The organism is Limnobacter sp. SAORIC-690, assembly GCF_002954425.1.
In the GTDB taxonomy this organism is placed as follows: Bacteria; Pseudomonadota; Gammaproteobacteria; order Burkholderiales; family Burkholderiaceae_B; genus Limnobacter; species Limnobacter profundi.
Genome location: NZ_MQVZ01000001.1, coordinates 2259934 through 2373720 on the forward strand (window position 1 = coordinate 2259934; position 113787 = coordinate 2373720).

Genomic DNA, 113787 nt, shown 5'->3' on the forward strand with positions numbered 1-113787 from the left:
CAATGCGCTCAAATCGCTCAAATCGCTCAAATCGCTCAAATCGCTCAAATCGCTCAAATCGCTCAAATCGCTCAAATCGCTCAAATCGCTCAAATCGCTCAAATCGCTCAAATCGCTCAAATCGCTCAAATCGCTCACTTCGTTCGCTAGGACCGGCTAAAGCCGGCCCCTTAGCTTAATCGTTAGAGCGTATGACAAATTCAAACGCAATCGTTGCGGCATGGATTGATGTTTTGGCTTCTCGGCCAGAAATTCCATTTGCTGCAAAGCTCAAAGTACATTTCGCATGTGCGGAAATAACCAGGCTTTGTGACTGTGGCTGTAACTCTTTCGAGTGCTCCGTTAAGGAGGCTTGTGGATTGGAACCTCTTTGCTCCTCGGGGCAGTCTGGCTCTTTCTTCGAAGCAGCTTTTTCTGCAGGCTTGGAAGAACCGATTGACGTCGTATTCTTCGTTGATGGACAAGGATGTCTATCCGGTATCGACATTCACTATGGCCTTTCCAACTTTGGTCCTATGCCAAGTGGTGTTGTTTTGGATAAGCTGCTTTACACCATACCGGAGGCCGGCGTTGCGCTCTAACCTTTCGGTCAAGCGGGACTGCGGAACCGGCGTAGCTTCTCAGGGCAGTCGCTTTTGCGCCGCAGCCCCTTACCTCCAACGTTTCCTCAACACTAAGCACAATCACCCCCCACCAATAAAAAACCGAACCCGGTTCACCCAAAGTTCGGTTTTTTACATCAACCCAAAAACTCTCACTTCAAAGGCTTGTAACGCACTCGCTTCGGCCGCGCACCTTCTTCACCCAGTCGCTTGATTTTGTCAGCTTCGTATTCCTGGAAGTTGCCATCAAAAAACACCCACTGCGAATCACCTTCACAGGAAAGAATGTGGGTGGCAATACGGTCCAGGAACCAACGGTCGTGAGATGTCACCAGCACAGTGCCCGCAAATTCCAGCAGCGCGTCTTCCAGCGAGCGCAGTGTTTCCACGTCCAGGTCGTTGGATGGTTCGTCCAGCAGCAACACGTTGCCGCCGGAAATCAGGGTTTTGGCCAAATGCAAGCGACCACGCTCACCACCGGACAAATTGCCAATCAGCTTTTGCTGGTCGCCACCCTTGAAGTTGAAGCGACCCAAGTAAGCGCGTGAAGGCATTTCGAACTTGCCCACGGTCAGAATGTCGGCACCATCGGCCACGCCATCGAACACTGTTTTGTCGTTGGGCAGTGAATCGCGGGCCTGGTCCACAACAGCCATGCGCACAGTTGAGCCAACTTTGATTGAACCACTGGTGGGCTCTTCTTTGCCCGCAATCATTTTGAACAGGGTTGATTTACCCGCACCGTTGGGGCCGATTACACCCACAATTGCACCAGGTGGAATCTTGAAGCTGAGGTTGTCAATCAGCAAGCGGTCGCCGAAGGCTTTGCTTACATTTTCAAACTCGATCACCTCATTGCCCAAGCGCTCGGCCACGGGAATAAAAATTTCCTGTGTCTCGTTGCGCTTCTGGTATTCGTGGCTAGACAATTCTTCAAAGCGTGCAATACGCGCTTTGGATTTCGCCTGTCGTCCTTTGGGGTTTTGGCGAACCCATTCCAGTTCTTTTTTCAAGGCTTTCTGGCGTGCGCTTTCGCTGCTTTCTTCCTGCTTTAAGCGATCTTGTTTCTGGTCCAGCCAGGAACTGTAATTGCCTTTCCATGGAATGCCAGATCCGCGGTCCAGTTCCAAAATCCATTCGGCGGCATTGTCCAAAAAGTAGCGGTCGTGGGTTACGGCCACCACAGTACCTGGAAACTTGTGCAGGAACTGCTCAAGCCAGTGCACCGATTCAGCATCCAGGTGGTTGGTAGGCTCATCGAGCAGCAACATGTCGGGTTTGCTCATCAACAGGCGGCACAATGCCACACGGCGTTTCTCACCACCGGAAAGCGTGGCCACACTGGCTTCCCAAGGTGGAAGGCGCAGTGAATCAGCTGCAATTTCCATCAGGTGTTCAGCGTCGTTGCCCGCAGCTGCAATCACTGCTTCCCACTTGGCTTGTTCTTCAGCCAGTTTGTCAAAGTCCGCTTCAGGGTCGGCGTAGGCGGCGTAAATTTCCTCCAGCTTTTGCTGGGCCATGCCCAGTTCACCCAAACCTTCTTCAACGGCCTGGCGCACCGTGTGCTCGGGGTTCAGTTCGGGTTCCTGGCTCAAATACCCAATATTCAAATTGGGCATGGGCACTGCTTCGCCTTCAATGTCTTTGTCCACACCAGCCATAATTTTCAGCAGGGTGGATTTGCCGGAGCCGTTCAAGCCCAGCACACCAATTTTCGCGCCGGGGAAAAAACTCAGCGAAATGTTTTTCAAAATCTGGCGCTTGGGGGGAACAATTTTCCCCACGCGGTTCATGCTGTAGACGTACTGGGCCATTCGGTTTCCAATTCAATAGGTTTAACGTTGCCGCAATTTTAAATCATCGCAGGCAGTTGGGGGGTTAAAGCTTGGCGTTCTTTGCTGGCCTCACCCAGCAATGCCATGCCCAGCAGTGCACCGTCCTTGTTTTTGAACAATGCTTTCACACCGTTCTCGTCGGCTGTTATTTCCCATTCACCAACATGTTCAGGCAGGGGTGGGTTAACTACCGCAGGGCAATCGGGCGTTTTAATGCTCACCGGCATTGCAGGGAATTTGATTTCAGTGGGTTTGCCAGCCAGTGTTTGCGCCATGGCGCGCGCAGCTTGCATCACGGGCATAATGTACGGCAGCACAAACTTGCCCAGGTATTCGGCGCAATCACCCAAGGCATAAATGTTTTTGTTGCTGGTCTGTCCAAGGTTGTTCACCACGATGCCGCGCGCCACTGTAATGCCCGCATTTTCGGCCAGTGCAGTGCGTGGCTTCAAACCGACGGCAGACAACACCAAATCAGCTTGGGTTGTTTCGCCAGTGGAATCAGTCAGTGTGTAGCCAGCCCCGCTCTTCACAATGCTGTTTACAGTACGCCCCAGTTTCCAGCTCACACCTTTCTCGGCCAGTTTGTTTTGCATGAAGGTACTGGCTTGTTCAGGCAGCAGGCGGGCCAAGGGCCGGTCAGCCAAGTCAAACACCGTGGTGTGGATATCCGCCTTCAGCAAATCGTTGGCAAATTCGCAACCGATCAAGCCTGCACCCAACACGGCCACTTCTTTCTTGCCATCCAGCAGTTTTCGAAATTCTGCATAATCATTCAAGTCATTCACGCTGATTACGTCGCTTGCGCCATCGCCTTCAATCGGAAGTTTGATGGTGTCGGCACCCAGAGCCAATACCAAGTTGTCGTAGCTGAACTCGCCTGCGCTGCTTGTCAGTCTGCGCGATTCAGCATCCACCGCGCTCACGGTGGCGTTGGGCACCAGTTCAACTTTCTGTTGTTCGGCAAATTTTGCAGCAGGTGTCATCACCAGGCTCTCGGCTGTTTTGCCACTGGCCAGCGCATTGCTCAACATGGGCTTGGAGTAGAAGTCACCGCTGTCTGCGGTGATCAGCCGAATCTCCGCCTCAGGGTCGGCTTTGCGAAGTTCTCGAACCAAGGTCCAGGCGGCCACGCCGCTGCCAATGATGGTGGTGTTCATAGTGTTAATCCTGTGTGTTGCACGTGAGTTTCAATAGTCAATTTCTATAATTGAAGCTTATTAATCACGAATCGCTATCGTAAACGTTGAGTATTGGCATTGTAAGCGGAATCCAAATGTATACGGCTGTTTACCAAACAGAGTGGCATTGGTTAAGATGCGCGTAGACATTCGATTTTCAGGCCATATTCTCAGGTAGGCTTGCTACATTCCTTTATTATCAAACGACTTCTACACAATACACATCAAAGGGAGACAACTTTGAGTACATTTGATCGCATCGGCACTTCTCGTTTTATCAAAACCGCGGCCTTGGCTTTGTCAGTGACTGTTTTGGCCGCTTGCGGATCAATCACAGGCATCAAAGACATTCCCGAGTACCTCGATTCTGATTTCGAGCATGTGGGTCCGCGTGATTTCATCACCAATATCGATCTGGCCCGCATCAAGCTGGGCATGTCGCCGCTTCAGGTCCAAAACCGATTGGGCATGCCCATGTTGAGCGCGAAAGATCAAGACGATCGTTGGGACTATGTGTTGAAAAAAGGTCAGGGAGCCAGCGAAGAATTTGTGCCCTATGCCGTTTACTTCAAAGATCAAAAAGTGGTGCGTTTGGCGCCATTGACGCCACCGCCCGCACCTGTGGCTGAAGCTCCTGCCGAGGCGCCGGTAGTTGATGCGTCTGCTGTTGCCGCACCAGAAGCCAGCGCTGGCGAGGTGATGGCCCCAGAACCCAGTTTGGCTGTTGGCGCTGATGTGGGCGATGCGGCTGCCATTAACGACATGTTGAGCAACTGGGCTGCTGCTTGGTCGTCTAAAGATGCAAACGGGTATCTCGGTTTTTATGCCAGCACTTTTGAGCATGGAAAGAAATCTCGCGCCGCTTGGGAAGGTCAGCGTCGCGCACGCTTGTCTGACAAAGAAACAATTTCTGTCAGCGTGTCCGATGTGCAAATTGACGTACAGTCCGAGGCCTTGGCCACTGTCAAGTTCAAGCAAGACTATTCATCAAATCGTTACAACGACTCAGGCATTAAAGTTTTGACTCTGTCCAAAGCCAGTGGCACCTGGAAAATTCAACGCGAAGAGTTTCAGAAGTAATTATTGAACCAAAGAAAAACCCCTTGCTGCATTAAGCAGTAAGGGGTTTATTTATTGAATCTGCTAGAAAAAGTTACTGTTCGAAAATCTGGATTTTTCCGCAACCATCCAAACGTTCGACCAAATCGCTGCCCATCAGCTTCGATGGTGTGTAGGCACCGCCAGCAACATTCTTTTCCATCAAGATGAAGCTGGCCACTGCCAGCGATCCCATCACGGTCAAAGAATATCCATTGGCAGTTTTTACCCGAGCAACCACCTTTTTACCTTCGGCATTCGTGGCCTCGCCCCACACATACGCAGGCATTTTGGCGCGTTGTTCTTCGTTGGGACCTTCTACTTTCGCAGCCTGTTTTTTCAGAATTCCCTGAACCAGAGACATGCCCAGAATAGGGCGGGCCAGGTTTGCAGCACGCATCATCCGCACCGATTTCGGTGAGGAAGGAATGTATACCTCAATATTGCGAATGCCGGTGCTGTGGAATGCAGTAGACACGTCGCCCCAGGGAATCGTGACCGCAAACTTGGTGCCGTTGCCAAAATTGATTTCGCGAGTGCTGTAGCCCAAGCCCACTGCCTTGATTTCACCCTCTTCACGAATGCGGCCGCCCAGCTTCATGGCCTCGACGGTGGTTTTCGCAGTGCCTGCTGACAATCCACTGCGGGAATCAAAACCAAGCGCCAGGTGTGTGGCATCAGGCAACAACTCGTGCAGACGGGCAGCCACGCAATCGGTTGGAATCACATCGAAGCCAACACCCGGACACAGCACAATTTTTTGTTTGCGTGCCTTGCCGCTCAGTGACTGGGCAAGCTCGAACACTGAAATTTCACCGGTAATGTCGAGGTAGTGGGTTTTGGTTTGCAGACAAGCCATCATCATCGGCTCGGCTGTTTCTGAAAAGGGGCCTGCGCAATGCAAAACCAGGTCAACTTCATTCAATCCTTCAAGCACTGCGGCCTCATCACTCAACGAGAAGACACGACTTGGCAAGCTTAGTTTGTTGGCCAAGGCGGTCACTGCCGCTTCATTGCGGCCAGCCAGAATGGGGCGCATGCCGCGTTTGGCCGCTTCACGCGCAATCATTTCACCGGTGTAACCATTGGCACCGTAAATCATCCAGGGCATTGCGTCTCCTAAAGCGCTTTGGAGCCCTTAATCGGGCTCCCTTGTTGTTTTGTTCAAGATTCCAGTTTGGCTTTCACGCGGTCGAGAAACGTTCCAACCTGCGCGTCGAACTCAGATTTCACGATACCCTCCGCAATCCCCTTCATCAGGCGGGGCACCGGCATTTCGAACTCGCCGGTTGAGCGGAACGAGATTGTACATGCCTTGGGGCTGTCTTCCTTAATCACCCAACCGCCAGCCACAGTGGCATTGCCTTCGCCCGGAACGGGGTTCCAGTCAATCTTCGATTTGCCATCGTTGCTGTACTTCACCGCGTACTTCACCTGATGGGAAATACCTGCCGCGCCAATCTTGGCCATTTCCCAACGCCACACTGCATCGCCCAGGTCAACAATTTTGTCCAGCTTGGGAAACAGGGCCACGGTGTCGGCAACATCAGCCAACTGGTCAAATGCTTTCTTGGCACTGCAGGCCACTTTGAACGACTTTTCGATTTTCACATTCACGTTAACTGCCATATGTCCCTCGCTTTTTATTGTGGATGTTGTACTGCATGGGGTGAAGTGTATCGGTTAATTGGCGCGCTTGTTAGCCCGATGAGGCAACTGGGTGGCGCTTGATTGGGGGCTTGTGAAATCTCGTGAAATACCGGGTTCAACTAAAAACAGCCGTGTTGCGCCGCACTTAATCATTGCTTCCTTTAAATCGTTGTGTGCATTGCTTCTTGCCTGTTTTGTTGTGAATACATGTTGCGGTGCAATGTAAATCATTGGATTTTTTCGAACGGAGGCTCTAGAAAAGTCGCTGTTTTTTGGTGCAATGAGGTTGACAGTTGTTCACTGAAAGCGCATGTTACGCCTAAGTAACTTAGAAGTAACTTTGATGACATTCAAGGGGTATAAACATGTCAAATTCACTTTTTGCCGTTTTCTCAGCAGTTGTGCTGATCGGCCTCGTCTACAGCGGTGCAAACCTGCTGACCTTCACCGCTGCCATTGGCGCATCCGCTTTGGGCTTCTATGCTCTGGGTGGCTTGGGTGAGTTGGGTCTCATTGTGTTTGCCGCAATTTACCTGCCGATCGCCGTAGTTCTCAACGTGCCGAGCCTGCGCCGTGGTGTGTTGACAGCGCCAATTTTCAAGGCCTTCAGCAAGGCCCTGCCAGCCATGAGCCCGACGGAAAAGGACGCCCTCGAGGCTGGCGACACCTGGTGGGAAGCCGAAATGTTCGGTGGTAAGCCAGACTGGTCCAAGCTGATGAACGTGAAGTACACCGAGCTCACCGCAGATGAGAAGTCTTATCTCGACAACGAGACTGAAGAGCTTTGCAAAATGCTCGACGACTGGAAGATCACTTTCGAGCTGAAAGACCTGCCGCAAGAAGTGTGGGATTTCATGGGCAAGAAGAAATTCTTCGCCATGTTGATCGCCAAAGAACACGGCGGTTTGGGTTTCTCTCCCTACGCACAAAGCTGCGTGGTCGCGAAAATTGCAACCCGTTCATTGACAGCATCTGTCACCGTGATGGTTCCCAACTCCTTGGGCCCAGGCGAGTTGATCATGCACTATGGCACGCAAGAACAGAAAGACTACTGGCTGCCGCGCTTGGTAGACGGTCGTGAAATTCCATGTTTTGGCCTGACCGGCCCTGAAGTGGGTTCGGATGCCTCTGCGATTCCTGACACTGGCGTGGTTGTGAAGCGCGTGGTGAACGGGAAAGAAGAATTGGGCATCGTACTGAACTTCAGCAAGCGCTATATCACCTTGGCACCTGTGGCCACTGTGGTTGGTTTGGCATTCAAGCTGAAAGATCCAGAAGGTTTGTTGGGCGACAAAAACAAGGTCGACTACGGTATTACCTGCGCCTTGCTGCCGGCCAATACACCCAACGTTCAAATTGGCCGCCGCCACTTCCCTGGCGCGGTGTTCATGAACGGCCCCATCATCGGTAACGACGTTTACATTCCGCTGACTTCCATCATTGGTGGCCGTGAAATGGCCGGCAAGGGTTGGAGAATGCTGGTTGAATGTTTGTCAGCAGGCCGTGGTATTTCATTGCCAGCCCTGTCGGCAGCTTCAGGCTGGGGCATGTACCTGGCCACTGGCGCCTACGCCCGAATTCGTCGCCAGTTCAAGATGCCGATTGGTCGTTTTGAAGGCGTTCAGGAAGCAACCGGCAAAATCGGTGGTCTCACTTACAAACTGGAAGCCTCACGCGTGTTGACAGCAACAGCTTGTGCCGAATGTGCACCATCTGTGGTCACCGCCATGATGAAGTACCACATGACCGAAATGATGCGTGAAATTATTCTGCGCTCTATGGACGTTCATGGTGGTCGTACGGTAATTCTTGGCCCACGCAACTACCTGGGTCAGGCTTACCAAGCCATGCCAGTTGCCATTACCGTTGAAGGCGCGAACATCATGACGCGTAACCTGATCGTATTTGGTCAGGGTGCAATCCGTTGTCATCCTTGGGTGCTGAAAGAAATGCAGGCAGCCCAAAACCCCAACAAAGAAGAGGGTCTGCGTGATTTCGACACCGCTTTCTTTGGTCACTTGGGTCACATTTTCAACCGTGCCATGCGTGCTCTGGTGTTGGGCCTGACCGGCAACCGTTTGGCGAAAAGCCCCGTGAGCGGCCCAATGGCTGATTATGCAAAAGCCATTGAGCGCCGTTCTGCTGCCCTGGCATTCACAGCCGACGTGGCCATGGGTGTATTGGGTGGTGAACTGAAGCGCCGCGAGCGTTTGTCGGCCCGTTTGGGTGACGTGCTCAGCCATCTGTACATGGCCACAGCCGTGCTGAAGTACTTTGAAACCAATGGTCGTTTGGCGGATGAATTGCCCCACGCACAATGGGCGATTGAAGATTCATTGTTCGAAATCGACAAGGCTTTCACCGAGTTCAACCGCAACTTCCCCAACAAGGCTGTTGGCAAACTGCTGAACTTCGTGGCCTACCCATTGGGCATGGGCAAAACCAAAGGCCCAAGCGACAAGGTGAACGCCGAAGTGGCAGAACTCCTGATGACTCGCAATGCTTTCGCAAATCGCCTGCTCGACAAAGTGTTTGTGGGTGAAGGTTTGTCCGACCCAACTGGCCGCATTCTGGAAGCAGCCGACAAACTGTTGTCGATCGAACCTGGTTACAGCAACTTCCTGAAAGCAGTGTCTTCAGGCAAGGTTGTCGGAGAAGGTCTGGAAGCCCAGTTGAAAGACGCTGTGGCCAAAAACCTGATCAGCCCCGATTTGGCCCAAGGCATTCGCGAGTACGAACCAATTCGTTTCGATGCGATCCTAACCGACGACTTCAGCAAAGACTACTTACGCACCAATGGTCAAATTCCCGACGAGATCATTGAAGCCAAGCCAGTCACGGAGTACAAGGCAGCTGCTTGATTTTAAAGGGCAAGTTTTTCGGCAACATTTTGTTGTAGCGAAAACATCGAAAGGCCTCGCGAAAGCGGGGCCTTTTTTGTTACTCGTTCAGAATTTTTTGCGCTATGCTGAATGCATGGCAATTGAATTGATTCGTGACAATCGTTTTGGTGCATTCTTCTGGACGCAGTTTCTCGGCGCGTTCAACGACAACCTTTTGAAATTCGCGGTTACGCTTGCAGTCACTTACAACGATGCGCTTCGCGGCAGCTTTTCCCCTGGTTTGCTCATCAATCTGATTGCGGCACTGTTCATCCTCCCCTTCGTTATTTTCTCCGCCACCAGCGGGCAACTTGCCGACAAATTCGACAAAACCAAAGTGATGCGATTGGCCAAGTGGCTTGAGCCCCCGATTGTATTGATCACCGCCGCTGGCTTTTTGTTGAATTCCGTTGAACTGCTCATACTTGGCGTATTTTTGCTGGGCACGCAATCCGCATTTTTTGGCCCTGCAAAATATGCCTATTTGCCTGAACAACTCAAGTCGAGCGAGCTGGTCATGGGCAATGCCTTGGTCGAGTCTGCAACCTTCATGGCCATTTTGCTGGGCACAATTGCCGCCGGTAGTTTGATGAGTCAGGAGGCCGGTGATGTCGCTGTCTACATCGTGTGCGGATTTGGTTTTCTGGTGGCCCTGTTGGGCGTATACCAAGCGCAGCGCATGCCTTTGACGCCATCGCATTCACCTGATTTGAAGGTGAATTGGAACTTGTTCACGGAAACGTGGCGCAATGTCAGTTTCGCAACCAATTTGCCCAAAGTATGGCCCGCCTTGTTGGGAATTTCCTGGCTGTGGTTTGTGGGGGCAACCTATTTAACCCAGTTCCCGCTCTTGTCGAAAACCCTGCTCAATGCCAGCTCGGGTGTGGCCACTGTTCTGCTTTTCGCGTTTACCGTTGGGTTGGGTATTGGCGCATTTTTGTGCGAAAAATGGTCGCGAAAGCGCATCGAAATGGGTTTGGTATTGTGGGGCTTGGTCGTGATGATTCTGGCCGGGGTATTGCTGCATGGTGTGTTGGTGGCCTATCAAACCAATCCGGATCAACAAACTGTGGTCGAATTTTTTAGCCAACTGAACAACCTGGCCGTGCTCGGACTTTTTGTACTGATTAGTGTTGGCGTGGGTTTGTACAGCGTTCCCCTGTACGCCACCATGCAAGCTTTTGCGCCCAGGGAAAGCCGCTCGCGGGTGGTGTCGGCCAACAACATCATCAATTCTTTTTTCATGGTGGTTTCCGCCGGGTTCGCCATCGCTATTTTGCTGGCCATGAAAGGCGAGGTGCTCTGGGTGTTCACCGCAGTCACTGCCATCAATGTGGTGGTTTTGGGCCTGTGGTTGTTCAAGCAGCCTTATGTGGCGCTGCGTGCTCAACTGCTGTTGAAGGTGCCAGGCAAACAGTTGCCACGTATTGAAAACATGGATCATCTGGGCGATTCGGGTGGCAACCTTATTGTGTTCCCAACTTTGCTTCATGAGAATTATTTGCAGCGTATGGCGGGTTTGCCCATCGAAATGACAGTGGTGCTTTCCGGGCGGTTAAAACAATCCAGGTTTGTGAATCGTTTGCGCAAACACGGCTTCGTACTCGAGTTCAGCAAACTCTCTGAAATTGATACTCAAAAGGAATTAATCAAGGCGATCGCGTCACATATTCAACAGGGCAGGTCGATCGCCATCGACAAACCCATGTTTGAACTGCTGCGCAAACAGTACCGACTTGATGACATGCCCGGCGTGTTGGCCAAAAAGGGCGTGGTCATGAATGTGCTGGAGTTTATGGAAGAGCAGGTACAACAAAAAGTTCAAAAAAGTGCAATTTCTCAAACAGTCTGGCGTCTAAACAAAAGAGAGGCTCTAACCGCTTCAGGGGTTTGATACCCCACTAGATAGGGAGATAGTGGTAACAGCAAAGTTAACTAGAAAGTGTTGCAAGCACCAAAACAGCACAAAAATGTAAACAAACAAGCTGGCCTGTTTTTTGCAACTTTTTCGAGAGATGAAAGTGAATGCTTTGGGCGCGAAATAGGTTCACGGCCGAAGCAAAAGGCAAAGAAGCGTTGTGCAGGAGGACATCATGAACACAGAGCTTGAACCGCGTGATTTGAATTCCAGCGATTCTGACATTTTCGGTCAGTTTCAGTCTCGTTTTGCAGCTTTGCAGCAAACCGAGATGAGCCTCGAAGAATACCTCGACCTGTGCAAAGCCGACCCCCTCACATACGCCAGCGCGGCTGAGCGCATGCTTCATGCCATTGGCGAACCCGAAGTCATCAACACCCGGCACGATCCCCGTTTGTCTCGTATTTTCGCCAACCGGGTGGTGCGCCGTTATCCGTCGTTCAAAGAGTTCTACGGCATGGAGGAGGTGATTGAAAACATCGTCGCCTATTTCCGCCATGCCGCCCAGGGTCTTGAAGAGCGCAAGCAGGTGCTTTACCTGCTAGGCCCTGTGGGCAGTGCCAAGTCTTCACTGGCCGAACGTTTGAAAGCCTTGATGGAGCAGCAACCCATCTACGCCTTGAAAGGCTCGCCAATTAACGAATCCCCATTGGGTTTGTTCGACCCGACCCAGTTTGGTGCCTCGCTTGAAGACAAATACGGCATTCCTCGCCGTTACTTGACCGGAATTGCCAGCCCTTGGGCCACCAAGCGCCTGGCTGAATTTGGCGGTGATCTGCGCAAATTCCGGGTGGTTCGTTTAATGCCTTCCACCTTGAATCAAATTGCGATCGCCAAAACTGAACCTGGCGACGAAAACAATCAGGATATTTCAGCACTGGTGGGCAAGGTCGACATTCGCATGCTGAACCAGTTCAGCCAGGACGATCCCGATGCCTACAGCTTCAGTGGTGGCCTGTGCCTGGCCAACCAGGGTTTGCTTGAATTCGTGGAAATGTTCAAGGCACCTATCAAAATGCTGCACCCCTTGCTTACAGCCACGCAAGAACGCAACTTCAAGGGCACGGAAGGTTTCGGTTCGATTCCTTTTGACGGCATTATTTTGGCCCACAGCAACGAGTCGGAATGGCAACAGTTCCGCAACAACAAAACCAATGAAGCGTTTCTGGACCGGGTATACATCGTAAAGGTGCCCTACTGCCTGCGCGTGTCCGAAGAGGTGAAAATCTACGAGAAGCTGCTCGAGCATTCTTCGCTGAACAAAGCACCATGCGCGCCCGGAACCCTGAACATGATGGCGCAGTTCAGCGTGCTGACGCGCTTGAAAGAACCTGCAAACAGCAATCTGTTTAGCAAAATGCGTGTGTACGACGGTGAAAACCTGAAAGACGTTGACCCGCATGCCAAGCCGATACAGGAGTACCGCGACCAATCCGGGCCCGATGAAGGCATGAACGGTTCTTCCACCCGCTGGGCTTACAAAGTGTTGTCCAAAGTGTTCAACTTCGACCACCATGAAGTGGCAGCCAACCCAGTGCATTTGTTGTACGTGCTTGAGCAACAGGTGATTAAAGACAACTTGCCCGAGGAGCAAACCCGCAAGTACCTTGATTTCATCAAGAGCTACCTGACTCCCAAGTACGCTGAATTCGTGGCCAAGGAAATCCAAACGGCTTACCTGGAAAGCTACAGCGAGTATGGACAAAACCTGTTCGAGCGTTACATACAGTTTGCCGACAAGTGGATTCAGAACGAGGAGTTCCGCGACCCGGCCACTGGGCAAATTTTTGATCGCGACTCGCTGAACGATGAATTGGTTCGCATTGAAAAGCCTGCGGGTATTGCCAACCCCAAAGACTTCCGAAACGAAGTCGTGAATTTTGTGTTGCGGGCTCAGGCCAGCAATTCCGGCACCATGCCAGCGTGGACCAGTTACGAGAAATTACGCGAAGTGATTGAGCGCAGCATGTTCTCGAAAACCGAAGACCTGCTGCCTGTCATTTCTTTCGACCACAAAGGCTCGAAAGAAAGCCAGGAAAAGCACGAGAACTTTGTGGATCGCATGGTGGCCAAGGGCTACACCGAAAAACAGGTTCGTTTGTTGGTGGAATGGCATTTGCGCGTGAAAAAGGCGTCTTGATCACGCAAAACGCATAGGGAGTTTGCCATGGGCGATTCAACCATTATTGATCGCAGGCTCAACGGCAAAAACAGAAGCTTGCCCAACCGCGAGCGCTTTATTCGGCGTTACAAAACGCAATTGAAAAAAGCGGTCGCGGATGTGGCTGGTGAGTCGTCAATTTCTGATGTCAGCGGCGATGGGCGCGTGAAAGTGCGAATTCCCACCCGCGAAGTATCCGAGCCGACCTTCATTTTTGGCCAGGGTGGCGATGTAGAGCATGTGGTTCCTGGTAACCGCGATTTCGTACCTGGCGACCGCATTCCACGACCCAGCGGCGGTGGCGAAGGGCAGGGTGGCGGCAAACCAGGCAAAGGCGAGGGAGAGGACGGATTCACCTTTGTGTTGTCGCGCGAAGAGTTCCTGAACCTGTATTTTGACGATCTTGAGTTGCCAGAACTCCTGAAGCGGGAAATTTCATCGGTTAAGCGCATGAAAAGCCGAAATGCGGGTTACTCCCGCACGGGTGCACCCACTTCGCTTTCCGTGCTTCGGACCATGAAGGCCTCGCTCATGCGTCGCGTCGCGCTCGAGCCCAGGGGCGATGATGAGGACGATGACGAAGACGAGAAAGGCCAGCTTGATCTTCTCGAGGATGTGAAGAAGAAGCCCTATGTGCCTTTTCTTGACGAGGTCGACCTGCGCTATCGCAATCGCGTAACCTACCCCGAGCCCTCCACCAACGCAGTGATTTTCTGCCTGATGGACGTTTCTGCTTCAATGGATGAGGCCAAGAAAGACCTGGCCAAACGGTTTTACACACTGCTTTACCTGTTCCTCACTCGCAAGTACGAGGAAGTGAAGCTGGTTTTCATTCGTCACACCGATGAAGCGGAGGAGGTCAGCGAGGAAGACTTCTTCTATGGCAAAAAAAGTGGTGGCACGGAAATCATGCCCGCCATGGAATTGATGCACCACATCATCGAGACCCGCTATCCAGGCAGCGCTTGGAATGTTTACGTGGCGCAAGCCTCGGATGGCGATGCAACCTCGCGTGATGCGCGGGCCAGCGCGGAGTATCTCTCTTCCAAAATCATGCCGCATGTGCGCTACTACGCTTACGTGGAAACCATGCCCACACCCATGTTCGGCATGGCTCGCGCGTCTGATTTGTGGGAAAGTTTTGAACGGCTGGAAGACAGTTTTGCAGGGCACTTTGCCATGCGCAAGCTGTTCAACCGCCGCGACATTTACCCCGTTTTTCGTGGCTTGTTTGAAAAGAAAGAAGTCGCCTTTGGGCGTTAGGAGTAGCAACAATGGCCCAGCAACTTGACCTGGCCGGCAATGAGTGGACATTTGATCTGCTGCGTGACATTGACACGCAGCTTCACGACATTGCAGCCAACAAATACAAACTCGACACCTTTCCCAATCAAATTGAAGTGATCAGTGCCGAGCAAATGCTGGATGCGTATTCCAGCGGTGCCATGCCCGTGATGTATCCACACTGGAGCTACGGCAAATCCTTTTCGGTTAACGAGCATTTGTACGAAACCGGGCAGCAAAACCTTGCCTACGAGGTGGTGATCAATTCCAACCCCTGCATTTCTTACCTCATGGAAGAGAACACCATGACCATGCAGACGCTGGTGATCGCTCACGCCTGTTACGGACACAATTCCTTTTTTAAGGGCAACTACCTGTTTCGGCAGTGGACCCAGGCCGATGCAATCATCGATTACCTGGTGTTCGCCAAGAAGTACGTCATGGAGTGCGAAGAAAAGTATGGTATCGATGCAGTTGAGGAAGTGCTTGACGCTGCGCATGCCATACAGCATTTTGGGGTCGATCGTTACAAACGACGTTTTGAATCCGAAGCATCACTGAAAGTGAAGCGCGATGACCTGGCCGAGGAAAAGCGCCGTCAGTACGATGAAATAATGGCCAAGGTGTCGCCAGTCGAGGCGGCTCAAATTGAGCGCCGGCAAGACAACTACCCCCGTGAGCCCGTCGAAAACATTTTGTACTTTGTCGAGAAAGAAGCGCCCAAACTGCGCGACTGGGAACGCGAACTGGTACGCATTGTTCGCAAAATGTCCCAGTACTTTTATCCGCAGGGTCAAACCAAGGTGATGAACGAAGGTTGGGCCAGCTTTTGGCATTACACCTTGCTCAATACCCTGTACGACGAGAAACTTGTGTCCGATGGATTCATGCTCGAATTCCTGACGTCTCACACCAATGTGGTTTTTCAGCCCGATTCGCGCGACGGACGCTTTAGGGCCTTGAACCCCTACGCCCTCGGTTTTGCCATTTTCAGCGATATTCGTCGCATGTGTGAAAAGCCCACAGAAGAGGACAAACGCTGGTTTCCTGAAATTGCGGGTAGTGGCAATTGGTTGAAAGCTGTTGATTTTGCCATGCGCAATTTCAAGGATGAATCATTCATCCGCCAGTTTTTGTCCCCCAAGGTCATTCGAGACTTCCGTTTGTTTGCAATCGCAGATCACAAAACTGAAAGCGAACTGTTTATCGATGCCATTCACAACGACGAGGGTTACAAGCGAATCCGCACCCTGTTGGCAAATCAGTACTCCCGGGAAAGCATGGTGCCCGATATTCAAGTGACTTCCTATGCCCGCATGACAGATCGATCCCTTACACTTACGCACATGAGCCGTCGTGGAAGGCCACTGAATGCGGATGAAGCCGAGAAAACACTTGCTCAGGTTGAGCGTTTGTGGGGTTTCCCGGTGCACCTGGAAACATCGGATGCGCATTGAAACTCACGTCCGGCAGCAGGCCAAACTAGACCTGTCCGGCTCGGTTGCCCCTTTTGAGTTGAAATTGCCTGACATGCCTGCTTCGGTGTGGGCCAGCCCCGACTTGTTGCGCTCTCGTTTCCATCTTGAAGCCGCCCGTTTTTTCGAGTGCGAATCTGTGTTGGCGGTAACCGGCATAGAAAGCGGTATCTCGGCGCTGGCACGTTTGTTTCAAACCTGGTACGGGTCAATGCGGGTGGTGCTGGCCGAGCCCAGTTTTGATCAATGGGACAAACGCTTTCGCCGGGCCAACCATGTTGTACTCGATTGGCCTGTGGATCTTGTGCTTGAAGGGGATATTCCCGAGTGCGATGTGGTGGTGCTGGGGCGCCCGGTCAACCCTACCTGCCAGATGATAAGCATCCAGCAAATCAAGCCCCTGGCCCGAAAACTTCGGGAGCAGGGCGGCTGGCTTATTCTTGATGAAGCCTATCTGGACTGGACTGGTGAGGAGTCCTATGCGTCCTTCATCGAAGCCGAGCCGGCCATTGTGCTTCGCTCAGTGGCGCCTTTCTCAGGCTTGGCTGGGGCAAACCTGGCATTTGTGTGCGGCCCCAAGGCTGTGTGTACAGCATTGCTCAACGAGGTGGGTACACAAGCCGTTTCTTCGCCGCAATGGTGGTTGGCATTGCAATATTTTGCAGCAGAAGACTGGAGGGCCGAGCAGCTGATTCGCCTGGATGCGGTGTGTACTAGGCTCGAATCGATCTGGCGAGTTCGATTGGGCGAGCACATTCAAATTCACAAAGGCGGTTACTTCATCAGTTTTGCCCATCCTAACAATGAGCAATGGGCTGCCGACCTGGAACATGTGGGAATTCTGGTGCGTGCCTATCCGACTGAAGACAGCATTTTGCGATGCGGTGCACCGAAATCCGAGGCAGATTGGACCCGCCTTGAAAATGCGGTGAAGTCGCTCAGCGATTAGTCGTGACGCATCACTTCTTCAATGCCTCGTTCCCGTGGTTTGGTTGAAACCAGCAGGGTTTTCGCCAGGCGGTCTTGAGGAAACTGCCCGTTTTTGTCAAAAAACGAATAAACGAAGGCAATGCCTGTCAAATTGAAAAACCAGCACAGCACATATCTCAGTATGGCTTGTGCCAGCCCAACACGCTCTCCGTTTTCCTTCACCAGTCGAATGTGCCAGGTTTTCATGGCAAGGGTTTGGCCACCATGGCGCCAAAACCACACAAAATACAGCCCCAGTACGGCGAAAAACCACCACTGGCGTGCCTCTCGAAGGTATAAAGCATGTCTGCTTTGAGTGAGTGTGTCGAAAAAGTAGCCAGCAATGAATAAAACGCCAAAAAGCAGCATGCTTTCATACAACATGCTTGCAAACCGGCGTTTTCTGCTGGGGCTGATAAGCCCGTTGTCGAGTAGTCGTTCCATTTTGCTATTTTATCGCTGGCGCGCTAGCCAAATGGATGCGGGTTTTAATTCAGTGAAGGTTTGTTGCTTTTTCCCTTGAATTCATCGCGCTGTTTCGGATCCAGGCTTTGATAGCTGTTCCAGCTTGAATTTCGCTCGCCCTGGCGCTTCTCTTTCAGGGCCTTGTAGTTTTCACGGGCCGCCGCTTTTTCCCGCGGGCTTAGTTCGCTCCAGGTACTCACCCGTTCACGCATGATTGCCTGGCGCTCAGCGGGCTCACTTTCATACTTCCTGCCAACCTTTAACCAGCGTTCCTGTTGGGCATTGGTCATGGAATTCCAGTCATTTTTCAGTGGTGCAAGCAGCTCCTGCTGTTTGGCAGACAGCTCAGACCAGTCCGTTGCAGCCAGCGCATCCGTGCTCTGAACGCAAAGCACCAGAACCAAGCCCAAGGTCATCAATCCGGAATAGAGTCTAGTCATCATCATGCCCCTGAATCCTTAAATGCTAGATCGACGTGGTGAAGTCGGCGGGTAATGAATCCATCCATTGTTCAATTCCGTCTTCCGCTGGAATTGCATTGTTCTTTTGCAACTCAGTGGCGTAATTGATAAAGCCTGGATCCAGATAAGCATCGGGTGGAAGGTCGTCCGACAAAATCGCGGCGTCGAGATCTGCAGTTTCAGAAATGCGAGCGTCGTAGTTCTCCAGACCAAATTGAGCCACCCCGAAAACCGCACCTGCAATGAACAAGGCACTCACCGCCATGGACAAGGCGGGGCGATTGAACCATTCTGAGAACTGTTGGAATAAATCGGCAATCTTGCCAGCATTTGGCTGTCTGGACTTGGCATGCTGCCCGTGTTTCTCGGCATGAAGTTGCACCGATTTGGAGATGGCCAGCTTAAGGCGATCTTGAATGTGGGGCGGAACTTGACCTGCCGACTCATCAAGTAGCCTTTTTACTACATTTGCGGTTAGCCGATCTTCATTCATTCCCGAAACCCCTGTTGCTTCAATACCTGTGCCAATGCCTTTGTCGCTCTGGAGCAGTGCGTTTTAACACTGCCCTCAGAACACCCCATGATCTCTGCCGTCTCTGCCAAGTCCATCTCTTCCCAATAACGCAAGATGAATGCCTGACGTTGACGCTCTGGCAAATTTGCGATGGCTTCTTCGATGGCCGCCATGTTCTGTGATTGTTCAATCTCGTCCTGGGCACTCGCATTCTGGGATTCATCCTGTGCGAGAAGGTTCTCGAGCACATCGTAATCTTCTTCATCTTTCTTCTGAAAGCTTGAAAACAGCGTTGTCCAGGTGTTTCTAACCTTCTGGCGGCGATGATGGTCCAGAATCGTGTTCTGCAAAATGCGGGTAAACAGCATTGGCAGTTCTTCTTTGGGTTTGTCGCCGTATTTGTCAGAAAGCTTCATCATGCTTTCCTGCACCAGGTCCATGGCGCTTTCTTCATTCTTTACGGCAAAAAATGCCTGGCGATAAGCCCGGTGCGACACCTCTTTCAAAAAATCCTCTAATTCTCGCGTGCTGGCCATAAATGTGTGTGTCGAGGTGGTGTCAGAGGGTTTGGGGGTCGAGGCGAGAATGATTCGCAATATTTAACAATACGGCATGATATCAAAGCCACAAGCTTTTTTCTTGACCCACAGCGGGCTTCGCACTAAGATCTCGTTCTACCTGTTTTTGTCTCTAGTTAATCAGCATACCCTTGTTGTTTTAGCGAAAGACGCGCTAGGGCGCTGAACTTGTGGTTCAGAAGCCCATGGCCAACCTGCCCGACATAATCGGGTTGTGATCGCCAGCGCTTTGCGACATGTCCACACCCACAAGGTTGTTCATTTTCAAAAAGCCTGTGCCCCACGGCAATGCGATCCAGGACGGCATCCGACCAATGTCCCGTGGATTTTGTCAGGATTTTTTAAAATGGAATATACCGGCGCGGAAATCGTTGTCAAATGTCTGGAAGAAGAAGGCGTCAAGCACGTTTTCGGTTACCCAGGCGGAGCAGTACTCTACATCTACGATGCCATCTTCAAACAAGACGGTTTCGAACACATTCTGGTACGTCATGAACAAGCTGCCGTGCATGCAGCCGATGCCTACTCGCGTTCAAGCGACAAGGTGGGTGTTTGTCTCGTTACATCAGGCCCAGGCCTGACCAATGCTGTTACAGGCATTGCAACTGCCTACATGGATTCAATTCCCATGGTGATTTTGTCTGGTCAGGTGCCCACGCACGCGATCGGTCAAGATGCATTCCAGGAATGCGATACCGTGGGTATTACACGCCCCTGCGTCAAGCACAACTTCCTTGTAAAGGATGTGAAAGACCTGGCACGTGTCATGAAAGAAGCGTTTTACATTGCCCGCACAGGCCGTCCAGGCCCTGTGCTGGTTGATATCCCCAAAGACATCACCATTCACAAAACCACGTTTGATTACTCCGAGCCAGTCAAAATGCGCTCGTACAACCCGGTGGTCAAGGGTCACCAGGGGCAAATCAAAAAAGCCGTGCAAATGATTCTGGAAGCCGAGCGCCCCATGATCTATTCCGGCGGTGGTGTTATTTTGGGTGATGCCTCTGCTGAACTGACTCGTTTGGTAGAGTGGGTTGGTGCGCCAACAACCAATACCTTGATGGGTTTGGGCGCATTCAAAGCCAGCGACAAAAAGTTTGTAGGTATGCCCGGCATGCACGGCACCTATGAGGCCAACCTGGCCATGCAAAATTGCGACGTACTGATCGCCGTTGGCGCCCGTTTTGACGATCGCGTGATCGGTAATCCCAAAGATTTTGCATCCATTCCACGCAAAATCATTCACATTGATATCGACCCGTCTTCCATTTCCAAGCGCGTGAAAGTGGATGTGCCCATTGTTGGCAACATCAAAGACGTGCTGGTTGATTTGATTCAGTTGCTGGAAGAAAGCGGCAAGCGAGTAGACCAGGGCAAACTGCAAGGCTGGTGGGAACAGGTTGAGAAATGGCGTGGCCGCAAATGCTTGGACTACGCCAAATCCGATGAACTCATCAAACCCCAGTTTGTGGTTGAAAAGTTGTGGGAAGTGACCAACGGCGATGCCTTTGTTACATCCGACGTTGGCCAGCATCAAATGTGGGCTGCCCAGTACTATCGTTTCGACAAACCGCGTCGCTGGATCAACTCCGGTGGTTTGGGCACCATGGGTGTGGGCTTGCCCTACGCCATGGGTGTTCAAATGGCCAACCCCGATGCGCAGGTGGCTTGTATTACAGGTGAAGCATCCATCCAGATGAACATTCAGGAATTGTCCACCTGCTTTCAGTACCATTTCACGCCGAAAATCGTGAACCTGAACAACCGCTATCTGGGCATGGTTCGCCAGTGGCAACAGCTGGATTATGGCTCACGCTATTCTGAAAGCTACATGGATGCACTGCCAGATTTCGTCAAGTTGGTTGAAGCGTATGGCCACATTGGCATGCAAATCACCAAGCCGTCAGATGTAGAACCGGCATTGCGCGAGGCCTTTGGCAAGTACAAAGACCGTTTGGTGTTCATGGACTTCATCACGGACCGCACTGAAAACGTGTGGCCCATGGTCAAGGCTGGCAAGGGCTTGTCCGAAATGCTGCTGGGTTCGGAAGAACTGTAAAAAGGAGATGGCAAATATGAGACACATTATTTCCGTTCTCCTCGAGAACGAACCGGGTGCGTTGTCCCGCGTGGTGGGCTTGTTTTCTGCCCGTGGCTACAACATTGAAACATTGACTGTGGCCCCCACCGAAGACGAAACACTGTCGCGTATGACCATTGTGACAGTGGGATCCGATGACATTATCGAACAGATCACCAAACACCTTAACCGCTTGATTGAAGTGGTGAAAGTGGTTGATCTAAGTGATGGTGCGCATATTGAACGCGAGCTGATGCTGGTAAAATTGCGCGCAGTGGGCAAAGAGCGTGAAGAGCTGAAGCGTACCGCGGATATCTTCCGTGGCCGCATCATTGATGTCACCGAGAAAAGCTACACCATCGAGTTGACCGGTAACAAATCCAAGCTGGATGCCTTCCTGGAATCGATCGATCGCACTGCCATTCTCGAAACTGTCCGCACGGGCAGCTCCGGTATTGGCCGCGGCGAACGCATTCTTCGCGTCTGAACGGTGGGCCCAGCCCAGGCAAACGAATCTGGTAACTGGGCCTTGAAGATGAATTTAAATACCTGAATCAAAAGGAAAATGACATGAAAGTTTATTACGACAAAGACGCGGATCTGTCCCTGATCCAGAAAAAGAAAGTATCCATTATTGGTTACGGTTCACAAGGCCATGCCCACGCGCAAAACCTGCGCGATTCAGGCGTTGAAGTGGTTGTTGGCCTGCGCAAGGGCGGTGCCTCCTGGTCCAAAGCCGAAGGCGCGGGCTTGAAAGTGAAAGAAGTGGCCGACGCCGTGAAAGAAGCGGATGTGGTCATGATTCTGTTGCCTGACGAAAACATTCCCGATGTGTACAACAAAGAAGTAGCCCCCAACATCAAGGCTGGTGCTGCTTTGGCATTTGCCCACGGTTTCAACGTGCATTACAACCAGGTTGTACCACGTGCAGATATCGACGTCATCATGATCGCCCCCAAAGGCCCAGGTCACACAGTACGTTCTGAGTACCTGAAAGGTGGTGGTGTACCCTCACTGATCGCAATTTACCAAGACACAACCGGCAACGCGCATGACATTGCTTTGGCCTATGCTGCAGCGAATGGCGGTACAAAAGGTGGCGTGATCGAGACCAACTTCCGCGAAGAAACAGAAACCGATTTGTTCGGTGAACAAGCCGTGTTGTGCGGCGGTGCGGTTGAGTTGGTAAAAGCTGGTTTCGAAACTTTGGTTGAAGCAGGTTATGCGCCTGAAATGGCTTACTTCGAATGCCTGCACGAGCTGAAGCTGATTGTTGACCTGATGTACGAAGGCGGCATCGCCAACATGAATTATTCCATTTCCAACAACGCGGAATATGGTGAGTATGTAACAGGCCAACGTGTAATCGCAGACCAGGCTCGCGCAGCCATGAAGGAATGTCTGGCCAATATCCAGAACGGTGAATATGCCAAGCGTTTCATTCTGGAAGGCAAAACCAACTATCCAGAAATGACAGCGCGTCGCCGTTTGAACGCACAGCACCCCATTGAAATTGTGGGTGCCCAGCTGCGCGCAATGATGCCTTGGATCAGCAAGAACAAGTTGGTTGATCAGTCCAAGAACTAATCGACCGATTGATTGCTGTGCCAGAAACCCGCGGTGCGAAAGTGTCGCGGGTTTTTTTGTTATTCATCAAGTGCCCACCCATTTCGACAAGCCTTTGATTTCATCAATAGTTTGTGGCGTCACACCCATTAGTTTGTTGTAGTAGGGCAGTTGGGATTTGCTGCCAGCCACACCAGTATTGAGTGCCTGTATTTCACGATCACCACCCGCAAAAAACAGTTTCTGAAAATTTTCCTGGGCGATTCCCTGGCGCTTTGCATTGATTTCACGCAATAGTCCACCAGTTGCGTTCAAATGCGCGTACAAGTCGCGAATTTCAACGTGAAGTTGCCCCGTCCTGTCTTTGCCGCTTTTGCAATTGAAGGCTGGGGTAGCGCCAATTTCATTGCTCAGCGCCAAAAGACGTGTGGGCAATTTATAAGGTTCATTGCCAACCTCGTGGTGCAAGTCTTTGAGCATAATTTCCCGCACCTGGTTTACCAATTCTTTGATCAGGCTTATTTTTTCAGTCAGTACCTTGCGTTTGCTGATTTGTGCAGGGCTCGCTCCGTCCGTGTTGGCCAGTTCGGCATTCAACTTTCGCAGTTGGTCTCCCGCAAGGCCACCGATTGGTTTGTTTTTTTCAATGGAGCCAATCAGGTGTTTGACTGATTTTTTGTTGATTGAGTCTGCTGTTCGCCAAATACCGATCAATCTCCCCATTTTGCTCAGCGACAAATGATTCACTGGTGTGCAAAAAGTGAAGATACTTGGTTTAACTTTCAGCTCTTTCTCGTGGCCTCGTCCATCGGCAATTCGGATCCGCATTTCTTGCCCATTGGCTCTGGCAAATGCACGCTGTTGCTGCTCAATCATCTCTTTTTCTTTGCCAGCGGCAGTCAACAGATTCACTGAAACAATCTTGATTTCAATGGCTTCTTCTGTGTTCATATTGCGGGCATCCAATTCATTCCGCTTCAAGTGATCCAGCAAGCTTGCGTGAATAAATTCTTTGACGCGTGCATCATTCGCAGCATTTCGCTGATCAGGCATTTTGATGCCATACGCATCATGCACGGCATGCCTTAGCCCGGAGAACACATAGCCAGTGTCAGTGTCTGAAATTGGATATGGTCTGAATTTGGTTCTCCACAAGTTCACTGCATGGCGTGCTTCTTGAATTGCGTAGCTGCAAACCCCGTTGATGCCATCCCGTCGATAACTCTCCGTCAGCGCGCTGTCCAGGTTTTTTGCGGGAGTCATGGTTGTCAAAAATTTCAAATTCTTGAATTTGCTTTGCGGCTCAGTAAAACGCAGATCATGCAACACAGAAATGTTGTTCCAGTCTTTCGACTGAAGTACATCGATGTATCGCTCAAAAATCTGTTTGTCCAAGGCATCAATACTCATGTTTTTTGTTCGAAATCCAAGGCTGCGGAACCTTCCGTGGATTACTGAGGCCAAGGCCGTACGTACGTGAACATGCCGGGTCGACTCCGGGATGCCACTGCCCCAAGTGCCCGCGTGAACCAGCGCCGTTTGCTCTCGTTTGAATTGCCGGAAAACATCAGTTATCTTGCTCCGCTTGTGTTTTCCGCCAATGCCTTGCTTGATGCTGGTGTTGTCAAAGCTGATATTCTGCGATTGCTTCTCGCGAAGGGCGCTGGCCGCCCTGTCAATTAGCGAGGAGAATTCTTCAAGCGAAATGTTGGCATCAGGTTTTGAATTGTGTTTGAGTATTTCGTTGACCACTTCAAGCGCGGCTTGGTAGTGAAGTAGTTTGAAACCTATCGCATCGGCAGTGGATACCGATTCGCCGGATGAGCTTCGCTCGAGCTCGTCTATGTAGCTGGTGTCGCTACAGGCGCTAAAATAATCAGCTTCGTTCTCGTTGTTCTCGGTGATTTCATCCTTCTTGTGTGTGTTGCGCACTGCCGCAGGCGCATTTCTCGATTGGGCTGTTAACAATTTCAAACTTTGTGCCATCGATCCAGGAAAGCCCGAAAGCAATAACTTCACCAATTGAACAAGCGGGCTGAAAATGCGAAGCAAAGCGCTTCCAAACACGCCATGGTTTACTTGGTTGACGGTTTGTTCGCTCGGCGAAATCGTGTGGCTTCGGGGAGGTGTGTGGATTGAATTGTGGGGGGGCATACTTGATGAGCAATTTGCGGTTGTGTGGGGGGCTGATGATAGGTGGTTGGGCGCGAACCAAAGTTCAATAGTCAAGATACCTGCCCTGTACCCGAATTTCGAAGGTGGTCTTGTTTGAAGGGGTTGTAGGGGGCTCATTCTGATTCTTATTGGTCAATTCGCACAAAACTTACCGCACTTGGTCGTTTTGGCTTATAAAATCGGGTTCATAACCATTCTCAACAAAGAGCCATGAACTATCCACATCCCATCATTGCCCGCGAGGGTTGGCCTTTCCTGGCAATCGTCGCGATCCTGGCGCTTGCACTCCAGTCGTTTGGCCTCACATTCCTGTCGGTCCTTGCCTGGATTCTGTTCATTTTTGTATTGCAGTTTTTCCGTGATCCCCCCCGTTACATTCCTGCCCAGAAGAACGCGGTAGTGTCACCAGCCGACGGTCGCATCGTGGCCGTAGAGCGTGTGGAAGACCCTTATGCCCAGCGTGAAGCCCTGAAGATTTCCGTATTCATGAATGTGTTCAATGTGCACTCCAATCGAATTCCGATCGGCGGTGAGATCAAATCAGTGGATTATTTCCCTGGATTGTTTGTGAATGCAGATCTGGACAAGGCCAGCACCCAAAACGAGCGCAATGCCATTGTTATTCACACTGAAAGCGGGGCAACAGTCACTGCTGTGCAGGTGGCTGGTTTGATCGCCCGCCGAATTCTCTGTTACGTCAAACCAAGCGAGACCGTGGAAAAGGGACAGCGCTATGGTTTCATTCGCTTCGGTTCCCGCGTGGATGTGTATTTGCCCACCGATTCCGTACCCAAAGTCGCCATCGGTGACAAGGTGTCTGCGTCCTCAACAGTGTTGGCCGAGTTGGTGTCCTGATCATGCGATTCAAGCGCAATAAAAACCGGTTTGGTGCTCCAAGGGCTTTTTCGAGTGGTGCGGCCCGTCCGGCTGGAAAACCCCACAAGGGCGTGTATTTGCTACCGAACCTGTTTACTACAGCGGCCTTGTTTTGCGGTTTTTATGGCATTGTGATGGCCATGAGTCAGCAGTTCACCACTGCTGCAGTGGCCATTTTTGCCGCCTTGGTGCTCGACAGCCTGGATGGTCGTGTTGCCCGAATGACCAATACCCAGAGCGCATTCGGTGCCGAGTACGACAGTTTGGCGGACATGGTGTCCTTTGGCGCGGCACCCGCGCTCATTATTTACGAATGGTCACTCAGCGGAATGGGCAAGCTGGGCTGGGTTGCCGCTTTCGTTTACCTGGCTGGTGCGGCTTTGCGCCTGGCACGATTCAATACCAATGCAGCCGTGGTGGACAAAGCCTGGTTTCAGGGCTTGCCTAGCCCTGCTGCGGCCGCTTTGGTGACCGGGTTTGTGTGGGTGATGGACGACGCCAAAATGGCTGGAGCCGAGCTGGATTGGCTGGCTTGGGGTATTACCTTCTACGCCGGGATCACCATGGTGTCCAATGTTCCGTTCTTCAGCGGCAAAGATTTCCATTTCCGCCGCAGTGTTCCCTTCCTTGTGCTCGCCTTGATCCCATTGGTATTTGCTTTGGTTTCTCAAGATCCCCCCAAGGTGTTGTTCGGCGTTTTTGTACTGTATGGGCTTTCCGGTTATGTGGTGTATGTGGTGCGGAAAGTAAAAGGGCAGGGGCTCAAGGGGCTGGACATCGAAAGGGACGAACATTTTTAAGTCGGGTTCCCTGCAATACCGCTGCCAGCCTGCATTGTTGTATCCTTAGAGCATAATCAGGAGAACAGCATGTCAGACCGCCTCATCATATTCGATACCACCCTGCGCGACGGCGAACAAAGCCCTGGCGCATCCATGACTCGCGAAGAAAAAATCCGCATCGCCAAGCAGTTGGAAAAACTGAAGGTTGATGTGATAGAGGCCGGTTTCGCCGCCTCCAGCAATGGCGATTTCGAAGCCATCAAATCCATTGCATCGGTCATCAAAGACTCCACCGTGTGTTCTTTGGCCCGTGCAAACGACAAAGACATTACGCGGGCAGGTGACGCGCTGGCACCCGCCGAGCGCCGCCGCATTCACACCTTCATTGCCACGTCGCCCCTGCACATGGAGGTGAAGCTGCGAATGACGCCCGACCAGGTTCTGGAGCAGGCCGTGAAAGCAGTGAAGCTGGCCTTGCAATACACCGATGATGTCGAGTTTTCTGCTGAAGACGGCTACCGCTCTGAATTGCCTTTCCTTGCCAAGGTTTGTGAGGCGGTCATCAAGGCCGGCGCCAAAACAATCAATATTCCCGACACCGTGGGGTATGCCGTGCCCTCCTTGTATGGAGAGTTCATGCGCGACTTGCGCACCTTGACGCCCAACAGCGACAAGGCGGTGTGGTCCGTTCACTGTCACAACGATTTGGGTATGGCGGTGGCCAACTCCCTGGCGGGCGTGGCCATTGGTGGTGCGCGGCAGGTGGAGTGCACCATCAACGGACTGGGCGAACGCGCAGGCAACTGTTCGCTCGAGGAAATTGTGATGGCGGTTAAAACCCGTCGAGATTTCTTCGATCTGGATGTCGGTATTGATACCACTCAAATTGTGTCGGCCAGCCGCCTGGTCAGCAACATTACGGGCTTTGTGGTTCAGCCCAACAAAGCCATTGTGGGGGCGAATGCCTTTGCCCATGCATCTGGTATTCACCAAGATGGTGTGCTGAAAGCGCGTCAAACCTATGAAATCATGACAGCCGAGGATGTGGGGTGGTCTGCCAATAAAATCGTGTTGGGCAAGCTGTCGGGTCGCAATGCCTTCAAGCAGCGCCTAGAAGCCTTGGGTATTGAAATGGAAAGCGAGCAGGCGTTGAACGACACTTTCCAGCGCTTCAAGGACCTTGCCGACCGCAAAGCTGAAATTTTTGATGAAGATATTCATGCCCTGGTTTCCGGTGACGGCGCAGGTGGAGAGTCCGAGCACTACCGTTATGTGTCTCTGGTTCAGCATTCTGAGACGGGTGAGCGCCCCAAAGCGCGTGTTGTGTTCTCAATCGATGGCCGTGAAGTGGTCTCTGAAAGTCAGGGCAACGGGCCTGTGGACGCCACGGTAAAAGCCATTGAGGCCGAAGTGCAAAGCGGTGCTGAATTGTTGCTTTTCTCGGTCAACGGCATTACCTCGGGTACCACTGAATCGCAGGGCGAGGTTACGATGCGGCTGCAAAAGGGTGGGCGAATCGTCAATGGCGTGGGTGCAGATCCCGACATTGTGGTTGCCTCAGCCAAGGCTTATCTGTCTGCTTTGAATAAATTGCAGTCAAAACACGAAAAGTTGAATCCACAGGTTTGATTTTCAGCAGTTTTCCCCTACAATAACGGGTTCAGGTGACCGCCTTTTAATTAATTTGAATTAGGGGTGGTCTTTTTACACGGAACTGCGGTTGCTATTGTGGCTGCAAGTTCACGCAAGTGGAGTAATAAAGATGTCAGAAATCAATAAAGCGGCAATTCTTGCCGAATATCAACGCGCCAAGGGCGACACAGGTTCTCCCGAGGTTCAAGTGGCATTGTTGACAGCCCGAATCAACTCGTTGACCGATCACTTCAAGGCCAACGCCAAAGACCATCACTCACGCCGCGGTTTGCTGCGCATGGTGTCTCGTCGTCGTAAGCTGCTTGATTACCTCAAGCGCAAAAACGCAGATGCCTACCGCAACCTGATCAGCAGCTTGGGTCTACGCAAGTAATTGGTCGCTGCTACAAGCCGTTGATTTGACTCAAATGCCTGCAACCCCGGTTGTGGGCATTTGTGTTTTAAAACTGACGGGCTCTCGCATCCGGGTATTGGCCCGGCGAGATTACTAAAAGGAAAAGACAAAGTGTTTGAAATTCATAAAGAAACGTTCCAGTACGGTCAACACACAGTGACCCTGGAAACCGGTGAAATTGCCCGTCAAGCGGGTGGCTCTGTAATCGTTACTGTAGACGACACCGTTGTATTGGCCACCGTCGTGGCAGCCAAGTCGGCGAAGCCTGGGCAAGATTTTTTCCCATTGACTGTTGATTACGTTGAAAAATTCTATGCTGCCGGCCGTATCCCCGGTGGTTTCTTCAAGCGTGAAGGCAAGGGTACTGAGCAAGAAACCCTGAATGCACGCTTGATCGATCGTCCATTGCGCCCTCTGTTCCCTGAAGGCTTCTTCAATGAAGTGCAGGTAACTCTGACTGTCATGTCGATTAACCCCGAAGTGAATCCAGACATTCCCGCCATGTTGGGTGCGTCTGCTGCGCTGTCCATCGCCGGCATTCCTTTCAATGGCCCTGTGGGCGGTGCTCGTGTGGGTTATATCAATGACCAGTACGTGCTGAACCCCACGGCCACACAGTTGAAAGACAGCAAAATGGACCTGATCGTTGCGGGTACCGAAGCTGCGGTGCTGATGGTTGAGTCTGAAGCTCACGAGTTGTCCGAAGAAATCATGCTGGGCGGCATCATGTTCGGTCACGAACAAATGCAAGCCGCAATCAATGCCATTCACGCGCTGACTGCCAAAGCTGGCAAGCCTGAATGGGACTGGAAAGCTGCACCTGCCAACGAGCCTTTGGTTGCGGCCATTACCGAGTTGGCCGGCGAAAAGCTTGCTGCTGCCTACAAAATGACTGAAAAGCAGGCACGTAGCCAGCGCTTGAAGGAAATTTCAGCGGAAGTAGCCGCTGAATTGCCTTCCAAGTTGACTGAGGAGCAGCGTGCAGCAATCACCAATGCGGATATTGGCGATGTCATGTTTGGTCTCGAAGCCAAAATTGTTCGTGGCCAAATTTTGAATGGTGAACCACGTATCGATGGCCGCGACACACGCACCGTGCGCCCCATTACTGTTCGCACTGGGGTATTGCCACGTGCACACGGTTCCGCTTTGTTCACACGTGGCGAAACACAGGCTTTGGTAGTTACCACCTTGGGTACCGGCCGTGACGAACAAATGATTGATGCGGTTGCCGGTGAATATCGCGACCGCTTCATGTTCCATTACAACATGCCCCCGTACGCCACTGGCGAATGTGGTCGCATGGGTGCACCAAAGCGTCGTGAAATCGGTCATGGTCGCTTGGCACGCCGCGCGGTTGAAATGATGTTGCCCGCGCCTGAAGATTTCCAATACACCATGCGCGTGGTGTCAGAAATCACTGAATCCAATGGTTCAAGCTCTATGGCGTCTGTGTGCGGTGGTGCATTGTCTTTGATGGACGCAGGTGTTCCCTTGAAACAGCTGGTGGCCGGTATTGCCATGGGCCTGATCAAGGAAGACAACAAGTTTGCGGTACTCACAGACATTCTGGGTGATGAAGATCACCTGGGCGACATGGACTTCAAGGTTGCCGGTACTGAGAATGGTGTGACTGCACTGCAGATGGACATCAAGATTCAGGGCATCACCAAAGAGATCATGCAGGTTGCGCTGGCGCAGGCCCGTGAAGGCCGCATGCACATTCTGGGTATCATGAAAGAGGCCACAGGTGGCAGCGTAGGCGAATTGTCTGCCTACGCCCCTCGCATGATCACCATGAAGATCAACCCTGAAAAGATCCGTGACGTGATTGGCAAAGGTGGTGCAACCATTCGTGGCATTACCGAGCAAACCGGTGCAAGCATCGACATCAAGGAAGACGGTTCTATTACCATCGCCTCGGTTGATGGTGATGCTGGTGAGCGTGCCAAAAAGCTGATTGAAGACATCACGGCTGAGGTTGAAGTTGGCGCTGTGTATGAAGGCACTGTGTTGAAGTTGCTCGATTTCGGTGCAATTGTTAGCGTGTTGCCAGGCAAAGATGGTTTGTTGCACATCTCCCAAATCGCCAACGAGCGCGTGAACACGGTTGGTGATTTCTTGAAAGAAGGCCAGGTTGTGAAGGTTAAGGTGTTGGAGGCCGATGAAAAAGGTCGCTTGCGCTTGTCCATGAAAGCCTTGCTGACTCCTGAAGCGCCTGCTGAGCAAGCATCTGAAGGCTCAAGCGAAGGTTGATGAGTACAGCGCTTTTACAACAACTGCCCGTTAGCATGAGGGCAGTGGGTGTGAAAGCCCCCGGTGGCGTAGATCAGCTTGAGTTGATCGAGCTACCGGTGCCGTCACCCAAGCCAGGTGAGGTGCTTATTCAGGTTAAGGCCGCCGGGGTAAATCGCCCCGATGTTCTTCAACGCCTGGGTTTGTACCCGCCGCCCCCTGATGCCAATCCTAACCTTGGGTTGGAAGTGTCTGGCGTGGTTGTGGCCGTGGGTGCAGGTGTCTCTGAAAGCATGTTGGGTAGCCCCGTCATGGCTTTGTGCAATGGTGGGGGTTACGCGGAATATGCATGCGCGCCTGCAGGGCAATGCATGCACATACCGGAAGGTTTAAGTTTCACCGAGGCGGCCAGCCTGCCCGAGGTGTACATGACCGTTTGGCAAAACCTGTTCATGAAGGGTGGTGCCAAGGCGGGTCAAACTGTATTGATTCATGGGGGCAGCAGTGGCATTGGCACGGCTGCCGTCCAGCTTTGCAAGAAACACGGGTTGCGAACCCTTGTTACTGTTGGTAGCCAGGAGAAAGCCGATTTTTGCCTGGGTTTGGGGGCTGAGAAAGCCTACCTGTACAAAACCCAAGACTGGGAACAGTTGGTATTGCAGGATACGCAACAGCAGGGTGTCGATTTGATTCTCGACATGGTTGCGGGCGAATACCTGAATAAAGATTTAGGCTGCGCAAAACCCCAAGGAATGGTGATAGTAATTGCCCTTTTGGGTGGGCGTTTTGCAAATATTGATGCGGCAAAGTTGATGACCAAGCAAGTGGTGTTGACTGGCACTACCTTGCGCCCGCGTTCTGCTGAGTTCAAGGCAGATTTGGCGCGACAGGTTGAAAGTGAATTGAGAGAAGGTTTTTCCTCTGGAGTACTGAAATCGCTGGTTCAAGCCACTTTCGCACTTGATGACGTTGCCCAGGCGCACCTGTTGATGGAGTCGGGCAACTCCTTGGGAAAAATTGTGCTCTGCATTGAGAATCAAGGAAGGGAATCAGGACAAACATGAGCGAGACAAACAAACAAAATTCAAGAAAGAAGTTGGTGGCTGGTAACTGGAAGATGAATGGCAGCTTCGATTCGAACGAGGCGCTTGTTCTGGGCTTTCTGCCCGAAGTTGATGATCAGGTTGATGTATCCGTATTTTGTCCTTTTCCTTATCTGTCGCAGGTCGGCAAGCTATTGGAAGATCAACGTGTGACTTTCGGTGCGCAAGACGTGTCGGCAAAGCCAGGTGGTGCTTACACTGGTGAGGTCTCAGTGGACATGCTCAAAGAGTTTGGCGTGAAGCAGGTGCTGGTGGGACACTCCGAGCGCCGCCAATACCACGCTGAAAGCAGTGTGGCAGTGGCCGAGAAGGCGGTTGCAGCCATTCAGGGCGGTATTACGCCAATTGTTTGTGTGGGTGAAACGCTTGCAGAACGAGAAGCGGGGAAGGTTGAGGCAGTGATTGCCTCTCAGCTGGACCCGGTTGTTGAGCGTTGTTCAAAGTTTGTTGAAAGCGGCACCTGGAACCTGGTGATTGCCTACGAACCCGTTTGGGCAATTGGCACTGGCGTCACCGCCAGTCCCGAACAGGCGCAAGAGGTGCATGCCATGATTCGAGCCCGATTAAATGCCATGTTGGGGCCGGAAGTGGCTCAGAACACCCGAATTTTGTACGGCGGAAGTGTGAAGCCGGGCAATGCAAGCGAGATTTTTGCAAAAGTTGACATTGATGGTGGCCTAATTGGTGGTGCCGCTTTGTCTTCTGATGATTTCTCTGGAATAATACGCGCCGCGAGAGGTTAAATAATTTATGAGCATTTTCAATACATTCTTGGTGGTCATGCAGATCATCTCTGCAATCGCCGTAATCGTTCTTGTTTTGCTGCAGCACGGCAAGGGCGCAGACATGGGCGCAGCCTTCGGCAGCGGCTCATCCGGCAGCCTGTTTGGTGCAACCGGATCGGCGAATTTCTTGAGCCGGGCCACAGGCTTTTGTGCTACAATCTTTCTGCTTTGCACACTGGGTTTGGCCTTTTATTCTAGGGCCGGCGTCGAAGCAGAATCCGGTGGTGTGATGGAGGCCATTCAGGCTTCTCCAGCAGAGGGAACGGCAACCCCTGCGGAGACCAAGCCGGCTGAGCCAAAAACGCCCGTGCAGGACATTCCAAAGTAATTCGTTGCGAAGCAATGTATTGCAGCAACAATATGCCGACGTGGTGGAATTGGTAGACACGCTATCTTGAGGGGGTAGTGGCCACAGGCTGTACGAGTTCGAGTCTCGTCGTCGGCACCAAGGTTTAAATCAAAGCCGGTCTTGTAAATAACGACCGGCTTTTTTTCGGGCTAATCGAAGGCCATTAGGGTTTACACGGGAGTCACAGTGAATTTAGAGTCTTATTTTCCAGTGTTTTTGTTCATCCTTGTGGGGATCGGTGTAGGCGGTGGTGCCATGCTGGTCGGTCGAGTTCTCGCCCCCCACCGCCCTGACGGGCAAAAACTTTCCCCATACGAGTGCGGTTTTGAAGCCTTCGAAGATGCACGCATGCAATTCGATGTGCGCTATTACCTCGTTGCCATTCTTTTTATTCTGTTCGATCTCGAAATCGCCTTTCTCTTCCCCTGGGCTGTGGCCTATCGGGAAATTGGTCCAGTCGGTTTCTGGGCCATGATGATTTTTCTGGGTGTTCTGGTGGTGGGCTTCATTTATGAATGGACCCGCGGTGCGCTGGACTGGGAATAAGTTGTCGAATAAGCGGGCTATTTACGGGCAATTGATCGCCCCACTTTCGTGAAGGTAGTAAGCAAATGGGTATTGACGGAGTTTTAAACGAAGGTTTTATCACCACCACGGCTGACAAGTTGATCAACTGGGGTCGCACAGGTTCGCTTTGGCCGATGACATTTGGTTTGGCGTGTTGTGCTGTTGAAATGATGCATGCGGGTGCCAGTCGCTACGACTTGGACCGTTTCGGCATTATTTTCCGCCCCAGTCCGCGCCAATCCGATCTCATGATTGTTGCAGGCACGCTGTGCAACAAAATGGCACCGGCTTTGCGCAAGGTATACGACCAAATGGCCGAGCCGCGCTGGGTCCTATCCATGGGCTCTTGTGCCAATGGTGGTGGTTACTATCACTATTCGTATTCGGTGGTTCGGGGTTGTGATCGCATCGTACCCGTTGATGTGTACGTGCCTGGCTGCCCACCCACAGCGGAAGCGCTCATGTACGGTCTGCTCCAGTTGCAGAACAAGATCAAAACAACTTCCACCATTGCGCGATAAGGGGTTCTATTCATGACACAGAACCAAACTTTGAGCCTGGAAAAGTTAAGCGCCGACCTTACCGCCGCGCTCGGTGATCGTATTGTTGAATGCAAAGTGGCCTTCGGTGAAGTGAACCTGACGGTGAAAGCAGATTCCTATTTTGAATCGTGCACGATACTTCGCGACCATGAGAACCTGCAGTTTGAACAGCTGATCGACCTGTGTGGCCTTGACCGCAGTGAGTATGGCAATGAATTGAACGAATCCCAGCGCTTCTGGGTGGTGTGTCAGTTGTTGTCAGTGTCCAAAAACATGCGTGTGCGTCTGAAGGTGTGCTGTCCTGACGACGATCTGCCCACTGTTGCCTCGGTAATCGACGTTTGGTCTTCTGCCAACTGGTATGAGCGCGAGGCGTTCGATTTGTACGGCATTGTGTTCGAGGGGCACCCCGACTTGCGTCGCATTTTGACCGACTATGGTTTTGTGGGCCATCCGTTCCGCAAAGACTTCCCCTTGTCTGGTCATGTTGAAATGCGATACGACCCAGAGTTGGGCCGTGTCGTGTACCAACCCGTCACCATTGAGCCGCGTGAAATTACACCCCGCATCATTCGCGAACCTCAATATGGTGGAGCGAAATAATCATGGCTGAAATTAAAAACTACACCCTGAACTTTGGTCCCCAGCACCCCGCCGCACACGGTGTGTTGCGTTTGGTGCTTGAACTGGATGGTGAAGTGGTGCAACGTGCCGACCCACACATCGGTTTGCTGCACCGTGGCACTGAGAAACTGGCTGAGCACAAAACATTCATTCAATCGCTGCCGTACATGGACCGCCTTGATTACGTGTCCATGATGTGCAACGAGCATGCTTACTGCATGGCCATTGAAAAGCTCTTGAACATCGAAGTACCTGTTCGCGCGCAATACATTCGCGTGATGTTCGACGAAATCACCCGCATTCTGAACCACCTGCTGTGGCTGGGTGCTCACGGTCTTGATGTGGGTGCGATGGCGGTGTTTCTGTACGCCTTCCGTGAACGTGAGGATTTAATGGACTGCTACGAGGCAGTGTCAGGTGCACGTTTGCACGCCGCATATTTCCGCCCCGGTGGCGTGTATCGGGACCTTCCGGACCGCATGCCCCAGTACAAACCTTCCAAGGTTCGTTCAGCTAAAAAAGTGGATGCACTAAACAAGAATCGTCAAGGTTCGTTGCTTGATTTTCTGGATGACTTCACCCAGCGTTTCCCGAAGTACGTAGATGAATACGAAACCCTGCTGACGGATAACCGAATCTGGAAGCAGCGTTTGGTCGGCGTGGGTGTAGTTTCACCTGAACGCGCTTTATCCATGGGCTTTACCGGCCCCATGTTGAGAGGCTCTGGTATTGCCTGGGACTTGCGCAAGAAGCAACCTTACGAAGTATATGACCGTCTGGATTTCGACATACCTGTGGGCAAGAACGGCGATTGCTACGACCGCTATTTGGTGCGCGTTGAAGAAATGCGCCAGTCGAACAAAATTATCAAGCAGTGTATCGACTGGTTGCGTGTCAACCCTGGCCCCGTAATGAGCGACAACCACAAAGTAACGCCGCCCAAGCGTGTGGACATGAAGACCAACATGGAAGAACTGATCCACCACTTCAAGTTGTTCACCGAAGGTATGCACGTGCCAGAGGGTGAATCCTATGCAGCGGTTGAGCACCCCAAGGGTGAGTTTGGTATTTACTTGGTCGCAGATGGCGCAAACAAGCCCTATCGCTTGAAAATTCGCGCGCCGGGCTTTGCACACCTGCAAGGATTGGACGAAATGTCTCGTGGTCACATGCTGGCTGACGTGGTAACCATCATCGGTACCCAAGACATCGTGTTCGGTGAAATTGATCGCTAAGGATTGAATTGAATCATGAAGTTGAGCGAAAACGCCTATCGTTTGATAGACAAAGAACTGACCAAATACCCGGCTGACCAAAAAATTTCGGCTGTCATGGCGGGCTTGCGCATTGCCCAGGTGGAACTTGGCTGGTTGCCTACCGATGCAATCGAGGCAGTTGCCGAATACCTGGAAATTCCACCGATTGCTGCGTATGAAGTGGCCACGTTCTACAACATGTACGACACCAAAAAAGTGGGCAAGTCGAAGATTGTTGTGTGTACGAACTTGCCATGTGCATTGTCCGGCGGTACCGACGCGGCTGAATACTTGAAGAAAAAACTGGGTATTGATTACAACGAGACCACCAAAGACGGCCTGTTCACCCTGAAAGAAGGTGAGTGCATGGGCGCTTGCGGCGATTCCCCAGTGATGTTGGTGAACAACCACCGCATGTGCAGTTTTATGAGCAACGAGAAAATCGATGCGCTGGTAGAGGAGTTGAAGTCATGACTTGTTTGCACGGACGACACATTAACCCGGTAATTTTGGCTGGTCTCGATGGCAGCAACTGGGACCTGAAAGGTTACGAAGCACGTGGTGGTTACAAGGCGCTGCGCAAAATCCTGACAGAAGGAATTTCTCAAGAAGACGTCATTGCAGAAGTGAAGATGTCTGCGTTGCGCGGTCGTGGAGGCGCAGGTTTTCCAACCGGCCTGAAATGGAGCTTCATGCCCCGCCAGTTTCCAGGGCAAAAGTATTTGGCCTGTAACTCGGATGAGGGCGAGCCTGGCACATTTAAAGACCGCGACATTTTGCGTTACAACCCGCACTCAGTCATCGAAGGCATGGCGATCGCCGCCTACGCCATGGGCATTTCCGTGGGTTACAACTACATTCACGGCGAGATCTGGGAAACCTACGAACGCTTTGAAGAAGCACTGGAACAGGCTCGCGCTGCAGGCTACCTGGGCGATAACATCATGGGCTCGAAGTTTAGCTTCCAGCTGCATGCACACCAAGGTTATGGCGCTTATATTTGCGGTGAAGAAACCGCGCTGATTGAGTCTATCGAAGGTAAAAAGGGTCAGCCCCGTTTCAAGCCACCGTTTCCGGCTTCCTACGGCATTTACGGCAAGCCCACCACCATTAACAACACAGAAACATTCGCTGCGGTGCCATTCATTATTCAGAACGGTGGCGACTGGTTTCTCGAGCTGGGTAAGCCTAACAACGGTGGTACGAAGATTTTCTCGATCTCCGGCGATGTTGAAAAGCCCGGCAACTACGAAATTCCTCTGGGAACACCCTTTGCAACCTTGCTTGAAATGGCTGGTGGCATGAAGGGTGGCCGCAAGATCAAGGCTGTGATTCCGGGTGGTTCATCCATGCCCGTGTTGCCAGGTGACGTGATGATGGCCACCGACATGGACTACGACTCCATCGCAAAAGCGGGCTCTATGTTGGGTTCAGGTGCGGTCATCGTGATGGACGAAACACGCTGCATGGTGAAAAGCCTGTTGCGCCTTTCTTATTTTTATTACGAAGAAAGCTGTGGCCAATGTACGCCTTGCCGTGAAGGCACAGGTTGGTTGTACCGAATCATCAACCGCATTGAACACGGAGAAGGTCGCCCTGAAGACCTGGACATGTTGAACTCGATTGCCGACAACATTCAGGGTCGCACCATTTGTGCGTTGGGCGATGCTGCTGCCATGCCAGTTCGTGCTTTCCTGAAACATTTCCATGAAGAATTTGAGCATCACATCACACACAAGTCGTGCATTGTGCCGGCTTACGTTTGATTCCCTGCGGGTAGATACAAATGGTTGAACTAGAGATTGATGGTGTAAAAGTTGAAGTGGCCGAGGGCAGCATGCTCATGGACGCTGCTGAGAAGGCAGGCAGCTATGTGCCTCACTTTTGCTATCACAAAAAATTGTCGATTGCGGCCAACTGCCGCATGTGTCTGGTCGATGTAGAAAAAGCGCCCAAGCCTTTGCCCGCTTGCGCCACGCCTGTGTCGCCCGGCATGATTGTTCGCACCAAAAGCGAAAAAGCCGTGAACGCCCAAAAAAGCGTCATGGAATTTTTGCTGATTAATCACCCGCTTGATTGCCCGATTTGCGACCAAGGTGGCGAGTGTCAGTTGCAGGACATCGCAGTGGGTTACGGTGGCGTGTCTTCACGCTATCAGGAAGAAAAGCGCGTTGTATTTTACAAAGACATCGGCCCGCTGGTTTCCGCGCAGGAAATGAGCCGTTGCATTCACTGTACACGTTGCGTGCGTTTTGGCCAGGAAGTGGCAGGCGTCATGGAACTGGGCATGGCCAATCGCGGTGAACATTCAGAAATTCTGAGCTTTGTGGGCAATTCTGTGGATTCAGAATTGTCGGGCAACATGATTGATCTGTGTCCCGTGGGCGCACTCACATCCAAGCCTTTCCGTTACAACGCCCGCACTTGGGAAATGGCGCGTCGCAAGTCAGTTGCCGCCCATGACAGTCTGGGTTCTAACGTGGTGGTTCAGGTCAAAGCCGACAAAGTCATGCGCATTGTTCCGCAAGAAAATGACAGTGTGAACGAGTGCTGGATTTCGGACCGTGACCGTTTTAGTTACGAAGGCTTGCTGGCAACTGATCGTCTGACTGAACCGATGATCAAGAAGAACGGTCAGTGGGTAACAACCGACTGGCAAACCGCGCTGAATGTGGCGTTTGAAGGTTTGAAGAAAGCCCGCCGGGAATCGACGGACCTGAACAGCATTGCGATGTTGGTTTCACCGAACAGCAGCTTCGAGGAAATGGCCTTGGCCAAAGCCTTGATGACAGGCCTTGGTTCAACAAGCATTGATGCAGGCTTGCGGCACAGTGCAAACTTGAACCTGGTCGGTGCCAAGCCTTGGTTGGGTACCTCAATTCAACAGTTGGCGGATGCGGAATCCATCGTTGTAGTGGGTGCTGACCCCCGCAATGATCAGCCTTTGCTGACCCAGCGTATTCGCCAAGCTGCAAAGCAGGGCGCCCGTGTGGTGCTGGTGAATGCAGGTGGATTGGATCCATTGATGCCAAAAGCCGTGTGGCTGAAGGCTGCTCCTTCCAAGTGGGCTGACACTTTGGGGCACGATGCTGTGCCCAACGCACTAAGCGCGCCTGAAGGTGGCAAGTTTGTGTTGATCGGCCAACAGGTGTTGATGAGCCCATTTGCAGGCCAAGTGTTGGCCAAGGCGGTCGAGTTGGCCAAATCAACAGGTGCCACATTGGGCTTCCTGGGCGATGGTGCCAATTGGGTCGGGTCTTTCGTGGCAGGCATTCAAGCCAGCGCCCATGGTGGCAAAAACGCCCAAACCATGCTGGATGGCAAGGCCAAAGCAGCCATTGTTTTTGGTGCTGAACCAGACTTGGACAGCGTGCAGGGACAGAAGATTGTGCGCGGTCTGATCGATGCGGAATTTGTGGTACAAGCCAGTGCGTTTGTGGGCAATGCCAAGCAGTATGCGGATGTGTTGTTGCCCATTGCGCCCAGCACTGAAACCTCGGGCACTTTCATCAACATCGCAGGCACTGCTCAAACATTCAAAGCGGCGGTTCGCCCTCTGGGTGAAACACGCCCAGGCTGGAAGGTGTTGCGAGTGTTGGGCAATTTGCTGGGCCTGGAAGGTTTTGAGTTCAACAGTTCTGAAGAAGTATTGAAAGCATTCTTGCCTGCCAATCTTGCTGCTTCGCTGAGCAATACGATTCCTGAACAAACGGTGGCCGGAGTGGCTCTAAGTGGAAACCTTGAATTGGCTGCTTTTGCGCCAATTTACGACACCGATGCATTGGTTCGTCGTGCCGACTCGCTGCGCAAAACCAAGGCCGCCAAACCGGCACTTGCACAAATCAGTGCGCAAACAGCCGGGTTATTGGGTGTCAAGTCTGGTGACAAAATTCAATTGACAGACTCTGAGGGCGGCACGTTGCGGGCTGCGGTTCTAGTGAATAAAACAATTGCTGACAACACAGTGTTGGTGCCAATGGGGCGTGTGGATTCGCAAAGCCTGCGCACCGTGTTTGGGGGTGTTACGGTCGAGGCAGTGGTGGCCAGCGAGGTGCAGGCATGAGTTCACCCATCGACATGATCACGACCTTTGGTTCTGATTTACTCGGACCAGCCTGGGTGCCCGTTTGGACTCTGATCAAGATCTTGACAATCACCTTGCCGTTGTTGGGTTGCGTCGCTTATCTGACCTATTGGGAACGCAAAATGATTGGCCGCATGCACATTCGCATGGGTCCAAGTTATGTGGGCCCAATGGGTTTGCTTCAGCCGATCGCCGACGCGGTCAAGATGATGTTCAAGGAAATCATCGTGCCGATGAACGCCAACAAAGGCTTGTTCATCATCGCGCCGATCATGACCATCATGCCGGCCTTGGCGGCATGGGCAGTCATCCCGTTTGGGCCAGAAACCGTTTTGGCCAATGTGAATGCTGGTTTGCTTTACCTCATGGCCATTACATCGCTTGAGGTGTATGGCGTGATCATTGCAGGCTGGGCATCCAACTCCAAGTACGCCTTCCTGGCCGCCATGCGTGCTTCTGCGCAAATGGTGTCCTATGAATTGGCGATTGGTTTTGTGCTGGTCACTGTATTGCTGGTGGCGGGCAGCCTGAACATGACTGACATTGTGATGACTCAAACCACCGGTCAGTTCGCCGATATGGGCTTGAACTTCCTGTCCTGGAACTGGTTGCCTTTGTTGCCCTTGTTGGTGATCTACATGATCTCTGCGGTGGCTGAAACCAACCGCCACCCCTTTGACGTGGTTGAAGGGGAATCCGAAATTGTGGCGGGTCACATGGTGGAATATTCCGGCATGACCTTTGCCATTTTCTTCCTGGCCGAATACGCCAACATGATTTTGCTGTCCTGTTTGGCTGCGATCATGTTCTTCGGTGGTTGGGACGCGCCAGTCGCATTCCTGAGTTTCATTCCAGGCTGGATCTGGCTGGGTATTAAAACCTTCTTGCTGGTGTCGATGTTCATCTGGTTCCGTGCATCATTCCCGCGTTACCGCTACGACCAGATCATGCGTCTGGGCTGGAAGGTGTTCATTCCGTTGACACTGGTTTGGCTGGTGGTGGTTGCTGCCTGGATGCAGACTCCCTGGAACATCTGGAATTAATTGAGAGCGAACCATGTTTCAAGTTGTTAAAGAATTTTTGAACAGTCTGTTGCTGCGCGAGATGCTGAAAGGCATGGCGCTCACCATGGGTTATATGTTCACTCAACCCATCACGGTGCTTTACCCGATGGAGAAAACACCGATGTCGCCACGTTTTCGTGGATTGCACGCCTTGCGTCGCTATGAAAATGGCGAAGAGCGCTGTATTGCATGCAAATTGTGTGAGGCAGTATGCCCGGCCATGGCAATTACGATTGAATCGGAACAGCGCGAAGACGGCACACGCCGGACCAGCCGTTACGACATTGATTTGACCAAGTGTATTTTTTGCGGTTTCTGTGAAGAATCGTGCCCGGTGGATTCAATTGTAGAAACACATATTCACGAATATCACGGTGAGAAGCGCGGTGATTTGTATTTCACCAAAGAAATGCTGCTGGCTGTGGGCGATCGTTATGAGGCTGAAATTGCAGCCAACCGCGAAGCCGATGCGGCCTACCGTTAACTCGATACAAAACTTAGAAGACTAAATGCAATGGATGCAATAACCGGTTTCTTTTATGTGTTCGCCGCCATTTTGGTATTTGCAGCGGTGCGCGTAATCACCGCCAGCAATGCTGTACATGCAGCTTTGTACCTGGTCCTTTCGTTTTTCTCTGCATCTGCCCTGTGGATGTTGCTGGAAGCCGAGTTCCTGGCCATTTCACTGGTGCTGGTTTATGTAGGTGCGGTGATGGTGCTGTTCCTGTTCGTGGTCATGATGGTCGATGTGAACATGGACAAGGTACGTGCTGGCTTCTGGAAAAACCTGCCGGTGGCTGCCATCGTCGGCTCGCTGATCGCTTTCCAAATGTCAGTAGTATTGCTGCGTGGCTTTTGGGACCCCAATCTGGAAACTCCAGAACAGGCTGCCAACAACACTCAAGCCTTGGGTAAGTTGCTGTACACCGAGTATTTGTATCCGTTTGAAGTGGCTGCCTTGATTTTGTTGGTGGCGATGGTTGCGGCGATCGCGCTGACCTTGCGCAAGCGCAAGGACACAAAAGGCCAGGTGCCTTCAGACCAGGTTCGCGTGAAGTCAACTGACCGCGTGAAGCTTGTGAGCATGCCTGCTGATCTTGACCGCAAACAAACCAAAAGCGACACCACTGACGGTCGCCAAGCCTAACCGGGAATAGACAACAATGATTTCACTTTCTCATTACCTCGTGCTGGGCGCGATTTTGTTCTCGATCAGCGTGATTGGCATTTTCCTGAACCGCAAAAACCTGATCGTGATTCTGATGGCCATTGAACTGATGCTTCTGGCCGTGAACATGAACTTCGTTGCGTTTTCTCACTTCTTGGGCGATTTGTCCGGGCAGTTGTTCGTTTTCTTTATTCTCACAGTGGCCGCCGCCGAGTCCGCAATTGGTTTGGCAATTCTGGTGGTCCTTTTCCGCAACATGAATTCAATCAACGTCGAAGATCTCGACCAGCTAAAGGGGTAAGCGCGAATGAATCCCTTGTATTTGATCGTTCCGTTTGCTCCGCTGGTCGGCGCCATTCTTGCCGGTTTCTTCGGCAAGCAAATTGGCCGTGCTGGTGCGCACACAGCAACCATTGCTGGCGTTGCTATTTCCCTGATTGCTTCCATTCTGGTGTTCATGGACGTGATGGAGGGCAATACCTTCAACGGCACCCTCTATGAATGGGCTGTTGTGGGCACTTTGGTGTTTGAAGTCGGTTTCCTGATTGATACCCTGACAGCCACGATGATGTTGGTGGTGACCAGTGTGTCACTCATGGTGCATATCTATACGATTGGCTATATGGAGGAAGACGAAGGTTATCAGCGCTTCTTCTCTTATATTTCGCTGTTCACCTTCTCCATGTTGATGCTTGTGATGAGCAACAACTTCCTGCAGTTGTTCTTTGGCTGGGAAGCGGTGGGTCTTGTTTCATACCTGCTGATTGGTTTTTGGTACACCAAGCCAACAGCCATTTACGCCAACCTGAAAGCGTTTCTCGTAAACCGAGTGGGCGACTTCGGTTTTATTCTCGGGATTGGCTTGATTATGGCTTCCGCGGGTTCCATGAACTACGCCGAGGTGTTTGCGCAAGCAGATAACCTTGCTGGCCAAACCATGCCAGGCACTGACTGGCCTTTACTGGCCGTAGCCTGTATCTGCCTGTTTATCGGTGCCATGGGCAAGTCAGCCCAATTCCCGCTGCATGTGTGGCTGCCCGATTCAATGGAAGGCCCCACACCGATCTCCGCCTTGATTCACGCAGCCACCATGGTGACCGCAGGTATTTTCATGGTCAGCCGGATGTCACCGTTATTTGAACTCAGCGACATCGCCTTGAACTTTGTGTTGGTGATAGGTTCAATCACTGCGCTGTTCATGGGCTTTCTGGGCATCATTCAAAACGACATCAAACGAGTGGTTGCGTATTCAACGCTATCGCAGTTGGGTTATATGACAGTGGCCCTGGGTGTGTCCGCTTACCCCGTCGCCATTTTCCATCTAATGACGCACGCTTTCTTCAAGGCCTTGTTGTTCCTGGGCGCGGGTTCCGTGATTATCGGCATGCACCACGATCAGGACATTCGCCACATGGGCGGGCTTTGGAAGTACATGCCAATTACATGGCTCACTTCCTTGTTGGGGTCGCTTGCTTTGATTGGTACGCCGTTCTTCTCAGGTTTTTACTCGAAAGACAGCATTATCGAGGCAGTGCACTTCAGTACCCTGCCAGCGGCCGACTTTGCTTATTTCGCAGTGGTGGCTGGTGTGTTCATCACTGCGTTCTACAGCTTCCGCATGTATTTCCTGGTGTTCCATGGCAAAGAGCGTTTCCATGACGTTCAGCACCATGACGACCACGGTGATGATCATCATGCCCATCACGGACCAGTACAGCCGCACGAATCACGCTGGGTGGTTACCTTGCCCTTGATCTTGCTGGCAATTCCCTCGGTCATCATTGGTTATATTGCGGTTGAGCCCATGTTGCATGGCACCTTTTTTGAGGGTGTGATCACGATTAATCCAGAACACGGTGCAATGGCAGGCCTCAGCAGTATTTTCCATGGTGCCGCGGCCATGGGTGTTCATTCTTTGCAAACGGCGCCATTCTGGCTCGCCTTGGGCGGTGTGGTTGCCGCAGCAGTTTGCTACCTGTGGGTACCAGCGATTCCGGCAGCGTTCATGAAGGCTTTGAAGCCAGTGCACACTTTGCTGGACAACAAGTACTACATGGACAAGTTCAACGAAGTGGTGTTTGCCGGTGGGGCCCGTGGCCTGGGCGAGGCGCTTTGGAAGTTTGGTGACCGCATGTTGATCGATGGTTTATTGGTCAATGGCAGTGCCAAACTGGTAGGTTTGATCTCGGGTGTGGTTCGATTCGCGCAAAGTGGTTTTATTTACCACTATGCGTTCGCGATGATTCTTGGCGTGTTGGCCATGATCATCACTTTCATCACACTCAAATAACAAAGGCGGAACCTCGGTTCTTACGATTGGAAAATATCAATGTCTAACAATATTCCTTATCTAAGTTTGGCGATCTGGCTGCCAATTGCCTTTGGTGTTTTGATCATGGCCTTGGGCAATGACAAAAACGCAGGTGCCGTGCGGGGTGCCTCCCTGATTGCAGCGCTAATTAGTTTTCTGGTTACCTTGCCTTTGTACTTCGGTTTTGACACCAGCACCGCCCAATTGCAGTTTGTCGAGAACTTGCCCTGGATTGAAGCCTTCGGCGCTTCGTATGGTCTGGGCGTTGATGGTTTGTCGGTGTGGTTTGTCATATTGACAGCACTCATCACCATCTTTGTGGTGGTGGCAGCTTGGGAAGTAATCACCGAGAAAGTTGCGCAGTACATGGCCGCTTTCCTGATTTTGTCGGGCTTGATGGTGGGTGTTTTTGCTGCCACCGATGGTTTGCTGTTTTATGTATTCTTTGAAGCAACGCTGATCCCGATGTACATCATCGTGGGTGTGTGGGGGGGTCCTAACCGAATTTATGCGGCCTTCAAGTTCTTCTTGTACACCCTGCTGGGTTCTTTGCTCACCTTGGTTGCGATCATTTATCTGCAATTCCAGTCAGGCACGTTCGAAATTGCGGCATGGCATAAATTGCCCTTGGGCATGACTGAGCAAACACTGATTTTCCTGGCTTTCCTCATGGCGTTTGCCGTGAAGGTGCCTATGTGGCCAGTTCACACTTGGTTGCCAGATGCGCACGTTGAAGCGCCCACGGGTGGTTCCGTGGTACTGGCTGCAATCATGTTGAAGCTGGGTGCTTACGGCTTCCTGCGTTTCAGTATGCCGATTGCCCCAGATGCAAGCCATGAACTGGCCGGCTTCATGATTACTTTGTCGCTGATCGCAGTGGTGTATATCGGTGTGGTTGCCTTGGTTCAGAAAGACATGAAAAAGCTGGTGGCTTATTCATCCATCGCACACATGGGCTTTGTCACCTTGGGTTTCTTCATGTTTCAGGACCTGGCAGTGCAGGGCGCCATCATCCAGATGATTTCTCACGGTTTTGTCTCGGGCGCCATGTTCCTGTGTATTGGTGTACTTTACGACCGCGTTCACAGCCGTGAAATTTCTGCATATGGTGGCGTTGTGAACACCATGCCCAAATTTGCAGCGTTTTTCCTGTTGTTTGCAATGGCCAACTCGGGTCTTCCAGCCACCAGTGGTTTTGTGGGCGAGTTCATGGTGATTCTGGGTGCAGTGAAGTACAACTTCTGGATTGGTTTACTGGCTGCGACCACCCTTATTTTTGGTGCGGCTTATTCGTTGTGGATGTACAAGCGCGTGGTGTTTGGTGAGGTAGCCAACGACAACGTGAAAGAATTGACCGATGTGAACACCCGTGAATTCTTGATGCTGGGTGCATTGGCAATTCTGGTCATGGCCATGGGCCTGTACCCCAAACCTTTTACTGATGTGTTGCAGGTGTCTGTTGATGCTCTGTTGCAACATGTGGCTCAGTCCAAGCTTTAATTGAGGAATGTTCGTGGATCAGATGAATCTCTCACTCGCTATTCCTGAAATTGCCCTGGCACTTTTCGCCTGCGCGTTTCTGATTGCCGACAGCGTGACCAAGGGCCGCATTTTGCCAATGCTGCACAATATTGTGGTGTTGTTCTGTATCGGTCTTGGTGCGTATTGTTTGTCGCAGGTACCTACGGCAGGTACCGAGCTGGCTTTCTCCAATATGTACATTGCTGACAGCATGGCGTTGGTGTTGAAAGGCTTTTCTGCCCTGGCCATTGCATTCACCCTGATAGTGGGTGCGAGCTATGCCAAAGACCGTGACATGTTCAAAGGAGAGCTGCACGCCTTGGTGTTGTTTGCCTTGCTTGGCCAGATGATCATGATTTCTGCCAACAACCTGTTGTTGGTGTACCTGGGTGTCGAACTGTTGTCGCTTAGCCTGTATGCCGCCGTGGCCATGCAGCGAGACAATGTACGCGCTACCGAAGCGGCGATGAAGTATTTTGTTCTTGGCGCCTTGGCTTCAGGTTTCCTGTTGTATGGCATGTCGATGATTTACGGCGCCACAGGGTCGTTGAATCACGCTGATATCGCATTTGCTGCAACCGCAGCTGTGTCGGGCCAAAAATCAATTGTTTTTGTATTTGGTATCGTGTTTCTGGTGGCTGGCCTCGCCTTCAAGCTGGGTGTGGTTCCTTTCCACATGTGGGTACCTGATGTGTATCAGGGTTCGCCTTCCATCTCGACCTTGCTGATCAGTGGCGCACCCAAACTGGCTGCATTTGCCATGTTGATGCGCCTGCTGGTGGATGGTCTTTTCGTGATGGCATTTGACTGGCAAAACATGTTGATGGTTTTGGCAATTGCCTCGCTGGCCATAGGCAACCTCACCGCGATTGCACAAACCAGCTTGAAACGCATGTTGGCGTATTCAACCATTGCGCAAATGGGCTTCATGTTGCTGGGTTTCCTCTCCGGCGTCAGTGGTCAAGGCGCCGGGCAAGACACTGGCAATGCTGCCCAGGCTTATTCCTCGGCCATGTTCTACAGCATTACCTATGTGCTGACCACCCTCGGTACCTTTGGCGTGATTATGGTGATGTCGCGCAAAGGTTTCGAGGTTGAAAATATCAGTGATCTGAAAGGGTTGAACAAGCGTGCACCATGGTTGGCCTTGATTATGTTGTTGCTGATGTTCTCGCTGGCGGGTATTCCACCCATGGTGGGTTTTGCTGCCAAGTTGGCAGTTTTGAAAGCCTTGTTGGCCACTGGTCAGGTTTGGTTGACTGTCTATGCAGTGATGTTCAGCCTGGTGGGTGCTTTCTATTACATTCGTATTGTGAAAACGATGTATTTTGAAGTCCCTGCTGATGAAACTGAAATTGTGATGGGTAATGATGCACGCGCCGTGTTGGGTTTGAACGGCTTGGCTGTGATCGCGCTGGGCTTGCTGCCTGCGCCTCTAATGGCTTATTGCATGACTGCAATTCAGCAAACACTGGCTGGTTAATTAATAAATTCGGCTTTTTTGAGTATTCACGGGAGGTAGGTTTTGACGCAAACGATCGGGCATTGGTTGTTGTTTGGCTTGGCCTTGCTGTTTGCGAACCTGCCTTTTGTAAGCAACCGCATTATGGGTGTTTTGCCTGTGGCCAAAAAGGGCGGTTGGACCCGGGTGATTGAGGTAATCGCAGGCTACTTCATTGTTGGCCTGATCGGTTTCGCAATTGAAGGAAGCTTGAGCCAGGTAACTCCCCAGCGCTGGGAATTTTATGCCTTAACAGCTTGCCTGTTTCTTGTGTTTGCTTTTCCAGGGTTTGTGTACCGTTTCCTGTGGCGATCGCCGAAAGGTTAGGTTCGCATTCCGCCGTCTTTTTTGTCTGTACTCCCACTGCACCTGTCTTGCGTTGAAAGTAAACGTCCTTTCAAGGAAACCCTGTTATGAAACGTTTGCTGATCGGCGTAATTGCACCCGCCTTATTCGTACTTGCAGCGTGCACAAATTCGCCGGAAGTTACCACTCGAAAATTGCAGTTTCTTGCCAAAACTGATTGTGAGTTGGTTTACAAGTCGGCGGGTGCTCAGGTGATCGAGAACTTCTGTGAAACAGAATGGAAACCGGTCACGATTCACATTGCGGACCAGAAATATTCTGTGGACTGGATTGATGAGGAAACCAGTCGCAGGTTGTTTGAGCAAGGGTGTGGGCAAACAGCAGCTTGTTACTACGAGCTGACGCTGGATGGTGTAACAGTCAATGGCAAATTTGCCTACGTGACCGATTTGCTCAAAGGGGAATACACCTTCGAGATTGACGCGAATGAAAATTTTGAACTATTGAATGCAACCACAACCGATTTGGCATCTTGATTGCTTTGTCGCTGACAAAAACGCCGACCTGAAGGTCGGCGTTTTTGTTTCAATTACATATTGGGGTAGTTGGGGCCGCCACCACCTTCCGGTGTTACCCACACAATGTTTTGTGTGGGATCTTTGATGTCGCAGGTTTTGCAGTGTACGCAGTTTTGCGCGTTAATCTGCAATTGGTCTTTGCCATCTTCTTTTTTCACATACTCGTACACACCGGCTGGGCAATAGCGCTGTTCCGGACCAGCATAGGTGGTCAGGTTTGTCGCCACCGGCACATCTGCATTTTTCAATGTCAGGTGTGCAGGCTGGTTTTCTTCGTGGTTTGTGTTGGAAATGAACACGGAGCTCAAACGATCAAACGTGATTTTCCCGTCAGGTTTCGGGTAGTTGATCGGCTGAAACTCAGAGGCAGGACGCAGGCATTCATGGTCTGCGTGCTTGTGATGCAGTGTCCAGGGTACCTTGCCCTTAAACAGCTTTTGCTCGATACCCACCATCATGGTGCCGGTGTACAAACCTTTGCTCATCCACTGTTTGAAGTTGCGCGCGCGGTACAGTTCATCAAACAGCCAAGAGTCGTGGAAGGCCTTTGGATAGGCTTCCAGCTCGTCGCCAGCGCGGTCTTGTGCCAGGGCGTCTGCGATCGCATCGGCGCAAAGCATGCCGCTCTTGATCGCGGCGTGAGAACCTTTGATTCGCGAGGCATTCAAAAAGCCAGCATCACAACCCACAAGCGCGCCGCCTGGAAATACCAGTTTTGGAAGACTCATCAGGCCGCCTGCCGCAATGGCGCGTGCGCCGTAGGAGATGCGCTTCCCACCTTCAAAGTACTTGCGAATTTCAGGGTGTGTTTTGTAGCGCTGAAATTCTTCAAATGGAGACAGGTAGGGATTTTCGTAGGCCAGGCCCACCACAAAACCCACTGCAACCTGGTTATTTTCCAGGTGGTAAAGGAATGAACCACCGTAGGTGCTTGAATCGAGAGGCCAGCCACCGGAGTGAATCACCAAACCAGGCTTGTGCTTGGCTGGATCGATTTCCCACAGTTCTTTTAAGCCGATACCATACACCTGTGGATCACGGCCTTCGTTCAGATTAAATTTTTCAATGACGCGTTTGCCCAAATGGCCGCGTACACCTTCAGCAAACACGGTGTATTTGGCATGCAGTTCCATGCCGGGTTGGTAAGCGTGGGTGTGTTCCCCGTCTTTGCCAATGCCCATGTCGCCGGTTTGCACGCCTTTTACGGCACCTTTGTCATCGTACAGAATTTCCGCACCTGCAAACCCAGGAAATACTTCTACGCCCAAAGCCTCCGCCTGTTCGCCAAGCCAGCGCACAACGTTGGCCAGACTGATTACATAATTACCATGGTTCTGGAAACATTCAGGCAACAGTGCGTTGGGTACTTTCTTGGCAGACGTTTCAGTGAGGAATAAAAACTGGTCTTCGGTAACCTCTGTGTTCAGCGGCGCGCCTCGTTCTTTCCAGTCGGGAAAAAGTTCGGTGATTGCGCGTGGGTCCATGACCGCGCCTGACAAAATATGGGCGCCAACCTCAGAGCCTTTCTCCAAAACGCACACATTGATTTCCTGGCCTTTTTCTGCGGCCACTTGTTTCAGGCGAATGGCTGTTGACAGGCCAGCAGGGCCTCCGCCAACTACCACTACGTCGTATTCCATCATGTCTCTTTCGACAGCCGACATTGGGTGCGTCTCCTTAAAATTTGTCGCGGGTGCTACAGCTAGATGCAGCTTTGATTTTAAGCCGAAAGCTTATTGCATATCGGGAAAAAATAGTTGACTTTGATCTCTAGTCTGAGAAACTTGATTTTGTGCGTTGCAGCAAGAAGTTTGTAAGCGCTTAAACGTTAAACTAACGGCACAAATTCAAAGCATGAGGAATAAAAATGGGGATGAATAAAGTATCAGCCAGTGCCACAGAGGCTTTGGCGGACAAGATCAAAGACGGGATGACGCTTGCTGTGGGTGGTTTTGGCCTCTGTGGCATTCCAGAGGCGCTGATTGACGCGGTTCGTGCATCTGGTGCAAAAAACCTCACGGTGATCTCAAACAACGCGGGTGTGGACGGTTTCGGTTTGGGGCGTCTGCTGGAAACCAGGCAGGTTCGCAAAATGATTTCGTCGTATGTTGGCGAGAACAAGGAATTTGAGCGCCAGTACCTCAGTGGTGAACTGGAACTGGAATTCACGCCGCAGGGCACTTTGGCCGAAAAGCTGCGCGCTGGTGGTGCTGGTATTCCCGCGTTCTTCACCAAAACTGGTTTTGGAACCGTGATTGCCGAGGGTAAGGAAACCCGAGTGATCAATGGGGAAAACTATGTGTTGGAACACAGTCTGAAGGCGGATATTTCATTGGTAAAAGCGTGGAAGGCAGACACTTCGGGCAACCTTGTTTATCGCCTTACCGCGCGCAATTTCAACCCTGAATGTGCTGCAGCTTCAAAATTCACTGTGGTTGAGGTTGAGGAAATTGTGGAGGTGGGCGCGCTCGATCCCAACTTTATTCATACCCCCGGTATTTACGTGCAGCGTGTGGTGTTGAATGCCAATCCTGAAAAGCGGATTGAGAAACGTACCCTGGCGACCACAGCACAATAAGGAGAACAACACATGGCATGGAATCACGATGAAATGGCAGCACGCGCAGCGCGTGAATTGCAAGACGGTTTTTATGTAAATTTGGGTATTGGATTGCCCACTCTGGTCAGTAACCACATTCCTGACGGCATGGATGTGATGCTGCAAAGTGAAAACGGATTGTTGGGTATTGGCCCATTCCCGACCGAGGCGCAGGTGGATGCGGATTTGATCAATGCGGGCAAGCAAACCGTGACTACACTGGATGGGTCGGCATTCTTTTCCAGCTCGGAGTCTTTCGCAATGATTCGCGGCGGGCACATTAACTTGGCCATTTTGGGTGCCATGCAGGTGAGCCAAAAGGGCGACTTGGCCAACTGGATGATTCCTGGCAAGTTGGTGAAAGGCATGGGTGGTGCCATGGATTTGGTGGCTGGTGTTTCCCGTGTTGTGGTGCTGATGGAGCATGTGGCCCGCAAGAAAGACGGCACCACCGACCTTAAAATTCTGCCGGAATGCACCTTGCCGTTAACAGGCAAAGGTGTGGTCAATCGCATTATCACTGACCTTGCCGTGATGGATGTGGGCTTGGAAGGCCTCCAGGTGCTTGAGATTGCACCGGGCGTGTCTAGAGAAGAACTCCAAGAAAAAACAGGGTGCGAACTGAAGTTTAGTTAAGATCACTGGCATGGACCAAGCGCGCTCAGGTTATAATTCTGCTTTCAAACAGCGCACAATTCGCTCAATTGTGCGCCCTACTGAGCGCCGAACAGAGCGCCGCCTGGCACTATGACCAAATATGTATTCGTTACCGGCGGGGTTGTCTCGTCCCTTGGCAAAGGTATTGCCGCAGCATCTTTGGCCGCGATTCTTGAAAGTCGCGGTCTGAAAGTCACCATGCTCAAACTGGACCCGTACATCAACGTGGACCCCGGCACCATGAGCCCATTCCAGCACGGCGAGGTGTTTGTCACCGAAGACGGCGCCGAAACTGATCTGGACCTGGGGCACTACGAGCGCTTCATTTCCACGAAAATGAAGAAGTCAAACAACTTCACCACCGGCCAGATTTATGAATCTGTGCTGCGCAAAGAGCGTCGCGGAGAATACCTTGGCAAAACCGTTCAGGTGATTCCCCACATTACCAATGAAATTCAAGCTTTTATTGAGAAAGGTGCGCGCGCAGCCTGGGGCGGTGAAACCGATGTGGCCATTGTTGAAATTGGCGGCACCGTAGGTGACATTGAGTCTTTGCCATTCCTTGAAGCTGTTCGCCAGATGAGCCTGCGCCTGGGCCGCAACAGTGCGTGTTTTGTGCACCTCACATTGGTGCCATTTATTGCTTCTGCCGGTGAACTGAAAACCAAGCCTACCCAACACAGTGTACAAAAACTCAGGGAAATCGGTATTTATCCCGATGCCTTGCTGTGTCGCGCCGATCGCCGTATTCCCGATGACGAGCGCGCCAAGATTTCCATGTTCTCGAATGTGCAACTGGAAGCTGTTATTTCCGTTTGGGACGCTGACACCATTTACAAAATTCCAGCCATGCTTGAAGCCCAAAAGCTTGATGACATTGTGCTGGAAAAGCTGAACATTGAAGCGCCTCGCGCAGATTTGTCGAAGTGGGCTGAAATTGTACATGCGCAGGAAAATCCCGAGCAAAACATCACCATTGGCATGGTGGGCAAGTACGTCGATTTGACCGAGTCGTATAAATCCCTGATCGAAGCCTTGAATCATGCTGGCTTGCACACACGAACCAAGGTGAACATCAATTACATCGACTCCGAGGAAATTGAAGCCCACGGTACTGAAAGTTTGAAGAAGCTGGATGCCATTTTGGTGCCCGGTGGTTTTGGCAAGCGCGGCACGGAAGGCAAAATCAAGGCGATTCAATATGCCCGAGAAAACAAGGTGCCTTACTTGGGCATTTGTTTGGGCATGCAGTTGGCCGTGATTGAATTTGCGCGACATTGCGCGGGGTTGCCCAAAGCCAACTCGACCGAATTTGACAGCCTGGCCGATACGCCAGTGGTGGCCCTGATCACCGAGTGGAAAGACAGCACAGGTAAAGTCGAGCTTCGATCCGACCAAAGCGATTTGGGCGGCACCATGCGCCTGGGCTCGCAGCGCTGCCCGATCAAGCCCGGCACTTTGGCTGAATCCATCTATGGTCCCGAGGTGAATGAGCGCCATCGTCACCGTTATGAGGTGAACAATAACTATGTGCCTCAACTTGAAGAGGCCGGCCTGCGTATTTCTGCCCGTACGCCGACTGAAAATTTGCCGGAAATCATGGAATTGCCAGATCACCCTTGGTTTTTCGGCGTGCAGTTTCACCCCGAATTCACCAGCACCCCACGAGACAGCCACCCCTTGTTTTTGGCCTACGTGAAGGCTGCTTTGGCCCACAAATTGGCCAAAGCGTTATAAGCTGGACCCAACAGGAGGACACCTGATGAAACTATGCAATTTTGAAGTGGGTTTGGACAAACCATTTTTCCTGATCGCTGGCCCATGCGTGATTGAAAGTGAACAAATGGCCATGGACACGGCAGGCCAGCTCAAGGAAATCTGCGAGTCGCTGGGTGTGCCTTTTATTTACAAAAGCTCGTACGACAAAGCCAACCGCAGTTCGGGCAAAAGTTTCCGCGGTCTGGGCATGGACAAAGGGCTTGATATTCTGGCCAATGTAAAAAAAACCCTGAACGTCAACATTCTGACCGATGTACACGCGATTGAAGAAATCACGGCAGTGGCCAGCGTGGTGGATGTGTTGCAAACCCCTGCGTTTTTGTGTCGTCAAACTGACTTCATTGAGGCTGTGGCCACCTGTGGCAAGCCAGTGAACATCAAGAAAGGCCAGTTTCTGGCTCCCGGCGACATGGTCAACGTGGTGGACAAAGCCCGAACTGCCGCCATTGAAGCCGGCGGTGATGGCAAGAACATCATGGTGTGTGAGCGCGGTGTAAGCTTTGGTTACAACAACCTGGTTTCCGACATGCGTAGCTTGGCCATCATGCGCAACACAGGTTGTCCAGTGGTGTTTGATGCCACGCACAGTGTGCAGTTGCCGGGCGGGCAGGGTACGGCCAGTGGTGGTCAGCGTGAATTTGTGCCCGTGTTGGCGCGCGCCGCTGTTGCAGTGGGCGTGGCAGGTTTGTTTATGGAAAGTCACCCTGACCCCGCCAAAGCGATGTCAGATGGCCCCAACGCCTGGCCCTTACCTCGCATGAAAGCCTTGTTGGCCACCTTGCAGGAACTGGACCGTTTGGTGAAGTCTGGCCCATTGGCCGAAACAGACCTGATGAAATAAACAGGCCGAGTATTCAAAACAGAATTTAATCCATCCAAGAGGAAACTATGAGCGCAATTGTTGACGTGATTGGTCGTGAGGTTATTGATTCTCGCGGCAATCCCACCGTGGAATGTGACGTGTTGCTGGAAAGTGGTGCCATGGGTCGTGCTGCCGTGCCCTCTGGTGCGTCCACAGGTACTCGCGAAGCCGTTGAACTGCGTGACGGTGACAAGTCCCGTTATTTGGGCAAAGGCGTGTTGCGCGCGGTTGAAAACATCAACACCGAGATTTCCGAAGCAATTTTGGGTCTGGATGCGCAAGAGCAGGTGTTTCTGGATCAAAACCTGATTGACCTGGACGGTACAGAGAACAAGAGCCGCCTGGGTGCCAACGCCACTTTGGCTGTTTCCATGGCCGTGGCCCGTGCTGCAGCTGAAGAGACTGGTTTGCCCTTGTACCGTTACTTCGGTGGTATGGGTGGCATGAGCCTGCCAGTGCCCATGATGAACGTAATCAATGGTGGTGCACACGCCAACAACAACCTCGATTTGCAAGAGTTCATGATTTTGCCGGTGGGGGCGCCTTCTTTCCGCGAGGCTATTCGCTACGGTGCTGAAGTGTTCCACGCACTGAAGAAAATTATTCACGACAAAGGCATGTCAACCGCTGTGGGCGATGAAGGCGGTTTTGCGCCTTCTGTAGCCAACCATGAAGCTGCCATTCAAATGATTATTCAGGCGATTGAAACCGCTGGTTTTGAGCCTGGCACGCAGGTGGCTTTGGGTCTGGATTGTGCAGCCTCTGAGTTTTACAAAGGTGGCAAGTACAAGCTGGCCGGTGAGGGCATGGAGCTGAGTTCACAGGAATTCGCACACCTGCTGGAGAGCTGGTGCAACAAGTACCCCATTATTTCGATCGAAGACGGCATGGCCGAAGACGATTGGGACGGTTGGGCTTATTTGTCAAAAACCATGGGCCGCAAGGTGCAGTTGGTGGGGGATGACCTGTTCGTAACCAACACCAAGATTTTGGCCGAAGGCATCGAAAAGAAAATCGCCAACTCCATTCTGATCAAGATCAATCAAATCGGTACTTTGACTGAAACCTTTGCTGCCATTGAGATGGCCAAGCGTGCTCGCTACACAGCGGTTATTTCTCACCGTTCAGGCGAAACAGAAGACAGCACCATTGCCGATATTGCGGTGGGTACCAATGCCATGCAGATCAAGACAGGTTCAATGAGCCGTTCAGACCGCATTGCCAAGTACAACCAGCTGTTGCGCATTGAAGAGGATTTGGGTGACATTGCTTACTACCCCGGCCGTTCAGCCTTCTACAACCTGGATTAATCGGTATTAATCGAAGGTGGCCCCGCAGTGCGGGGCCTTCTTGTATATGAACCCCAGGCTGATTTCACTTGTCCTTTTTGCCTTGCTGATTTTGCTTCAATACCCACTGTGGTTTGGCAAAGGCGGGATGCTGCGCGTCAGCGACCTTGAAGATCAGCTTGAACAGCAAAAGCAGGTGAATGACGCGCTGCGTTTGCGCAATCAACAACTCGAGGGTGATGTGCGCAGTTTGAGCGAGGGCGTTGAGGCGATTGAGGAGCGCGCCAGAAATGACTTTGGCATGATCAAGAAAGACGAGGTGTTTATTCAGTTGATTGAGCCGCGCAGCCAGCCAGCCGCCACACCACCAGGTGCCGCGGCAGAACCCTCGAATTAGTGCAAGGTGGGAGGCTGGGGTTCTTGTGGACCTTCGTGGTGAGAACTTTCGGTAAATAGCGCGTTGCAATCGGCTCGAGTGAATGAGTAATTTGCATTGCAGAAGTCACACTGAATTTCTACAGTCGGGTTTTCGGACAAAGCATCATCCAGTTCGGCCTGTCCCAAAGAAAGCAACATTTTTCCAACTTTGTCGCGTGAACAGGTGCATTCAAAATGTGCCTGGCGTTCTGCCAGTCCATCCGGGTCTTCTTCCCAAAAAAGACGCTTGGCCAATTCATCGGTTTCGGTGGCCAGGTGTTCCTCGGTTTGCAGCGTATTGATCAAGGCCTTCAATCGATCCCAGCCGTCAGCATCGAATTCTTTGCTTGAAACAACACCGCCATGTTGTGGCATTTGCTGAAGCATGACGCCCGCAGCTGTGGTGGCGTCGGAGTTCAGAACAAGGCGGGTTTCCAGTTGCTCGCTGCTGTGCATGTACGCTTCAAGCGAATCAGCCACAGAGGTACCTGCAAGCGGCACAATGCCTTGGTAGGGGGCCTGACCCGGCAGGCGATTGCGTGGGTCCAGAATAATTGCACATATGCCCTTGCCTGTGGCATTGACCAGGTCTTTGAAACTGGCATTCTCGGGAATTTGTGTACCTTCAACCAATTTCACGGTGGCGCGCAAACCCAAACGGCTATTGCACTCCGCCACCAGCAAACGAATGGGTCCGTCGCCCTGAATTTGAATAATCAGCGAGCCTTCAAACTTCAAGGAGGCTGACAACATGGTGCTTGCCGCAACCAGTTCACCCAGTACTTTTTGAACCGGCCTTGGGTAGTCATTGTTGTTGACCACTTGTTGCCAGGCTTTGGACAAATGTACCAAGTGCGCTCGGCAACTGGATTGATCAAAGATCAGGGTGCGTAGTGTGTCGGTCATGGTTACAAATTGAGGCAAAAAATTAGTTGTCTATTCGTTCAAGCGTTTCTTTGAACAGCTTGGCTTTTTGCAGGTAGAAGGCAGCGCCAATCAGGCGTGCCACTTCATCGTCGTTCAGGGTTCGGATCACTTTTCCGGGCGAACCAACCACCAGCGAGCGGTCGGGAATTTCTTTGCCTTCGGTGATCAGGGCACCGGCGCCGATGATACAGTTTTTTCCAATCTTTGCGCCGTTCAGCACCACTGAACGAATGCCAATCAAACTGCCTTCGCCTATGGTGCAGCCGTGCAGACAGGCCTGGTGCCCCACGGTGACATTTCTTCCGACCACCATGGGATAGCCAATGTCGGTGTGTAACACGGCGCCTTCCTGTACATTGCTGCCTTCCATAATGTGGATCAATTCGTTGTCGCCGCGAATGGCCGCGAAATCCCAAACCGACGTGTTTTCATCAAGTTGCACTTTGCCAATGATGCTGGCCATTTCGGCCACATAGGCGCTGGCGTGCACGGTGGGGGCTTCGCCATTGATTTTGTACTTGGCCACAATTGTCTCCTGTGTCGGGGTGTTGCCATGGTGTCTTTGCCTTAAAATAACATGCATCGAACCCTTGTGCAGTGTGGTTATGGGCAGTGAACTGGAACAAACTTTGAGACAAGCCGCCTTGCAGGCTTTGGCGTGTAAAAACTCCGTGGAAAAAGTGCGTCTGGTCTTGGCGATTGATGAAAGCCTGCCAATCGGCGGTGAAGCGGAGTTTTCACCTGGTGTGGGCCGCCCCGACAAACCGGAGTTGGTACACCCGGCACGCGTGCCCACACGCAAAGTCAGCCAGCCTGTGGGGCGGGGCATGCTTTTGCACTCGCTGGCGCACATTGAGTTCAATGCAATCAACTTGGCGCTAGACCTGCTGGTTCGTTTTTCCTCCATGCCCGACCAGTTTTATCTGGATTGGTTGAAAGTGGCCAAAGAGGAGGCCTACCACCACACTTTGTTGTGCAACAGAATGATGTCATACGCTTTGAATTATGGGGATTACCCCGCGCATGACGGTTTGTGGCAAATGGCAGAAAAAACCAAACACAGCTTGCTGGCCCGGCTTGCCTTGGTGCCGAGGCTTTTGGAGGCACGCGGACTGGACGTGTCACCGGCCATACGCGAGAAACTGGCCGCGGCCGGGGACATGGATAGTGCCGAGGTACTAGACATCATTTTGCGTGATGAAATTGGGCATGTGGCCATTGGCAACCGCTGGTTCAATGAAGTGTGCAACAATGAACAACGCGACCCAATTGAGGCTTTTGAGCATTGCCTGCGGGAGTACACCGCTCCGCAGCCACGTTCACCCTTCAATTTCAAGGCTCGCGCCCAGGCAGGTTTTTCTGAAGAGGAATTGGCCTGGTTAATGCAAGTTGAATTGGAGCAATCCGCCCAATAAGCGGATTGCAAAAGTATGAGTACAGCAGCATCCCCTTTCGCCAAAGAACTTGATTGGAATGATCCGCATTTGATTAATGCGGATTTGCATTGCCACTCCACCGTGTCGGACGGCACCCTGACGCCCGAAGAACTGGCTGCGCGCGCCGCCGCCAACGGAGTGCAAATTTGGTCTTTGACCGATCATGATGAAGTGGGTGGTTTGGCGCGAGCAGCAAAAGCAGCAGCTGAACACAACATGATTTTTGTACCTGGTGTGGAAATTTCGGTGACCTGGTCCGCGGTAACCTTGCACATTGTGGGTTTGAATGTGCAGTACGAGAATTCGCCGCTTGAGAAGGGTTTGGCCAGCGTGCGCAACGGGCGAACCGAACGAGCCATAGAAATGTCGCGGCAACTCGAAAAGGTGGGCATCGAAGATGTGTATGAAGGTGCCTTGAAGTATGTGGGCAACCCCAACCTGATTAGCCGAACCCACTTTGCCCGTTGTTTGGTTGAGCGCAAGGTGTGTACCGATATTCGCGAAGTGTTTGAGCGTTTTCTAACCCCGGGCAAACCAGGTTACGTGCCCCATGAATGGGCCAGCTTGAAGCAGGCGGTCGACTGGATTCTGGAGTCAAACGGCTTGCCTGTCATTGCGCACCCGGGGCGTTACGATTTGAATCCCATGCAGATGGATGAACTGGTTGAGCAGTTTGTCAAAATGGGTGGTGTTGGAATTGAGGTGGTCACGGGCAGCCACACCACCGACCAATACGCCACCTATGCGCGGAAATCTGTTCGATCTGGCTTGAAGGCATCGCGCGGATCAGATTTTCACGGCCCCACTGAATCCAGGGTTAATTTGGGTGAATTGCCCCGGTTGCCCGACGGCTGCGTGCCAATCTGGGATAATTGGGGCAAGTTGTTCAGCTAACAGGATACCCATTGGCGCAGTTATTCAACGTACATCCTCAAAACCCACAATCGCGTTTGTGCAAGCAGGCGGCAGACCTGATCAACTCGGGTGGAATTGCTGCAATTCCCACCGACAGCTGCTATGCGCTTGTTTGCCACCTGGATGATAAAAACGCGGTCGAGCGCCTGCGCAGGTTGAAAGGTATTTCAGAGAAGCAGCATTTGGCCTTGTTGTGCAAGGATTTAAGCGAGCTGGGCAGTTACGCCAAGGTAAACAATGTTCAATACCGTTTGCTGAAGTCAGTGTTTCCCGGTCCTTATACATTTATTCTTGAAGCGACCAAAGAAGTGCCCAAGCGTGTGTCGCATCCCTCGAAAAAATCAATCGGTTTGCGCGTTCCCGCACATGCGGTGGTGCAAGGCTTGCTGGAGCACATTGAGGGTGCGCTGATTGCCACAACGCTGCAGTTACCGGGCATGGAAGAGCCTGCGCGCAGCGGTTGGGAGGCCCAGGAAGCCGTGGGCAACGATGTAGATTTAATTGTGGACGACGGCGAGTACTGCGGCGCGTTTCCGACCACCGTGATTGACTGGACCGGCGAAGAACCTGTGGTTGTGCGAATTGGCGCTGGGCCTCTGACTGGTCCGCTTGAACCTGTGAATGTTGAAGAACAGGAAGAACTGTGATGGATTCAAGCATTATTCAAACGATTGCGGTGTACGCCTTGCCCGTGTTGTTTGCCATTACCCTGCACGAGGCAGCACACGGTTATGTTGCCCGAATGTATGGCGACAACACCGCCATGTACGCAGGCCGAATTACCTTGAACCCGATCAAGCACATTGACCCGGTTGGAACCATTCTGGTGCCGATTGCAATTCTGGTGTCCTCAAGCCTGATGGGTATTGGTGCCTTTCTGTTTGGCTGGGCCAAACCTGTTCCGGTGAATTTTGGCAACCTGCGCAATCCGAAAAAAGACATTCGTTTTGTAGCCTTTGCCGGGCCTGGCGCGAATTTTGTGATGGCCTTGTTGTGGGCACTTAGCCTGAAACTGCAGTTTGTCACCGGGCTGAACGAGCCCTTTTTTGCCGAAATGGCCAAAGCTGGCATTGTGGTGAACCTGGTTTTGGCTGCTTTGAACCTTCTGCCAATTTTGCCGCTGGATGGTGGCCGAATTCTGTTCAGCTTCCTGCCCAGTTCTGCAGCCTACAGTTTCAGCCGCACCGAGCCCTATGGCATGATCGTGCTCATTGCACTCCTGATGTTGGGTATCTTGCCCATGTTCATCCAGCCCATTGTTAGTGCCGGGTTGAGTGTGCTAACCCTTTTGTTTAATTTCTAAGTCACCATGTTTGCTGAACGCGTATTGTCGGGCATGCGCCCAACCGGTTTGTTGCACCTTGGCCATTACCACGGTGTGTTGAAAAACTGGGTGAAACTTCAAAACGAATTTCCCTGTCTGTTTTTTGTGGCCGATTGGCATGCGCTGACCACGCATTATGAAACCCCGGAAGTCATTAAGGAAAATGTGTGGGACATGGTGGTTGACTGGCTGGCTGCGGGTGTTGACCCCGAGAAAGCCACCTTGTTTGTTCAGTCCAAGGTGCCTGAGCATGCTGAGCTGCATTTGCTGCTGTCGATGAATACGCCTTTAAGCTGGCTTGAGCGCGTGCCCACCTACAAAGACCAACAGGAAAAACTCAGCGACAAAGACCTGGGCACCTATGGCTTTTTGGGCTACCCCTTGTTGCAGTCGGCTGACATTCTGATTTACCGTGCCACACAAGTACCGGTGGGTGAAGACCAGGTGCCCCACATCGAGCTGACCCGCGAAATTGCGCGGCGCTTCAATCATTTTTACAGCAAGGAAAAACTGCTGGATGCGAAGGGAGCTGAAATTGGCCGCAAGCCGATTTTGCTGGAACCCAAAGCCTTGCTGACCGAGGCCAGCAAGATGCCAGGGTTGGATGGCATGAAAATGTCCAAGAGCTACCAAAACACGCTGGCCTTGCGGGAAACACCCGAGAACATTTCCCAGAAAGTACGCAAAATGCCAACGGACCCGGCCCGCGTGCGCCGCACCGACCCGGGTGATCCTGCTAAATGCCCTGTTTGGCAATTGCACGAGGTGTATTCAGACGCCAGCACCAAGCAGTGGGTGCAGGAAGGTTGCAAATCGGCGGGCATTGGCTGTATTCAGTGCAAAGAGCCAATTATTCAGGCAGTAACCGACGAGTTGGCGCCTATGCGCGAACGTGCAGCCATGTACACCGAAAACCCGACATTGGTGCGAAAAATCATCAGCGAAGGCTGTGAGCGCGCACGTGCGATGGCCAACGACACGATGCAGGATGTGCGCAAGCACATGGGGCTGGATTATTCCTGACATGGCTACTGATCACGCCAATCCAGCCATGGCGCCTTCGCCATGGGTTCGTCAGTGTGTTGAAAGCCTGCAAGGTTCGGTTGCGGTCAAGCCGGGTTTAAGGGCGCTTGACCTTGCTTGCGGTGGTGGGCGGCACGCACTTTATTTGGCCAGTCTTGGTTATGTTGTACATGCAGTAGACAAAAATACACCTGACACGGTCTGGCCGGCGAATGTGCAGTTTCAGGCCATGGACCTGGAACAGGCTGACTGGCCATTGGCGGGGCAGCAATACGACTTGATCGTGGTGACCAACTATTTGCATCGCCCCCATTTCGAGAACCTTTTGGGCAACCTGAAGTCTCAGAATGCAGTGCTGGTTTACGAAACCTTTATGGATGGCAATGCGCAGTTTGGTTCGCCACGGAGCCCGGATTTTCTGCTTCAACCCAACGAACTGCTGTCCCGTATGTCTTTATTGAACATACTGCGTTTTGAACAGGGGCTTCGAAGCATGCCAAGCCCTGCAATGATTCAACGGGCCATGGGCATTACAGGCACTTGGTCTGAGATACAATCTGGAACAATAACACTCACTCAAAGGGACTAAATGATCACTGGCAGCATTGTCGCGATTGTTTCGCCGATGTTTGAAGACGGGTCGCTGGACTATGACAGTTACCGTCAGCTCATTGATTGGCATATTGAACAAGGTACCGACTCGATTGTAGCGGTAGGAACCACTGGGGAATCACCCACAGTGGACGTGGAAGAGCACGGCGAACTGATTCGTGTGGCGGTTGAGCAGGCGGCGGGCCGCATACCCATTATTGCAGGCACTGGTGGCAATTCAACCACCGAGGCCATTGAACTGACCGAGTTTGCGCGCAAGGTGGGTGCTGCTGCTAGTCTGCAAGTGGTGCCGTACTACAATAAACCAACTCAGGAAGGCATTTACCTGCACATGCGCAAGGTTGCCGAGGCTGTTGATTTGCCGGTGATTCTATACAACGTACCTGGCCGCACGGTGGCTGATATGGCACATTCCACAGTGGTGCGCTTGAGTCAGGTAGATGGCATTGTGGGTATCAAGGAAGCCACAGGCAACCTTGAGCGCGGGGCTTGGTTGATTCGCGACACATCAGCTGATTTCGCTGTGTACAGTGGTGATGACCCCACCGCAGTGAACTTGATGTTGATGGGCGGAAAAGGCAATATTTCCGTGACCGCCAACGTGGCCCCAAAGTTGATGCACGAACTTTGTGCTGCGGCCATCGCGGGCGATGCGAAAACCGCGCATGCCCTGAATTTGAGCTTGCTGGATTTGCACCAGGCCATGTTTGTACAGGCCAATCCAATTCCCGTGAAGTACGCATTGAGCAAAATGGGCAAAATGGCACCCGGTGTGCGCTTGCCTTTGACCCGACTGGAATCCAATTTTCACCAAACCGTGGACGCCGCCTTGCGTGCGCACCGGTTGATCGACTAAAGACGACTTAAGGCTGTGAAACACATGGAATTGAACAAGATGACCCCTTTCAAGCTGTTGCTGATCGCAGCGGCCGTATCCACTGCCGCAGGCTGCGCCTCTTACAAAGAGGCTGTGGAAGGACAGAAAACGGCTTACCGCACTGCCGAAAAGCGCGAGCAGGGCCTTGAGGTGCCGCCAGATCTGACTGCGCAGTCTGCCGATGAGCAATTCCTGATTCCCGGCGAGTCCGGTTCCGGTTCGGTGTCTGCTTCGTCGTTTTACAGTGGTGGTGGTACTCGCCCAGCGGGTGCTCGCCCACAAGCGCAGGCTGAGCCGGTTTTGGTTTCGTCCGATGATGTAAAAATCAAACGCGTGGGCAACTTGCGCTCTCTGGAAGTGAAAATGCCACCCGAGCAACTGTGGCCAAAATTGCGCGAATTCTGGAAAGACACCGGGTTTGAACTGGCCGTGGATGATCCAAAAATTGGCTTGATGGAAACCAATTGGGCTGAAAACCGCGCCAATATTCCTTTGGATGGCATTCGCAAAGTGATTGGCACGGTGTTTGATGGTATTTACTCCAGCAACACCCGCGACCGCTACCGTACCCGTGTGGAGCCGATTCAAGGTGGTGTTGAAATTTTCGTGACTCACCGTGGCATGGAAGAAAACTACACTGATCAGGCCCAGTCCAACTTGGTGTGGATGAATCGCCCTTCTGATCCCGAACTTGAAGCTGAAATGCTGAATCGCTTGATGGCGAAGCTGACTGGTGACGAGAAGGCTGCTGCCGCAGCGGGGCGCCCGGTGGGGCAAGAGCTCATTTCGGTTCAGAAAAAGCCCGAGGGTACAGCCATTGTTTTGGCTGAAGACTTTCCCTTGGCCTGGCGCCGTGTGGGCTTCGGGCTGGACCGCGCTGGTTTTATTGTCGAAGACCGTGACCGTTCCAACGGTGTGTATTACGTGAAGTACATTCCCGATTCCGCTTCTGCAGAAGGCGAAAAGAAGGGTTTCTTCGGGAAAATCTTTGGCGGTGCTTCGAATGACAAATCCTTGAAAGCGGATCAACGCTTCCAGGTTGTTGTTGCGCCTGAGGGAGACAAGTCCACGTCGGTCAAGTTTACTTCCGAGCGCGGTGCAGCTGTGGACGCCGCAATTTCCGAAGAAGCGGCAACCAAGCTGGCCGGAAAACTCCGGTAATTGGTGTGCGTTTTGCGAGTTTGGGCAGTGGCAGTGAAGGCAACAGTTGGCTGTTTGAATGCAGGCTAACTGACACACCGACGCGCTTGATGGTGGATTGCGGTTTTGCTGTGAAGGAAACCGTTGGCCGCCTGGAGCGAGTTGGGCTCACTCCGCAAGATGTCGATGCAATTGTGGTCACTCACGAGCATGGGGATCACATAGGCGGTGTATTCAAATTCAGCCGAAAGTTTGGTACACCTGTGTACTTGACGCATGGCACCTGGCGCGCGGCCTTACGGTCCAAACTAAGCGATGAAGACTACCTGCAGTCAGGCAAGGTGGTGTTAATCGAGAGCCATGCAGCATTTAACGTCAAGAACCTGACTTTGCATCCCTTTCCCGTGCCCCATGACGCTGCTGAACCCATTCAAATGTTGATTGAATCAAGGTCGGGCTTCGTCACTGGCATTCTGACCGATTGTGGCAGTGCTACGCCGCATTTGATCAGCATGTTGAACAAGGCTCATGCCTTGATTCTCGAATCCAACCACTGCCCCGAGATGCTGTCCAATTCGCCTTATCCACCCAGCCTGAAAAAAAGGGTAGGAGGCGATTATGGTCACCTCAGCAATCAGGTGGCTTGCGATATTCTTCGGAAACTCGATTCTGGAAACTTGCAGTTTGTGGTGGCAGCACATTTAAGCCAAACCACGAATTGTCCCAAGGTGGTTCAACAAATGTGGGCGGAGGTATTGACCCCGCGCGGAATCGCGTTTGACATCGCCTGCCAAACCGAGGGTTTTGCCTGGATCAGCCTTGATTCGCAGCAAGTGGCCGCTTGATTTTTAGGTGATCCAATAAAAAAGCCCCAGATTTTCATCTGGGGCTTTTTAGCTTCAATCGCTTTTACAAGCGAATTGAATTTACTTCTTTTCTTCTTCAGCTGGAGCTGCTGCTGGCTCAGTAGCGGCTGGCTCAGTAGCTGCTGGCTCAGTGGCTGCTGGTTCTGCGGCCATTGGCTCAGCGGCAGGAGCTTGTTCAGTTACAGCAGGAGCTGCTGGTTCAACTGGAGCTGCTTCTTCTTTCTTGCCACAAGCGGCCAATGCTACTGCAAACAAAGATGCGATCAAAATTGAGTTTTTCATGTTTATTCCTTTTGGGGTCACGAACTAGACGCCGATTCAAGCGTCTTTTTTAGAGCAAATAGGCTCACAAGAGAACCCAGAATCACCCATTTTCCTGCTGGGTGTTCAAGCACTCAAGCGGAAAACTCTGCAAATTCTATCGAATAGCCTGTCAAATTCAAGTCATTGTTTCGACCTTATTTTCGAAGCAAAATTCTATTGACTTTGCTGAGTCGTTTCAAATTCTAAATGAAATTAATCACATTAGGGTTTCTACCCAACCGGCTTTTGCAAAACCAATTAAAAAATACTGAAATTCAGGATTTTTTAAAGCTTCTGCAGCGTCGATTGGCTCCATTTCACGCTGGTTTGCGAGCATTTGCAGCTGTTTAACGGTAAGGGCACTGGTCGGGTTGACAGCATCGCCATTGATGTAAAAATCGGTGTCTTTGAACAACATTTTAGTTTTCATGCTTAATGCAATGCCGCGCTCTCCAAGAACACTAATTATTTCGTGTATTTCCTGATCTTCGGTGTTGTTTACAAAATACACATGTGGCTTGGGTTCTGTGAGCAAAATCCCCATGCTGCGCTGGATTTGAGGCGATTTCGCTGAAAATTGCCGAATCAAATTAAATCCAAAATTCAGCAAATCGTCAGGAATTTCTGCAGGGTTTTTCTGTAACCCTCGGGCGGGGTCAGAAAACAGTGTTTGAGTCATGCCTGGATCTTGATCAATTTGATCGGCCATGTCGCGCAATATGCCACTGAGAACCTCGGCCTGCGTGGGCGCCCTGAAGCCAATGCTCAGGGTTGAGCAGGTTCCCTCTGCGATGCCGTCGTGCCCATAGTTCGGGGGCAGGTAAAGCATGTCACCAGGCTCGAGAACAAACTCCTCGGTGGGCTCAAAGTTTTTGAGAATTTTCAGGGGCATGCCTTCTTCAAGTTCTTTGTTCGGCAAGGGGCCAATTTTCCAGCGCCGTTTGCCGTGCATTTGAAGCAGAAAGACATCGTAGGAGTCGTAGTGTGGACCCACGCCCCCGCCATCGCTGGCCAGGCTTAGCATCACGTCGTCCAGGCGTGCATCGGGAATAAAGCGGAACAATTGCAGCAGGTCATAAGCTTCGGGCAAGTGGTGGTCAATGCCCTGGATCAGCACGGTCCATGCTTTTTTCTTCATCGAGGGCAGCGCATCAAACGGGCCGTGTTCAAGTGTCCAGCCTGCTTTGCTGTGTTGTATCAATCGGCTTTCGATGTCTTCATCGGATGCCATCTCGGCGATGGTGTCGAAATCGCACAGTGGTTCGAAATTCGGAAATACCTGACGAAACAAAAATGGCTTGATGTGCCAATGCTCGGTCATGAATTGTTCCACAGGGAGGTTTGCGATGTGGGTGAGGGGTTTGATCATCTGAAGGGGGCTTTATTTGGGTGATTTATCGATTACGGGTATCATAGGCCACCTTAAAAGACTGCCCACTGTTCGGGCGCTGATTTCTGGAGTTATGTACGATGATTGTTGAGCACGGCACGGTGGTTACCCTTGATTTTGAGCTGCGTGATGCGCAGGGTGAACTGATTCAGGAACACGGTGGCGAGCCGATCATTTACCTGCATGGCAGTGATAATGAGGTGTTTCCGAAGCTGCAAGAGGCAGTTGAAGGCAAGGCCATTGGCGATGAGGTGTTCGTTCAACTCGAGCCTGAGGATGCCTTCGGAGATTTTGACCCCGAATTGATGCGGGTAGAAGATGCGGACAGTTTTGCTGAAGACCTTGAAATCGGTATGCAACTGGAGGAGGTTCCTGTTGAAGATGAAAACGAGCCTGACCTGCAAGCTGACGAGGAAAACACTGGTTTTGGTCGGGTTTGGACTGTGACTGACATTGCCGAAGGCAAAGTGGTGCTGGATGGCAACCACCCGTTCGCGGGCATGGCCTTGCGCTATCACCTGAAGGTGCTGGATATTCGTGCCGCCAATGAGGAAGAAAAAGCGCAGGGTGCTGCTGCGCAATCGCTGTTCAGCATTGCCCCCAACCCTGATGCACGCAAACTGAATTAACCGTTTGGCCTCAGTTCGGGCTTTATTTCGGGCTAATTGTCAGCAGTGGGGCTTGGCAGCGAAACGCTGCTGGCCTCAAATGGCATTGCACTGCCTTGTTTTACCTTCACCTGCACCCAGGCATTCATGAAGGGGTGTCCCCAGCCCTCGACCCTATAAAACAGTGCATCTGAGCTGGGTGTGCCACCGAATTGTTCGAGGCTGGGTTTGTCCCATTTAAACCGGTGTGTGTCGCCATGCGCCAGCAGTACTGGCCGCCGCGTGGTATCGATGTATTTCACCAGCCTTGTCATGAAAGCAGCGTAGCCATTCCGGGATGGGTTGGTGCTGGTACCACCTGAACCATCAATTGGATTGCCCTGAATGGCGATTACGGTCTCCGTAGGGCGTGTACTGTCATGTTCAAACAATGCTTCAGCTTCGCTTAGCCATGCGTCAATCGCTTGATCTCGGGCTTTCAACAATTGCTTTGCTTTTTTTGTACTGGTTTTTCTGGATTTCGGGTTGAGCAGATCGTTGTTACTGCCCGGAATATTCAAACTCACAAAGAGGGTACTGCCTTGTGTCCACATCAGGTGTTCAGGGTAGGGTGGACTGGTTTGTTGCCGAACGGAAAAGTTTTTTTTGCCCAGTGAGCGGGGCTGTGAAAATGCCTGCTGGCGCAAGAAATTCAGGCGTTCCTGGCTGTCGAAATTACCGTTGGATGGCCTGTGGCAATCGGTCCATTCGTTGTCGCCGGGCACATATACCAGGGGCTTCCCGCTTCGCTGCAGTTGCGCAAGGCGACGGTTGATTAATTCATCGGCACAAGGCTCATTGCCACCTTTGATGTCGCCAATATGCAAAATCCAGTGAATATCATGTTCATTCCCAATGTGTTGAATCAGGTTGTCGGTGGCGGGCTCGAAGAAATTGTTGTAAGGCTGATCGCCGATCAGTGCAAAGCTGAAGGTGCTGTGCTTTGGGCTGGCTTGGGCAGCCGCAACGAAAGTGACCAAGGCGGCCGCACAGGCTTTGGTGGCTGCGCGGCGCAAATTCATGTTTGCAGGCCTTTTAGCTGAAAGATTAACTGCAATGCTTCGCGCGGGCTGAGTTCGTCGGGATCAATCTCGTTGAGTTTTTCGAGAATCAGGTTCACGTGCTGCGCGCTGGCTGGCTGTTCAACCGCATCCTGACTTGGCAGGTCGAACAGATCCACCTGGGCGTTCATGGCGCGTTTTTCAGCCTCAAGCTGATCAAGTCGTTTTTGTGCATTTTTCACCACCAAGGCGGGCAAGCCCGCAAGCTTGGCCACTTGCAGGCCATAACTTTGGCTGGCAGGGCCAGCTTCTATGCGATGCAAAAACACCAGTTTGCCCTGGTGTTCGGTGGCAGACAAATGCACATTGAACACACTGTCCAATTCATGGCCCAGTGCTGTAATTTCAAAATAGTGTGTGGCAAACAGTGTTAAACATTTGTTGGTGTTGGCCAAGCGTTTTGCGATTTCCCAGGCGAGGGACAAACCATCGAAAGTTGAGGTTCCCCGTCCAATTTCATCCATGATGACAAGGCTGTGGGGTGTCGCTTGGCGAACGATTGTGGCGGCTTCTGTCATTTCCACCATGAAGGTGGAACGGCCACCGGCCAGGTCATCGGATGCACCAATGCGCGTAAAAATTCGATCGAGTACGCCAATTTGTGCACTGGCTGCCGGCACGAAACTACCCATGTGCGCCAGCAATGCGATGAGCGCGGTTTGTCGCATGTAGGTGCTTTTGCCACCCATGTTGGGGCCGGTAATCAGTGCCATGTGTTTGCCGGGGCGCAAGGTGCAATCATTCGGGGTGAATTGCTCCACTTGTACTTCCAGCACTGGGTGGCGCCCTTGCTGAATGTTCAGCAGGGCATGCGGCACCATTTGCGGGCGCACCCAATTTGCCTCGAAAGCCACAATGGCCAATGCCGCCAAGGCATCAAGTTCAGACAATTCACGCGCGCAGCGCTGCAAAAATGGGGTGAACTGACCCAGCCACACCATCAGGTTTTCATAAATGACCTTTTCAAGGTTCAGGGCCTTGTCTTTCGCGGAGAGCGCTTTTTCCTCGAAGGCTTTCAGTTCTTCGGTAATGTAGCGCTCGGCATTTTTCATTGTTTGCCGGCGAATATAGTGTGCGGGCACTTTGTCGGCCTGCGCACTGCTGACCTCGATGTAAAAACCATGCACCCGGTTGAATTCGACTTTCAGATTGGCGATGCCGGTGGCCTCACGTTCCTGTTTTTCCAGTTCAATTAAAAACTGCCCGCTGCCGGTTTGAATGTTTCGCAATTCGTCCAGCTCAGTGTGGTAACCATCGGCAATCACGCCGCCGTCACGTATCAGTACTGGTGGGTTTTCGGCCAAGGCTTGCATCAATTCAGCCAGCAGTTCGGGTGGTGCCTGAAAGGCCTGCTGTGCTGTTTCAAATGCGCTGTCGCCAAAGTGGGCAATGAGTTGTTCCACTTGGGGCAGCGCTTGAAGGCTTTCCCGCAGGGCCAGCAAATCCCGAGGCTTTGCCGTTTGCATGGCCACGCGACTGCTGATGCGCTCAATATCGGCCATTGCACGCAATGTTTTAACCAGATTGAAGCAGACAGGTTCTGGCGCCTGGCCCAAGGTGGCAAGCAGGTGCTGTATTTTGTTTTGTCGTGCTTCAATGGTGGCCAGGTTGCGCAAAGGTTCCAATAGCCATTGGCGCAAGCGCCTGGCACCCATGCCGCTACCGGTGCGGTTAATGCGCGAGAACAGGGTGGGTGCGGGCTCGCCGCGCAATGTTTCTGTCAATTCCAGGTTGCGGCGTGCGGCCTCATCCAGCACCAGAAAGTCTTGCTCGTGTTCAACTTGAATATCGGACACGTGCTTGAAGTTTTCAATGCTAAGGTGCGTTTCCTTTGCATATTGCAACGCGGCGCCCATGGCGGGCACGGCCAGTTTGGCGTTGTGCAATTCGAGGCTTGCCAGGTTGGCGGCTTGCAGCACGGATTGCAAATGCGTTTGGGCGAAGCCTGCATCGAAGTGCCAAGCTGGGCGCTCGATGCAGCCGGTTATTTGGCTGTGTTGTGCCCATGTGCGGTTGTTTACAAGCACTTCGGCTGCGTTGAACCGGCTTAGGTGTGCTGCCAGTGCGCCTGAATCGCATTCCAGCAAACGAATTGAACCCGCAGAAAGTGCCAGACAAGCCACCCCCCAGTACTTGCCGTCCTCAGAGAACAGGCTGAGCAGGGTCTTGTTTTCCTGGTCAGGCAGCAAAGTGGATTCGGTCAGTGTGCCTGGTGTAACTACCCGCGCCACTTTGCGTTCCATGGGGCCCTTGGTCAGGCCAGGCGTTCCCACCTGCTCGCAAATGGCCACTGAATGGCCCAGCGCCACCAGTTTGGCAAGGTATTGATCTGCGGCATGAAAAGGCACCCCCGCCATCGGAATGGGTTGACCAGCTGATTGGCCTCGGTGGGTCAGGGTAATTCTGAGAAGCTGTGCGGCCAGTTGGGCATCGTCGAAAAACAGCTCGTAAAAATCGCCCATGCGATAAAAGAGCAGCTTGTCGGGGTACTCGGATTTCAGCGTGAGGTACTGCTGCATCATCGGCGTGTGGCTTTCAAACGCCTGTGATGCAGCCTGGTTATTTGTACTCGCTTGTTTGCTCAACTGGGTCCCTGTTGTTTTATTTGAAGCTAAGCAGGTATTGGAGGGCTTTTGGGTTGCCGGCAACCGCGTCACCTGTGCTCATGAAGGTGTCATTGCCTTGGGGGTCGGTGATCAAGCCGCCTGCCTCGGAAACAAGCAAAACGCCTGTTGCCAAATCCCAGGGCTTCAAGCCAAAACACATGTAACCATCCAGGCGACCACAGGCCACATAAGCCAAATCGAGAACGGCTGAACCGGATTTTCGAATGCCTGCCGTGCTTTCAGTCAGTGCCAGCATTTTGCGTTTTACGCCCAGCGAGCCCTCATTCTGACCGCTTGGGAATGCAAAACCAACCAGAAATTCATTGGGTTTGCTGCGTTTTGAAACCCGGATTCGACGGTTGTTCAAGAACGCACCTTCGCCTTTGGACGCGGTGAACAGGTCGTTGGTGGCCGGGTTGTAAACAACTGCCTGTTGAACATGGCCATTGACACGCAGCGCGATTGAAATGGCGTAGTGTGGGTAGCCGTGAATGAAGTTGGCAGTGCCATCGATCGGGTCGATGACCCACTCGTAGTCGGATTTGCCAGAGGCACCGCTTTCCTCGGCTAGAATGGCGTGATCGGGAAAGGCTTGCTTGAGCACATCAATAATGGCGCTTTCAGCAGCTTGATCGGTTTCAGTGACGAAATCGTTGGGCCCTTTGACACCGATTTTTACCTGATCGAGGTCAAGCTCCGCTCGGTTGATGATTTTTCCCGCAGCGCGAGCGGCTTTCACCGCCACGTTCAACATCGGATGCATGGCCTTTCCTTTCAATTTGAATACGTTTAACCCAACATTATAAATGACCGCAGCCAATTCCCTCGAATCCATTTCAATAGTTCTCGTAAAAACAAGCCATCCGGGCAATGTTGGTTCGGTGGCACGCGCCATGAAAACCATGGGTTTAAGTGATTTGCGCCTGGTTGAGCCGAAAACCAAAGAAATTTGCAGTGCTGAAGAGGCGATTTCACTGGCCAGCGGTGCGAGCGATGTGCTTGAACAGGCCCGTGTTTACGACTCCTTGCCCGATGCCTTGGCTGATCGAAGCGTGGCATTTGCTTTGTCTGCACGTTTGCGCGATTTGGGCCCAAGTTTGCAAAGCCCGCAGGAGGCAGCAAAAGAGGCTTTGTGTTTGACGGAAAGCGGCATCGGTGCAGCTTTTGTGTTTGGTGCCGAGCGCACGGGTTTAAGCAACGATGAACTGCTGGTGTGCAATCGGCAGGTGACGATTGCCGCCAACCCGGTTTACAGCTCGCTGAACTTGTCACAAGCCGTGCAAATTGTGGCCTATGCCTTGCGCACGGAATGGGCGACTGGTGAATTGGCCGTGGCTGCCGAAGGCTCCCTTGCTGACAGTGTGAGGCAGGGTGGCAAGCTGGCCACTGTGAAGGCGGTGGCGGATTTACAGGCCCATTGGCTGCAAGCCATGGAGGCGGTTGATTTTATCAATCCCGACAAGCCGAAAAAGGTGGTGCAGCGTTTGGCCAGAATGTTGGCCAAAACGCCTTTGGAGCAAGAAGAAGTGGACATGCTTCGAGGCTTTTTTTCTGATGTGATACGGGTGGTGGACAATCGCCTTTATCCGCATGAATTTGAGCGCAAGAAGCCTTGATACAGCCGTGATACACTGCGGCGACCAGCGTTTGACGCATCAATAACAATTGATTCAGGGTTTTCCGCGCATGTGGATTCGACTACAAGAAGACATTGACACGATTTTGAGAAAAGACCCGGCAGCCCGAGGGCGTCTGGAGGTTTTTCTGTGCTATCCCGGTTTGCATGCGCTGATTTGGCATCGCCTGGCTCACAGGGCATGGGCAGCGGGTTTAATCACGCCGGCGCGTTTTTTGTCGCATTTGGGGCGTTTTTTCACAGGCATTGAAATTCATCCCGGTGCAATCATTGGCAGACGTGTCTTCATTGACCATGGTATGGGCGTGGTGATCGGCGAAACGGCCGAGATTCATGACGATGTGACCATTTACCAAGGCGTTACCTTGGGTGGTACTTCATTGGCCAAGGGCAAGCGACACCCCACGCTTGAAAAGGGCGTGGTAGTTGGGGCTGGTGCACAGGTTTTGGGGCCATTCACAGTGGGTGAGGGTGCCAAGATAGGATCAAATGCTGTGGTAACCAAGCCAGTGCCCGCGGGTGCCACGGCGGTAGGCAACCCTGCGCGCATGATTTTGAAAGCTGAAGAACGCGCACCGGGTGAGGAATTGACAGGCGCGGCAAAAACCAAAGAAGAGTTTTTGGCCTATGGTGTGTCCAAGAATGGCGATGATCCGCTGATTAAGGCCATGCATGGTTTGATTGATCAGGCCATTGCCCAGCAGCAACGCATTGAACAGCTTGAAAAACAGCTGAGCAAGGGGAAAGCGCAGCCAGATTGCGGAGACTCTGTGGACTGTGAAGAATTGAAAGCCCTGAACAAACTGGTGGACAACTAGCCACCTAGTTGAACAGGGTCAGACTGAATTCCCCGCTGCTTTGTAGCTTCAAGAAACCGCCCTTTGGGCGGTTTTTTTCTGGTTCATCAAAATCCCAGTCCGGCAACACAATGCGCTGGCCTTTTTGCAGCTGCCCTTGGGTTGATTCGGGGGTGGTGGGGGCTGGGCTGTTCAACGTGTGGTGTATGGCACAGCGGTGTGTGTGCCCATGCAAAATCACATCGCTTTTGCCGATGTAATAGCCATCGGGCCATTTGCCTTTGAATGATTCAGCCACAGCTTGCAGGTTGGCGTCCATGATGCTCATGGCGCTGTTGGCTTTGTGTATTTTGCTTTCGCTGCGAATGGCTTTGGCCATTTCAATGCGTTGCTGCAGGGGCAGTGCCAGAAAGTTTTTTTGCCATTTCTCATCCCGGCTTTGAAGCCTGAATTTTTGGTAGGCCTTGTCGTCAGTGCAAAGTTGATCGCCGTGCGTAATCAGCACCACCTGGTGGTTGACCAGCAAAAATTCTGGATCTGGCAGAATTTCAAACCCAGCAGCTTCGGCAAATTGGTCACTGAGCAGGAAGTCGCGGTTGCCATGCATGAAATACAGCGTGGCGCCGGCAGATTTTGCACTTTGAACCGCTTGGGCAACTCGCTCGCTGGTGCTGTCGCTGTGGTCGTCTCCGTACCAGACTTCGAACAGGTCACCGAGCAGAAAGATGAGGGTATTGTCCTGGGCTACACTGGCCAACCAGTTTTCGAAGGCTTCCAGTGTTTTGGGCGTGTCTTCAGAAAGATGCAGGTCGGAGGCAAAGAATGCAGCACCTTGTTGCGGAATTTCAATCAACTTGTTACCTGATTAAAAGTCATCAAAAAAGCCCTTGAGAGAAGGGCTTTTTGACTGGGGCCGACTTAGAGTATTTCAACACCCTGAATCACCACGTCTTCCAGTGGCACGTCTTGGTGAAAGCCTTTCGAGCCGGTTTTTACGCCCACAATTTTGTCTACAACTTCTTTGCCTTCAGTGACTTTGCCGAATACGCAGTAACCCCAGCCTTGTGGTGTTGGGCTTTTGAAGTTCAGGAATTCATTGTTCTCTACGTTGATGAAAAACTGGGCAGTGGCCGAATGTGGATCGTTGGTACGAGCCATGGCAAGGGTGTATTTCTCGTTTTTCAAGCCGTTGTCAGCCTCGTTTTTTACGGGGTCTTTGGTGGGCTTTTGTTTCATGCCTGGCTCGAAACCACCGCCTTGAACCATGAAGCCGCTGATGACACGGTGAAAAATTGTGTTGGTGTAAAAGCCGCTTTTCGCGTATTCCAGAAAGTTCGCCACAGTGGCGGGTGCTTTTTCAGCGTCCAGGGCGATCGTAATGTCGCCAAAATTTGTTTTTAGTTTAACCATGGTTCGTTTTTTCGCTTTTGCAAACGCAGAGGAGATTGAAGAATTACCGATGCTAACAGTTATCGCCGAGAACATCGACCACTTGAGAAAAACACGTTTGCCTTGAGTCACAGACTTGTTCCTTACAGTTTGAAAGTGTCTTCTTGAACAATTTGCCAACGGGTACCCACTTTCATCCAGTATTGCTGTTTGCGGATTTCGCCCGACAATTTGTCCTCTTGCCTAAAGGACACCAGCATCATGTCTTTGTCGCTGGGGTATCGCATGACAGTGAGGTCATCGATGGAAATTTTCCCGAATGACTTGTTGCTGATTTGCTGGTTTTTTTGCCACTCGATGAGACCTTGTCCGTCAATTTTGACGTCGCTTGCGTAATGATAAATTCCTTTCGAGAAGCCTTTTTCAAGATCTTTCTTCCAGGTGTCCACCATTCGCAGGGCCGCTTTGCGGTGGCTCTGCCACACATCAATTGGCACGAAGTCTAGCCTTTCGCTGATCACGACCTGCGTGCTGCCGATGTCAACAAATTTTTTCAAGGCAAGCAAATCCTGATTGGCCAGTACCACACAGCCATCGCTGGCCTTGGGGGGGCGGCTTACGTAATGCTTTGGCATGCCATGCAACCAAATGCCATAGCCTGTTTTTCCGAGGCGCTTGTCCCAAGCGTTCGGGTAGTCGATAGGCAGGGCGATGGGGCCGTAGAAGTCAGTCAGTTTTTCTTTGGGCAGCAGTTCAGTGATGGTGTACACGCCAATGGGTGTGCGCTTGTCACCCTCACGTACTTTCACTGCGCCCATTTTGCCTTGGGATACGTAAAAGTCAGTAACGAGGCGGGGTTGCGGAAATGCATTTTCATACAGGAACAGTCGTGAACGCGTGGTGTCTACCAAAATCACATAACGCTGATCGTCGTTCAATTCAACCAGCTCAGCAGGTAGCAGGTCCCGTTGCGGGCGGTCTTTCACCGCCTTGAAGCGCGCAATTGCTTCTTCGCGCAATTCTGTCAGTTCTTCCTGTTTGCCTTTGGGCACATCAGGCATGTCCCCAATTTTGGTCAGGGGGCGCCCCGCTTTCAGCGACAGAATATCGCCCTTGAGCATGTGACCCAGGTAAAAATTGGGGAATTCACTCAACAAGCGGTCGGTCAATTCAAGCGCTTTGTTCAGTTCATGATTACTCAGCGCCAGATAAATTTCTTCGACTGCTGTATCGATTACCGGTTGGTAGCTGGCTGACTCAAACAACTTGCTGGCCAGCGAACCCTTTTTGGGTTCGGGGCTGCTGTAGGCCGCAAGGTCGAATGATTCCTCGGAGCCAGATTTCACAAAAGTGGGGGCCGCCGTGAATGCCCAAAACATCAGGGGGGCGACCAAGCGCAACCCTTTGGACATTCCACGAAGCCTGCTTCTAGACCACATTTAGCCGCCCACCCTCTCGCTGGTGATTTTCCAGGTGCCGCCTTCCTGTTTCATAGTCAGTGTTTTGGTGGACACATTGTTCAGGCGGTTGGAAAAATAGCTTTGCTTGAATTTCACCACGGCTTCATTGCCAGTGATGGTAATCAACGGGTTTTCAACCACCACGCGAATGGTTTCTTTGCCAACAATGCGTTGTTCGCGCATTTTTTCCCAGTTGGTACGGTTCATTTTGCCTGGTGTTTCAAAGTCTTGGCTGTAGGCACCTAGGTAACCGGCCATGTCTTGATCAGTCCATGCTTTGGCCCAAGCTTCAACGGCCGCCAGTACCTGGCTGTCCATACCGATGGTATTGGGTTTTGGTTCAGCAGGTTTGCTGGCTGTAATGGCAGGCTCTGCCGGGGCTGGTTTGCTGGGTGCCACCTCAACTGCGGGAGGCGTAGCAGCAACCACCGGCGGGGTGGGCACTGCCGCGGGTGCGGTTTTGGCGGGTGCTGGCTTGCTAGCTGGTGCGGCTGCTGGTGCTGCCGCCACAGCCACCGTTTCGGGCTTGCCGGCAATCAGGTTGCGTACCAGCGACAATTTGGTTTGCGCGGTTGAATTGCGCCCGTCCAGTTGAAGTGCTTTGTCGTAGGACTGGCTGGCCAGCTTGGCGTACACATCGCCCAGGTTTTCATGGGCGGTGGCATAGCTGGGGTGAGTGCGAATGGCCATTTCAAGCGACTCGCGGGCTTTTTCATATTCTCCGCGCCCCGCGTACAACACGGCCAGGTTGTTGTAGGGTTCAGGCAGCTCGGGAAAATCCTCGGTCAGCTTGGTGAACACGGTAATGGCTTCTGCGGTTTTGTTGCGTTCAGTCAGAATCAGGCCCTTCAGGAAGCGCATTTGAGCGTCGTTCGGGCGGTTGGCCAGGTATGCGTCTGCACGTGCCTGTGCCTGTTCAAATTGACCGCTTTGAATAAGTTTTGAAACTTCATCTGATTCGTCGGCATGGCCGGGTGCTCCGGCAAACGCCAAGCCCATGAGGGCAATCAGCAAAGCATATTTGCTTTTCTTGTATTTGCCACTGATTGACGACGTGATTGTTTTTTTAGCCTGCATTCGGTTGCGCCTTTGCGGGGTTACCCGTTTCATCTGATTGGTAGGGAAAAACTCGATCATGCGTAATGATATACTCGACCGCTATTGTAGCAAGCCCCAGAGCGGGTTGGCTTCTGAGCTGGGTTTCCTGAGGGTTCCAGTGTCAGATTGTACCGTTTTGGCAAGCTGGGTCCGCTTTTTTTCTGAGTCCAATGAAATCGTCTCTTCAAATTTACAATTCAATTCTAAGGAAAAAGCAGGCTTTTTCACCGCTTGATCCACAGAACGTTCGAATGTACGTGTGTGGCATGACAGTCTATGACTTCTGCCACTTGGGCCATGCCCGTGTCATGGTGGTTTTCGATCTGTTGAAGCGCTGGCTGCGTGCCTCCGGCTACCCGGTCACCTATGTACGCAATATCACCGACATTGATGACAAAATTATTCGCCGCGCTGTTGAGAACGGTGAAAGCATTCGTTCGTTGACGGATCGCTTCATTGCGGCCATGCATGAGGACGCGGATGCCTTGGGTATTGAACGCCCCGACCACGAGCCCCGTGCCACGGAGTACGTTGCAGAAATGCAGGACATGATCCACACCCTGATGAATAAAAGACTCGCGTACCGGGATGATTCCGGTGATGTGAACTTTTCGGTGCGTGCTTTTCCTGAATACGGCCGGCTATCGGGTAAAAGTCTGGATGAATTGCGGGCTGGTGAACGTGTGGGGGTTTCAGGCAGCAAGAACGACCCGCTGGACTTTGTTCTGTGGAAAAGCGCAAAGGCCGATGAGCCCGCAGATGCCAAATGGGATTCTGATTTCGGTGTTGGTCGCCCGGGTTGGCACATTGAGTGCTCAGCCATGAGTTGCAAGTTGTTGGGTAATACGTTTGATATTCATGGCGGCGGTGCTGACTTGCAGTTTCCGCATCATGAAAACGAAATTGCCCAAAGCGTGGGCGCCACTGGCGAGGGTTTTGCCCAGTATTGGATGCACAACGGTTTTGTGCGCGTTGAAACCAACGGCCAATCCGAGAAAATGTCGAAATCGCTGAACAATTTCTTCACGATTCGGGACATTTTGAAGGTATACGATGCTGAAGTAGTGCGCTTCTTTATTTTGCGCGCGCAGTATCGCAGTCAGTTAACCTATTCAGAAGGGCATGTGCAAGACGCGAAAGCTGCCCTGGGTCGCCTGTACACCGCAGTAGGCGACGTTCAGGTAGCGGATTCGATTGATTGGATGCTGGAATTTGAAGCCCGTTTCGCTGAGGCGATGAATGATGACATGAACACACCGATTGCCGTGTCTGTGTTGTTTGAAATGGCCAATGAGGTGAACCGCACTGCCGACCTGGCTTTGGCTGCACGTCTGAAAGCTTTGGCACAGGTACTGGGTTTGTTGGGACGTACAGCCGAGGCTTTCCAGAAAGCCGAGGTGGGCGACCAGGCGGGTGCCTTGGACGAGGCTGAAATACAAGCTTTGATTGATGCCCGAACCCAGGCCAAGGCCGACCGGGATTTCTCAAAAGCGGATGCCATACGCCGGCAGTTGCTCGACATGGGCGTGGTATTGGAAGACAAACGGGGCGGGGCAACCGAATGGCGGCGAGCCTGAGGTTGAATCTAGATCCCCACGCGCCTGATTATTGGCAGGCGGCGTGTGAGGCCTTGGCTTTGCAAAGCCCGGTGTGGGCTGAATTGGTGGCTCGACATTCGGACCGGGCCTTGCGTTCGCGTGGCGCGCCTTATGAAACCATGCTGCGCTCGCTGGTGGGCCAACAAATTTCGGTCAAAGCAGCAGATGCGGTGTGGGCTCGAGTGGTCGAGGCGCTGAATGGGCAAATCAATAGCAGCGTATTGCTCGCTCTAAGTGATGACACTTTGAAGGCCACAGGCCTTTCACGCCAGAAAATAGCCTACGCACGTGCCTTGAGCGAATTTGAGCAGCAGGGACGTCTTGAGCTGACACTGCTGGATGGCATGGACGATGAGGCCTGCACGCGCCACCTGTGTGAAATCAAGGGAGTAGGGCGCTGGACGGCCCAAATGTTTTTGATGTTTTGTTTGCGCAGGCCCGATGTTTGGCCTGTGGATGACATTGGTGTGCAGCGCGGTATCTCGCGCCAATTTTTCGAAGGTGAACCCATCGGACCGAAAGAAGCACTACAATTCGGGGAAAAATTAAAACCTTGGCGGACAGTGGCAGCGTGGTATTTGTGGCGCAGCCTCGATCCAGCCGTGGTGGACTATTAAGAGAACCTCATGAAGCAAACATTTCTGGATTTTGAAGCACCCATTGCCGAGTTAAAAGGCAAAATCGAGGAGCTGCGCCTGGTTCAAGACGGCTCAGCTGTTGATTTGTCAGAAGAAATTCGCCGCCTGGAAGGCAAAAGCGATGTGCTGACCAAAGAGTTGTACAGCAAACTGACCCCTTGGCAGGTATCGCAGGTGGCGCGTCACCCCCAGCGCCCCTACACCCTGGATTACATTGCCCACGCATTCACAGACTTTCACGAGTTGCATGGCGACAGGCATTTTGCAGACGACCCTTCGATTGTAGGTGGCTTGGCCCGCCTTGATGGTGAAAGTGTCATGGTGATTGGTCACCAAAAAGGCCGTGATGTGAAAGAGCGTACTTTGCGTAACTTCGGCATGCCGCGCCCGGAGGGCTATCGCAAAGCGCTTCGCTTGATGAAAACCGCTGAGAAATTCGGTATTCCCATCGTAACCCTGGTGGATACCCCGGGGGCATACCCTGGTATTGATGCCGAGGAGCGTGGGCAGTCTGAGGCCATTGGCCGCAATTTGATTGAAATGGCACAAATTCAGGTGCCCATTGTGAGTGCAATTATTGGTGAGGGCGGTTCAGGTGGCGCTTTGGCGTTGGCTGTGGCTGACCACGTCATCATGATGGAAAATGCCACTTACTCTGTAATTTCCCCTGAAGGATGTGCGTCCATTTTGTGGCGCAGCGCTGAAAGGGCATCGGATGCTGCCGAGGCCTTGGGTATTACCGCCAAACGCCTGCGTGATCTCGGGCTGATTCAGGAAATCGTGAAGGAAAGCTTTGGTGGAGCGCACCGCGACCATGCGCAAACGGCCAGCAACTTGAAAACCGCAATCAAGGCTGCTTTGAATATGCTGGTCACTTACAAGCCCAAAACCTTGTTGGATGCTCGCCATGACCGGCTGATGAGTTACGGCCACTTCAAGGTGAGCAAATAATTGAAACAGTCGCTTGAAGCCTTTCTAAGCGACTTCAAGCGCCAAGCCCCGCTGCCAGCCAGTTTTGTCGTGGCTTATTCAGGCGGGGTCGATTCCACCGTGTTGCTTCATGCATTGCATGCAATGGGTTTGCCACTGCACGCGGTTCACGTGAATCATCAAATCCAGCCACAGGCCAATGCCTGGGAAGAGCACTGTAAAAATCAGTGCGAACACTGGGGTGTGCCTTTTACTGCGTTGCGGGTTGATGTGGAACCCGGCGATTTGGGCCTTGAAGGCCAGGCCCGCGTGGTGCGATACCGTGCCATTTTTAGCTGGATGAAGGCCAATCAACACACTGTGTTGCTGTGCGCCCACCACCGGGACGATCAACTGGAAACTGTACTGCTGCAATTGCTGCGCGGTTCGGGCCTGAGAGGAGTGGGTGGGATGCGCGCTGTGGGCCCTGTGGGTGTGGATCGCCATCTGCATCCTGACTTGCTGTTGGGTCGCCCTTTGCTCGATTGCAGCAAAGCCAGCCTGCTGGAGTACGCACATGTAAATCGCCTGCCGCACATCGAAGACCCCAGCAACAATGACACTACACTGCGCCGCAACTGGGTACGCCACGAACTCTTGCCCAACCTGGAAGAACACTTTCCCCAAAGCCCGAAGGCTTTGTTGCAACTGGCTGAATTTTTTCGGGCACACTATTCGGAAGAAGATTCAAACACGCAAGCCAACGCGCCCCAGGTGGTTTGCGCAGCCGGCCGTTTGCAACTGATTCAGTGGCGAGCACTGGACGACACAGCCCAGCTCAATACACTTCGACACTGGTTGCTGGGCCATGGCGTGCGTTGTGGCAAACTGAAATTGATTGAGCTGGCTCGCCAATTGCGCGTTACTAAAGGTGGAATTCGCGAGGTAAAAAAAGGCTGGCAGGTGAAAGTAAGCCGACAACAGGCCCATTTGCTGCACACTGAACCAGAGGACAAAGCGATTGAACCACGATGAATTGAGCAACAATGAATTGAACAAGAGCATTGGCAACATTGACCCGGAGACGGTGGCCCGCTGGCTCGAAAGCAGCGGCAACTACAAGGTGCTGCGCCGCATTCAAATGCGTGACACTTTTGGTGGGCAAATTAACTGCCCAGTTAAGGTGCTGGTGGTCGACACTGAAACCACCGGTCTTGATTTTGCAACATGCGAAGTGATTGAAGTGGGTGCGGTGCTGATTGAGGTGGACCAGGACACCGGGGCAATAGGTGCGGTGTTGGGTACTTATGGTGGGCTTGAAGAACCCAAGGTGCCCATTACACCCGAGAATTCAGCCATTCACGGTATTACCAACGACATGGTCAAGGGTCAGCGGTTCGATGAAGCTGCTTTGAAGACCCTGTGCGATGAGGCCGCTTTGTTCGTGGCGCACAACGCAGCATTTGACAAGCCTTTTATGCTTCGCCGTTTTCCGTGGCTTGAAAAATCGATCTGGGCCTGCACGTTTCGGGAACTGCCATGGACCCAGGAAAATTATTCAGGACGCAAACTGGAATATTTGTTGTCGGATTGCGGTTACTTCCACGGCGCCCACCGTGCAGTGGAGGATTGTAATGCACTGGTCCATGTGTTGGCTCAACCCTTGAAAACATCCCAGCGCATGCCGTTTCAGGTGTTGTTTGACAGTGCCAATGAATCGATTTATCAAATTGCTGCGTTGAAAGCACCATTTGAGAAAAAAGATTTTTTAAAGTCCAAGGGTTTTCGCTGGAATGCGGATGACCGCGTTTGGGAATTCGAGGCAGTGGGTTTTTCAGAAGGCAAAGAAGTTATCGAATGGCTGCGGGAGCAGGTGTACTGCACCACCGGAAAAATCATGCTGGGCTTTCGCATTCAGGCTGGGGTTGATCGTTACTCCGGCACTGCGCTGAAGCAACAGTTCAAAGAGGTATAAGGCGTGCCCGCCAAGGTTTATCCTTCCGACACCAGTGAGCTTGCGCTAGATGGCGCACAAGCCCGTGAACGGGACGTGTTGTTGCAATTGCAAGCGCAGTTGCCAGACAACTACACCATTTATCACGGTATTCACTGGTCAAGAATTGAGCATGGGCTGACCGTCACAGGGCGAATCCAATTTCTGGTGCTGGGCCCCAGTGGTATTGTTTATAGCATCTTGATGAAAACCGGTTTGATGAAAGTGGACCAAGGCCGGGTGGTGAAGCAATTGGGTGAACAGCGTCAGGATGTATTCAACGCACTGGCTGAACAAAGTGCTTTGCTGAACCAGAAGTTCAGGTTGCAACACCAAGGTCACTTGCGGGTAGAGCCCATTTTTTATTGCCCCGATTTCACCGTACCCGACCCCGGCGGACTTACCGTGAATGCCGAGCGGGTGGTGGATGCCCGTCACAAAGATGAATTGGCCGCCCTGATTCAAACCATCGACATTACTGCTGACCTGTTCAGCAGCCACAGCAATCCCAAAGCCATTCACTCATTTTTGTGCAATGAACTTAACCTGGTTCCGGAGGTGGGGGCCTTGTCACAAGCCGCGGAAACTTTGGTAACGCGTCTGTCTCACGGCCTGGAGCAATGGGTTTCAAGGCTAAACTTCGAGCCTTTTCGCTTGCGTATTACGGGTACTGCTGGCAGTGGAAAGTCGCAGCTGGCTTTCAGCGAACTGCAGCGCAACCATGGTTTAAGAGCCCGAACCTTGTATGTGTGTTACAACCGGCCGCTTTCCTCACACATGGCGCAGCAGGTTCGTGAAGCAGGTTTGATGGGCGCGGTGGTTTTTAATTTTCATGCATTGTGCGACCGCATGCTCCGCGATGCAGGTCTTGACGTGGACTACGCTTCGCCCGGGGTTTTTGGTCGCCTGGCCGAGCAAGTTCTGGCCACACCTCTGGACAAACGGTGGGTGTTCGACTCAATTGTGGTGGATGAAGGCCAGGATTTTGATCAAAGTTGGCTGCCGGTGCTTCAGCGTTGCGCACATTCGGGCACCCGGTGGCTGTGGCTGGAAGATCCGATTCAAAACCTGTACGCCAAGCCAGCAGTCAGCCTGCCCGGTTGGGTCAGCTTGCACACGCCCATGAATTATCGAAATCCGAAACGCGTAGTGCAGGCATTGCAGTTGGTTCAACGTGAATTCAACTTTGAATCGCCTTTGCCGCTGGACATTGAAGCGGCTTGCCCCCTGGAAGGTTTGCCCTTGGAGTTTTTCGAGTATGACAATGAAGAGTCGTTGTTGAGTCAAACCGCCAAGGCAATTACTGCCTGTCTGCGGCAAGGTTTCACGCGCGACAAAATTGCGGTGCTTAGCATGCGGGGGCACGAGAAATCAAAGATATTGGCGCAAGCCAGCCTTGGGCCGCACAGCCTGAGGCACTTTACTGGCCGATATGATGACAACGGCAGCCAGGTATTCACCGAGGGTAATGTGCATGCAGAGTCGGTTTATCGCTTTAAAGGGCAGGCAGCACAAGCTGTTGTGGTAACCGAGTTGGCTTTTTCGGAGTTCAACGAAGCTGATTTTCGAAAGCTGTTTGTGGCCATGACACGGGCCAAATTGCTGTTGGTGCTGGTGGGGCATTCGGATACCCTTCAGCGTTTGCGAAGGGCAGTATTTGCTTGAGATTACTGCTGAATTTGCCAGGCACCTTTGCTGGGCGAGCACACCTCACCCCGGAACTTTGTTTTTTCGCCGTTCACAATGGTGACGCCCAGGTAAGTGCGGCAAGTGTCCGATTTGGCCCCCGGCGACAAATACACACCGACGCCATTCACCGGGTTTAGCCAGCGCACGGCTTGCCCAGAGGGCACCAGCTCCATGGTGTGCCCGAAACAATGGGAATCCACTGCGAACGCATCAACCAACTGGGTTTCCGTGAAAATTGTTTTGAACGCATCGGTGGATTCAACATAGGCCATTTGTTCGGTCAAGGTGCCTTTCAGTGCCTCGCTTTGAACCAGTTTGGCATCGCATTGCCCACGAAGCACACCGAAGTCGCTGTTCCAGCCTTTGCCCGTGTAGCCAATGAAATTTTTGGCATGGGCCACATGAAACGGAAGCGTTATCACAAGCGCAAGCAGGCAAAGAACAGTTTTAGAGCGTACTTTGGCTATGGGCATGGAAGAATACTTAACAGGGCAGCCTGATGACATTGATAAAAACGGTGTGTACGCGAATTTCGTTGACCCAAAGAGTGTATCTTTTTCTTTATAAAAAAACACGAGACAGCACCCGGAGGCCGCACAAAATGACAGTTCAGGGCAAAACAGTATCTGCAATTGACATTGCTAAGGGCGCCTTGGGTTTTCTGCCAGACATGCCGCACATTCTCCCTTCGCTGGCCAGTTTGGCATTTCTCAGGCCGCATTCACGCCGTTCGCTCGGTTTGCTGTTTCAGGAAACAGCGCGCAAACATGCAAAATCGACATTCCTGAAAAGCGATCAACAGTGTTGGACCTACGGGCAAGCCAATTCCGTTTGCAATCAAATGGCACGCGGTTTGCTCTCCATGGGCGTTAAGGCTGGTGACACGGTGGGCTTGTTGTCAGCCAATCGGCCTGAAACTTTACTTGCGGTGATTGCCTGCGCCAAGTTGGGTGCTGTTGCTGCGCTGCTGAATATCAATCAGCAAGGTGCGGTGCAGGCGCATAGTTTGAAGTTGGTGAAACCACGAGTGATTCTGGCGTGTGACCGTGGTCTGGATATTCTCAAGCAGTTGGAATCAGAGAACAGCGTTTTACTCAAAGGCATTGAATTGTTGTCTTTGCAAACCGGCAGCACCCATTTAAGAGTGAGCGATTTTCGCAGTGCCTGGTGCACGCAGCCTGACCACAACCTGGCGCAAACAGCGCAGATTGTGGCCAGCTCGCCCTGTTTCTATATTTTTACCTCAGGCACAACCGGTTTGCCCAAGGCCTCTGTAATGAGCCATTACCGTTGGTTGCAAGCGGCCTCGGGCATGAGCACCGCAGTGCGTTTGACGGCTTCTGACGTGTTTTACTGCTGCTTGCCGCTGTATCACAACAACGCACTCACGGTGTCACTGGGGGTGGTGTTGGCTTGTGGCGCTTGTTTCGCACTGGATGAAAAATTCAGTGCCAGTCAATTCTGGAAGCGTATTTCACATTACAAGGCGACGGCGTTTTGCTATATCGGAGAATTGCTGCGATACCTGTTGAATCAAGTACCCCATATGGACGATCAGAACCATGAGATCCGCTTGATTCTAGGCAATGGCCTGCGCCCTGAAATATGGGATGACTTTGAAAACCGGTTTGGTATTCATCAAATTTTCGAGTTTTATGGGGCAAGCGAGTCTAACCTGGGATTCATGAATGCCTTTGGCCTTAAAGAGACTGTTGGCTTTTGCCCCATGCCCTTTGAGGTTATTGCCTGTGATGCCGATTCCGAACAGGTGGTGCGAAACTCACGTGGGTTTTGTGAAACCGTAAGCCGTGGTGAAGTGGGTTTGTTGATCAGCGAAGTGACCGAGTTACGGCCCTTCGATGGCTATACCGACCCGAGAGCCAATGAAGGCAAGTTGCTGCGCAATGTATTCAAGCGTGGTGACTGTTGGTTCAACTCGGGCGATTTGGTGCGCAGGCAGGGGTGGCAACACATTCAGTTTGTGGACCGGTTGGGCGACACATTTCGCTGGAAGGGCGAGAATGTTGCAACCTCGGAAGTGGAGGGCGTGTTGGCCAAACTGCCATTTCTTGAACATGCAGTGGTTTATGGCGTGAAGCTGGATGGGTTCGACGGCCGTGCCGGCATGGCCGCTGTTGCTGTAAAACCCGGTGCCAAGCTGGACTTGAAAGCGCTGGCTGCGCATGTAAGCAGCCAATTACCTGCTTACGCAGTGCCGCAGTATGTGCGTGTGCTTCAAACTGTAGAAACCACCGGCACGTTCAAATACCAAAAAGTACAGCTAAAGAAAGAGGGCATTGATCAAAACCTGGTGAATGATCCTTTGTACAGTTTCAATGCAGCAACCCGGAGTTACACCGCTTTAGTTTGAGGCAGTTTGTAGCGATTGGCCTTGAACCAGCTTGACGATCAAATCGAGTGTTTCGGTGTCATAGAGCATGCCGCTGTGCGACACCCTTTTGCCTGGAAGCAGATCTTGAATGTAGATGTTTTGCACGCCAGGTTCTTTCACAAACTGGTTTTCAACTGGCACCACCACCTTGTCGTTTTTTGTGACCAAAACACTGTATTGCACATTGGGCATGGCGATTGGGCCTGTTTTTAGCTCGCGCAACAAGGCGGAGCGCGGGTGCTGGTCTGCACAAGCCAGGCAATATTCGACGTTGTCGCGGTTGGGGGTTTTTGCAATGGAGGTTCCGTTGACACTGGGGGCCAAAGCCACAAAGCGGTCGACGTGGGCAGCGCCTTGCAACATTTTCAGGTAGTAAAAGCCTATGAGACCGCCCTGAGAGTGGCCCACCAGGGTCACCTTGTCTCCACCTGTGGTTGTTTTCACAAACTTTACAAAATCGGCAATTCGTTGTGCCGATTCATCCACCGGGCCTACCCCTTTGAACCAGTCGCTGGGCTCGGCTGCGCCATAATCGATTGAGTATACGCACAGGTTTTGATTGGCCAGTGCCGGGCCCAAGGCACCAAATGAATACATGCTGGAAGAAAAGGTGCCGTGAATCAACACAACCGGGTTTTGATTGTTGGCGGGGCGGCATGCCCAGTTGTTCACCCCGTCTGGCATGGTTTGGCCACCAAGCACTTGGCTTAAAAATGAGCTGGTCCAGTTTGATTTCGCCTGGAACTGGCCTGTTGAACCCGCTGTATTCGTGGTGCTGCAAGCAGCAAGAGAAATTATGGCGAATGCGGCAAGCAGCAGGCGACTTGTGAACAGTGTGGTCATGGTGCGGTGTCCTGGGGTTAGCTCGACTTGGTATTTATGACCAGAATCGCAGCAAAGGGTTCTGTAGGGCACCAACAAACAAATAGAGCGTGCCTCCAATTTCTGCAAACACCAGCGCCACCATGAATACGGCCAAACCTGCGCGGGGCATGGCGTGTTTTCCCAGTTTGTGAGGTTGCCGTAACTGATTGTCGGGTCCGTTCAGCGCTGCCTGTATCAAATAACCCGCTACAGCCAAGGCAAAAAATACAATCACGATTGCCGCCGCAAACAAGTTGTAGTTTGGGTTGAACATGCTGAAATGTGCCAACACGGCCAGGGTGATACAGGCAAAACCGTAGAGCAGGCTGGCTCTGTGGGCGATGTCTACATATGGATGCGCTAAACCTTGTTCACTGCGCCACATCTGCAAAAACTTCCACAATCCGCTGAAAAGACCAACGAGCAAAAATACTCCTGCGGAAACAATTGCAAAGGCGCTGGCAGAACTGACGGTCATTGTGGTTACCTCTTGGGGGTAGTCGAATGAGGTGGCCCCCTTTGTGGGAAAGACTCACCTGTGTTTTTGCACTTAAATAGAGGCATCAACACACATGTGCATTATGCACCGGGAGTATTACCATGGACGATTTCGCAAACAAGAGCTTTGACGTGACCATGCTGGGCGAGTTGGAGGCCAAAAGAGAGTGGTTTGTTGGCGTTCTGGGCGCCAGTGTGTGCTACGGCCTGATTTTGTGGTTGCTGTAAAGTTTTATTGATATTTCATCAGGCCCATAAAAAACCCTCGAATTCTCGAGGGTTTTTTATTTACTCAAAGCTCAGCTCAAGCTGGGCCATGTCCTTTCAGACTGAAGCCTTCGGGGCCGCTGCAGCACGCTTGGCGCGTGGGGCAGCAGCTTTCTTGGCGGCAGGCTTCTTGGCAGCTTTTTTCGCGCCAGCTTCACCTTTTACGCCAATTTTTTCGAACAACTGGGCAGCAATTTGCTCAGCTTGTTCAATGGCGGGCTTCAGTGTTTCGTTTTTTTTGGCTTGTTCCAAAGCGCTTACACCCATGGTGATCGCGTTTTCGGTCAAAGACTCGGCTTGTGACAAAGCCAAGGCTGCATAAGAGAAGCCTTTGTCGATCACAACTGGCAGTTGCTGTTCGAACAGCTCAACACCCTTCTGTGTGTAAACCTGGCTCACGCCAACTACTTTTTCCAAGCCTTGCTTGATCTCTGTACGTGCGTTAACAACCACAGGCTTGTCGGCCAAAGGCAGCTTTTCAGCAGCGGTGAATGCGTTGCCCAAACCTTGTGACAGCAGGCCGAATTGTGCTTGTACCAGGCTGTTCAGGGCCTTGGCAGCGGCTTGGTGCTGGTTCTTCAGTTCGGTGTTGGTTTTGGTCAGCAATTCAGCTGTTTTTTCGAAAGCGTACATCGTGAGATCTCCTTGGGGTAGCGGGTAGTCAAATTTCGTGACACTTCGCACTATAGGGAAATCGATTACGCAATGAAAGGGTTTGAACCTGAGGCTCTACACTAAAAAAGGGTGTAGAAGCCTCAAGGCACTGCGTTTTTAATCCATTCCCTTGGCCTGAACCATGGGTTCCGGTGCCGGTTTTCCTTTAAAGAACTTATTAAGAACAATTGCTACAACAGCCAGTACTGCGCCACCAATGTCGGTGTACAAACCGCCCTCAATCATGCAGAGCGCGGCGATCAGCAAAATACCGCGTACTACCCAATTTGAATGTGCTCCCCAGAACCAGCCCTGAATTGCGGCGGCCAGGAAAAACACACCAATACAGGCTGTAACAAAGGCACGCAAAATGACGAACCACTCGCCTTCCATCAGCAAGGCTGCGTTGTAAAAAAACATAAACGGCACAATAAATGCAGTCAGACCAATTTTGAAGGAAGTAAACGAAGTCGCCATTGGGTTCGCACCGGAAATACCTGCAGCAGCATACGAGGCCAGGGCGACTGGCGGCGTAATGGCCGAGATGACAGCAAAGTAAAACACAAAGAAGTGAGCCACCAAGGGCTGAATGCCCAGCTCGATCAGGCCTGGTGCAACAACCGATGCAGCCACTGCATAGGCGGCTGTGGTTGGCATGCCCATACCCAGCAGAATTGCAATGCACATTGCAAAGAACAAGGCGACCAATTGCGAATTTTCGGCAATGTCCAATAGGATGGAGGAGAATCGCGCGCCTACGCCAGTCAAGGCAATCACCCCCACGATGATGCCAGCACAGGCACACACCGTGATGATTTGAATGGACATAACCCCTGCCAAGTCGAAGGCCTTGAATATGCTTTTGGGTCCCATTTTGAATGGCGACAGCCAGCTAACCACAGCCGCCGCTGCGGTGGCCAAGGTGCCTGCACGAATCACCGAGTAACCCATGAACAGAGCGACAATCAGAATAATGATAGGAATGAACAGGTAGACCTGCTTCACCATTTTCGAGAATTGCGGCAGTTCATCGGAGCGCATACCACGCATGCCGAGTTTTGCTGCCTCGAAGTCGACCATCAAATAGGTAGACAGAAAATACAGCACGGCAGGAATGACTGCAGCGATTGCAATTTCCGAGTAAGGGATTCCTGTAATTTCCGCCATGATGAACGCGCCTGCTCCCATGATGGGAGGCATGATTTGCCCGCCCGTGGATGCAGCGGCTTCAATGGCGCCGGCTGTTTTTCCGTTGTAACCCACTTTTTTCATCAAGGGTATGGTCAAGGATCCTGTGGCAACCACATTGCCTGCGCTGGTGCCATTGATCATGCCCATCAAGCCTGAGGCGAAAACAGCCACTTTCGCAGGGCCGCCGCGCGCACGGCCTGCGGCCGCGAATGCGAAGTTCACAAAGTAATCGCCTACTTTGGAGCCTGAAGAAAAGCGGCGAAAACGATGAACAAAATAATGTAGGTAGAGGACACCGCAGTGGTGGCACCCAGCACGCCCGCATCGGTGTAGATGTACGAGAAAAAGCGGCTGAAATCGAAGCCGTCGTGCGTCAAAAAGCCGGGCAGGTAAGGGCCAACAAATGAATACACCACGAATATTACCGAGATGATGACCAAGGCGCTGCCGGCCACGCGGCGTGTAAGCTCGAGAATAAGTGCCAAACCTACCATGGCTGCCCACGCGTTGCCGGGTGAGGCGAAAGGTGTTCCGGCTCGCATGCGCAATGCCGTTCCATCGAGGTGAACCATGAGGTAGGCGGTGCTGGCGATCACGGTCAGTACCAGAGTGCCATCAAGCCAATTGAACTTTGAGCCTTCCGGGCGAAAAAACCAGCTGGCAACAATCGCGCTCAAGGTAGCCACGGCCAATGGAATACCAAACTGGTTGACTTCCATTTCCGGGGTAATCATCTCACCTGCGGCGATGATCTGCTGCATGTCGTATACCGTGTAAAGGGCATAGATCGCTGGCAAGGCCAGTATTGCTGCAAGTGCCTTGATCAGGCTTTGATTACCGCGCTGGGGTTGGTCAACATTGGCAGATGAGTAGGCGATGAAGCCGATGATCAGTGCGCCAGCCACGTGAAGAATGCGAAAGGCCCAGGTTTCCACCGGGGCTACATTCAACGAGAAAACATGCCAAAAGGCGTAGCCTGCGGACAGGATTGAAACGAGCAAAGCCGCTCGCTGGGTGAATGTTCGCTGGTTGTTCGCGGGGGGTTCGTCGTCGACGCCTTGGGCGATGAGACGATCTTCTGCGTCAGTGCTGGATGCGCTAGAGGGAGTGGACATGATGGGACCGATTCAAGAATAGTAAGACTGGTTGCGCGAGCGCGCCGGGTGTTCAATGCAATACCCGGCGCTCACTGGATCAAATGGATTGATCGATGTTTACTTCAGTTTCAGGTTCGCTGGAATTGTGAAACCTTTTTCCTCGTAGTACTTGGCGGCACCGGGGTGGAAAGGGATGAAGGTATTTTTATCCCAGTTTTCCGCCAGGGTTGTGCGTGCACCTTTGTGAATGGTCAACATTTTTTCATTGTTGTCCAGCACGGCCTTGGTGGCCTCGTACACAAAGCTTTCAGGCAAGTCGCAGTTGGCAATCGCGTAGTTCCACATGGACACAGCACGTGCGTCCTGGGTCAACGTCTTGTAGGTGTTGGCCTTGATGGGGAACGCAGACACTGGGTAGGTGTCCATGATCTTCTTTTGCTCAGCTTCCGTAAATTCAAGAATGTTGATCTTGGTTTGTACTTCAAGCTGGGTTACTGCTGGAATGGGCACACCAGCGGCGAAGGCGACTACGTCGATCAAGCCATCCTGCAGCTGACCGCCCAAATCGCTCCAGCCACCATTTCGGCGTTCAAATTTAACGCCCAGTGTTTCAAGCATTTTGGGAAAGTAGGTGTCGGAAGTGGAGCCTGCCGGGCCGAAACCGATTTTTGAGCCAGGCGGAATGTCTTTGATCGATTTGATGCCACTGGAGGACAGCACGGTGACTGAGAATGGAGTTTGATACATAGGGAACATGGCGCACACCTTGTTCATTTTCAGGCCGGGAGCCAAGGGGCTTTTTCCGTCCAAAGCCTCGCGAGCGGGACCCATGGTGGTCATGCCAAATGCCAGCTTGCCGGTGTGAACCAAAGCAAGGTTCTGCGTAGGACCGCCCGTCACTTCAGCCCCACCTGTGATGCCTACGGTGTCTGCGACCAGATTTGCCCAGCCGGCGCCGTAAGCATAATAAGTTCCGCCTTGTGAGGCCGTGCCTACCGTAAAGCTTTTGGGCCACTTGGATTTGTCGGCGTGAGCTGCACCCATGGCCATTGCGGCCAGGCTGATTGCAACGGCGGATTTTGCCAGAATTGCTTTCATTGGTATCCCCTATGATTTGATGTAACTGTGCCCATTGGGTTTGGGCTTTGTGGTTGTTATCGTTCCTTATTTGAACGAGTCGAGTGTGCAAAAACACCGTTGTAATGTCTTATTTATAATTAAAATGAGCAATACGTGATGTCCGCAACAGGGTTTGTATTCAATTATTAATTTATAAATTAATATGAAAATGAAAGAAGATGAATTTAACCCCTTGGGCGTGTAAAATCACGGCTTTTGCGCCAAAGGGCTGCTGTGTCCATTGAATCTGAAGTCAAGCGTCGTCGAACGTTTGCAATTATTTCCCACCCCGATGCGGGCAAAACTACACTGACTGAAAAGTTATTGCTGTTTGCGGGTGCCATTCAAATTGCGGGTAGCGTGAAGGCGCGCAAGGCGAGTCGCCACGCCACGTCGGACTGGATGGAAATTGAAAAGCAGCGTGGTATTTCCGTGGCCAGCTCGGTGATGCAGATGGAGTATCGCGATCAGGTGATCAACCTGCTCGACACCCCAGGTCACCAGGATTTTTCCGAAGACACCTACAGAGTGCTTACTGCGGTGGATGCAGCCTTGATGGTGATTGACGCCGCCAATGGTGTTGAGCCACAAACTTTGCGTTTGATTGAAGTGTGCCGTGCGCGAAACACGCCAATCATTACCTTCGTCAACAAGATGGACCGCGAGGTGCGTGATCCACTTGAATTGATGGACGAGATTGAAAGTACGCTTGGCATTCCCTGTGTGCCGTTTGCCTGGCCTGTGGGGCAGGGCAAGCTGTTTCACGGTATTTTCGACATTCGCAAGAACCACATGCGTGTGTTTACCCCGGGTGCAGATCGCCGTCGCGAGGATGATGAGGTGATTGACGGCGACAATCGCGAATTGCTGCGGAGCAGGTTTGGTGCCGAGTTCCAGCAAGCTGAGCAGGAAATTGATCTGGTTACCACAGCTGCGCCCAGCTTTGATGCCGCTGAGTTTCTGGCAGGCAAGCAAACTCCCATGTTTTTCGGTTCAGCGGTGAACAACTTTGGTGTGCAGGAAGTGCTGGATGCATTGGTGGATGTAGCGCCTCATCCAGGGCCGCGCAAAGCGATCGAGCGTGAGGTGGCACCCACTGAAAGCAAGTTCAGTGGTGTGGTGTTCAAGATTCAGGCAAACATGGACCCCTCCCACCGCGACCGCATTGCCTTTGTGCGGGTGCTCTCTGGTCGCTTTGAGCATGGTATGAAGTTCAAGGTGCTGCGCACCGGCAAAGATTTTCGCCCCACCAGTGTGGTGACTTTTCTTTCTCAGCGTCGAGATCGGGTTGACGAAGCCTACGCCGGCGACATTATTGGATTAACTACTCACGGCGGTTTGCAGCTGGGTGACTCGCTCAGTGAAGGGGAAGGCTTGCAATTTACGGGGTTGCCGTTTTTTGCACCAGAATTGTTTGCCTCCGTTGAATTGAAAGACCCCATGCGCAGCAAGCAACTGCAAAAAGGGCTGATGGAATTAGGCCAGGAGGGCGCCATCCAGGTGTTCAAGCCATTGCTGGGTTCAGAAATGTTGTTGGGTGCCATTGGGCAGCTTCAATTTGAAGTGGTGCAGGCGCGTTTGAAGGGCGAATACGGAGTCGAGGTGCGTTTGGCGCCAAGCCGTTACAGTTGCGCCCGTTGGGTGACCAGTAAAAACACCAACGACTTGCGGCGGTTTATGGATGCCAATGTGGGTCGCATGGTGACTGATGCTGCTGATACCCATGCTTTTTTGGCAACATCGAGGTTCGATCTGGATGTAATGCAGAAGCGATGGGAAACCATCGAGTTTCACCCCATGCGTGAACACGCCGGGCTTTTGCTGGCCAATCACTGAGCCCCCCACCCCCGTTTGAAAACGGGGGTACAATCGTGTCAATATAAAAAACACATCGGTCATGCTATGAGTGAACTGGATTCCCTGCTGGAACAAGTGTCTGGCTATTTTGCGGTGCTTTCTGAGCCCACCCGGCTTAAGATAATTCATGCATTGTGCAACGGCGAGAAGTCTGTAAACGACATCGTGGAAGAGGTGGATTCCACCCAATCGAATATTTCACGCCACCTGAATTTGATGTACCGTGCTGGTGTTTTACAGCGCCGCAAAGAGGGTACTTTGGTGTTGTATCAAGTGAAAGAACCCACGGTGGTGGAGCTTTGCCGCACAGTGTGCGTGCACGTGGCGGCCAAGCTGGATTCTGTGCCAGTTGATTCAAGCAGCTGCCTGATTTTTTCAAACAACCATAAAAAAACCGGCCTTTACGGCCGGTTTTTATGTCCAGACAGTTTTTGGTTTACTTCAACGACTCGATGAGGTCGATGTAATTTTGCATGGCCTGGTCATTGCTTGTGCCCTCAAGGCCTTTCCATGCATCGTATTTTGCACGACCAACAATGTCTGTGAATCCTGGGCGTTTGCCGGTGTTATCGCCTTCCGTGGATTGTTTGAAGAGGGCGTAAATTTTCAACAGGGTTTGATTGTCAGGGCGGGCGGGCAGTGATTTTGATTCCGCAACAGCCTTTTCAAAACGGGCTTTCAAGTCGCTCATAAGTTCTCCTAAGTCTTGTTATGTGTTTTCTTCAGTAATAAAAGATTGGGCCAGGCTTTCAAACAGCTCTTTGGCATTGCCTTGCAAATAGGGCGCCAGCAAACACATTACCTGATACACGCCATTGGCCAGTGCAGCACTCATCGTTGCTTCATCGTTGAAGTGGCGTGGGTCGCGCACATATTCAAATGACAGCCAGTAAGTGGCAACTACCACCATGTTGGTGGCCAGTGCATTGATTTGCGCTTGCGAGGCCATCATGTCGCCAGATTCGACCAGGCCCTGGCACAGGCGGCGTGCAACATCCACTTTGTGTTTCAGGATGCGTTTGAAATGAATTTCCAGGGTACGGTTGCGCGACAGCAAATCGTTCAAATCGCGGTACAAAAAGCGATAGCGCCAAATCAGTTCGAACGACACCTGAAGATACAGCCAGGCATCTTCGATGTTGGCTTGGCGGTTACCGGGCACGTCGAGCAGACCATCAATTTCTTTTTCGAAACTGGCAAAAATGCTGTTGACGATGTCATCTTTGTTGCGGAAGTGATAGTACAGGTTACCGGGGCTGATGTTCATTTCATCGGCGATCACGGTGGTCGTAATATTCGGCTCCCCGAATTCATTGAAAAGCCTTAACGACAAATCAAGAATTCGTTCTCTTGTTCTTCTTGGAGGCTTGCGTTCCATGTTCTGGTCGTCTCCTGTCTGGCCAAAGTCCTGATCAAGCTTAAGACTTCATGCAGCAAGTCTGTTATTGGTGTTTTGAATATGATTAGTCTACGTTGTTTTGTCGAGTATTTGGGGCTTCGCTGCCATTGTTACCAGTGAGTAATGGCGTCATTAGGCAGCATTTCTGGTTTTTGCGATCCGTAGGTAGCGATCAAGCTCATTCAGCGAGTCTTCAAGCTGGTCAAATTTGGACACCATTGATCCTGCACGGGCTGCTTTCTTGCTGATCTTGTTGCTCAAATGCAGTGTTGGGTCTTTTAAAACTTCCAGGTTCAGCTCCAGCCCATGCCGCGAAAACCGTTCAGCCAAATCGTAACGGCGTGCCCACAGTTCTTCGCGGGTGCGTTGGTAAGCGTGTTCACACAAGCGGCGTCGGCTGGCATAGCTGAAGGGGTTGGTGAAGAAAAATTCGCCGTCGCCATGTTGGGGTTCAAACAACACAATATCGGCATTGGGATACAGGTGCCCATAACGTTCCATGCCAATGTCCATACGAGAATGGATGATTGATCTGAATGTTTGTGACAACACAAGGGGCAAGCCGCCCTCGTATAACCGTGACCCCGGCTGGAAAGCTTTGCCTTTGGCGCGACGGCGGTGGTTTTTGGGGTTCAGCCTGTCGTCGTAGGGTACCAGCGGGTTCAGGCAAATCAACAGTTCCACGCCTTCTTTCAACGCAGTGGAGGCATGTAGGGTTTTTTTCAGCGCGCCGTCCACGTAATGCCGGTTGGCAATGCGCGTGGGAGGGAACAGGCCGGGCAGCGAGGCAGAGGCCTGAACCGCTTTGGAGATTGGCACGTCATCAAACCCGGGCATGCCGAAAGGAATGGAATCACCGGAATCCAGATCAGTGGCCACCAGAATGAGGCGGTTGCGAAGGCTGCGAAAATCGTTGGTGCCACCACCTTTGGCAATCAGGTCCGCCATCCATTCATGCAATTCATCGCCATTGAACAAGCCTGTGGGAATGGCTGCGCCTAAACGTTCAATGCAACTGACCCAGGTGGCGTCATCGCGCAAAAAGTAATCGGATACAGCGGTGCCCAGTAAACCGGGCACCTTTCGCAGGCGCATCCAGTATTCTTTCCAGGCCGGGCGCAACAAAATGGAAGGGTCGAAGGCAAACTCTTCGGGTTCGCCTTCAATGAATAGCTTGTAAATTTGATGGGGTGTTAAATCGTGCGCCAAACCTGTGGCAACTATGCCCCCGGCGGAAACACCGACATAAACACTCATGTCGTTCAGGTCGAGTCCGTCAATTGCCTCGGAAAGTGCAACCAGTGCACCAATTTCATAAATGGCGCCCAAGGGGCCGCCACCAGCCAAGGCCAACCCGATTTTCGGGCCAGGGTTGTGTTTGTTCATGCGGGTTGTGAGCTCCGGCCCCAAAGAGTGTTCGACAAGACCGACGTTGGCCTTGTCGACAAAGGATTCAATTACTCAGCAGACTTTTTGGTGCGCGCGGTGGTGCGCTTGGCGGCGGGCGCCTTGGTGTCCACTTTCTTGCCGGTCAATTCAGCAATGGCGGCGGACAATTGATCGATTCTTTCTGACAGTTGTTGAACGTCCTTGTTGGTAGGAACGCCCAAACGACCCAGTGCGCGAGCCACGCGCTCTTCAAAAACCTGCTCCAGTTTGTCCCAGTGCTGGGTTGCCTTGCTGGACACTGAGCCAGCCAGCTTGCTGACTTTGCCTGTCACTTCAACCACTTTTTGATCTGCAAATTTCACGGTTCGCTCCTGAATTTCATGGCCTTCCTTGACCAGGTTTTCCAAAACACGGTTGCTTTCTTCCTGCGCTTTGGTAATGGCGCCCACGCCAGCTGTCCACAATTGTTGCGCGCTGTCTACTGCACCTTTGATGGGCTTTTTCTTACCGGCCATGTTGTCTCTCCTTGTGATGGCGAAATGGCCCATTGGGGCCGCTGCCTTTTTTGTTTATTGTAGTAGTTTATCGATGCCACACTAGAGAAGGCACACTAAACCCTACCTCGTGTTTTCCCGTAAGCACGGTGCTGACAAAACACCGTCAGAGCCCGCATGGAGTTTGAGAATTTCGGGCGGGCAGTTATAGTAAGCCTTCCAAAGACGTATCTTCCATAAAAAAACCCCGCGCGGAGAAGACATACATGAATTATTTTGTGACCGGAGCCACTGGCTTCATCGGTAAACGATTGGTGAAGCGCTTGATTGAGCAAAAGCGCAAAGGCACCATTTACTTCCTGATTCGTGAATCAAGCTTAGACAAAGTACCCGAACTTCAAAAGTATTGGGGTGCGAAAAAAGGGCAGTGTGTTCCGGTGGTTGGCGACTTGACCAAACCCAAGTTGGGATTGAAAGCCACCGAGATTAAAGAGCTGAACAAAAATATTGCCCATTTTTTTCACCTGGCAGCCATTTACGATTTGGCCGCTGATGCGGAAAGCCAGCAGGAAACCAACATCAAAGGCACCGAGAACGCAGTGGATCTGGCCAATGCAATTGGCGCGGGCTGCTTTCAGTTAACTTCGTCAATCGCGGCCGCTGGATTGTATGAGGGTGTGTTCCGCGAAGACATGTTCGAAGAAGCAGAGAATCTGGATCACCCGTATTTCCGCACCAAACACGATTCCGAAGAAATTGTGCGCAAGAAAGTAAAAGGCGCTTGGCGGGTGTATCGCCCAGGTTTTGTGGTGGGTGATTCCAAAACCGGCGAGATGGACAAGATTGACGGGCCGTATTACCTGTTCAAGTTGATCCAGAAAATGCGCAAATTGCTGCCCTCTTGGGTGCCCACTATTGGCATCGAAGGTGGTCGCATCAACATTGTACCTGTGGATTTTGTGGTGAATGCCATGGACCACATCGCGCATCAGCCGGATCTGGATGGCAAAGCCTTCCATTTGGTTGACCCCAGCCCCAACCGAATTGGTGACGTGCTGAACATATTTGCACGTGCAGCCCACGCACCTAAAATGGAAATGCGAATCAATGCAGCCATGTTCGGTTTTGTACCCGGTGCCGTGAAAAAGGGTTTGATGAGCTTGACCCCTGTTCGCCGCATTCGCAACGCTTTGTTAAAAGACCTGGCCCTGCCTGAGGAGGTTTTTGGTTACATCAACTGGCCAACCCGTTACGATTGCCGCCAAACTTTGGCAGCACTGGATGGCAGTGGCATTGAATGCCCGAGACTAGAGGACTACGCATGGGCCATTTGGGATTACTGGGAGCGTCACCTGGATCCCGATTTGTTCATCGACCGCAGCTTGACTGGTCAGGTCAAGGACAAGGTGGTGCTCATCACCGGTGGTTCATCCGGCATTGGTTTGGCTGCCGCGCAAAAATTTGCAGCTGCCGGTGCGATTACCGTGATTTGCGGCCGCGATGAAGAAAAGCTGGCAGAGGCCAAGGCCTTGATCAATTCCGAAGGCAACACCCTGCACACCTACTCCGTCGACATCGCCGATATGCAGGATTGCGACCGATTTGTTGCGCAATTGCTGGCCGATTTCGGTCACGTCGATATTTTGGTAAACAACGCAGGCCGTTCAATTCGCCGTGGTATTGAAAACAGCTTTGACCGCTTCCATGATCTGGAGCGCACCATGCAGTTGAACTATTTCGGTGCTTTGCGTGTTACTTATGGTTTGTTGCCAAAAATGATGGAGCGGCGCAAAGGCCATGTGGTGAATATTTCTTCAATTGGCGTGTTGACCAACGCGCCGCGCTTTTCAGCCTATGTGGCCTCCAAAGGCGCATTGGATGCATGGACGCGTTGCGCAGCATCCGAGTTCGCGGACTTGAACATCACTTTCACCACCATCAATATGCCGCTGGTGCGCACACCCATGATTGCGCCCACCAAGTTGTACAACAACGTACCCACGCTAAGCCCCGAGCAGGCTGCCGATTTGATTGCGCAAGCAGTGATTCACAAGCCGGTTCGTATTGCGACGCGCTTGGGTGTGTTGGGGCAGGTGATGCATGCACTGATCCCCAAGCCGGCTCAAATTTTGATGAATACGTCTTTCCGCATGTTCCCGGATTCGGAATCGGCGGCCAAAGGCAAGAAGGGCGGCGGTCCATCTGCAGAACAGGTTGCGTTCTCAACCCTGATGCAAGGTATCCACTTCTAAGTATTCGGGTCAGGCCCGGTTTTCCGCCAACGGGTAGGCCTGTGCATCTTCTGCAAGCCAGTTGAGAATCAGGTCTTCCGTGGTGGAGTCATTCACCAAAGCCACGTGCCCGCAACCGGGCACAGCGGTGTTTTTTCCAAACTCCAGCTTGCTTGACGCCGGTGGGCACACAATGTTGTCCTGCGGACTCCAGAGGGACCAAATTTTGGTTTGAAATTCCCTGTCGGTTGGGTGCTCGCGAAGGGTTTTCAAGAAGAAGCTTCCCCAAGCCATTTGTTTCACATTTTTGCCAATACCCAAGGTAGACAAAGCCGTACCGTAGTGTGGGCTGCCAATGGTGATCATGCCGGCAATTCTGTGATGCCCGTATTCCGTGGCATGGTAGCGTACTGCCACACCGCCCATGCTGTGCGCAATAATTTTCACTTGAGGCGCACCTGTAGCCACAAGCAATTCGTCGATTGCTTCATGAATCGCATCGGAATAACTGCGAATTGAACCAATGGCCGGTTCAAGAGTAATTGCATGGGTGCTTACATCGGCGCGATCAAGCAGGGCGCGTGTACCTGCCCACACAGCGGAATTGCACAAATACCCGTGCACCAACAACACGGGCAGTGGCTTTTTCTTGCGCCAGGCTTTGCCAGCCAATTGAATGCCGTCCGGCTTGGGTGCCCAGGGTTGAAGCAGCGTGATTAACTTGAGCGACGCAAGGCTTTCTGCCAACACTGCTTTAACCCAACGTGCCAGGCTGAGACGGTGAAATCCTTCTCCCTCGGTGCTGTGGAAGTGCAGCCCTTTGTCACGCACTTGCGGAATTTGGCGAACACTGTAGGAAAGGGCAAAACCCGAAATGTTAAAGCCGATGTGTGCTGCAAACAGCAGGCCTGCCACCAGGCTGATTGCCACAACGGCCGCATCGTCGGCTCGAACACCAAACCAATGATGAAGTGCCCAATACAGGCCGAACATGACTGAAATGTATCCAATCCAGTACAGCCTGTTCAGGTGGCGAATCATGGTGCTTAAGCCAGCGCTGTGGCGGCTTGGCCAGTCAGCTCAGCCACCAATTGCTGGCTCAGTTTGTTGGTCAAACCGTAAATGGACAGTTGAGGGTTTGCACCAATGCTGGTGGGGAACAACGAACCATCGTGAATCGACAAATTCTCGATTTGCCAATGGCGTCCGTCAGGGCGTACAACACCCAGCTTTTCTTCGCCTGCCATGGCACAACCACCCATCACGTGGGCGGAAACTACTTTCATACTCAGTGGTTTCATGTCGAGTTCATTGATCTGCTTCAAAGCTTCATCAATGTTGTTGGCCGGTTTGGAGTACTCGTGCACAGGCAGAGTGCTCAGCGCGCCGGCAGCGTGTTGAAGCTCGGCCATGGCTACCAAGGCTCTGCGTGCAGCATCCCAAATTGCCGGGGTTAGCTTGTAGTCCAGCACCGGGCTGCCGTCGCTGTTCAAGCGCACTTGCCCGCCCACACTGCCGGAATTGAAACCATCGCGCAGCAAAGCCAGTTGCATGTGCGTTTTCGAGAAGTTGCGCATCACGTCTGAATGCTTTTTCGCAAAACCAGGCAGGGTTGATGCAAAAATGACTGGGTGCAGGGGTGGTGCCTCCAGCTTGAAGCCTACCGGGCCATCAATCGGGTCCGTGTGCAAATAATGGTCGCTGTAAATGGTTTGGGGAGCGCCTGCATCGGCGCGCACTTCCTGTTCCATTCTTGCGGCTGAAATGACAACGGGATGCAAAAAGGTGCGTTCGCCCAAACGGTCGTGCGGATCAGTCGCGTTCGAGCGCAACAACACTGCGGGGCTGTTGATCGATCCACCAGCCAGCACAAAATGTTTGGCTGTGACTTCCACCTCCTTGCCAGAAGGCAGCACGCCATCGGGATTCATGACCTGGCAGCGTAGGGTTCTAATGCGGCCCTGGGAAATTTTGAAGGAATGCGCGCGCAGGGAAGCGACCAGTTCCGCACCATGATCAAGCGCAGTTGGAATGGTTGAAACCAGCATGGATTGCTTGGCGTTGGTGGGGCAACCCATGCCGCAGTAGCCCAAGTTCCAGCAGTCTTTCACATTGCGCCGAATGGCACCCCAGGAAATTCCTTTGGCTTCAGCGCCACGGCGCAGAATATCGTTGTTTTCATTGGGTGGTACTTGCCAGTCCGCGATGTTCAAGCGCCGCTCGGCCTGTTCAAACCACGTGGCCATGTTTTCCACGGTCATGTCTTTCAGGGCAAACTGGTTTTGCCAGAATGCCAATGTGTCTGCCGGTGTTCTGAAGCTGGAGGTCCAGTTCACCGTGGTCGACCCACCCACTGTGCGTCCCTGCAAAATATTGATGGCCTTGTCGGCCGTTTTGCGGCCAGCGCTTTCTTGGTATAGCGTGGGGTAGGCCACCGACTCCAGCATTTTGAAGTCTTTCGAAGTCTTTAGCGGACCCTCTTCAATCAACAACACCTTCAAGCCAGCTTTGGCGCAAATTTCTGCGGTAATGCCACCACCCGCACCGGTGCCAATAATCACCACATCCGCGCTCATCTGCTTGGGCATTTCGCGCTTGTGTGCCTCATAGGCTTTCCAGCCATTCGCGATGCCGGCTGCGAACAGGTCGGGCACTAATCCACTGGATAAGGTACCCATAGGTTTCATTTCTTGTTCAGTCATTGGTGAATGTGAAGGTCAGAGAACTTGGAAAGGTGGGCCCGGGTAGCCCATGTCGGTCCACTGGCTGGGCAGTCCATACCAGCCTGCCATCATCAGGTCGTGAAGGGCATGGTAGCCGGGTTGGAGTGCCGGAATGGGGTGGTCGCGGAACGAAACCAGGAAGGCTTGCACCTGCGCCGGTGATGCTTGCTCCCAACTGCTGCCCAAATCGGCAATCAGCCTTCTTCCCACCGGATTTTCAAGAATGTTCAGCAGTTGGCCCAGTTCGGCTTGCGCACTGGGTGCCAAGGTTCTACTGGCATCCACGAACGCATTGACAGCAGATTCAATGGACTGCGTTCTGCCCGTGGTGGGCAGTGCAGGATCCAGCAAACCCTCAGCAATGGCCTTAAGCATGGGTATGTGCTGTTGCTGGACCACAGGCTGACCGGCGACAACTTCCACTTTGGCAAAGTGCTTGCCCAGCCAACTCAGGCCGCCGGCCAACAGCAAACCGGCAGCACCGAACTTAAAAAATTGACGTCTGTTCATGAAGCTTCTGTTTATACCTTGCGGGTCAGCAGTTTGGTCATGAAGGCAAACATTTTGTTGTCATAGGGTGGCGACAACATTTCCATGACGTGGAAACGGCTTTGTTTGAAAATCGGCTTCAGTTTGGTCATGGTGTCAAAACCGAATTTGCCGTGGTAGTGGCCCATACCCGAGTCGCCCACGCCGCCAAATGGCAGGTTTTCCTGTGCAATATGGAACAAGGTTTCATTCAGGCAAACACCACCAGCAATGGTTTGTTTCATGACCATGTCCTGGGTTTTTGATTCATCGTCAAACAAATACAAAGCCAGCGGGCGAGGGCGGTCGTTGATGTAATCCAGGGCTTCATCCAGGCGTTTGTATGTGATTACGGGCAGCACCGGACCAAAAATCTCTTCCCGCATCAGCATGGAGTCTGGCTTGGCGTTGAACACCAGGGTCATTGGAATTTTACGGCCCGGGCTGTCGGCAGTTTTCATGAGTGTCACCACGCGCGCACCTTGTTCCGCGGCTTCGTCAATTAAGCGTTGTAAGCGGGTGGCATGGCGGTCAGAAACAATGCCGGTGAAGTCTTTGGACAAAATTCCGTCCGGGAAGCGGCGATCAATAATTGCCTTGGCGTGTGAAATCAATTGCTCTTCACAGCCTTCCGGAACCATCAAGTAGTCGGGGGCAATACAGGTTTGCCCGGCATTAATCGACTTGCCGGACAATGTACGCGCAATTGCATTTTCAAACCGGCCGGGGTTGGCCACGGTGGGCGCGGTGATGATTACAGGGCTTTTGCCGCCCAGTTCAAGTGTCACCGGCACCAGGTTTTCACTGGCGGCCTTCATCACCATTTTGCCGACTGGGGTAGACCCAGTGAACAGCAGGTGGTCGAACGGCAGGCGAGAAAACTCGGCAGCAACCTCAGGGCCACCGTTGATCACCTGTACCACCTCGCGGCCCAGTGCTTTGGCTAGCAATTCATCGAGCAGGGCACTGAAGCGGGGGGTGTATTCGCTCATCTTGATGAATACACGGTTGCCCGCCGCAAGCGCAGCAATCATGGGGCCGATGGATAAAAACAAGGGATAATTCCAGGGCACGATCACACCCACCACGCCCAAAGGTTGTGGCATGAGGCTGGTGCTGGCAGGTTTGAACCAAATGCTGGCGCCTTCATTGCGAGGCTTCATCCAGCTTTTACCGTGTTTGATGGCGTGGCGAATGCCTTCCAGTGAGGGAAATACTTCTGCTAACAAGGTGTCATTTTTTGAGCGATAACCGAAATCTTCCGAAATGGCCTCTGCGATTCTCAACTTGTTGTCGTAAATCATGTCGCTCAACGCCATCAGCCAGGCTTTGCGCTGGCTCCACTCCGGGTAGGGGTTGATGCGGTAAGCTTGCTTCAAGGACTCCAAAGTTGCTTTTAGTTCTGCTGCTGTCAATTCTTGGCCGTGTGCTTTGGATGGGGCATTCATTGTTGTCTCACTCTCCGGTTTAACATTAACGGATGTAAACATAAATTTTGACTATTTTCCATGTCTGATTTGTGCTGCTGTGCAGCAAACGATGTGGGGCTTCACCATTCAACTGCAATTGAATCGCCATGATTGACATTCACAGTTCACCCCTTGAATTACAAAAAGCCATCACAGCCCTTCGCGTGGGTGAGGGGCGTTCAGTCGAGTTTATGCGTTTAAAGAAAGAGATAAAAATATTTCAAAACAGTAGGTTGGAATGTACTTATAAGGATCTGCTTGAAGACCAGGGCATGCGCGCAGCTTGTCGCTTTTTCCTGGATCAACTGTACTGCACGCACGATGTCAGCACCCGTGACCACCAAGTTGAAAGGGTGTTGCCCAAGCTGGAAAAGTTGCTGCCCGGCGGTGCCGTGGATACGGTGAGAAAAGTGATTTACATGGATTATTTGGCTGAGCTGATGGATGATGAAATAACCTTGTTTATCAATGAAAAAGAGTTTTATTCTGATAATTTACTTAAAGAAAAATCTTACATTGAAGCTTTTAGAAAACAAGGGCAATTCGATTTGCGAGAGCGTCAAATTTTGTTGGTTCGCGAGGTGGGTGAATCCTTGCGCAAGTTGATGCGCCTGCCTTTTTTACGGCCATTGATGAAGATGACACGTGGTGCAGCGCAAAAGGCGAATTTAGAGGATTTCCACGATTTTCTAAGTCAAGGCCTGGATGCTTTCGCTTCGCTAGAAAAGCCAACCCTGTTTTTTCAGTTGATTCAAGAACGTGAAATGTCCATCCTTGAAGGGATTCGACAAGGTACCTTGTCGAAATTTCCTTGACCGCACCCACGGTGCAGGTACACATCGCAATCGTAGTGCATTAGAATCCAAGCTCTTTGATATTCCGGTATTGTTTTCCATCAATACAAAACAGTTGCGAAGCACGGCAGTGCGCACAAAAAGGAGACATTTGTGACAGATAAAGCCTGGATTCAGAGCTACCCGCCGGGCGTACCCACGTCGGTTGATTTGGATCAGTACCCCTCTATTCGGGATATTTTTGAGGACGCAAGTCGCAAGTTCGCCGACAAAACCGCATTCAGCAACATGGGTACGGCGCTGACCTACGAGCGCCTGGATTCACTAACCCGCGATTTTGGTGCCTACCTTCAAAGCCTGCCTGGCATGAAAAAAGGCGACCGTGTCGCCTTCATGATGCCCAATCTGCTGCAATACCCTGTTGCCATGTTGGGTGCAATCCGCGCTGGTTTCGTCGCCGTGAACGTGAATCCGTTGTACACCCCCACCGAGCTTGAACATCAACTGCGGGACTCAGGCGCTAAAGTGATTGTGGTGTTTGAGAACGTAGCTCACACGCTGGAAAAGGTAATCAAAAATACGCCTGTCGAGCACATTGTGCTGGCTTCCATGGGTGAAATGCACGGTTTCTTCAAGCGTGTTTTGCTGAATTTTGTGGTGCGCTATGTGAAGAAGCTGGTGCCAGCATTCAATATTGCAGGGACTATTACTTTCAAGAAGGCCTTGGCCCAGGGGCGCAACAATGAGCTGCGCAAGGTGAACATCACCCACGACGACCTGGCCTTTTTGCAATACACAGGTGGCACCACCGGCGTAGCCAAGGGTGCCATGCTGACCCATGGCAATATTGTGGCCAACCTGCAGCAAGCATCGGCCTGGTTGAACCAGGACATTGAAGAGGGCAAGGAAATTGCCATCACGGCGCTGCCGATGTATCACATCTTCTGCCTGACTGCGAACATTCTGGTCTTCATCAAGGTGGGCGGGCATTGCCTGTTGATTACTGATCCCCGAAACATGAAAGCCTTCGTAAAAACGCTGGCTGCGGTGCCGTTTACGGCGTTGACGGGGGTAAACACCTTATTCAATGGTTTGTTGAATACGCCAGGCTTTGAGCAAGTGGATTTTTCCCATGTGAAGCTGGTGTTGGGCGGTGGTGCCGCCATTGAGCCTGCGGTGGCTGATCGCTGGAAGAAAGTGACAGGTACGCGTTTATCGGAGGCTTATGGTTTAACCGAGGCCTCGCCCGCAGTGTGTATTAATCCCCTGCACGAGGAGTACAACGGATCGATTGGTTTACCCGTACCGTCCACTGACGTGACAATTCGTGACGATGACTTTAATGAATTGCCGGTGGGCCAGGAAGGCGAATTGTGCTTGAAAGGCCCGCAGGTGATGCGCGGTTACTGGAACAAGCCACGTGAAACCGCTGAAATTCTGACCCAAGACGGTTGGCTGAAAACCGGCGATATCGCCTACATGGACGAAAACGGCTACTTCTATATCACCGATCGCAAGAAAGACATGATTCTCGTGTCCGGTTTTAACGTGTACCCCAAAGAAATTGAAGCTGTGGCCACGCTATTGAATGGTATTTTTGAAGCGGCTGCCGTGGGCGTGCCTGACAGCAAAACCGGCGAGGCGGTAAAGCTGTTTGTGGTTAAAAAAGACCCCGATTTAACAGCCGAGCAGGTAATTGAACATTGCCGCAAACACATGACTGCCTACAAAATTCCACGCCATGTGGAATTCATGAAGGAATTGCCCAAGAGTCCGGTGGGCAAAGTGCTTCGCCGGGAGCTTCGCGACATGGAAAAGAAGCGTTTGCAAGAGCAAACTGCCTGATTTTCCGTGTTTTAGGCAGGTGGCAGCGCTAGGCCGTTGCCTGTTTCTTGAAAACCCACTATAATTTCGGGCTACCTGCTGCTGCACCACGGGGGTGCGGCGGCTTTTCCAATTGTGGAAAATCCATAGGAGTTTATCAATGCGTCACTATGAAATTGCTTTCATCGTGCATCCCGACCAAAGCGAGCAAGTGCCTGCCATGGTTGAGAAGTATCGTGGAACCATCGAAGCCAACGGCGGCAAAGTACACCGCCACGAAGATTGGGGCCGTCGCCAATTGGCTTACCCAATCCAGAAACTGGCCAAAGCACACTATGTGTTGTTGAACATTGAATGCAGCCAGGAAGTTCTTGAAGAACTGGAAACTGCGTTTAAATTCAACGATGCCGTACTGCGTCACTTGACTGTGAAGATGAAAAAAGCTGAAACCGCGCCTTCTCCAATGATGAAGGAAGTTCAGCGTGAGCAAGAGCGTAAGGCCGCTTCTGCCACTGCGTCTTCAAACGACGACAGTTCCGATTCAGACGAGGGTGACGACGAGTAAATCGTCTTAGCACAACACTGAATCAATGAATCAGGAGGAAGCAGCGGAAAATTCAGACAAGTTTGGGGAAGAAGGAAAGGCTGGCATTAACCAGTTCACCTTGACCGCCACATTGGTTGCAAAATCAATATTGCGATACACCCCGGCAGGTTTGCCCATTTGCGAATTCGAGCTTGAGCACGACAGTGAGCAGCTTGAAGCCAGCAAGCCAAGAATGGTGAAGTGCACAGTTTCGGCGGTAGCGCTGGGTGTGGCAGCCAACCAAGTCAGTGGTCTTGAAGTGGGAAGCCTGAAAAACTGGACCGGATTCATAGCGCTTCGTTCGCACAAATCAAAAAGTCTTCGATTCCATGTTTGCGCAGTGCGCGAATGTTGAAGACTTGAAATAGTTGGAGAATATTATGGCTTTTGGTCGTAAAAATGATCGCAAGGGACGTCGTCCACAACAGAACCCCTTGTTCAAGCGCAAGAAGTTTTGCCGCTTCACAGTGGGCAAGGTAGAGCAAATCGATTACAAAGACATCGACACGCTCAAGGATTTCATCAGCGAAAACGGCAAGATCATGCCCGCTCGTATCACTGGTACCAAGGCGAATTATCAGCGCCAGTTGGACACAGCGATCAAGCGCGCACGTTTCCTGGCTTTGCTGCCTTACACCGACAACCACTAAGCAGTACGGGAGAACACCATGCAAGTAATTCTTCTTGAAAAAATGCCCAACTTGGGTCAACTGGGTGACGTGGTTCGCGTAAAAGACGGCTACGCACGTAACTTCTTGATTCCTTATGGCAAAGCCAAGCGCGCCACAGAATCAGCAATCGCCGAATTCCAGGCTCGCCGTGCCGAACTGGAAAAAGCTGCTGCTGAAAAGCTGGCCGCCGCCCAGGCCCTGGGTGCCAAGTTGAGCGAAACCACTGTCCAGCTGAGCGAAAAAGCCGCTGTGGATGGTCGTTTGTTTGGTTCGGTAACCAATCACGACATCGCTGCCGCACTGAATGCCTCTGGCCTGAAAGTTGAAAAAGCACAAGTACGCATGCCCAACGGCGCGCTGAAAATTGCTGGCGAGCACACTGTGACTGTTGCCCTGCACCCTGACGTGGTTGTAGACGTGAAAGTTGTGGTGGCTGGCGAAGCAGCTTAATCAAAGCGCTTCAGCCATACCCGGTTTTAAGGCGAATTAGAGCCTAGGGTTTAACCACATTCGGTTATACTTTTCGGTCTGCCTGAACCCACAAAAAAGGTCACCTCAGGGTGGCCTTTTTCTATTGCGAAACTATGTCCGAAAATCGACTTACAGAACAAGAAATGACGGGCCTGCGCGTTCCGCCTCACTCGCTCGAATCGGAGCAATCGGTGGTGGGCGGCTTGCTGCTGGACAACCAAGCCTGGGACAAAATTGGCGATGTGATTCGAGCCGAAGATTTTTACCGCTACGATCACCGGGTTATTTTTGAGCACATTGCCAAGCTGATTGACGGCTCCAAGCCGGCTGATGTCATTACTGTGTATGAATCGCTGCAGTCTTCGGGCAAGGCTGAAGATGTGGGTGGTTTGGCTTACTTGAACACCCTGGCCACCAACACGCCCTCGGCCGCCAACATTCGCCGCTATGCAGAAATTGTGCGCGACCGCGCCGTGCTGCGCAGGCTGATTACGATCAGCGATGACATTGCGACCACCGCGCTGAACCCGCAAGGCAAAGACACCAAAACCATTCTCGACGAAGCGGAAAGCAAGATTTTCAAGATTGCTGAAGACGGCGCGCGCGGCGCGGGTGGTTTTCAAGAATTGCAGCCGGTGCTGAGCAAAGTGGTTGAGCGAATCGATGAGCTTTATCACCGCGACAGCACCAGCGACATCACCGGCATTTCGACCGGTTTCGTAGATTTGGATGGCAAAACATCGGGCCTGCAGCCCGGTGACTTGATTATTGTTGCCGGAAGACCCTCAATGGGCAAAGCGCAGCCACTTGATGCCTTGGTTAAAACGCCAAGCGGCTGGGTAACTATGGGCGAGTTGCGCGTGGGCGATGCTTTGGCATCTATGGATGGAAAGTCATCCCTGGTCACGGGGGTATTTCCCCAAGGCGAAAAGCAGATTTATAAAGTGGTATTTTCAGACGGTCGCAGTGCCGAGTGCTGTGATGAACATTTGTGGCGTGTGATGTACCGCGACTGGGCCGAGCCCCGCGTGATTAGCACCAAGCGCCTGACGGAAATGCTGGGCTGTGTTCGTTACAAAAACCGCTTGTGGATCGACACTGTGACTGGTGATTTCGGTCACAACGATGTGTTGCCAATTGACCCCTGGGTACTGGGTGCCCTGCTGGGCGATGGCACTTTGGCCTTCAGCCACAGCAGTGTGATGTTTTCCACCAAGTCGGAAGAGTTGGTGCACAGAATGAATGCATTACTTGGACATGACATGGAATTGGTTCATGCACAGGCCTACGACTATCGGGTGGTGTGGAAAGGCAGAATGCTTGCCAATGGTGCTCGCACCAGTCAGCCTAGTTACTTCCGCCAAGCTCTGAACGATCTGGGTGTGCTGGGTTGTGTCAGCCACAATAAATTTATTCCTGAACATTATCTGAAAGCCAATAAGGCGGCGCGGTTGGCCTTGTTACAGGGCCTGTTGGATACCGATGGCTGGATAGAATCCTGGGGTTCGATTCGATTTGCCACGGTAAGCGAGCAACTGGCCAATGATGTGGCCTACCTTGCACGTTCACTGGGTGGGTTTTGTTCAATTGCAACCAAAAATACGCATTACACCAGCAAGGGCGAACACAAAGAAGGGCGTTTGGCTTATGTGTTGAACATGAGCTTTGCCGATGGGCAGCAGGTGTTTACGCTTGAAGAAAAGAAGGCGCGACTGCGCACCGACTGGCAGCGCACACGCCGAATCACTTTTCAAAGCATTGAGCCTGTGCGCATGGCGCAAGCGCAGTGTATTTCTGTAAGTCACCCCACGCGTACATACATCACCAACGATTTTGTGGTGACGCACAATACTGCATTCAGCTTGAACATTGGCGAACACGTGGCTGTGGAAGAGGGTCATGCAGTGGCTGTGTTCTCCATGGAAATGGGCGCCACCCAATTGGCGATGCGTTTGCTGGGCTCCGTGGGGCGTTTGGATCAACACCGCCTAAGAACCGGGCGACTGACTGATGAAGACTGGCCACGATTGACCTACGCAGTCGAGAAGATGCAGAATGCACAGCTGTTTATTGATGAAACGCCCGCCTTGTCTTCGATGGAAGTGCGCGCGCGTTGCCGGCGCTTGGCACGCCAGTGTGGCCAGCTTGGGTTGGTCATCATCGATTACTTGCAGTTGATGGGCTCTTCGTCTCCGGGTGAAAACCGTGCCACTGAAATTTCAGAAATTTCACGTTCATTGAAAGGTTTGGCAAAAGAATTGAACTGCCCGGTGATCGCGCTTTCGCAGCTGAACCGCTCGCTGGAACAGCGGCCAAACAAACGCCCGGTGATGAGTGACCTGCGAGAATCGGGCGCCATTGAGCAGGATGCCGACGTGATTTTGTTCATTTACCGCGATGAGGTTTACAACCCCGATTCACCCGACAAAGGAACTGCTGAAATTATCATCGGCAAGCAGCGTAATGGCCCAATTGGCACGGTGCGCGTAACTTTCCTGGGCATGTACACCAAGTTTGAGAATTACGCTGGAATGCAGCCGGAAGGGGAGTGAGTCGGGTTCCGCGCTGAGTCGGGTTTGTTGTGGTTACAAACGGTATTGCTCAAGTCACACAGGCTCGAAGGTGTGTTTGTAACTCCCGGCTGAACATGTTTAGACTGCTCTTTTTTCGATTTGGGACTTTTTGATGAAATACGCCCATGAAATAAGACGACCAGAAGTACCAGCTTGCGCGAAATCTGTGATCAGCCTTCACTTTGATGGAAAAATTTTCAAAATACAAACTGCTACTGGGGTGCTGAAAACTTACCCCGCGGTGTCTGGCAAGCCCGTTGACAGCAAGTTTGATTACTCTGTAGAAAGGCAAAAGGTTTCCAATCAAGGACCCATTCCTGAAGGGAGTTACTGGATTAGCCCTGCTGACATTTGGGAGAATAACGCGATTAAAAGTTTGCTTGTATCCTCGCGATCCGCATGGGGTGATTACCGAATCACGATTCGCGTTAGTCCCGGGACCCAAACCCATGCGCGAGGCGGTTTTTTTATTCACGGAGGCGATATTCCGGGTAGCGCAGGCTGTATTGATTTGACCTCTTCAATGAATCAATTCATCAAAGATTTGAAAAGCTTGTTAGGTAAGTCGGTAAATTGTCATGTCCCATTAACAGTGGAATACTCCGATGCGGAATAAAAATTTCTTCGCAATCGTCTGCTGTTTTTTGCCGCTTTGTGCTCATGCAGAGGTACTTGATAAATTGCCCCAAATTCAAGATATGTGGCTGTATGCCGCCTTGGGTTTTTTGTTTGCTGGTGTGGCTTTGCGTATTCACTGGGCGCTATTCGTGCTGGCCTTGGTTTACCCCGCATTGTGGTTTGTTAGCATGTTGATGGAGGTGCATTCATTTGATCTCGGCCCCGCAATTGTTGCGGAAGCAGGGCAGTCTTATTCAATAAACGCCCATGCCGCAGCAATTGTTTGGTTGCTTGGGGTAGTGGGGTTGGTGGTGTGGAAAAGAAGGGGCAAACTTTTCAGAACTTCAATGAGTGCTTAATGCGTAATACATGGGTGCGCTACGTCCTCTTCCAGAATATGACAAGGGCTTATGGTTTCATCCAAGTGATATAGGCTTGCAAGAGACCGACCGCTATCAACACGAAAGTAAACCACTTGAGTGCACACTGTTGCGAGAGCACGTCTAGATGACGACGTTCTTCCTCTTCATACTGTGAGAGTGTTTGCAGTGCGGTGGGAGCAAGTGTATAGACCGTTCCTGTAGCTGCTAGGTCTCCAGATGCAACAAGCGAGTCAAGAAGAAGTCGGCAGTGATTTAACATCCTGTTTTTGTCCGGATGAAAGAAGATACGATTTGAGTAAATACTGGCCGCCACTGTAATACTTGAGACTTCGCGACGAGGGGTTTCTAGAGAAGCCTCGTATACGTGACGCAGAATGGCGATGCGATCCATACGTACGAGATGCTGTCGATTGAATTGAAACTGCTCGAGTCTGTCTCTCAGGACTGTAATGTACGGCAACCTCAGCCATTGGTGGACGACGAACTTAACTGGACTATGGTATTTGAATTCGTACGGACCAAGGAAGTGCGTACCCTCGAATTCTACCTTTCGCAGTGCCTGCGGCAGAAGAGTCGCTTCAGCGTCGTACCTATCCTTGTTTAACCAGCTGCCTGCCACCATCTCATCGTTCCGGGATTCAATGAGCATAGACCATCCTTCATCGCTATTTGATAGAGTCACTACGTAACAGTCAATAGTAGCTGCACGAGGTAGAGTGCGAGGAATACGAGTTGGGGCAGGGCGGCGTAGTGCAAGTCGCAGTGCCTCTTGAAGAAAAATAGCTTTCAATGTGCTGTTCATGGTGATTAGTGGTCCCAACGCGATACCGCTGCAAGTCCATCACGATTTGCTTTTTTAGCCTGCATCATCGCAGCAAGCTCGTGAGGGTGGGCCCGGATGCAATGGCCAGTGTGAAGACATGCTTTGCTAGGTCACTGACCTGGTCTGAAGCGGCTTGCTTGAGCCCCTTCTTTGTAATTGCGCTAATGGACGAGATGAGCGACTCTCTTTTTTCCAAAGACGTTGGCACTGAGTCAAGAATTGCCAGACCTTTCATAGTCAATCGGACCTGACTAAATTCTCGGCGGTTCATGCTTTTGAATCCGATATGGAGAAAGCCCTCCGTCTCAAGAAAGTTAACCGCTTCGCTCGTGATTGCCAAGG

At 52.0% G+C, this 113787-nt stretch carries 112 protein-coding genes and 1 tRNA gene (1 of these 113 only partly in view); 74 read left to right on the plus strand and 39 right to left on the minus strand.

Features of this window, described 5'->3' with window-relative positions; genetic code table 11:
- Positions 1-191: 191 nt before the first annotated feature.
- The gene (locus tag BSZ31_RS10775; protein WP_146106669.1) at positions 192-581 is read left to right on the plus strand and encodes a hypothetical protein; all 390 of its coding nucleotides are present in this window, start codon (positions 192-194) and stop codon (positions 579-581) included.
- A gap of 173 nt (positions 582-754) precedes the next feature.
- On the opposite strand, the gene ettA is transcribed toward BSZ31_RS10775, so the two are convergent.
- Together ettA and BSZ31_RS10785 are read right to left on the minus strand one after the other, a co-directional pair.
- Complete coding sequence (ettA, locus tag BSZ31_RS10780) at positions 755-2416, minus strand: energy-dependent translational throttle protein EttA (RefSeq protein WP_105028752.1); 1662 nt, start codon at positions 2414-2416, stop codon at positions 755-757.
- Positions 2417-2454: 38 nt separating this feature from the next.
- On the minus strand, positions 2455-3597 hold the full coding sequence (locus BSZ31_RS10785) for an NAD(P)/FAD-dependent oxidoreductase (protein WP_105028753.1): 1143 nt from the start codon (positions 3595-3597) through the stop codon (positions 2455-2457).
- Positions 3598-3858: 261 nt separating this feature from the next.
- On the opposite strand from BSZ31_RS10785, the gene bamE reads away from it, so the two are divergent.
- Positions 3859-4698 carry an outer membrane protein assembly factor BamE gene (gene bamE / locus BSZ31_RS10790; RefSeq protein WP_105028754.1) on the plus strand — a complete coding sequence of 280 codons (840 nt, stop codon included), beginning with the start codon at positions 3859-3861 and terminating at the stop codon, positions 4696-4698.
- Between the two features lie 73 nt (positions 4699-4771).
- Here the strand turns inward: bamE and BSZ31_RS10795 are convergent, their stop codons facing one another.
- Together BSZ31_RS10795 and BSZ31_RS10800 are read right to left on the minus strand one after the other, a co-directional pair.
- A complete protein-coding gene (locus BSZ31_RS10795) occupies positions 4772-5827 on the minus strand; it encodes a trans-acting enoyl reductase family protein (protein ID WP_168426939.1) in 1056 nt (351 codons plus the stop codon).
- Between the two features lie 53 nt (positions 5828-5880).
- Positions 5881-6345, minus strand: a complete 465-nt coding sequence (locus tag BSZ31_RS10800; RefSeq protein WP_105028756.1) for an SRPBCC family protein — start codon at positions 6343-6345, stop codon at positions 5881-5883.
- A gap of 386 nt (positions 6346-6731) precedes the next feature.
- Between BSZ31_RS10800 and BSZ31_RS10810 the strand changes: the two genes are divergently transcribed.
- From BSZ31_RS10810 to BSZ31_RS10835, 6 genes are all read left to right on the plus strand, one after another.
- Positions 6732-9227, plus strand: a complete 2496-nt coding sequence (locus BSZ31_RS10810; RefSeq protein ID WP_105028758.1) for an acyl-CoA dehydrogenase — start codon at positions 6732-6734, stop codon at positions 9225-9227.
- Positions 9228-9342: 115 nt separating this feature from the next.
- A complete protein-coding gene (locus BSZ31_RS10815) occupies positions 9343-11142 on the plus strand; it encodes an MFS transporter (protein ID WP_168426940.1) in 1800 nt (599 codons plus the stop codon).
- A gap of 199 nt (positions 11143-11341) precedes the next feature.
- A complete protein-coding gene (locus BSZ31_RS10820) occupies positions 11342-13306 on the plus strand; it encodes a PrkA family serine protein kinase (protein WP_105029842.1) in 1965 nt (654 codons plus the stop codon).
- Between the two features lie 27 nt (positions 13307-13333).
- A complete protein-coding gene (locus tag BSZ31_RS10825; protein ID WP_105028760.1) occupies positions 13334-14590 on the plus strand; it encodes a YeaH/YhbH family protein in 1257 nt (418 codons plus the stop codon).
- Positions 14591-14601: 11 nt separating this feature from the next.
- A complete protein-coding gene (locus BSZ31_RS10830; RefSeq protein WP_105028761.1) occupies positions 14602-16068 on the plus strand; it encodes a SpoVR family protein in 1467 nt (488 codons plus the stop codon).
- Positions 16058-17035 carry an aminotransferase class I/II-fold pyridoxal phosphate-dependent enzyme gene (locus BSZ31_RS10835; RefSeq protein WP_168426941.1) on the plus strand — a complete coding sequence of 326 codons (978 nt, stop codon included), beginning with the start codon at positions 16058-16060 and terminating at the stop codon, positions 17033-17035. The genes BSZ31_RS10830 and BSZ31_RS10835 overlap by 11 nt, the downstream gene beginning before the upstream one ends.
- Here the strand turns inward: BSZ31_RS10835 and BSZ31_RS10840 are convergent.
- From BSZ31_RS10840 to BSZ31_RS17590, 5 genes are all read right to left on the minus strand, one after another.
- The gene (locus BSZ31_RS10840) at positions 17032-17499 is read right to left on the minus strand and encodes an RDD family protein (protein WP_105028763.1); all 468 of its coding nucleotides are present in this window, start codon (positions 17497-17499) and stop codon (positions 17032-17034) included. The genes BSZ31_RS10835 and BSZ31_RS10840 overlap by 4 nt on opposite strands.
- Before the next feature lie 44 nt (positions 17500-17543).
- A complete protein-coding gene (locus BSZ31_RS10845) occupies positions 17544-17966 on the minus strand; it encodes a DUF3106 domain-containing protein (protein WP_105028764.1) in 423 nt (140 codons plus the stop codon).
- Positions 17967-17985: 19 nt separating this feature from the next.
- Positions 17986-18474, minus strand: coding sequence for a DUF3619 family protein (locus BSZ31_RS10850; RefSeq protein WP_105028765.1), 489 nt, complete (start codon positions 18472-18474; stop codon positions 17986-17988).
- Positions 18471-19031, minus strand: coding sequence for an RNA polymerase sigma factor (locus BSZ31_RS10855; RefSeq protein WP_105029843.1), 561 nt, complete (start codon positions 19029-19031; stop codon positions 18471-18473). The genes BSZ31_RS10850 and BSZ31_RS10855 overlap by 4 nt, the downstream gene beginning before the upstream one ends.
- Before the next feature lie 217 nt (positions 19032-19248).
- A complete protein-coding gene (locus tag BSZ31_RS17590; protein WP_008251157.1) occupies positions 19249-19380 on the minus strand; it encodes a hypothetical protein in 132 nt (43 codons plus the stop codon).
- A 39-nt stretch (positions 19381-19419) separates the two neighbouring features.
- On the opposite strand from BSZ31_RS17590, the gene BSZ31_RS10860 reads away from it, so the two are divergent.
- The 3 genes from BSZ31_RS10860 (at position 19420) to ilvC (ending at position 22740) form a co-directional block, all read left to right on the plus strand.
- Entirely contained in the window at positions 19420-21132 is a 1713-nt protein-coding gene (locus BSZ31_RS10860) for an acetolactate synthase 3 catalytic subunit (protein WP_105028766.1), read from the plus strand.
- Positions 21133-21148: 16 nt separating this feature from the next.
- Positions 21149-21640, plus strand: a complete 492-nt coding sequence (gene ilvN, locus BSZ31_RS10865; protein WP_105029844.1) for an acetolactate synthase small subunit — start codon at positions 21149-21151, stop codon at positions 21638-21640.
- An 83-nt stretch (positions 21641-21723) separates the two neighbouring features.
- Complete coding sequence (ilvC, locus tag BSZ31_RS10870) at positions 21724-22740, plus strand: ketol-acid reductoisomerase (RefSeq protein WP_105028767.1); 1017 nt, start codon at positions 21724-21726, stop codon at positions 22738-22740.
- A gap of 66 nt (positions 22741-22806) precedes the next feature.
- On the opposite strand, the gene BSZ31_RS10875 is transcribed toward ilvC, so the two are convergent.
- Positions 22807-24693, minus strand: coding sequence for an inositol phosphate phosphatase SopB (locus BSZ31_RS10875; RefSeq protein WP_168426942.1), 1887 nt, complete (start codon positions 24691-24693; stop codon positions 22807-22809).
- A gap of 411 nt (positions 24694-25104) precedes the next feature.
- Here BSZ31_RS10875 and BSZ31_RS10880 point away from each other — a divergent pair, with 411 nt between their 5' ends.
- The 25 genes from BSZ31_RS10880 (at position 25105) to BSZ31_RS11000 (ending at position 48551) form a co-directional block, all read left to right on the plus strand.
- Positions 25105-25749 (plus strand): phosphatidylserine decarboxylase, encoded by a 645-nt coding sequence (locus tag BSZ31_RS10880; RefSeq protein ID WP_008251163.1) that lies wholly within the window; start codon positions 25105-25107, stop codon positions 25747-25749.
- Between the two features lie 2 nt (positions 25750-25751).
- The gene (gene pssA / locus BSZ31_RS10885) at positions 25752-26570 is read left to right on the plus strand and encodes a CDP-diacylglycerol--serine O-phosphatidyltransferase (protein WP_105028769.1); all 819 of its coding nucleotides are present in this window, start codon (positions 25752-25754) and stop codon (positions 26568-26570) included.
- A 69-nt stretch (positions 26571-26639) separates the two neighbouring features.
- Positions 26640-28181: a 2-isopropylmalate synthase gene (locus tag BSZ31_RS10890; protein ID WP_105028770.1), complete on the plus strand. Its 1542-nt coding sequence runs from the start codon at positions 26640-26642 to the stop codon at positions 28179-28181.
- A gap of 133 nt (positions 28182-28314) precedes the next feature.
- Positions 28315-28578, plus strand: a complete 264-nt coding sequence (rpsO, locus tag BSZ31_RS10895; protein WP_008251166.1) for a 30S ribosomal protein S15 — start codon at positions 28315-28317, stop codon at positions 28576-28578.
- A gap of 132 nt (positions 28579-28710) precedes the next feature.
- Complete coding sequence (pnp, locus tag BSZ31_RS10900) at positions 28711-30855, plus strand: polyribonucleotide nucleotidyltransferase (RefSeq protein WP_105028771.1); 2145 nt, start codon at positions 28711-28713, stop codon at positions 30853-30855.
- Positions 30855-31898, plus strand: a complete 1044-nt coding sequence (locus BSZ31_RS10905; RefSeq protein WP_105028772.1) for an NAD(P)H-quinone oxidoreductase — start codon at positions 30855-30857, stop codon at positions 31896-31898. Before pnp ends, BSZ31_RS10905 begins: the two co-directional genes overlap by 1 nt.
- Complete coding sequence (gene tpiA / locus BSZ31_RS10910; RefSeq protein ID WP_105028773.1) at positions 31895-32680, plus strand: triose-phosphate isomerase; 786 nt, start codon at positions 31895-31897, stop codon at positions 32678-32680. Before BSZ31_RS10905 ends, tpiA begins: the two co-directional genes overlap by 4 nt.
- 7 nt (positions 32681-32687) lie before the next feature.
- The gene (secG, locus tag BSZ31_RS10915; protein ID WP_105028774.1) at positions 32688-33050 is read left to right on the plus strand and encodes a preprotein translocase subunit SecG; all 363 of its coding nucleotides are present in this window, start codon (positions 32688-32690) and stop codon (positions 33048-33050) included.
- 34 nt (positions 33051-33084) lie between these two features.
- A tRNA-Leu gene (locus BSZ31_RS10920) sits at positions 33085-33170 on the plus strand.
- An 87-nt stretch (positions 33171-33257) separates the two neighbouring features.
- Entirely contained in the window at positions 33258-33617 is a 360-nt protein-coding gene (locus tag BSZ31_RS10925) for an NADH-quinone oxidoreductase subunit A (RefSeq protein ID WP_105028775.1), read from the plus strand.
- Positions 33618-33682: 65 nt separating this feature from the next.
- The gene (locus BSZ31_RS10930; protein WP_008251188.1) at positions 33683-34159 is read left to right on the plus strand and encodes an NADH-quinone oxidoreductase subunit B family protein; all 477 of its coding nucleotides are present in this window, start codon (positions 33683-33685) and stop codon (positions 34157-34159) included.
- 12 nt (positions 34160-34171) lie between these two features.
- A complete protein-coding gene (locus BSZ31_RS10935; RefSeq protein ID WP_105028776.1) occupies positions 34172-34783 on the plus strand; it encodes an NADH-quinone oxidoreductase subunit C in 612 nt (203 codons plus the stop codon).
- Between the two features lie 2 nt (positions 34784-34785).
- Positions 34786-36039, plus strand: a complete 1254-nt coding sequence (locus BSZ31_RS10940; protein ID WP_105028777.1) for an NADH-quinone oxidoreductase subunit D — start codon at positions 34786-34788, stop codon at positions 36037-36039.
- Between the two features lie 15 nt (positions 36040-36054).
- On the plus strand, positions 36055-36534 hold the full coding sequence (gene nuoE / locus BSZ31_RS10945; protein WP_105028778.1) for an NADH-quinone oxidoreductase subunit NuoE: 480 nt from the start codon (positions 36055-36057) through the stop codon (positions 36532-36534).
- Entirely contained in the window at positions 36531-37826 is a 1296-nt protein-coding gene (gene nuoF, locus BSZ31_RS10950) for an NADH-quinone oxidoreductase subunit NuoF (protein WP_105028779.1), read from the plus strand. The genes nuoE and nuoF overlap by 4 nt, the downstream gene beginning before the upstream one ends.
- 20 nt (positions 37827-37846) lie before the next feature.
- Positions 37847-40123: an NADH-quinone oxidoreductase subunit NuoG gene (gene nuoG, locus BSZ31_RS10955; RefSeq protein ID WP_105028780.1), complete on the plus strand. Its 2277-nt coding sequence runs from the start codon at positions 37847-37849 to the stop codon at positions 40121-40123.
- Positions 40120-41187: an NADH-quinone oxidoreductase subunit NuoH gene (nuoH, locus tag BSZ31_RS10960; protein WP_105028781.1), complete on the plus strand. Its 1068-nt coding sequence runs from the start codon at positions 40120-40122 to the stop codon at positions 41185-41187. The genes nuoG and nuoH overlap by 4 nt, the downstream gene beginning before the upstream one ends.
- A gap of 13 nt (positions 41188-41200) precedes the next feature.
- Positions 41201-41692 (plus strand): NADH-quinone oxidoreductase subunit NuoI, encoded by a 492-nt coding sequence (gene nuoI, locus BSZ31_RS10965; RefSeq protein ID WP_008251211.1) that lies wholly within the window; start codon positions 41201-41203, stop codon positions 41690-41692.
- 30 nt (positions 41693-41722) lie between these two features.
- The gene (locus BSZ31_RS10970) at positions 41723-42355 is read left to right on the plus strand and encodes an NADH-quinone oxidoreductase subunit J (RefSeq protein WP_105028782.1); all 633 of its coding nucleotides are present in this window, start codon (positions 41723-41725) and stop codon (positions 42353-42355) included.
- A 16-nt stretch (positions 42356-42371) separates the two neighbouring features.
- On the plus strand, positions 42372-42677 hold the full coding sequence (gene nuoK, locus BSZ31_RS10975) for an NADH-quinone oxidoreductase subunit NuoK (RefSeq protein ID WP_008251215.1): 306 nt from the start codon (positions 42372-42374) through the stop codon (positions 42675-42677).
- 6 nt (positions 42678-42683) lie between these two features.
- Positions 42684-44666 (plus strand): NADH-quinone oxidoreductase subunit L, encoded by a 1983-nt coding sequence (nuoL, locus tag BSZ31_RS10980; RefSeq protein WP_105028783.1) that lies wholly within the window; start codon positions 42684-42686, stop codon positions 44664-44666.
- Between the two features lie 39 nt (positions 44667-44705).
- Entirely contained in the window at positions 44706-46187 is a 1482-nt protein-coding gene (locus tag BSZ31_RS10985) for an NADH-quinone oxidoreductase subunit M (protein WP_105028784.1), read from the plus strand.
- A gap of 22 nt (positions 46188-46209) precedes the next feature.
- Positions 46210-47691, plus strand: a complete 1482-nt coding sequence (nuoN, locus tag BSZ31_RS10990; RefSeq protein WP_240605694.1) for an NADH-quinone oxidoreductase subunit NuoN — start codon at positions 46210-46212, stop codon at positions 47689-47691.
- A gap of 42 nt (positions 47692-47733) precedes the next feature.
- Positions 47734-48036, plus strand: a complete 303-nt coding sequence (locus tag BSZ31_RS10995; RefSeq protein WP_168426943.1) for a DUF2818 family protein — start codon at positions 47734-47736, stop codon at positions 48034-48036.
- 86 nt (positions 48037-48122) lie between these two features.
- On the plus strand, positions 48123-48551 hold the full coding sequence (locus BSZ31_RS11000) for a hypothetical protein (RefSeq protein WP_105028785.1): 429 nt from the start codon (positions 48123-48125) through the stop codon (positions 48549-48551).
- Positions 48552-48604: 53 nt separating this feature from the next.
- On the opposite strand, the gene BSZ31_RS11005 is transcribed toward BSZ31_RS11000, so the two are convergent.
- Positions 48605-50257 (minus strand): electron transfer flavoprotein-ubiquinone oxidoreductase, encoded by a 1653-nt coding sequence (locus BSZ31_RS11005; protein WP_105028786.1) that lies wholly within the window; start codon positions 50255-50257, stop codon positions 48605-48607.
- A gap of 209 nt (positions 50258-50466) precedes the next feature.
- On the opposite strand from BSZ31_RS11005, the gene BSZ31_RS11010 reads away from it, so the two are divergent.
- From BSZ31_RS11010 to ftsB, 6 genes are all read left to right on the plus strand, one after another.
- Positions 50467-51171, plus strand: coding sequence for a CoA transferase subunit A (locus tag BSZ31_RS11010; RefSeq protein ID WP_105028787.1), 705 nt, complete (start codon positions 50467-50469; stop codon positions 51169-51171).
- Between the two features lie 12 nt (positions 51172-51183).
- Positions 51184-51828, plus strand: a complete 645-nt coding sequence (locus BSZ31_RS11015; protein ID WP_105028788.1) for a 3-oxoacid CoA-transferase subunit B — start codon at positions 51184-51186, stop codon at positions 51826-51828.
- A gap of 111 nt (positions 51829-51939) precedes the next feature.
- Positions 51940-53586, plus strand: a complete 1647-nt coding sequence (locus tag BSZ31_RS11020) for a CTP synthase (RefSeq protein WP_105028789.1) — start codon at positions 51940-51942, stop codon at positions 53584-53586.
- 25 nt (positions 53587-53611) lie between these two features.
- Positions 53612-54469, plus strand: coding sequence for a 3-deoxy-8-phosphooctulonate synthase (gene kdsA / locus BSZ31_RS11025; RefSeq protein ID WP_105028790.1), 858 nt, complete (start codon positions 53612-53614; stop codon positions 54467-54469).
- A 47-nt stretch (positions 54470-54516) separates the two neighbouring features.
- Positions 54517-55800, plus strand: coding sequence for a phosphopyruvate hydratase (gene eno / locus BSZ31_RS11030; protein ID WP_105028791.1), 1284 nt, complete (start codon positions 54517-54519; stop codon positions 55798-55800).
- 46 nt (positions 55801-55846) lie between these two features.
- The gene (ftsB, locus tag BSZ31_RS11035; protein ID WP_105028792.1) at positions 55847-56176 is read left to right on the plus strand and encodes a cell division protein FtsB; all 330 of its coding nucleotides are present in this window, start codon (positions 55847-55849) and stop codon (positions 56174-56176) included.
- On the opposite strand, the gene BSZ31_RS11040 is transcribed toward ftsB, so the two are convergent.
- Both BSZ31_RS11040 and BSZ31_RS11045 read right to left on the minus strand, forming a co-directional pair.
- A complete protein-coding gene (locus BSZ31_RS11040; protein ID WP_105028793.1) occupies positions 56173-57102 on the minus strand; it encodes an Hsp33 family molecular chaperone HslO in 930 nt (309 codons plus the stop codon). The two genes, ftsB and BSZ31_RS11040, sit on opposite strands and share 4 nt — an antisense overlap.
- Before the next feature lie 22 nt (positions 57103-57124).
- Positions 57125-57649, minus strand: a complete 525-nt coding sequence (locus tag BSZ31_RS11045; RefSeq protein WP_105029847.1) for a gamma carbonic anhydrase family protein — start codon at positions 57647-57649, stop codon at positions 57125-57127.
- 79 nt (positions 57650-57728) lie between these two features.
- Between BSZ31_RS11045 and BSZ31_RS11050 the strand changes: the two genes are divergently transcribed.
- From BSZ31_RS11050 to BSZ31_RS11090, 9 genes are read left to right on the plus strand one after another with little or no spacing between them, the layout of a single operon-like run.
- Positions 57729-58538, plus strand: a complete 810-nt coding sequence (locus tag BSZ31_RS11050; RefSeq protein ID WP_105028794.1) for a ferritin-like domain-containing protein — start codon at positions 57729-57731, stop codon at positions 58536-58538.
- Between the two features lie 15 nt (positions 58539-58553).
- On the plus strand, positions 58554-59453 hold the full coding sequence (locus BSZ31_RS11055; protein WP_105028795.1) for a 3',5'-nucleoside bisphosphate phosphatase: 900 nt from the start codon (positions 58554-58556) through the stop codon (positions 59451-59453).
- An 11-nt stretch (positions 59454-59464) separates the two neighbouring features.
- The gene (locus BSZ31_RS11060) at positions 59465-60121 is read left to right on the plus strand and encodes an L-threonylcarbamoyladenylate synthase (RefSeq protein ID WP_105028796.1); all 657 of its coding nucleotides are present in this window, start codon (positions 59465-59467) and stop codon (positions 60119-60121) included.
- Positions 60121-60777, plus strand: coding sequence for a site-2 protease family protein (locus tag BSZ31_RS11065; RefSeq protein WP_105028797.1), 657 nt, complete (start codon positions 60121-60123; stop codon positions 60775-60777). Before BSZ31_RS11060 ends, BSZ31_RS11065 begins: the two co-directional genes overlap by 1 nt.
- Positions 60778-60783: 6 nt before the next feature.
- Positions 60784-61821, plus strand: coding sequence for a tryptophan--tRNA ligase (trpS, locus tag BSZ31_RS11070; RefSeq protein WP_105028798.1), 1038 nt, complete (start codon positions 60784-60786; stop codon positions 61819-61821).
- A gap of 1 nt (position 61822) precedes the next feature.
- Positions 61823-62410, plus strand: a complete 588-nt coding sequence (locus tag BSZ31_RS11075) for a bifunctional 2-polyprenyl-6-hydroxyphenol methylase/3-demethylubiquinol 3-O-methyltransferase UbiG (protein WP_105028799.1) — start codon at positions 61823-61825, stop codon at positions 62408-62410.
- Positions 62411-63289 carry a 4-hydroxy-tetrahydrodipicolinate synthase gene (dapA, locus tag BSZ31_RS11080; protein ID WP_105028800.1) on the plus strand — a complete coding sequence of 293 codons (879 nt, stop codon included), beginning with the start codon at positions 62411-62413 and terminating at the stop codon, positions 63287-63289. It abuts the gene before it with no gap.
- 24 nt (positions 63290-63313) lie between these two features.
- Positions 63314-64471: an outer membrane protein assembly factor BamC gene (bamC, locus tag BSZ31_RS11085; RefSeq protein ID WP_105028801.1), complete on the plus strand. Its 1158-nt coding sequence runs from the start codon at positions 63314-63316 to the stop codon at positions 64469-64471.
- 5 nt (positions 64472-64476) lie between these two features.
- Positions 64477-65295 carry an MBL fold metallo-hydrolase gene (locus tag BSZ31_RS11090; protein ID WP_168426945.1) on the plus strand — a complete coding sequence of 273 codons (819 nt, stop codon included), beginning with the start codon at positions 64477-64479 and terminating at the stop codon, positions 65293-65295.
- A gap of 81 nt (positions 65296-65376) precedes the next feature.
- On the opposite strand, the gene BSZ31_RS11095 is transcribed toward BSZ31_RS11090, so the two are convergent.
- A complete protein-coding gene (locus tag BSZ31_RS11095) occupies positions 65377-65598 on the minus strand; it encodes a hypothetical protein (protein WP_105028803.1) in 222 nt (73 codons plus the stop codon).
- 238 nt (positions 65599-65836) lie between these two features.
- On the minus strand, positions 65837-66988 hold the full coding sequence (locus BSZ31_RS11100) for a cupin domain-containing protein (RefSeq protein ID WP_105028804.1): 1152 nt from the start codon (positions 66986-66988) through the stop codon (positions 65837-65839).
- A 101-nt stretch (positions 66989-67089) separates the two neighbouring features.
- On the opposite strand from BSZ31_RS11100, the gene BSZ31_RS11105 reads away from it, so the two are divergent.
- Complete coding sequence (locus BSZ31_RS11105) at positions 67090-67638, plus strand: peptidylprolyl isomerase (RefSeq protein ID WP_105028805.1); 549 nt, start codon at positions 67090-67092, stop codon at positions 67636-67638.
- Between the two features lie 32 nt (positions 67639-67670).
- On the opposite strand, the gene BSZ31_RS11110 is transcribed toward BSZ31_RS11105, so the two are convergent.
- The 3 genes from BSZ31_RS11110 to BSZ31_RS11120 form a co-directional block, all read right to left on the minus strand.
- Positions 67671-68678 carry a metallophosphoesterase gene (locus tag BSZ31_RS11110; RefSeq protein ID WP_105028806.1) on the minus strand — a complete coding sequence of 336 codons (1008 nt, stop codon included), beginning with the start codon at positions 68676-68678 and terminating at the stop codon, positions 67671-67673.
- Positions 68675-71239 carry a DNA mismatch repair protein MutS gene (gene mutS / locus BSZ31_RS11115; protein ID WP_105028807.1) on the minus strand — a complete coding sequence of 855 codons (2565 nt, stop codon included), beginning with the start codon at positions 71237-71239 and terminating at the stop codon, positions 68675-68677. The genes BSZ31_RS11110 and mutS overlap by 4 nt, the downstream gene beginning before the upstream one ends.
- A gap of 79 nt (positions 71240-71318) precedes the next feature.
- Complete coding sequence (locus BSZ31_RS11120; RefSeq protein ID WP_168426947.1) at positions 71319-72086, minus strand: inositol monophosphatase family protein; 768 nt, start codon at positions 72084-72086, stop codon at positions 71319-71321.
- A gap of 43 nt (positions 72087-72129) precedes the next feature.
- Here BSZ31_RS11120 and BSZ31_RS11125 point away from each other — a divergent pair, with 43 nt between their 5' ends.
- Both BSZ31_RS11125 and cysE read left to right on the plus strand, forming a co-directional pair.
- Positions 72130-72939, plus strand: a complete 810-nt coding sequence (locus tag BSZ31_RS11125; protein ID WP_105028809.1) for an RNA methyltransferase — start codon at positions 72130-72132, stop codon at positions 72937-72939.
- A 70-nt stretch (positions 72940-73009) separates the two neighbouring features.
- Positions 73010-73777: a serine O-acetyltransferase gene (gene cysE, locus BSZ31_RS11130; RefSeq protein WP_240605695.1), complete on the plus strand. Its 768-nt coding sequence runs from the start codon at positions 73010-73012 to the stop codon at positions 73775-73777.
- 4 nt (positions 73778-73781) lie between these two features.
- On the opposite strand, the gene BSZ31_RS11135 is transcribed toward cysE, so the two are convergent.
- From BSZ31_RS11135 to BSZ31_RS11150, 4 genes are all read right to left on the minus strand, one after another.
- Positions 73782-74609 (minus strand): UDP-2,3-diacylglucosamine diphosphatase, encoded by an 828-nt coding sequence (locus tag BSZ31_RS11135; protein WP_105028811.1) that lies wholly within the window; start codon positions 74607-74609, stop codon positions 73782-73784.
- Between the two features lie 65 nt (positions 74610-74674).
- A complete protein-coding gene (locus BSZ31_RS11140) occupies positions 74675-75166 on the minus strand; it encodes a peptidylprolyl isomerase (protein WP_105028812.1) in 492 nt (163 codons plus the stop codon).
- Positions 75167-75288: 122 nt separating this feature from the next.
- Entirely contained in the window at positions 75289-76557 is a 1269-nt protein-coding gene (locus tag BSZ31_RS11145; RefSeq protein WP_168426948.1) for a murein L,D-transpeptidase family protein, read from the minus strand.
- A 27-nt stretch (positions 76558-76584) separates the two neighbouring features.
- A complete protein-coding gene (locus BSZ31_RS11150) occupies positions 76585-77682 on the minus strand; it encodes a tetratricopeptide repeat protein (protein ID WP_105029848.1) in 1098 nt (365 codons plus the stop codon).
- 191 nt (positions 77683-77873) lie between these two features.
- Here BSZ31_RS11150 and cysS point away from each other — a divergent pair, with 191 nt between their 5' ends.
- Genes cysS through BSZ31_RS11180 form a run of 6 tightly spaced genes read left to right on the plus strand, consistent with a single transcriptional unit; the run spans position 77874 to position 84506 of the window.
- Positions 77874-79280 carry a cysteine--tRNA ligase gene (gene cysS / locus BSZ31_RS11155; RefSeq protein WP_105028814.1) on the plus strand — a complete coding sequence of 469 codons (1407 nt, stop codon included), beginning with the start codon at positions 77874-77876 and terminating at the stop codon, positions 79278-79280.
- Positions 79265-79918 (plus strand): DNA-3-methyladenine glycosylase, encoded by a 654-nt coding sequence (locus BSZ31_RS11160; protein WP_105028815.1) that lies wholly within the window; start codon positions 79265-79267, stop codon positions 79916-79918. The genes cysS and BSZ31_RS11160 overlap by 16 nt, the downstream gene beginning before the upstream one ends.
- A gap of 9 nt (positions 79919-79927) precedes the next feature.
- Positions 79928-80890: an acetyl-CoA carboxylase carboxyltransferase subunit alpha gene (locus tag BSZ31_RS11165; RefSeq protein ID WP_105028816.1), complete on the plus strand. Its 963-nt coding sequence runs from the start codon at positions 79928-79930 to the stop codon at positions 80888-80890.
- A complete protein-coding gene (gene tilS / locus BSZ31_RS11170) occupies positions 80891-81883 on the plus strand; it encodes a tRNA lysidine(34) synthetase TilS (RefSeq protein WP_105028817.1) in 993 nt (330 codons plus the stop codon).
- Positions 81870-82823 (plus strand): 3'-5' exonuclease, encoded by a 954-nt coding sequence (locus BSZ31_RS11175; RefSeq protein WP_168426949.1) that lies wholly within the window; start codon positions 81870-81872, stop codon positions 82821-82823. The genes tilS and BSZ31_RS11175 overlap by 14 nt, the downstream gene beginning before the upstream one ends.
- Positions 82824-82826: 3 nt before the next feature.
- Positions 82827-84506 (plus strand): ATP-binding domain-containing protein, encoded by a 1680-nt coding sequence (locus tag BSZ31_RS11180; protein WP_105028819.1) that lies wholly within the window; start codon positions 82827-82829, stop codon positions 84504-84506.
- A gap of 2 nt (positions 84507-84508) precedes the next feature.
- Here BSZ31_RS11180 and BSZ31_RS11185 read toward each other — a convergent pair whose 3' ends face one another.
- Entirely contained in the window at positions 84509-85003 is a 495-nt protein-coding gene (locus BSZ31_RS11185) for a hypothetical protein (protein WP_105028820.1), read from the minus strand.
- Between the two features lie 128 nt (positions 85004-85131).
- Between BSZ31_RS11185 and BSZ31_RS11190 the strand changes: the two genes are divergently transcribed.
- Entirely contained in the window at positions 85132-86901 is a 1770-nt protein-coding gene (locus BSZ31_RS11190; protein ID WP_168426950.1) for a long-chain-acyl-CoA synthetase, read from the plus strand.
- On the opposite strand, the gene BSZ31_RS11195 is transcribed toward BSZ31_RS11190, so the two are convergent.
- On the minus strand, positions 86893-87765 hold the full coding sequence (locus BSZ31_RS11195; RefSeq protein ID WP_105028822.1) for a triacylglycerol lipase: 873 nt from the start codon (positions 87763-87765) through the stop codon (positions 86893-86895). The two genes, BSZ31_RS11190 and BSZ31_RS11195, sit on opposite strands and share 9 nt — an antisense overlap.
- 34 nt (positions 87766-87799) lie before the next feature.
- On the minus strand, positions 87800-88264 hold the full coding sequence (locus BSZ31_RS11200; protein WP_105028823.1) for a hypothetical protein: 465 nt from the start codon (positions 88262-88264) through the stop codon (positions 87800-87802).
- Between the two features lie 122 nt (positions 88265-88386).
- Between BSZ31_RS11200 and BSZ31_RS17595 the strand changes: the two genes are divergently transcribed.
- On the plus strand, positions 88387-88512 hold the full coding sequence (locus BSZ31_RS17595) for a hypothetical protein (protein WP_255411427.1): 126 nt from the start codon (positions 88387-88389) through the stop codon (positions 88510-88512).
- A gap of 96 nt (positions 88513-88608) precedes the next feature.
- Here BSZ31_RS17595 and BSZ31_RS16755 read toward each other — a convergent pair whose 3' ends face one another.
- From BSZ31_RS16755 to BSZ31_RS11215, 4 genes are all read right to left on the minus strand, one after another.
- Positions 88609-89184, minus strand: coding sequence for a hypothetical protein (locus BSZ31_RS16755; protein ID WP_146106670.1), 576 nt, complete (start codon positions 89182-89184; stop codon positions 88609-88611).
- 138 nt (positions 89185-89322) lie between these two features.
- Positions 89323-90618, minus strand: a complete 1296-nt coding sequence (locus BSZ31_RS11210; protein WP_240605696.1) for a TRAP transporter fused permease subunit — start codon at positions 90616-90618, stop codon at positions 89323-89325.
- An 11-nt stretch (positions 90619-90629) separates the two neighbouring features.
- Entirely contained in the window at positions 90630-91511 is an 882-nt protein-coding gene (locus tag BSZ31_RS17405) for a hypothetical protein (protein WP_240605697.1), read from the minus strand.
- A gap of 99 nt (positions 91512-91610) precedes the next feature.
- Positions 91611-92591, minus strand: a complete 981-nt coding sequence (locus BSZ31_RS11215; protein WP_105028824.1) for a TAXI family TRAP transporter solute-binding subunit — start codon at positions 92589-92591, stop codon at positions 91611-91613.
- A 255-nt stretch (positions 92592-92846) separates the two neighbouring features.
- Between BSZ31_RS11215 and BSZ31_RS11220 the strand changes: the two genes are divergently transcribed.
- Together BSZ31_RS11220 and BSZ31_RS11225 are read left to right on the plus strand one after the other, a co-directional pair.
- Positions 92847-94448, plus strand: coding sequence for a peptide chain release factor 3 (locus BSZ31_RS11220; protein WP_105029849.1), 1602 nt, complete (start codon positions 92847-92849; stop codon positions 94446-94448).
- A 66-nt stretch (positions 94449-94514) separates the two neighbouring features.
- On the plus strand, positions 94515-94925 hold the full coding sequence (locus BSZ31_RS11225) for a helix-turn-helix transcriptional regulator (RefSeq protein ID WP_105028825.1): 411 nt from the start codon (positions 94515-94517) through the stop codon (positions 94923-94925).
- Here the strand turns inward: BSZ31_RS11225 and BSZ31_RS11230 are convergent.
- The 4 genes from BSZ31_RS11230 to BSZ31_RS11245 form a co-directional block, all read right to left on the minus strand.
- On the minus strand, positions 94906-95160 hold the full coding sequence (locus BSZ31_RS11230) for an acyl-CoA-binding protein (protein WP_008249852.1): 255 nt from the start codon (positions 95158-95160) through the stop codon (positions 94906-94908). The genes BSZ31_RS11225 and BSZ31_RS11230 overlap by 20 nt on opposite strands.
- Positions 95161-95178: 18 nt before the next feature.
- Positions 95179-95847 (minus strand): TetR/AcrR family transcriptional regulator, encoded by a 669-nt coding sequence (locus BSZ31_RS11235; RefSeq protein WP_040512784.1) that lies wholly within the window; start codon positions 95845-95847, stop codon positions 95179-95181.
- Positions 95848-96000: 153 nt separating this feature from the next.
- A complete protein-coding gene (locus tag BSZ31_RS11240; protein WP_105028826.1) occupies positions 96001-97254 on the minus strand; it encodes a patatin family protein in 1254 nt (417 codons plus the stop codon).
- 71 nt (positions 97255-97325) lie between these two features.
- Entirely contained in the window at positions 97326-97772 is a 447-nt protein-coding gene (locus BSZ31_RS11245) for a phasin family protein (protein WP_105028827.1), read from the minus strand.
- Positions 97773-98017: 245 nt separating this feature from the next.
- Here BSZ31_RS11245 and BSZ31_RS11250 point away from each other — a divergent pair, with 245 nt between their 5' ends.
- The gene (locus BSZ31_RS11250) at positions 98018-100003 is read left to right on the plus strand and encodes an SDR family oxidoreductase (RefSeq protein ID WP_105028828.1); all 1986 of its coding nucleotides are present in this window, start codon (positions 98018-98020) and stop codon (positions 100001-100003) included.
- Positions 100004-100012: 9 nt separating this feature from the next.
- On the opposite strand, the gene BSZ31_RS11255 is transcribed toward BSZ31_RS11250, so the two are convergent.
- The 4 genes from BSZ31_RS11255 to BSZ31_RS11270 are packed head-to-tail and all read right to left on the minus strand — an operon-like array spanning position 100013 to position 104681.
- Positions 100013-101023 (minus strand): alpha/beta fold hydrolase, encoded by a 1011-nt coding sequence (locus BSZ31_RS11255; RefSeq protein WP_146106671.1) that lies wholly within the window; start codon positions 101021-101023, stop codon positions 100013-100015.
- 5 nt (positions 101024-101028) lie between these two features.
- A complete protein-coding gene (locus tag BSZ31_RS11260; RefSeq protein WP_240605698.1) occupies positions 101029-102660 on the minus strand; it encodes a GMC family oxidoreductase in 1632 nt (543 codons plus the stop codon).
- A 39-nt stretch (positions 102661-102699) separates the two neighbouring features.
- Positions 102700-103215: a hypothetical protein gene (locus tag BSZ31_RS11265; protein ID WP_146106672.1), complete on the minus strand. Its 516-nt coding sequence runs from the start codon at positions 103213-103215 to the stop codon at positions 102700-102702.
- Between the two features lie 11 nt (positions 103216-103226).
- Positions 103227-104681 (minus strand): coniferyl aldehyde dehydrogenase, encoded by a 1455-nt coding sequence (locus BSZ31_RS11270; RefSeq protein ID WP_105028832.1) that lies wholly within the window; start codon positions 104679-104681, stop codon positions 103227-103229.
- A 185-nt stretch (positions 104682-104866) separates the two neighbouring features.
- On the opposite strand from BSZ31_RS11270, the gene BSZ31_RS11275 reads away from it, so the two are divergent.
- From BSZ31_RS11275 to BSZ31_RS11315, 9 genes are all read left to right on the plus strand, one after another.
- Positions 104867-105517, plus strand: a complete 651-nt coding sequence (locus BSZ31_RS11275) for a hypothetical protein (protein WP_168426951.1) — start codon at positions 104867-104869, stop codon at positions 105515-105517.
- A 132-nt stretch (positions 105518-105649) separates the two neighbouring features.
- A complete protein-coding gene (locus tag BSZ31_RS11280; RefSeq protein WP_105028834.1) occupies positions 105650-107341 on the plus strand; it encodes an AMP-binding protein in 1692 nt (563 codons plus the stop codon).
- Positions 107342-107480: 139 nt separating this feature from the next.
- Entirely contained in the window at positions 107481-107885 is a 405-nt protein-coding gene (gene rpsF / locus BSZ31_RS11285) for a 30S ribosomal protein S6 (protein ID WP_105028835.1), read from the plus strand.
- A 25-nt stretch (positions 107886-107910) separates the two neighbouring features.
- Positions 107911-108261, plus strand: coding sequence for a primosomal replication protein N (gene priB, locus BSZ31_RS11290; RefSeq protein ID WP_105028836.1), 351 nt, complete (start codon positions 107911-107913; stop codon positions 108259-108261).
- A gap of 25 nt (positions 108262-108286) precedes the next feature.
- Positions 108287-108556 (plus strand): 30S ribosomal protein S18, encoded by a 270-nt coding sequence (gene rpsR / locus BSZ31_RS11295; RefSeq protein ID WP_008249877.1) that lies wholly within the window; start codon positions 108287-108289, stop codon positions 108554-108556.
- Between the two features lie 18 nt (positions 108557-108574).
- Complete coding sequence (gene rplI, locus BSZ31_RS11300; protein WP_105028837.1) at positions 108575-109027, plus strand: 50S ribosomal protein L9; 453 nt, start codon at positions 108575-108577, stop codon at positions 109025-109027.
- Between the two features lie 164 nt (positions 109028-109191).
- Entirely contained in the window at positions 109192-111600 is a 2409-nt protein-coding gene (dnaB, locus tag BSZ31_RS11305; RefSeq protein WP_348676819.1) for a replicative DNA helicase, read from the plus strand.
- Positions 111601-111733: 133 nt separating this feature from the next.
- Positions 111734-112237 (plus strand): tlde1 domain-containing protein, encoded by a 504-nt coding sequence (locus BSZ31_RS11310; RefSeq protein ID WP_105028839.1) that lies wholly within the window; start codon positions 111734-111736, stop codon positions 112235-112237.
- 64 nt (positions 112238-112301) lie between these two features.
- Entirely contained in the window at positions 112302-112598 is a 297-nt protein-coding gene (locus BSZ31_RS11315; protein ID WP_146106674.1) for a hypothetical protein, read from the plus strand.
- 49 nt (positions 112599-112647) lie between these two features.
- Here the strand turns inward: BSZ31_RS11315 and BSZ31_RS11320 are convergent, their stop codons facing one another.
- Positions 112648-113424: a hypothetical protein gene (locus tag BSZ31_RS11320; protein WP_146106675.1), complete on the minus strand. Its 777-nt coding sequence runs from the start codon at positions 113422-113424 to the stop codon at positions 112648-112650.
- A gap of 64 nt (positions 113425-113488) precedes the next feature.
- Positions 113489-113787 carry the 3' portion of a hypothetical protein gene (locus tag BSZ31_RS11325; protein ID WP_105028842.1) on the minus strand. 154 nt of this gene lie beyond the right edge of the window, so 299 of the gene's 453 nt are visible here — the last part of the coding sequence; the start codon falls outside the window, past its right edge; the stop codon is at positions 113489-113491.

What these genes read in the sequence shown, in the direction of transcription:
- rpsF (WP_105028835.1), top strand. Translation starts at nt 107,481, where the DNA reads ATGCGTCACTATGAAATTGCTTTCATCGTGCATCCCGACCAAAGCGAG.
- BSZ31_RS11245 (WP_105028827.1), bottom strand. Translation starts at nt 97,772, where the DNA reads ATGGCCGGTAAGAAAAAGCCCATCAAAGGTGCAGTAGACAGCGCGCAA.
- cysE (WP_240605695.1), top strand. Translation starts at nt 73,010, where the DNA reads ATGTGGATTCGACTACAAGAAGACATTGACACGATTTTGAGAAAAGAC.
- BSZ31_RS11265 (WP_146106672.1), bottom strand. Translation starts at nt 103,215, where the DNA reads ATGAACAGACGTCAATTTTTTAAGTTCGGTGCTGCCGGTTTGCTGTTG.
- BSZ31_RS10775 (WP_146106669.1), top strand. Translation starts at nt 192, where the DNA reads ATGACAAATTCAAACGCAATCGTTGCGGCATGGATTGATGTTTTGGCT.
- BSZ31_RS10860 (WP_105028766.1), top strand. Translation starts at nt 19,420, where the DNA reads ATGGAATATACCGGCGCGGAAATCGTTGTCAAATGTCTGGAAGAAGAA.
- BSZ31_RS10815 (WP_168426940.1), top strand. Translation starts at nt 9,343, where the DNA reads ATGGCAATTGAATTGATTCGTGACAATCGTTTTGGTGCATTCTTCTGG.
- priB (WP_105028836.1), top strand. Translation starts at nt 107,911, where the DNA reads ATGAATCAGGAGGAAGCAGCGGAAAATTCAGACAAGTTTGGGGAAGAA.
- dapA (WP_105028800.1), top strand. Translation starts at nt 62,411, where the DNA reads ATGATCACTGGCAGCATTGTCGCGATTGTTTCGCCGATGTTTGAAGAC.
- BSZ31_RS10810 (WP_105028758.1), top strand. Translation starts at nt 6,732, where the DNA reads ATGTCAAATTCACTTTTTGCCGTTTTCTCAGCAGTTGTGCTGATCGGC.
- BSZ31_RS11040 (WP_105028793.1), bottom strand. Translation starts at nt 57,102, where the DNA reads ATGACCGACACACTACGCACCCTGATCTTTGATCAATCCAGTTGCCGA.
- dnaB (WP_348676819.1), top strand. Translation starts at nt 109,192, where the DNA reads ATGACGGGCCTGCGCGTTCCGCCTCACTCGCTCGAATCGGAGCAATCG.
- BSZ31_RS11105 (WP_105028805.1), top strand. Translation starts at nt 67,090, where the DNA reads ATGATTGTTGAGCACGGCACGGTGGTTACCCTTGATTTTGAGCTGCGT.
- BSZ31_RS11195 (WP_105028822.1), bottom strand. Translation starts at nt 87,765, where the DNA reads ATGACCACACTGTTCACAAGTCGCCTGCTGCTTGCCGCATTCGCCATA.
- BSZ31_RS17595 (WP_255411427.1), top strand. Translation starts at nt 88,387, where the DNA reads ATGGACGATTTCGCAAACAAGAGCTTTGACGTGACCATGCTGGGCGAG.
- BSZ31_RS17590 (WP_008251157.1), bottom strand. Translation starts at nt 19,380, where the DNA reads ATGCCGTCCTGGATCGCATTGCCGTGGGGCACAGGCTTTTTGAAAATG.
- nuoE (WP_105028778.1), top strand. Translation starts at nt 36,055, where the DNA reads ATGAAGTTGAGCGAAAACGCCTATCGTTTGATAGACAAAGAACTGACC.
- BSZ31_RS11050 (WP_105028794.1), top strand. Translation starts at nt 57,729, where the DNA reads ATGGGCAGTGAACTGGAACAAACTTTGAGACAAGCCGCCTTGCAGGCT.
- BSZ31_RS11190 (WP_168426950.1), top strand. Translation starts at nt 85,132, where the DNA reads ATGACAGTTCAGGGCAAAACAGTATCTGCAATTGACATTGCTAAGGGC.
- BSZ31_RS11015 (WP_105028788.1), top strand. Translation starts at nt 51,184, where the DNA reads ATGGCATGGAATCACGATGAAATGGCAGCACGCGCAGCGCGTGAATTG.
- BSZ31_RS10835 (WP_168426941.1), top strand. Translation starts at nt 16,058, where the DNA reads ATGCGCATTGAAACTCACGTCCGGCAGCAGGCCAAACTAGACCTGTCC.
- BSZ31_RS11270 (WP_105028832.1), bottom strand. Translation starts at nt 104,681, where the DNA reads ATGAATGCCCCATCCAAAGCACACGGCCAAGAATTGACAGCAGCAGAA.
- BSZ31_RS11240 (WP_105028826.1), bottom strand. Translation starts at nt 97,254, where the DNA reads ATGAACAAACACAACCCTGGCCCGAAAATCGGGTTGGCCTTGGCTGGT.
- ilvN (WP_105029844.1), top strand. Translation starts at nt 21,149, where the DNA reads ATGAGACACATTATTTCCGTTCTCCTCGAGAACGAACCGGGTGCGTTG.
- eno (WP_105028791.1), top strand. Translation starts at nt 54,517, where the DNA reads ATGAGCGCAATTGTTGACGTGATTGGTCGTGAGGTTATTGATTCTCGC.
- ilvC (WP_105028767.1), top strand. Translation starts at nt 21,724, where the DNA reads ATGAAAGTTTATTACGACAAAGACGCGGATCTGTCCCTGATCCAGAAA.
- kdsA (WP_105028790.1), top strand. Translation starts at nt 53,612, where the DNA reads ATGAAACTATGCAATTTTGAAGTGGGTTTGGACAAACCATTTTTCCTG.
- BSZ31_RS10930 (WP_008251188.1), top strand. Translation starts at nt 33,683, where the DNA reads ATGGGTATTGACGGAGTTTTAAACGAAGGTTTTATCACCACCACGGCT.
- BSZ31_RS10825 (WP_105028760.1), top strand. Translation starts at nt 13,334, where the DNA reads ATGGGCGATTCAACCATTATTGATCGCAGGCTCAACGGCAAAAACAGA.
- BSZ31_RS11100 (WP_105028804.1), bottom strand. Translation starts at nt 66,988, where the DNA reads ATGATCAAACCCCTCACCCACATCGCAAACCTCCCTGTGGAACAATTC.
- BSZ31_RS10795 (WP_168426939.1), bottom strand. Translation starts at nt 5,827, where the DNA reads ATGCCCTGGATGATTTACGGTGCCAATGGTTACACCGGTGAAATGATT.
- secG (WP_105028774.1), top strand. Translation starts at nt 32,688, where the DNA reads ATGAGCATTTTCAATACATTCTTGGTGGTCATGCAGATCATCTCTGCA.
- BSZ31_RS11005 (WP_105028786.1), bottom strand. Translation starts at nt 50,257, where the DNA reads ATGTCGGCTGTCGAAAGAGACATGATGGAATACGACGTAGTGGTAGTT.
- BSZ31_RS11140 (WP_105028812.1), bottom strand. Translation starts at nt 75,166, where the DNA reads ATGGTTAAACTAAAAACAAATTTTGGCGACATTACGATCGCCCTGGAC.
- BSZ31_RS11165 (WP_105028816.1), top strand. Translation starts at nt 79,928, where the DNA reads ATGAAGCAAACATTTCTGGATTTTGAAGCACCCATTGCCGAGTTAAAA.
- BSZ31_RS11110 (WP_105028806.1), bottom strand. Translation starts at nt 68,678, where the DNA reads ATGAATTTGCGCCGCGCAGCCACCAAAGCCTGTGCGGCCGCCTTGGTC.
- nuoN (WP_240605694.1), top strand. Translation starts at nt 46,210, where the DNA reads ATGAATCTCTCACTCGCTATTCCTGAAATTGCCCTGGCACTTTTCGCC.
- BSZ31_RS11310 (WP_105028839.1), top strand. Translation starts at nt 111,734, where the DNA reads ATGAAATACGCCCATGAAATAAGACGACCAGAAGTACCAGCTTGCGCG.
- BSZ31_RS10985 (WP_105028784.1), top strand. Translation starts at nt 44,706, where the DNA reads ATGTCTAACAATATTCCTTATCTAAGTTTGGCGATCTGGCTGCCAATT.
- BSZ31_RS10905 (WP_105028772.1), top strand. Translation starts at nt 30,855, where the DNA reads ATGAGTACAGCGCTTTTACAACAACTGCCCGTTAGCATGAGGGCAGTG.
- BSZ31_RS11095 (WP_105028803.1), bottom strand. Translation starts at nt 65,598, where the DNA reads ATGAAAAACTCAATTTTGATCGCATCTTTGTTTGCAGTAGCATTGGCC.
- BSZ31_RS10845 (WP_105028764.1), bottom strand. Translation starts at nt 17,966, where the DNA reads ATGATGATGACTAGACTCTATTCCGGATTGATGACCTTGGGCTTGGTT.
- BSZ31_RS11145 (WP_168426948.1), bottom strand. Translation starts at nt 76,557, where the DNA reads ATGTCCAAAGGGTTGCGCTTGGTCGCCCCCCTGATGTTTTGGGCATTC.
- mutS (WP_105028807.1), bottom strand. Translation starts at nt 71,239, where the DNA reads ATGATGCAGCAGTACCTCACGCTGAAATCCGAGTACCCCGACAAGCTG.
- rpsO (WP_008251166.1), top strand. Translation starts at nt 28,315, where the DNA reads ATGTCAGAAATCAATAAAGCGGCAATTCTTGCCGAATATCAACGCGCC.
- BSZ31_RS11150 (WP_105029848.1), bottom strand. Translation starts at nt 77,682, where the DNA reads ATGCAGGCTAAAAAAACAATCACGTCGTCAATCAGTGGCAAATACAAG.
- BSZ31_RS10970 (WP_105028782.1), top strand. Translation starts at nt 41,723, where the DNA reads ATGGATGCAATAACCGGTTTCTTTTATGTGTTCGCCGCCATTTTGGTA.
- BSZ31_RS11235 (WP_040512784.1), bottom strand. Translation starts at nt 95,847, where the DNA reads ATGGAACGCAAGCCTCCAAGAAGAACAAGAGAACGAATTCTTGATTTG.
- BSZ31_RS10785 (WP_105028753.1), bottom strand. Translation starts at nt 3,597, where the DNA reads ATGAACACCACCATCATTGGCAGCGGCGTGGCCGCCTGGACCTTGGTT.
- BSZ31_RS11255 (WP_146106671.1), bottom strand. Translation starts at nt 101,023, where the DNA reads ATGATTCGCCACCTGAACAGGCTGTACTGGATTGGATACATTTCAGTC.
- tpiA (WP_105028773.1), top strand. Translation starts at nt 31,895, where the DNA reads ATGAGCGAGACAAACAAACAAAATTCAAGAAAGAAGTTGGTGGCTGGT.
- BSZ31_RS11215 (WP_105028824.1), bottom strand. Translation starts at nt 92,591, where the DNA reads ATGAAAGCAATTCTGGCAAAATCCGCCGTTGCAATCAGCCTGGCCGCA.
- BSZ31_RS11120 (WP_168426947.1), bottom strand. Translation starts at nt 72,086, where the DNA reads ATGCATCCGATGTTGAACGTGGCGGTGAAAGCCGCTCGCGCTGCGGGA.
- trpS (WP_105028798.1), top strand. Translation starts at nt 60,784, where the DNA reads ATGTTTGCTGAACGCGTATTGTCGGGCATGCGCCCAACCGGTTTGTTG.
- BSZ31_RS10880 (WP_008251163.1), top strand. Translation starts at nt 25,105, where the DNA reads ATGAACTATCCACATCCCATCATTGCCCGCGAGGGTTGGCCTTTCCTG.
- BSZ31_RS11000 (WP_105028785.1), top strand. Translation starts at nt 48,123, where the DNA reads ATGAAACGTTTGCTGATCGGCGTAATTGCACCCGCCTTATTCGTACTT.
- BSZ31_RS10850 (WP_105028765.1), bottom strand. Translation starts at nt 18,474, where the DNA reads ATGAATGAAGATCGGCTAACCGCAAATGTAGTAAAAAGGCTACTTGAT.
- nuoL (WP_105028783.1), top strand. Translation starts at nt 42,684, where the DNA reads ATGAATCCCTTGTATTTGATCGTTCCGTTTGCTCCGCTGGTCGGCGCC.
- BSZ31_RS11065 (WP_105028797.1), top strand. Translation starts at nt 60,121, where the DNA reads ATGGATTCAAGCATTATTCAAACGATTGCGGTGTACGCCTTGCCCGTG.
- ettA (WP_105028752.1), bottom strand. Translation starts at nt 2,416, where the DNA reads ATGGCCCAGTACGTCTACAGCATGAACCGCGTGGGGAAAATTGTTCCC.
- BSZ31_RS17405 (WP_240605697.1), bottom strand. Translation starts at nt 91,511, where the DNA reads ATGTCCACTCCCTCTAGCGCATCCAGCACTGACGCAGAAGATCGTCTC.
- BSZ31_RS11055 (WP_105028795.1), top strand. Translation starts at nt 58,554, where the DNA reads ATGAGTACAGCAGCATCCCCTTTCGCCAAAGAACTTGATTGGAATGAT.
- nuoH (WP_105028781.1), top strand. Translation starts at nt 40,120, where the DNA reads ATGAGTTCACCCATCGACATGATCACGACCTTTGGTTCTGATTTACTC.
- BSZ31_RS10935 (WP_105028776.1), top strand. Translation starts at nt 34,172, where the DNA reads ATGACACAGAACCAAACTTTGAGCCTGGAAAAGTTAAGCGCCGACCTT.
- BSZ31_RS11200 (WP_105028823.1), bottom strand. Translation starts at nt 88,264, where the DNA reads ATGACCGTCAGTTCTGCCAGCGCCTTTGCAATTGTTTCCGCAGGAGTA.
- nuoG (WP_105028780.1), top strand. Translation starts at nt 37,847, where the DNA reads ATGGTTGAACTAGAGATTGATGGTGTAAAAGTTGAAGTGGCCGAGGGC.
- BSZ31_RS11160 (WP_105028815.1), top strand. Translation starts at nt 79,265, where the DNA reads ATGGCGGCGAGCCTGAGGTTGAATCTAGATCCCCACGCGCCTGATTAT.
- BSZ31_RS11320 (WP_146106675.1), bottom strand. Translation starts at nt 113,424, where the DNA reads ATGAACAGCACATTGAAAGCTATTTTTCTTCAAGAGGCACTGCGACTT.
- BSZ31_RS11010 (WP_105028787.1), top strand. Translation starts at nt 50,467, where the DNA reads ATGAATAAAGTATCAGCCAGTGCCACAGAGGCTTTGGCGGACAAGATC.
- BSZ31_RS16755 (WP_146106670.1), bottom strand. Translation starts at nt 89,184, where the DNA reads ATGTACGCTTTCGAAAAAACAGCTGAATTGCTGACCAAAACCAACACC.
- pssA (WP_105028769.1), top strand. Translation starts at nt 25,752, where the DNA reads ATGCGATTCAAGCGCAATAAAAACCGGTTTGGTGCTCCAAGGGCTTTT.
- BSZ31_RS11075 (WP_105028799.1), top strand. Translation starts at nt 61,823, where the DNA reads ATGGCTACTGATCACGCCAATCCAGCCATGGCGCCTTCGCCATGGGTT.
- BSZ31_RS11125 (WP_105028809.1), top strand. Translation starts at nt 72,130, where the DNA reads ATGACCGCAGCCAATTCCCTCGAATCCATTTCAATAGTTCTCGTAAAA.
- BSZ31_RS11020 (WP_105028789.1), top strand. Translation starts at nt 51,940, where the DNA reads ATGACCAAATATGTATTCGTTACCGGCGGGGTTGTCTCGTCCCTTGGC.
- BSZ31_RS11260 (WP_240605698.1), bottom strand. Translation starts at nt 102,660, where the DNA reads ATGGGTACCTTATCCAGTGGATTAGTGCCCGACCTGTTCGCAGCCGGC.
- BSZ31_RS10890 (WP_105028770.1), top strand. Translation starts at nt 26,640, where the DNA reads ATGTCAGACCGCCTCATCATATTCGATACCACCCTGCGCGACGGCGAA.
- BSZ31_RS11230 (WP_008249852.1), bottom strand. Translation starts at nt 95,160, where the DNA reads ATGAGCGACTTGAAAGCCCGTTTTGAAAAGGCTGTTGCGGAATCAAAA.
- BSZ31_RS11250 (WP_105028828.1), top strand. Translation starts at nt 98,018, where the DNA reads ATGAATTATTTTGTGACCGGAGCCACTGGCTTCATCGGTAAACGATTG.
- BSZ31_RS10855 (WP_105029843.1), bottom strand. Translation starts at nt 19,031, where the DNA reads ATGGCCAGCACGCGAGAATTAGAGGATTTTTTGAAAGAGGTGTCGCAC.
- nuoI (WP_008251211.1), top strand. Translation starts at nt 41,201, where the DNA reads ATGTTTCAAGTTGTTAAAGAATTTTTGAACAGTCTGTTGCTGCGCGAG.
- BSZ31_RS10840 (WP_105028763.1), bottom strand. Translation starts at nt 17,499, where the DNA reads ATGGAACGACTACTCGACAACGGGCTTATCAGCCCCAGCAGAAAACGC.
- BSZ31_RS10940 (WP_105028777.1), top strand. Translation starts at nt 34,786, where the DNA reads ATGGCTGAAATTAAAAACTACACCCTGAACTTTGGTCCCCAGCACCCC.
- nuoF (WP_105028779.1), top strand. Translation starts at nt 36,531, where the DNA reads ATGACTTGTTTGCACGGACGACACATTAACCCGGTAATTTTGGCTGGT.
- cysS (WP_105028814.1), top strand. Translation starts at nt 77,874, where the DNA reads ATGAAATCGTCTCTTCAAATTTACAATTCAATTCTAAGGAAAAAGCAG.
- BSZ31_RS10800 (WP_105028756.1), bottom strand. Translation starts at nt 6,345, where the DNA reads ATGGCAGTTAACGTGAATGTGAAAATCGAAAAGTCGTTCAAAGTGGCC.
- BSZ31_RS11225 (WP_105028825.1), top strand. Translation starts at nt 94,515, where the DNA reads ATGAGTGAACTGGATTCCCTGCTGGAACAAGTGTCTGGCTATTTTGCG.
- BSZ31_RS10830 (WP_105028761.1), top strand. Translation starts at nt 14,602, where the DNA reads ATGGCCCAGCAACTTGACCTGGCCGGCAATGAGTGGACATTTGATCTG.
- ftsB (WP_105028792.1), top strand. Translation starts at nt 55,847, where the DNA reads ATGAACCCCAGGCTGATTTCACTTGTCCTTTTTGCCTTGCTGATTTTG.
- bamC (WP_105028801.1), top strand. Translation starts at nt 63,314, where the DNA reads ATGGAATTGAACAAGATGACCCCTTTCAAGCTGTTGCTGATCGCAGCG.
- rpsR (WP_008249877.1), top strand. Translation starts at nt 108,287, where the DNA reads ATGGCTTTTGGTCGTAAAAATGATCGCAAGGGACGTCGTCCACAACAG.
- nuoK (WP_008251215.1), top strand. Translation starts at nt 42,372, where the DNA reads ATGATTTCACTTTCTCATTACCTCGTGCTGGGCGCGATTTTGTTCTCG.
- BSZ31_RS10820 (WP_105029842.1), top strand. Translation starts at nt 11,342, where the DNA reads ATGAACACAGAGCTTGAACCGCGTGATTTGAATTCCAGCGATTCTGAC.
- rplI (WP_105028837.1), top strand. Translation starts at nt 108,575, where the DNA reads ATGCAAGTAATTCTTCTTGAAAAAATGCCCAACTTGGGTCAACTGGGT.
- BSZ31_RS11185 (WP_105028820.1), bottom strand. Translation starts at nt 85,003, where the DNA reads ATGCCCATAGCCAAAGTACGCTCTAAAACTGTTCTTTGCCTGCTTGCG.